Below are 114366 nucleotides of genomic sequence, written 5' to 3'. Positions count from 1 at the left end.
CCAGCAATGGTCATATCTTATTTTCGAATTACGATATTTTGCTTTTGTGACGCCACCGATATATCGCAATCCATTGTTTATATTGATGAATTTAAGATACGCGAAAACCGTCCACGGGATATTTCCCGTAGACGGTATCGCTCAGAAAATAATTAAAGTCCGAGTGCTTTTTTACCGGCGTTAATTACCTCGATAATTTTATCGGTGTCATAAATACAGCCTTTCCAGGTGCCGCCGCTCACCGACTGCAATGCCGCCCACAGGCGGGTATCATCCGGCAAAAAGTCGTGAGGGTGCAGGTCCGGGTGCGTCTGTCTTACTGCCAGCTCGCGCGCGCCCTCTTCCGGCGTCAGCGGGTTTTCTGCGGTGCCGATAAAGTTGACGCTGCCCGTCAGGGTCAGGCGATCCACGGCAATCTCAATGATGTCGTTGTCGCGCAGCTTGCCAATCGGCCCGCCTGCCAGCGCTTCCGGCGACACGTGGCCGAAGCAGGCGCCCGTCGACACGCCAGAGAAGCGCGCATCGGTGATTAACGACACCGTCTTGCCCCACGAGATATGCTTCAGCGCAGAGGTGAGCTGGTAGGTCTCTTCCATGCCGGTACCGGACGGCCCGCCGCCGATCACCACCATGATATCGCCCTGTTTAATCTCTTCCTGCTTGATGGCTTTAATCGCCTGAGCTTCCGAGACAAACACCCTCGCCCGGCCCGTATGACGGTAAACGCCATCGTCACCCACCACCGATGGGTCAATGGCCGTGGCCTTGATCACCGATCCTTCCGGCGCGATGTTGCCCGTCGGGAAGCAGACCGTCGAGGTCAGCCCTCTCGCTTTTGCCTTCTCGGGCGGCAGGCTCACGTCATCCGGATCCACGCCGTCCTGCTCGCGCAGGCACTGGCGGAAGCGCTTACGGCGCTCGGACGCCTGCCACCAGTCGAGGTTTTCGCCCACCGTCTGGCCGGTGACGGTCATGGCATCCAGATGCAGCAGGCCGAGATCGCGCAGGTGGAGCATCACCTCCGGCACGCCACCCGCGAGGAAGGCGCGCACGGTCGGGTGATAGTCCGGGCCGTTGGGCAGCACGCTGACCAGGCGCGGCACCCTGCGGTTGACGCGTGTCCAGTGTTCTACGTCCGGGATCGTGCAGCCCGCCGCGTGGGCGATGGCCGGGATGTGCAGCAGTAAATTGGTGGAGCCGCCGAACGCCGCGTGGATCACCATGGCGTTTTCGATGGCTTTATCGGTGAGGATATCGCGCGTGGTGATGCCGCGGTTATCCAGCTCGCTCACCGCCCGCGCCGACTGGCGGGCAATTTCCAGCCACACCGCCTGTCCGGACGGAGCCAGCGCGGAGTGCGGCAGCGCCAGACCCAGCGCTTCGGCCACCACCTGCGAGGTGCCCGCCGTGCCGAGGAACTGACACCCGCCGCCCGGCGACGCGCAGGCGCGACAGCCCAGCTCGGCGGCCTCCTGCAGGGAGAGTTCATGGTTGGCGAAGCGCGCGCCTATGGTCTGCACCTTGCCCGCATCTTCCCCCACGGTGGGCGGCAGCGTCGCCCCGCCCGGTACCAGAATGGTCGGCAGATTGTGCATCGAGGCCAGCGCAATCATGGTGGCAGGCAGCCCTTTATCGCAGGTCGCCACGCCAATGACCGCCCGGCGCGTCGGCAGGGAGCGGATCAGGCGGCGAAACACAATCGCCGCGTCGTTGCGGTACGGCAGGGAATCAAACATGCCGTGCGTACCCTGCGAGCGACCGTCGCACGGATCGCTGACGAAGGCCGCAAACGGGATCCCGCCGTTGCGGGTGATCTCCTTCGCCGCCGCCTGCATCTGCATGCCGATCTCCCAGTGCCCGGTGTGGTAGCCCAGCGCAACCGGCCGTCCATCACCGGCGCGGATGCCGCCCTGGGTGCCGATAATCAGCACCTCTTTGCCGGTGAGCTTGTTGGCATCCCAGCCCATCCCGGCGTTCTGGGTCATGCCGAACAGATTGCCGCTGGGGGATTCCATCAGCATCTGCGGGGTCAGCGGCAGCGCGCCCTGCGGCCCCGCCGCGTGGGTGATCACCGCATAAAACGCGTCGTCCTGCGGGGTGAAAATGTTCTCGATGGTCATGGTTATCGTCCGGCTCAGCAGAGCTTGAGCTGTTGCAGCAGGGTTTTCAGCTGCGCCTTACGCGGCTCGTCCAGCGCGGAGGCGGGCGGCAGCACGTGGGTAGAAACCGGGCGGCCGCAGAGCACAATCGCCTCTTTAATGACGTTCACAAACGGCGTATCCAGCTGATACATCTGCGGTATTTGCAGTAGGGTCTGATGATACTCAGCCGCTTTCGCTACGTCTTTATCCCGCCAGGCTTTCAGAAGATTCACCGATACCTGCGGAGCAAAGTTGCCGCTGGCCGAGATCGCCCCGTCGCCGCCGAGCAGCAGGGTATTAAACAGATGATCGTCGTAACCGCACAGCACGGTGAAGTGCGGATGAGCGGCTTTGACGGTGCGGATCATGCTGCGCAGGTGGGCGACGGAGTCGATGGTGTCTTTAATGCCGATAATGTTGCTGCGCGAGTCGGCGAGGGTTTTCACCAGCGCCGGCGTCAGATCCTGTCCGGTCAGCGCCGGGAAGTTATAGAGGATCACCGGCAGCGTGACGCTGTCGGCCACCTGCTCGAAGTAGCGGATCAGGTTCGCTTCCGACACCTTCCAGTAGTAGGGGTTGATCACCACGATTCCGTCCGCCCCCGCCTGCTGGGCGTGCTGGCTCAGTTCAATGGTTTCCCGGGCGTTGGTGCCGCCAGTGCCGATCAGCACCGGCACACGACGATCGACGTGATCGATAGCAAAGCGGGCAATGGTTTTACGCTCTTCGGCGCTGAGCTGGGAGAACTCGCCTCCGCTGCCCAGGAAGAACAGGCCGTCAACGCCTGCCGCGATCAGATCGTCGATCAGCGCGGCGGTGCCCGGCTTATCAAGCTGGCCATCGGCGGTAAAAATGGTGGAGACAGGGGGAATGATTCCCGTGAACAACGCGGACTGCGGCATGAGATCTCCTTGCTGAATCATTTTGTTCTACATTATAGAACGGCGTTCATTAATTTAACGATCATACTATGACGCAGAAAAAGCGCAGGTAAATGAGAAGGGAAGAGGGAGTGCGGGAAATTTAAGCTGGATCACATTATGCGTGGGTGCGGTCTGGTGCCCTCACCCCGGCCCTCTCCCACGGGGAGAGGGTGTAAAAGTTCCCTCTCCCTGTGGGAGAGGGTTAGGGTGAGGGGTAAGGGGTTACCCCACCAACATCTTAACAACCACTTTCCTGACCTTAGCAGGCGCCCCCACCGCGCACAGCGGCTTATGCACTTCACCCGGCCAGAACACCACGAAATCCCCTTCGCTCAGCACCACGGTTTTCTCCTGCTCGCCTTCCGGCAGGAACGCGATGTCTTTGTCCGCCAGCCAGTCGGTGTCCGGCGTGCCGTGCGGCAAGGTACTGAACGTCATCCCTTCCTGCCCTTTGAGCACAATCTGAATGTCCAGATAGCTCGCATGGTACTCCGCGCGGCGCTCGGCAAACGGCTGGGTCATGTCTTCGGAGACCAGATAAAACAGGTTGTTGCCGTTGATGTCGTGTTTGCCCGGCGGGGTGGCGTCGGTGACGTGGGCCTTAACGTGCTCGATGGCCAGACGCAGGGGTTCCGGTAGCCAGGCTTGCAGATGGTGGATGTTGCCGATAATCATAATTAAACCCTCATAATAAAACACCGTTTCATTTTTATCTTTTATACGAGAATTCAAACTGCCATACCAGCCCTTTTTCGCGGAGAGTTGCGCGAACGCATGTTTATCGGGAAAGGTGTTAATCTGCTGTTAATCCCTCACAGGCATTTATGCAGTTGTTATGCATAACCTCAGCGCGTCGTGACGATGCCGTGTCGCTAACTCACTGATTGTACTGCCTTCATCATAAAACTCGCGCCAGCTTCACACTTTATCATTTTGAGTATTTGCTATTAAATTCCATAATTATTTATTGATTTTTCTTAAGTCAAAAATAGTTAATTGGCTATTCTGCATAGCCATTCCGCACAGGAAATAAAATCATTTAAAATCAATAGTATAATCAAATATGTCAAAACATTAAATTCTACAAAATAATAACAACCTCAAATAATGCCAACGGATCCTGCTTAGCTATTCACCGGCTAATAATATCAAATTAATCATTATCTGATGCGAATCATGCAAATGAAAACAAACTACTCAATACCTAATTTCACGTGAGCAACATCACAATACGGTTTATTTAAGCGCCTACTATTGACCACGAAATCAATTGAGCTTAGCCGCCATATCATTACACGAATATGGCGCATGCCCTTTTTATTCTGAAAAACAGTTAAAGGAATAATTATGGAAAAGCATTATGTCGGTTCTGAAATTGGTCAATTGCGTAGCGTGATGCTGCACCGCCCAAATTTAAGTCTTAAGCGCTTAACGCCATCAAACTGTCAGGAGCTGTTATTTGATGATGTGCTCTCGGTTGAGCGGGCGGGTGAGGAGCATGACATTTTCGCAAACACGCTGCGCGAGCAGGGTGTGGAAGTCCTGCTGTTGACCGACCTTCTCACTCAAACGCTTGATATTGCAGAGGCGAAAGCCTGGCTGCTGGAGACGCAAATCTCCGACTACCGTCTCGGCCCAACCTTTGCCAGCGACGTGCGCGGCTGGCTGGCAGATATGCCGCACCGGGAACTGGCGCGCAGACTGAGCGGCGGATTAACCTACGGTGAAATTCCGGCGGCGATTAAAAATATGGTGGTGGATACCCACACGGCGAATGATTTTATTATGAAGCCGCTGCCAAACCATTTATTTACCCGCGATACCTCGTGCTGGATTTATAACGGCGTCTCCATTAACCCGATGGCCAAACCGGCCCGCCAGCGTGAAACCAATAACCTGCGAGCCATATATCGCTGGCACCCTGCATTCGCCGATGGCGAATTTATTAAGTATTTCGGCGACGAGAATATTAATTATGACCACGCCACCCTGGAGGGCGGCGACGTATTAGTGATTGGCCGCGGCGCGGTATTAATTGGCATGTCTGAACGCACCACCCCGCAGGGCGTGGAGTTCCTCGCTAACAACCTGTTTAAACATCGCCAGGCCGAGCGCGTGATTGCCGTTGAGCTGCCAAAACACCGCTCCTGCATGCACCTCGACACCGTCATGACCCACATCGACGTGGACACCTTCTCCGTCTACCCGGAAGTGGTGCGTAAAGACGCCCAGTGCTGGACGCTCACCCCGGACGGCCGCGGCGGCCTGCTGCGCACCCAGGAAACCGACCTGCTGCACGCCATCGAGAAAGCGCTCGGTATTAATCAGGTACGCCTGATCACCACCGGCGGCGACGCCTTTGAAGCTGAACGCGAGCAGTGGAACGACGCCAACAACGTGCTCACCATCCGCCCGGGCGTGGTGATCGGCTATGAGCGCAACGTCTGGACCAACGAGAAATACGACAAAGCGGGGATCACCGTGCTGCCTATCCCGGGCGACGAGCTGGGACGCGGTCGCGGTGGCGCGCGCTGCATGAGCTGTCCACTGGAACGCGACGGAATTTAAGGAGCCACTATGGAACGAAAACCCACTCTGGTTGTGGCCCTGGGCGGCAACGCATTGCTCAAACGCGGCGAACCGCTAGAAGCCGAGATCCAGCGTAAAAACATCGATCTCGCGGCCCGTACCATCGCCGGGCTGACGGCGCAGTGGCGCGTGGTGCTGGTGCACGGCAACGGGCCGCAGGTCGGGCTGCTGGCGTTGCAGAACAGCGCCTACGACAAAGTCGCCCCCTACCCGCTGGACGTTCTCGGCGCCGAAAGCCAGGGGATGATCGGCTACATGCTCCAGCAGGCGCTAAAAAACAGCCTGCCCCAGCGCGAGGTGAGCGTCCTGCTCACCCAGGTGGAGGTGGACGCCGCCGACCCGGCCTTCAGCAACCCGACCAAGTACATCGGCCCGGTCTACAGCGAAGCCCAGGCAAAAACGCTGCAGGCAGAGAAAGGCTGGGTGTTCAAGGCCGACGGCAGCTACTTCCGCCGCGTGGTGCCCTCTCCGCAGCCGAAACGCATCGTTGAGAGCGATGCCATCGCGGCGCTGATCCAGCGCGACCATCTGGTGATCTGCAACGGCGGTGGCGGCGTGCCGGTGGTGGAAAACGCCAACGGCTATCACGGCATTGAGGCGGTGATCGACAAAGACCTCTCCGCCGCCCTGCTGGCGCGCCAGATTGAGGCGGATGCCCTGCTGATCCTCACCGATGCCGACGCGGTGTACCTCGACTGGGGCAAACCAACCCAGCGTCCGCTGGCACAGGTGACGCCGGAACTGCTCAAGGGCATGGCGTTCGACGCCGGTTCAATGGGGCCGAAAGTAGCCGCCTGCCGCGAGTTTGTTGAGGCCTGCAACGGTATTGCCGGGATCGGCGCGCTGGCTGACGGCGCGGAGATCCTCGCGGGCGAGAAAGGCACGTTGATTCGTAACTGAATAACTTCCCCCTCACCCGACTCTCCCTCTCCCCGTGGGAGAGGGCCGGGGTGAGGGCACCAGATAGCAAAATTTTAAAAAGGATTTCCCACATGACCATCAACCTGAAAAACCGCAACTTCCTCAAACTGCTGGACTATACCCCGGCGGAGATCCAGTACCTGATCGACCTCGCCATCGAACTGAAGGCCGCCAAAAAAGCCGGACGTGAGAAGCAAACCCTGGTCGGAAAAAACATCGCCCTGATTTTTGAAAAAACCTCCACCCGCACCCGCTGCGCCTTTGAAGTGGGCGCATTTGACCAGGGCGCGCAGGTCACCTACCTCGGCCCAAGCGGCTCGCAGATTGGCCATAAAGAGTCGATGAAAGACACCGCCCGCGTGCTGGGCCGCATGTATGACGGCATCGAGTATCGCGGCTACGGCCAGGCCATCGTCGAAGAGCTGGGCGAGTACGCGGGCGTGCCGGTATGGAACGGCCTGACTGACGAGTTCCACCCCACCCAAATCCTCGCCGATCTGATGACCATGCTGGAGCACTCGCCGGGCAAAACCCTGCCGGAGCTGAGCTTTGCCTATCTGGGCGACGCGCGCAACAACATGGGCAACTCGCTGATGGTCGGCGCGGCCAAGATGGGAATGGATATCCGCCTGGTGGCACCAAAGTCCTTCTGGCCGGAAGCGGGGCTGGTTGAGCAGTGCCGCGCCATCGCCAAAGAAACGGGCGCACGCATCACCCTTACCGACGACGTAGAAGAAGGTGTGCAGGGAGCCGATTTCCTCTACACCGACGTGTGGGTCTCCATGGGCGAGCCGAAGGAAGCCTGGGCCGAGCGCGTCAGTCTGATGAAGCCGTATCAAATCAATGCGCAGGTGATGAAGGCCACCGGCAACCCGAACGTCAAGTTTATGCACTGCCTGCCGGCGTTCCACAACGAACACACCAAAGTGGGCCGCGAAATTGAGATGGCCTACGGCCTGAAAGGGCTGGAGGTGACGGAAGAGGTCTTTGAATCACCAAACTCTATTGTCTTCGACGAAGCAGAAAACCGTATGCACACCATAAAAGCCGTCATGGTGGCGACACTCGGCGACTAATCACCGCCCGGCGCGCCACGGGGTGCGCCGGGGTTCAGGAGAACATCATGGGCAAGTTTAAGTTTCCCTCCGCTTACACCATTCTCTTTTTTCTGATTGCCGTCGTGGCCGTGCTGACGTGGATTATTCCGGCCGGACAGTACCATATGGCAATGAACGAGGCGCTCGGCAAGGACGTGCCGGTTGCCGGGACCTACGCGCACGTGGCGGCCCACCCGCAGGGGCTGGTTTCCGTACTGATGGCTCCCATTGCCGGGCTGTACGATCCGGAGTCCGGCCAGGCCGGGGCGATCGACGTAGCGCTGTTTATCCTGATCATCGGGGGATTTCTCGGGATCGTCACCAAAACCGGGGCGATCGACGCCGGGATCGAGCGCGTCACCACGCGATTACGCGGGCGTGAAGAGTGGATGATCCCGATCCTGATGGCGCTGTTCGCCGCAGGGGGCACCATCTACGGCATGGCCGAAGAGTCACTGCCGTTCTACACCCTGCTGGTGCCGGTAATGCTGGCTGCCCGTTTTGATCCGGTTGTTGCGGCCTCCACCGTGTTGCTCGGCGCGGGGATCGGCACGCTCGGCTCTACCATCAACCCCTTCGCCACGGTGATCGCCGCCAACGCCGCCGGGATCCCCTTCACCAACGGGATCGCCCTGCGCGTGGCGCTGCTGGTCATCGGCTGGATCATCTGTGTGGCGTGGGTAATGCGTTACGCCCGTAAGGTGCGCCAGGATCCGTCTCTTTCCATCGTTGCAGACAAACAGGAAGAGAACCGCGCCCATTTCCTCGGTAACAAGGACGCACAGACGCTGGAATTTACCCCGGTACGCAAAATCATCCTGGTCATTTTCGCCCTCGCCTTCGCGGTGATGATTTACGGCGTGGCGGTGCTGGGCTGGTGGATGGCGGAGATCTCGGCGGTGTTTCTCGCCAGCGCCATTATCGTGGGGCTTATCGCCCGCATGAGCGAAGAGGAGCTGACCTCAACGTTTATCAACGGCGCACGAGATTTGCTGGGCGTCGCGCTGATTATCGGCATCGCCCGCGGTATCGTAGTCATCATGGATAAGGGCATGATTACCCACACCATTTTGCACAGCGCGGAAGGGCTGGTCAGCGGGTTATCCACGGTGGCGTTTATCAACGTGATGTACTGGCTGGAGGTGGTGCTGTCGTTTCTTGTGCCTTCTTCATCCGGCCTGGCCGTTCTGACGATGCCGATCATGGCACCGCTTGCCGATTTCGCTAACGTCAACCGCGACCTGGTAGTCACGGCTTACCAGTCAGCCTCCGGTATCGTTAACCTGGTGACGCCCACCTCCGCGGTGGTTATGGGCGGGCTGGCTATCGCCCACGTGCCCTATGTGCGCTACCTGAAATGGGTGGCGCCGCTGCTGGGGATACTCACGGTGGTGATCATGGTGGCGTTAAGCCTGGGGGCAGTATTGTGATGTTTTGACGTTGTAGGCCCGGTAAGCGTAGCGCCACCGGGCGTTTTGTTTCAGCCACTTACATGGGAAATAGTTATGACGGAATATGGTGATTACTCTCCAAAAGAACAGCTACAGCTGACGGTCTGTCAGCGCCTGATCGCAGAAAAAAGCTATCTCTCCCAGGAAGAGATTCGCCGCGATTTGCAGGAGCGTGGTTTTGAGACCATCAGCCAGTCCACCGTTTCACGTCTGCTCAAGTTGCTTGGTGTCATAAAAATTCGAAATGCCAAAGGGCTAAAGATTTATTCGTTGAATCCTCTTCTGCGCCCTGCCCCCGACGCCGCGCGTACCGTTTCCGAAATGGTGGTCAGCGTGGAGCATAATAGCGAATTTATCCTTATTCATACCGTGGCCGGATATGGCCGCGCGGTGGCGCGCATTCTGGATTATCACCAGTTACCGGAAATTTTAGGCGTGGTTGCCGGAAGCAGTATTGTCTGGGTCGCCCCCCGGGTGGTGAAGCGTACCGCGCTGGTGCATAAGCAAATTAATTATTTACTCAGAACGCATTAATATTCATAAAGAACCGTTTGCATTGAGTAAAGCGTGCATTAAATTGCTTGATCCGGACATCGGGGTGCGTATAATGCCCGACAATTTGCCGGGAGGAAGCATGGTCAAGCGTGTTCGACATAACGTCTTACCGCGTCTGAAATCAGACGCTGGCCTGCCGTTTTTCTTCCCGTTGCTAAACCTATTCCCAGAGCCCCTCATTTGAGGGGCTTTTTTTTGCCCGGCGTCAGGAGATAAACATGAATCCGCTTTATCAAAAACACATCATTTCCATAAACGACCTCAGCCGCGAAGAGCTGGAACTGGTTCTGGAAACCGCGGCAAAACTGAAGGCCAATCCGCAACCGGAGCTGCTGAAGCACAAGGTGATTGCGAGCTGCTTCTTTGAAGCGTCGACCCGCACCCGCCTCTCCTTTGAAACCTCCATGCACCGCCTGGGCGCGAGCGTGGTGGGCTTCTCAGACAGCAGTAACACGTCGCTGGGTAAAAAAGGCGAAACCCTGGCGGATACCATTTCAGTGATCAGCACCTACGTTGACGCGATTGTAATGCGTCACCCGCAGGAGGGCGCGGCCCGTCTGGCAACCGAATTTTCCGGCGGCATTCCGGTGCTGAACGCCGGTGACGGTGCCAACCAGCATCCGACGCAGACCCTGCTGGATCTGTTCACCATTCAGGAGACCCAGGGCCGTCTGGAAAACCTGAACATCGCCATGGTGGGTGACCTGAAATATGGCCGCACGGTTCACTCCCTGACCCAGGCGCTGGCGAAATTCAACGGCAACCGCTTCTTCTTCATCGCTCCGGACGCGCTGGCGATGCCGCAGTACATTCTCGACATGCTGGATGAAAAAGGCATTCCGTGGAGCCTGCACGCCAGCATCGAAGAGGTGATGGGCAACGTGGATATTCTGTATATGACCCGCGTGCAGAAAGAGCGTCTGGATCCGTCCGAGTACGCCAACGTGAAGGCGCAGTTTGTGCTGCGCGCCAGCGACCTCGAGGGTGCGCGCGACAACATGAAGGTGCTGCACCCGCTGCCGCGCATCGATGAGATCACCACAGACGTGGATAAAACGCCGCACGCCTGGTACTTCCAGCAGGCCGGAAACGGCATCTTCGCCCGCCAGGCGTTACTGGCACTGGTTCTGAATCGCGAATTGGCTCTGTAAGGGGAAACGACAATGACACACGATAACAAACTCCAGGTTGAAGCCATCAAACGTGGCACCGTGATTGACCACATCCCTGCGCAGGTCGGCTTTAAGCTGCTGACGCTGTTTAAACTAACCGAAACCGACCAGCGCATCACCATCGGCCTGAATCTGCCGTCAGGCGAAATGGGCCGCAAGGACCTGATCAAGATCGAGAATACTTTCCTGACCGACGAGCAGGTTAACCAGCTGTCGCTGTACGCGCCGGACGCCACCGTTAACCGCATCGACAATTACGACGTGGTGGGCAAATCACGCCCAAGCCTGCCGGAGCGGATTGAGAGCGTGCTGGTTTGCCCGAACAGCAACTGCATCAGCCACGCGGAGCCGGTCTCCTCCAGCTTCGCAGTGAAAAAACGCGCCGATGACATCGCACTCAAATGCAAATACTGCGAAAAAGAGTTTTCTCATTATGTGGTGCTGGCCAACTAATTGAGGTTGGTAAAGGATCCCGGCCTCCCTATAATGGCCGGGACTCTTAAATCAGCTGTTATTCTGGAGAAATCATGACCAAAGTACTCGCGACGGAAAATGCACCAGCGGCTATCGGCCCATACGTTCAGGGCGTTGATCTGGGTAGCATGATTATTACCTCTGGCCAGATCCCGGTGAACCCGAAGACCGGTGAAGTGCCAGCCGACGTAGCGGCGCAGGCGCGTCAGTCGCTGGAAAACGTGCAGGCGATCGTGGAATCCGCAGGCCTGAAAGTGGGCGACATCGTGAAAACCACCGTTTTCGTGAAAGATCTGAACGATTTCGCCACCGTTAACGCCACTTATGAAGCGTTCTTCACCGAGCATAACGCCTCTTTCCCGGCGCGCTCCTGCGTGGAAGTGGCTCGTCTGCCAAAAGACGTGAAAATTGAAATCGAAGCGATTGCCGTACGTCGCTGATTGATAGCAGCAGAGAATGGGCGGCTTCGGCTGTCCATTTTTTTTGGTTATTTTTCCTCTCACCACAGCATGACCTTCCCCACCCGCCATTAATAACATCACCCTGCGTATTTATTATTAATGGACTAACAATGAAATTATCAAAGATTGCCCTTGCGATGGCGACCCTGACCGTTGCCTCATCCGCTTTAGCGCACGGATATATTGAGTCTCCTGCCAGCCGCGCTTATATGTGCAAGCTCGGTCAAAACATTGACTGTGGCTCCGTTCAGTATGAACCGCAGAGCGTGGAGAAAACCTCCGGCTTCCCGGGCGGTGCGATGCCGCCAGACGGCCAGCTTGCCAGCGCGGGGATTGCGAATTACTCCCAGCTGGATAAACAGAGCCTGAACGCGTGGACGAAAAGCCCCATGACCGCCGGCCCGCATGAGTTTGTCTGGTATCACACCGCGCCGCACAAAACCACCAACTGGCGTTACTACATCACCAAACAAAACTGGGATCCGAATAAACCCCTGAACCGCGATCAGTTTGAATTAACCCCGTTCTGTACCGTGAATGGAAATGGCCAGGCCCCCGCGATGCGCAAAGCCATGACCTGTAATGTACCTGCGCGAACGGGTTACCAGGTGATTTATGGCGTCTGGGAAATAGCGGATACCTCAAACAGTTTCTACCAGGCCATTGACGTTGATTTTGGTAACGGCGGCAATGTTACCCCGGATGACGGTGCCAGCATCGAATCAGAGTGGAGCAAGGTCCTCAGCGGCCAGATTGCAGGAAATAACCTGAACGTCGGCGATAAGGTCATTGCCCGCTTCTTCGATGCGCACGGTGAAGTAACCTCCCTGCGCACAGAAATAACGATCGCCACGGCCGCGCAGGGGGATGCTAACCAGTGGTCGTACGATCTGGCGCAGAAAATTAACACCGCGCACCAGGACATTCGCGTCGGCGTGAAGGATGAGGGCGGCGAGATTAGCCCGGTCCATGGCGCGAACAGCGTATTCGTCAAAGAGGGCAGCGCCCTGCAGTCCGTTGCGATTTCGTACGAAGAGCAGAAGGCAGAGGTCAATGAAACCATCGCCGTCAGCAATTTGCACTACAGCAAAATCGAGAACGGCAATGCGACCGTCACCTTCCATGTGAATACCCACGGTAACGTCGATTTCGAAGCCCACGTCATGAACCATCACGGGGCGGAAAAAGGGTACCTGAAGCAGGAGATGAATAACGTGAATCAGGACGTCACCCTGACGCTGACCGGCGTTGAGGCGGGTCACCACATGCTGAAGTACTACGCCACCAATAAAGACGGCACGCTGTTTGCGCAGGATGTGCTGAACCTGATGCTGGAAGAGGAAGCCGCGGCGGACAACAGCACCGGTCAGCATGATTACATCTTCCCGGATAACATCGCGTCGTACAAAGCAGGCACCGTGGTGCTGCAGCCAAAAGACGGTAAGACCTACCAGTGTAAGCCTTTCCCGTACAGCGGCTACTGCGTGCAGTGGAGCAAGTATGCGACCCAGTTTGAGCCGGGCACCGGTTCACACTGGAAAGAGGCGTGGGTGCTTAAGCACTAGTCCCCTCACCCTAACCCTCTCCCCAAAGGGGAGAGGGAACCGATCGAGCCCCTCGCCCCTTTGGGGAGAGGGGTTGGGGTGAGGGGGTTTTTCCTACTGATTCCGCGTCGCGCGCAGCAGCGTCTCCAGCGGGTACACCGCCGCAATCACCACTTCGTCCTGAACCTTCGCCGCGTTATCCAGCTCGCTCTGAATTGAGGCGATCTCTTTATCGTCCAGCGTGCCCTGACGCGCCACCAGATCGGTGAGCCTCAGGCCAATCGAGGCCAGCTTATCCACCTCCTGAATCACCGGCTTGATCGCCTTCAGCTGATAGCTGTTTTCACTCAGTGCCAGCGCGTCGCTGATATTGCTCTGCCAGCGGTTAAACACATGGCGCAGCGCGTCGGCACTTTCGGTATCCTCGGCGTCGCTCACCAGACGGTCGGCCCATTTGTTCATCTGGCGCACGGTGGCGCTTTCAGCGTTCAGCGCATCCGCGAAGCGGTTGAGCGGCTCAAACTGATGGTAGTTTCCGGCCTGGAATTTGAGATGCTGACGAGTGTAATACTGCGCAGGCTCCACCGCCTGGGCGAGGATTTGCAGCGGCAGCGTATCGGCATTCCCGGCAAGGCGCGTGAACTGCACCTGCTGCTGGGTGTGCTGCTGCAGCCCGACCGAGACCGTCGACCAGCTGTCCATCGCCTGCAGGCGGGTGTACATGTTGTCGACATCGGTAACATCCTGCGCGGACCATAACCGCTCCGCCACCGCAAAGGTACGCGGCCACAGACGGATATCCAGCACCGGTGCCACCACGTTTTCCGCCCACAGCGCGGCTTCTCCGCCAAGCAGATTAACCTGATGCGCGATATCCGGCACTACCGGCGGAGTGCCTTTAGGAACCTCATCCAGACGCGTGCCGCTGATCGGGTAGCGGACATTCCCCACCAGGAAATAACCCGTGAGCTTATCGTTATCAACCGACACCACCGGGCGCGTTTCGCCCATCCAGGTATCAACGGTAAACGTCACCTGATTGTCATCGCGCCACGCAATGTTGTCCACCGCGCGGCGGGACTTGCCGGCAAAATCAATAAATCCGCGCCAGCCGGACTCCCCTTTCACCAGCGTAAAGCTGCCTTCGACCGGCTTGCCTTTCAGACGAGGCATGGAGAAGGCCCAGCTCTGGGCGCTGTCGGTGTCGGCAATCACGTCCACGCCGTTTAAGGCCTGCGGCACGATCTCATTGCGGTAGTGGTAAGCGGTGGACTGCGGCTGATCGAGATAGAAGCCCGTCGAGAGGATCCCTTTGTAGCCGTTCTGCGCCACCTGTCCCAGCGCATCCTGCCCCTGCCAGGACTGGATCAGAATGCTTTTGGGCAGATCGGGATGGTAGATCTCATCCCAGCCCACCATCTGCCGGTGGTGTTTTTCAAGGATCGTTTCCAGCTTGCGGTTGAAATACGCCTGCAGCGCGTGGCTGTCCGCCAGCTTGTGGTCGCGCATAAACTGCTGAATGGCCGGATTCGCTTTCCACTGGCTGTCATCCACCTCATCGCCACCGATGTGCAGATAAGGATCGGGGAAGATCGCTGCCAGTTCGCTGACCATCGCGTCAGCAAAGGCGTAAGTGGCCTCTTTGGTCGGATCCAGCACCGGCTTTAAGACTCCCCAGTGGCGCTCCATTTCGTACGGCCCCGGCGCGCTCATCAGCGCCGGGTAGGCCACGGCAATGGCCGAGGCGTGGCCTGGCATATCGATCTCCGGCACCACGCGGACACCGCGCTCGGCAGCATAGCGGACAATCTCGCGCATCTGCTCTGGCGTGTAGAACAGCCCGTCGCTGGCAAGCTGGGTCAGCTTAGGATAGCGCTTTGAGCTGAAACGCCAGCCCTGATCGTCGGTTAAATGCCAGTGCAGCACGTTGAGTTTTGCCGCGGCCATACCGTCGATCTGGCGTTTGATATCCGCCAGCGGGATAAAGTGGCGCGCCGAGTCCAGCAGCAGCCCGCGCCACGGGAAGCGCGGGGAATCTTCAATGGTCACCCACGGTACAGAGGTGTTTTCCGCGCCGTTTTGCACCAGCTGGAGCAGCGTTTCCATGGCACGCAGCGCGCCGAAACGGGTATTGGCGGAGATATCCACCCCGTTGGCATCCACCGTCAGCCTGTAGCTTTCGTCGCTGTCCGGCAGCGGCTGCGGCTTCACTTTTTTGGCGATGGCAATGCGGATGGTCGGTTTTTCGGGTTTGTCGGTCTGGGGCTGCAGCGTCCAGCCGGTTTGCAGGGCAATACGCTGGCGCAGGCGGTTAACGGCGTCACCGAGATCGTCTCCGCTGACGCTTACGGAGAGTTGATTATTAAGCACCAGCGCGCCCTGAGTGGTCGGGCGTTCAACCTTCGCAGGCCAGGGCATCAGGGGAAGATCGCCTGCCGGGGCGGCAAACGCTGACGCGCCGAGCAGCAGCCCGGCGGTTAAGAGGCTGTACCGTAACATGAATGTTCCTTATCTGACGGGCCAAATACAGGCAAAACATTCTGGTAACATGCGCTCAATTTGTCGTCAAGCGAATGCGCCGACGGAGATCACAGGTTGTTGAATTTGGGAGGAAAGCTATTGCCCGGTGGCGCTGCGCTTACCGGGCCTACGTTTCGGGTAGTAGGCCGGGTAAGGCGAAGCCGCCACCCGGCTAACATAACTTACTGCCACCCATACCGACGCGCGTAAAACCCTTTCACCATCTGCGTCAGCACCATATAGCCCGCGAGGATCGCCACCAGCCACGGGAAGTAGCTCAGCGGCAGCGCCTGCAGCTGCAGGTAGCTGGCCAACGGTGAGAACGGCAGCGCGATGCCGAGCGCCATCACAATCCCCGTCATCACAATCAGCGGCCAGGCGGCACGGCTCTGGATGAACGGAATACGACGGGTGCGGATCATATGCACAATCAGCGTTTGCGACAGCAGCCCCACCACGAACCAGCCGGACTGGAACAGGGTCTGATGTTCCGGCGTATTGGCGTGGAACACAAACCACATCAGGCAGAAGGTCAGGATGTCAAAGATGGAGCTGATCGGGCCAAAGAAGAGCATAAAACGCCCCAGATCCGCCGGGTTCCAGCGCTGCGGCTTCTGGATCTGCTCGTCGTCGACGTTATCAAACGGGATCGCCACCTGAGAGACATCGTACATCAGGTTCTGGATCAGCAGATGCAGCGGCAGCATCGGCAGGAACGGCAGAAACGCGCTCGCCACCAGCACGCTGAAGACGTTACCGAAGTTGGAGCTGGCGGTCATTTTGATGTATTTCAGCATGTTGGCAAAAGTCCGACGCCCTTCGATCACGCCCTCTTCCAGCACCATCAGGCTCTTTTCCAGCAGGATGATGTCTGCCGCTTCGCGGGCGATGTCCACCGCCCCGTCCACGGAGATACCGATATCCGCCGCACGCAGCGCGGGCGCGTCGTTGATACCGTCGCCCATAAAGCCCACCACGTGCCCTTCGCACTTAAGCAGGGTGACGATGCGCTCTTTATGCATCGGCGTCAGGCGGGCAAACAGCGTGGTGTGCCGGGCAAGCTGAGCCAGCTCGTCGTCACTGAGGTGTTCGATATCGCTGCCTACTACCACGTCACCCGCGTCCAGCCCCACTTCGTGGCACACTTTGGCGGCCACCAGCTCGCTGTCGCCGGTAAGGATTTTCACGGTGATCCCGCTGGCCTTCAGCGCTTTCAGCGCCGGAGCGGTGGTCTCTTTCGGCGGATCGAGGAATGCGATATAACCCTCGAGGATCAGATCGGATTCGTCGATACGCTGATAGTCTCCCTCGCGTGCAGGCAGGAATTTGCTCGCCACCGCCACCACCCGCAGCCCCTGACGGTTCAGGTTATCCGTGACGCGTTTGATGCGGCGCAGCATGGTGTCGTCCAGCGGCACGATGTCACCGTTGTAGCGAACCTGGGTGGAAACATTGAGGATCTCCTGCAACGCGCCTTTGCAGATCAGCTGGTGCACATCCGGCTGCTCGCTGACCACCACCGACATCCGGCGGCGCTCAAAATCGAACGGGATCTCATCCACCTTCTGCCAGCGGCCAGAGAGTGAGCGGGCAGACTCTTCATCCACCCCTTCCAGCACCGCAACATCGAGCAGATTTTTCAGCCCGGTCTGGTAGTGGCTGTTCAGCCAGGCGCTGTGCAGCACGCGTTCGCTGGTTTTACCGGCGATATCGGTGTGGTTCTCCAGCACGATTTTATCCTGCGTCAGCGTGCCGGTTTTGTCGGTGCAGAGAATGTCCATCGCGCCAAAGTTCTGAATGGCGTCGAGGTGTTTGACGATCACCTTCTGTTTTGACAGCTTCACCGCCCCGCGCGCCAGGGTGGAGGTGACAATCATCGGCAGCATTTCCGGCGTTAAGCCAACCGCCACGGAGAGCGCAAACAGCGCGGCTTCCCACCAGTCGCCTTTGGTGTAGCCGTTGATCAGCAGCACAATCGGCGTCATCACCATCATAAAGCGGATCAGCAGCATGCTGACACGGCCAATCCCTTTCTGGAACGCATTCGGCTCGCTCTCCTGCTCTGTCACACGTCCGGCAAGCTGACCAAACCAGGTATTGCCGCCGGTGGCGGTGACAATCGCCTGCGCCGTGCCGCTAACCACCGTGGTGCCCATAAAGCACAGGGTGTCGCACTCAAGCGGGTTCATCTGCTGCGGATCGCGAGTTCGCGCCACCTTTTCCACCGGCAGGGACTCCCCGGTGAGCGAGGCCTGGGCCACGAACAGATCGCGCGCCTGGATGATGCGTAAATCCGCCGGGATCATATCCCCGGCGGCGAGCTTCACCAGATCGCCCGGCACCAGCTGGTCGATGGGCAGTTCGACCCAGGCGTTTTCACCCAGATCGTTAATGACTCGCGACACGGTCGCGGTGTTGCTGACCATCGCCTTCAGGGCATCCGCCGCTTTGGTGGAGCGCGCTTCCTGAATAAAGTTCAGCAGCGTGGAGATCCCCACCATCAGGGCGATAACGCCCGCGGCAAACAGATCTTCAGTGGCGTAAGAGATAATGCCCAGCACGGTCAGCAGCAGGTTGAAGGGATTGCGGTAGCAGATCCACAGATGCACCCACCACGGCGCCGGTTTTTGCGCCGGGATGAGGTTGTCGCCATGCACGGCCCGGATTTTTTGCACTTCAGCCGCATTCAGCCCTTCCGGGTGTCCGTTAAAGGCGCGCCAGACTTCGTTCTCATCCATCGCCGCCACGTTGAGGCAGCGCTCGGTGAGGCTGGCGGGAATAGTGGCGCCGGAGAAATTTTTGCCGTTTGGCAGCGGATCGCGCTGAACCAGACGGTGTGGCAGGTGGCGGCTCAGCAGCGCCTGTAGCTGCCGGGTGATATTTTTAAACATAGTCATTCCCCCGCATCCGCCTGGGCGGACGCAGTCTTTCCTGCAGGCGTGGCAAAGCCGTACCTGACAGGCACTTAAATTTTCAAGCAGGAACGTTCAGAACGTTGCTGCCTCACATCACCGGTGAGACAGCACAAGGCTGGCTTACCGGAAAGAAGGGGTTCTCCTGGTCAGGAGAGGTGTGGGATCGGGATCCATGTCGCCTCCGGTAAGTAAAAATAAGGGGTACGCCGCGCAGTATAAGGATTTAACCGTACCCTAAGCGGCGCGTCGGGCGGTATTATACCCACCCTCAAATAAACCGAACGTAAACCAGACTTTGCCCATAGCGAATTAGCGCTATAGCATTAGGCTCATTTGACACCGTTATCGTTGTTACAGGGAATACAGCATGCAAAACCGCCTTACGATTAAAGACATTGCGCGTTTAAGCGGCGTGGGGAAATCCACCGTGTCGCGCGTGCTGAACAACGAGAGCGGTGTCAGCGAACGCACGCGCGAGCGCGTCGAGGCGGTGATGAATCAGCACGGGTTTTCCCCTTCCCGTTCCGCACGCGCCATGCGCGGACAGAGCGATAAAGTGGTCGCCATTATTGTCTCGCGTCTGGATTCCCTCTCTGAAAACCTCGCCGTACAGACCATGCTGCCCGCCTTCTATGAGCAGGGTTACGATCCAATCATGATGGAGAGCCAGTTCTTGCCACAGCTGGTGGAAGAGCACCTGGGGATGCTGGCGCGACGCAACATCGACGGGGTGGTCCTGTTTGGCTTTACCGGCATTAAAGAGGAGATGCTCAAACCCTGGCAACCCTCGCTGGTCTTGCTGGCACGCGATGCCCACGGATTTGCCTCCGTCTGCTATGACGATGAAGGGGCGATTATTACCCTGATGCAGCGCCTGTACGAAAAAGGCCATCGTCATATCAGCTATCTTGGCGTACCGCACGCGGACGTCACCACCGGCAAACGCCGTCACGAAGCCTATCTGGCGTTTTGCAAAAAGCACAACCTCTCTGCCGTGGCCTCCCTGCCCGGGCTTGGCATGAAGCAGGGCTATGAGCAAGTCGCCAGCGTGCTGACCCCGCAGACCACCGCGCTGGTGTGCGCGACCGATACCCTGGCGCTGGGTGCGAGCAAATATTTACAGGAACAGCGCATCGACGAGCTGCAGGTCGCCAGCGTAGGCAGTACCCCGCTGATGAAGTTCCTGCACCCGGAGATCATCACCGTCGATCCGGGCTACGCCGAGTCCGGCCGTCAGGCCGCCGCACAGCTGATTGAGCAGATCAACGGGCGCGCAGAACCCCGCCAAATCGTCATTCCCGTCCATCTTTCATAACCGCCATAAATCGGTTTATTGTGATCTTCGCCCGATTTCGGGAACGTTCCCATTTTCGCCGTCCCGCTGAAGGAGTAGGCTTGCGCTCAGGTCATTACACCCCTCCCATCTGTCATGAGGTTTCATGATGAGTAAAGTCAAACAAGCAGATATCGATCAGCTGATCGTCCTGGTGGGCGGTCGCGAAAACATCGCGACGGTCAGCCATTGTATTACCCGCCTGCGCTTCGTGTTGAACGATCCGGCCAAAGCCAATCCGAAAGCGATTGAAGCGCTTTCGATGGTGAAAGGCTGCTTCACCAACGCCGGGCAGTTCCAGGTGGTTATTGGTACCGAAGTGGGCGATTACTATCAGGCTCTGCTCGCCACTACCGGGCACAACGCGGCAGATAAAGAGCAGGCCAAAAAGGCCGCGCGCCAGAATATGAAATGGCATGAGCAGCTTATCTCCCACTTCGCAGAGATCTTCTTCCCGCTGCTGCCGGCGCTGATCAGCGGGGGCTTAATTTTAGGCTTCCGTAACGTCATCGGTGATGTGCCGATGAGCGACGGCAAAACCCTGGCGCAGATGTACCCGGCGCTGAAAACCATTTACGACTTCCTGTGGCTGATTGGCGAAGCGATCTTCTTCTATCTGCCGGTGGGGATTTGCTGGTCCGCCGTGCGTAAAATGGGCGGTACCCCGATTCTGGGTATCGTACTCGGCGTAACGCTGGTCTCTCCGCAGTTAATGAACGCTTACTTACTTGGCCAGCAGGCGCCGGAAGTGTGGAACTTTGGCCTGTTCACCATCGCCAAAGTGGGTTATCAGGCGCAGGTTATTCCGGCACTGCTGGCGGGTCTGGCGCTGGGCTTTATTGAGACGCGCCTGAAACGCATCGTGCCAGATTACCTCTATCTGGTGGTGGTGCCGGTCTGCTCGCTGATCCTGGCGGTGTTCCTGGCGCACGCCTTTATCGGTCCGTTTGGCCGCATGATCGGCGACGGTGTGGCCTTTGCCGTCCGTCACCTGATGACCGGCAGCTTCGCGCCGATTGGTGCCGCGCTGTTCGGCTTCCTGTACGCCCCGCTGGTGATCACCGGCGTACACCAGACCACGCTGGCGATTGATATGCAGATGATCCAGAGCCTTGGCGGCACGCCGGTCTGGCCGATTATCGCGCTGTCTAACATCGCTCAGGCATCTGCCGTAACGGGCATTATTCTGGTCAGCCGTAAGCATAACGAGCGTGAAATTTCCGTCCCGGCCGCCATCTCCGCGTATCTCGGGGTCACCGAACCGGCGATGTACGGTATCAACCTGAAATACCGCTTCCCGATGCTCTGCGCGATGATCGGTTCCGGTCTGGCGGGCCTGCTGTGCGGCCTGAACGGGGTGATGGCGAACGGGATTGGCGTCGGCGGGCTGCCGGGCATCCTCTCCATCCAGCCCACTTTCTGGCAGGTGTTTGCCCTGGCGATGGCGGTAGCGATTATCGTCCCAATGGCGCTCACCACCGTGGTTTACCAGCGTAAGTTCCGTCAGGGCACGTTGCAGATTGTTTAACTTCATCTTTCGGGGCGCAGTTGCGCCCCTTCGCATTTGCAGGAACGCATTATGAATACCCTTCCTCACTGGTGGCAGAACGGCGTCATCTATCAGATTTACCCAAAAAGTTTCCAGGACACGACCGGCAGCGGCACCGGCGATCTGCGCGGCGTGACGCAGCGGCTGGACTACCTGAAAACCCTCGGTATTGACGCCATCTGGCTGACGCCGTTTTACATCTCCCCGCAGGTGGATAACGGCTACGACGTGGCGAATTACACCGCCATCGACCCGGCGTACGGCACGCTGGATGACCTTGACGAGCTGGTCGCCCAGGCGCATGAACGCGGCATTCGCATCGTGCTGGATATGGTGTTTAACCACACGTCAACCCAGCACGCCTGGTTCCGTGAATCACTGAATAAAGCCAGCCCGTACCGCCAGTTTTATATCTGGCGCGACGGCACGCCGGAGCAGCTTCCCAACAACTGGCGCTCCAAATTCGGCGGCAACGCCTGGCGCTGGCACGCCGAGAGCGAGCAGTATTATCTGCACCTCTTCGCCCCGGAGCAGGCGGATCTCAACTGGGAGAATCCGGCCGTGCGCGCCGAGCTGAAAAAGGTGTGCGAGTTCTGGGCCGATCGCGGCGTGGATGGCCTGCGTCTGGATGTGATTAACCTGATTTCGAAAGACCAGGCTTTCCCGAATGACGATATTGGCGACGGTCGCCGCTTCTACACCGATGGGCCGCGCATTCATGAATATCTCCAGGAGATGAGCCGCGACGTCTTTACGCCGCGTAATCTGATGACGGTGGGCGAGATGTCCTCCACCTCGCTGGAGAACTGCCAGCAGTATGCGTCTCTTGACGGGCGCGAGCTGTCGATGACCTTTAACTTCCATCATCTGAAGGTGGATTACCCCGGCGGCGAAAAGTGGACGAAGGCGAAGCCGGACTTCGTGGCGCTGAAAACCCTGTTTACCCACTGGCAGCAAGGGATGCACAACAAAGCGTGGAACGCGCTGTTCTGGTGTAACCACGACCAGCCGCGCATCGTGTCGCGCTTTGGTGATGAAGGGGAACACCGCGTGGCTGCCGCGAAGATGCTCGGCATGGTGCTGCACGGGATGCAGGGCACGCCGTATATCTATCAGGGTGAAGAGCTTGGCATGACCAACCCGCACTTCAGCCGCATCACTGATTACCGCGACGTGGAAAGCCTGAACATGTTCGCCGAACTGCGAGCTAACGGCCGCGATCCGAACGAACTCCTGGCGATTCTGGCGAGTAAGTCGCGCGATAACGGGCGCACGCCGATGCAGTGGGATGCCTCGCACAATGCGGGCTTTACCGAAGGTGAGCCGTGGATTGGCGTCTGCGACAACTACGAGACGGTCAACGCCCGCGCGGCGCTGGACGATCCTGATTCGGTGTTTTATACCTACCAGTCGCTGATTCGCCTGCGCAAAACCCTGCCGGTGCTGACGTGGGGCGATTATCAGGATCTGCTGCCGGAACATCCGTTCCTGTGGTGTTATCGCCGCCAGTGGCAGGGGCAAACCCTGGTGGTGGTGGCTAACCTCAGCCATCAGTCTCATGAATGGGAATCAGGCGTTCTCAGTGGTGAGTGGCAGGCCGTCATGAGTAACTACCCGGCCCCACATACCGCCACGCTACGTCCGTTTGAAGCCGTCTGGTGGCTACAGGCGTAATCTCCCGCCGGGCGTAACAGCAGCGCCCGGCTTACTTTACTGTTTTTGTTGAATAATTAATCAGATTTTTCCTTTGCGGATTTACATTCGCTCCAGCGCCCGCCGTTTGTACTCTCGTCTTTTTACTTTGTTCTGAATCAAAAAAATCGCAAACATGTTTGATGCAAATCACTATATGTAGCACTTAAAATGCTGGCCGACCCAACATCTTGTATTTATCGTCTACTATTCCAACAACAACACGGCGACTCCGCTCTCCGGGATTGTGGATAACAAGGGTCGGGAACGCGGGAAGTCATTGGGCTGGCTGATAATCCACCCGGTGCATACTTCCCCACCTCTGTGGATAACCTGTTTTTAAAATGGAGTGATCATGACACCGCATGTGATGAAACGTGATGGCTGTAAAGTGCCGTTTAAATCAGAGCGCATTCAGGAAGCCATTCTGCGTGCAGCTAAAGCAGCGGGAGTCGATGACGCAGATTACTGCGCCACCGTCGCAGACGTCGTTAGCCGCCAGATGAACGAACGCAGCCAGGTGGATATCAGCGAGATCCAGACTGCGGTTGAGAACCAGCTGATGTCTGGTCCTTACAAGCAGTTAGCGCGCGCTTATATTGAGTACCGCCACGACCGCGACGTCCAGCGTGAGAAGCGCGGCCGCCTGAATCAGGAAATCCGGGGTCTGGTCGAGCAGACCAACTCCGCCCTGCTCAATGAAAACGCCAATAAAGACAGCAAGGTGATCCCGACCCAGCGCGACCTGCTGGCCGGCATCGTGGCTAAACACTACGCCCGTCAGCATCTGTTGCCGCGCGACGTGGTATCGGCGCACGAGCGCGGTGAGATCCACTACCACGATCTCGACTACTCGCCGTTCTTCCCGATGTTTAACTGCATGCTGATCGACCTCAAAGGCATGCTGACCCACGGTTTTAAAATGGGTAACGCCGAGATTGAGCCGCCGAAGTCTATCTCCACGGCGACGGCCGTCACGGCGCAGATTATCGCCCAGGTCGCGAGCCACATTTACGGCGGCACCACCATTAACCGCATTGATGAAGTGCTGGCCCCATTTGTTACTGCAAGCTTTAAGAAGCACCGTAAAACGGCGGAAGAGTGGCAGATCCCCGATGCCGACGGCTACGCCCATTCCCGCACCGAGAAAGAGTGCTATGACGCGTTCCAGTCGCTGGAGTACGAGGTGAACACGCTGCATACCGCTAATGGTCAGACGCCGTTTGTCACGTTCGGCTTTGGTCTGGGAACCAGCTGGGAGTCGCGTCTGATTCAGCAGTCCATTCTGCGTAACCGTATCTCCGGTCTTGGCAAAAACCGCAAAACGGCGGTGTTCCCGAAACTGGTCTTCGCCATCCGCGACGGTCTGAACCATAAGTTTGGTGACCCGAACTACGACATTAAACAGCTGGCGCTGGAGTGCGCGAGCAAGCGTATGTATCCGGACATTCTGAACTACGACCAGGTGGTGAAAGTCACCGGTTCGTTTAAAACCCCGATGGGCTGTCGCAGCTTCCTCGGCGTGTATGAGGACGAAAATGGTGAGCAGGTGCATGACGGCCGCAACAACCTGGGCGTGATCAGCCTGAACCTGCCGCGCATCGCGCTGGAAGCCAAAGGAAATGAAGACGTCTTCTGGGCGCTGCTGGATGAGCGTTTACAGCTGGCACGTAAAGCGCTGATGACCCGCATCGCCCGTCTGGAAGGGGTGAAAGCCCGTGTCGCGCCAATCCTCTATATGGAAGGGGCCTGCGGCGTGCGTCTGAAAGCGGACGACGATGTGTCTGAGATCTTCAAAAACGGTCGTGCGTCGATCTCGCTGGGCTATATCGGCATTCACGAAACCATCAACGCCCTGTTTGGCAACACGCATATGTATGACAGCGACGCGCTGCGCGAGAAAGGCATCGCCATTGTTCAGCGCCTGCGCGATGCCGTTGACCAGTGGAAAGAAGAGACCGGCTACGGCTTTAGCCTGTACAGTACGCCGAGCGAAAACCTGTGTGACCGTTTCTGCCGTCTGGACACCGCCGAGTTCGGTATTGTGGAAGGGGTGACTGACAAAGGTTACTACACCAACAGCTTCCACCTGGACGTGGAGAAAAAGGTTAACCCGTACGACAAAATTGACTTTGAAGCGGCCTATCCCCCTATCGCCAGCGGCGGCTTTATCTGCTACGGCGAATACCCGAACATCCAGCACAACCTTAAAGCGCTGGAAGACGTGTGGGATTACAGCTATCAGCACGTGCCGTATTACGGCACCAATACGCCTATCGATGAGTGCTACGAGTGCGGCTTTACCGGCGAGTTTGAGTGTACCAGTAAAGGCTTTACCTGCCCGAAATGCGGCAACCACGATGCGGCCCGCGTATCGGTAACCCGCCGCGTGTGCGGCTATCTTGGCAGCCCGGATGCGCGTCCGTTCAACGCCGGTAAGCAGGAAGAGGTGAAACGCCGCGTGAAGCATTTAGGGAATGGGCAGATCGGTTAAGTTCCGTGTTCTCCCCCTCACCCTGGCCCTCTCCCTCAAGGGAGAGGGAACTCTTCCCCCTCTCCCCGTGGGAGAGGGCCGGGGTGAGGGCATCAGCGCGCATACATTCTCTGGACATTTCTATGCGATATCACCAGTACTACCCCGTCGACATCGTTAACGGCCCCGGCACCCGCTGCACTCTTTTTGTCTCAGGTTGCGTGCACGAATGCCCTGGCTGCTACAACAAAAGCACCTGGCGGCTCAATTCCGGCATGCCGTTTACCGCCGAGATGGAAGACCGGATCATTAACGACCTCAACGACACTCGCATCAAACGTCAGGGGATTTCGCTCTCCGGCGGCGATCCGCTGCACCCGCAAAACGTGCCGGAGATCCTGAAGCTGGTGAAACGCATTCGCCGCGAGTGCGCAGGAAAAGATATCTGGGTCTGGACGGGCTATAAGCTGGACGAGCTGAACGCGCAGCAAAGGGAAGTGGTGGATCTGATTAACGTGCTGGTCGACGGCAAATTTGTACAGGATTTAAAAGACCCGGCGCTTATCTGGCGCGGCAGCAGTAACCAGGTTGTGCATCATTTGCGCTGAACGCTATAGCCGTTTGTTAGCATCGTGATACACGGTTAATTTCTCTCTTTTCCCAATAGCGATGACAACTACCGTTACCACGTTGTCCTGAACCTGATAGACCAAACGGTAACCCTGGGATCTGAGTTTTATTTTGTAGCAATCAGGCAGATTATGCAGACGGGCCGATTCGATCCGGGGGTTTACCAACACCCCGGCAAGTTTCTTCCTGAACTGCTTTTTTACAGTCTCCCCCAGCTTGCTCCACTCTTTTAACGCCCTCGGGTCAAATTCCAGTTCATAAGTCATCCAGACTAACCTTAATTCCCTTTTGCGGATTAGCCAGTCGCTCTCGGACTGTCTGTATCAGCGCATCTTCGCTGTCGCTAATCGTGACCGTTTTCACCGGCATGCGTCCCGTCTCGGCGACATACTGAAACAGGAGTCGCACGGCTTCTGTTGGGGTGATATTGAGTTTTTCCAGCACGGCATAAGCCTCGTTTTTGAGTTTGTCATCCAGACGGACGTTAAGCGTAGCCATTATGCCTCCAGGAGAATCGAATGTGTAATGCAGTTTAGCATTACATTCGCATTACATCGAATTCTGGATAACGCCTCTCAAAACCGGCTCAAACTCTCCATCGCCACCGCCTTAAACTCGGCAAAATCTCCGCAGCTACAAAGCCGTGACATCGCACGTTCGCGCAGGAAGGTGACGAAAATATCGTAGATCGCCATCGCCTCTTCGTATTCGCTTTTGCTGATGGCGAGCAGGAAGATAACGTGGGCGGTTTCGTCGCCCCACTGGACGCCGTGCGGGGCGAGCACGGTATAGACCACCGTTTTCTGTGCCAGCAGGCCAAGGGAGTGCGGCAGCGCGATGCCGTCGCCTAGCATGGTGCTGACGATGGCTTCACGCTCAACGACCGAGTCGAGGAACTCAGCCCCCACAAAGCCCTCCTCTTCAAGCTGGACGCAGAGCTCGCGGAACAGCGTTTGCTGGTCCACTGGGGCGTTGAGAATACGGAAATGCGCAGCGTCGAAGTATTTATCCAGCATCCACGGACGGGTTCTGTCCACCAGCACCAGCTTGCCAATCTGCTCCAGCTGGTAGTCCGTCGGGAACGGGGCGATCATCACCACCGGCTTAGACTTTTCACTGACGCGGGCAGTTGAGATCACAAAGTCTTCGCTAATGGATTCCGTCTGCTCGTACTCGCGAAGCGTAAGCGTGCGTGTGACCTCAATCTGCGGGTATTTGCGCTGCAGCACCGCCTCAATCATACGCACCATGGCATTACCGGCATCGCACACCAGCAGCACGCGCGGCTGGCGCTGGTAGCCAATGTTGTAGTGGCGCTCCAGCCCGACGCCAATATGCAGCACCAGGAAGCCAATCTCGTTTTCGCTGATCACATACGGCGTGTATTTGCCCCAGCTTGAGACTGCCGCCAGCGTCATATCCCACGCCATCGGATAGTGCTGCTTGATGTTATCCAGCAGCGGATTCGGGATCATGATTTGATACCGCACGCGGGTGATCATGGTTTTGATATGGGTAAGCAGATCCGCATGCAGCTGCTCGTCGCTGAGCAGGTCGTAGTTATAGTGGGTGTTGATATAGCGCAGGATGTAGTTGACCAGCGCTTCGTCGTCATCCGCATTGATGGCACTCGGCGCGATATCCTGGATCTGCCGCGCGGCGATATGCACGCACAGCCAGCTCTCTTCCGAAGGGGAAAGCGCTTTGCCCGCCAGCTGCTGAATGGTCACCGCGATATCTTTCGCCGCGTCACGCACATTCTCTTCCACATCTTCGGCGTGGAATTCCGGCAGTGGATACCCCTCGCTGATGCGGCGCACCGACACCGCGCAGTAGAGTCGCAGGAACAGCTCGCCTTCGTCGGTCAGGCGGATGTGATGCCGCGTCAGCGCCTCGTGCAGTACGGGCACCATCTGCTCTGCTACTCCGGCATTGAGCGCCACGTCGGTCACCAGCGGGTTCAGGCTGTCCTGCTGGGCCAGTTCCCAGAGCAGATCGGTCAGACAGGCGCGGGTCGCCATCTCACTGCCAAACAGCTTCATGCCATGGCGTGGACGCGTTTCCAGCGTCAGGTTGTAGCGGTGGAACCACTCACGCACCTCCACCATATCGCTCTGCAGCGTGGCGCGGCTGACGAACCACTCATCGGCCAGGTCTTCCAGCTTGAGTGAAAACGCCGAGGTGAGAAAACGCACCACCAGATAATGCACGCGCTCCGGCCCGGTACGGGGAATGCGCAGCGCGCGCGGATGGGAAGCCTGTAGCTGCTGATAACGTACCGCATCGTCAATTTTGAGCTGGTAGCCATTGCCGCGGCTGAGAATAAACTGCGCGCCGTGGCTTGCCAGCAGCGCGTTCAGGGCGGAAATATCCGCCCGGACGGTTCGCGTGGAGACCGACAGCCGCTGCGCCAGCTCGTCCTGCGGCAGCGTCTCGTTTTGCAACAGATCGAAAAGTTGCGCTAAACGTTGGTTCGGAAATCGCACGTCGTTGTCCTCTTACTGCTCAGGGTGAAATGACCATCTGGGATGGGCTGCCGACCGGGGTATAGTCTGACTCAAAGCTTAGCTTGCCGTCCTGACCGACGCGGAAACGGGTAATGTTGTCGCTGCGCTGGTTCATGACGTACAGCCAGCGCCCCTGTTTATCGAGCGTCAGGGTGCGCGGGTAGTCGCCACGCGTCCAGACATCGTCCTGATGCGTCAGCGTGCCCTCCGCTGTTACGGTAAAGTGCCCGATGCTGTTATGCAAACGGTTAGCCACATACAGCTGTTTACCATCTGCACTCAGCGCCAGTCCGGCCGCAAAACTGGTGCCTTTGTAACCTTCTGGCAGCGCGGAGAGCGTTTTGCCCTCTTTCAGCCTGCCGTTGCTGTCCAGCGTATAATGGGTGAGCGTAGACGCCTCTTCGTTAATCAGCCACAGCCCATCCCCCTTCGGCGTAAAGACAAAGTGTCGCGGCCCGGCTCCTTTTGAGGAGGCGCTGATAAACGGTGGATCGTTCGGCGTCAGCTTGCCGGTTCGATCGTCAAAGCGGTACTGATAGATACGATCCAGCCCCAGATCGGTGGAAAACACATATTTCCCGCTCGGATCGGCGGCGATCATGTGCGCATGGGGGCCATTATGATCGCTGATGGCAAAACTGCCTTCTGCCGCCGCCTCCGGTTTCGCAGCGCCTGGCTCACCCTGATCCTGGTGCCGATCCGTGGCGTCACCCAGGCTGCCATCGGCTTTGATCGGCAGCACTGCGATCGATCCGCTTACGTAGTTCGCCACCAGCAGATGCTGACCGTTCGGCGTGAGCGAAAGATAGACCGGCCCCGCACCGCCGGAGGAGACCTGATTCAGCTCGCTCAGCTCGCCGTTATCATCTATCCGCAGCGCCTGCAACACGCCCTGCTCCACTTCGCTTGCCAGATACAGCGTTTTGCCATCGTGCGAGACGGCCAGCTGCGCGGCGTTCGGCAGCTGACTCACCAGCGTTTTATCGCCGAGCGCACCGGTGTTCGGGTCGACGGTAAAGCGGTACAGCCCTTCCCCGTTGGGGTTATAGGTGCCCACCCAGGCGTACTGCGGCTGGGCGATAGCGGCGTTAGCCAGTAAAGAGAGTGAAGCGACGAGCAGGGTACGGGTGTGCATGGTGGCTCCTTTGGGGTTGTGCGGTGTGTTTCCCCCTCACCCTAACCCTCTCCCCAAAGGGGAGAGGGGACGATTACACCCTCTCCCCTTTGGGGAGAGGGCTGGGGTGAGGGGTAAGGTTTTGTTTTACTTCACCAGCTTTTTCGTCATCGCAAGCAGCGTACGCACATCTTCCGGACGCGTATCGCCGCTGGCTTTGTCGATAATCGAACTATAAATATGCGGAATGATTTTGCTCACGCCCGCGTCCAGGGCGATCTGCAGGATCGCCTCGTAGTTATCCAGATCGATACCCCCGGTCGGCTCCAGCCAGAAGTCGTGACGGGCGCAGGCTTCCGCCACGGCCTGGTATTCGTCACGGCACTTCAGGCCACCCATCGGGAAGTACTTAATCGAACTGCCGCCGAAATCCTTCAGCAGGGCAATCGCCGTTTCAACCGGCACAATGCCGTCCGGTGCCGCGCTGCTCAGCGGGCCGGTGGAGATTTTCACCATCCCGACGGTGCCGGTCGGGGAGACCAGACCGTTGACCACCGATTCATTCTGCCCCAGCAGCGCGCGGCTGGTGGCCACGCCGGTGAAAACCTGGTTAACGTGCTGCGGCTGAACCTGGCGGGAGATTTCGCTCACCATCGCCGACTGGTTCGGGTCACCCGCCCCCAGGCCTACCGAGAGCGCGTTATCAATCAGCGCCGCGTACTCGCGCATATCAGCAACCGCACTGGCCACGTCCGGGTAATTTTTGGAGAGCACGCCCACCAGCACATGACCTTCCGCCGCCTCGTAAATGGCGCTGGCGTTCGCTTTTGAGCCTGCCAGCACGTTCAGGCAGACGCGGTCACGGTAAAAATTGGGGGTCAGTTTCATGCCTTTTTCTCCTGTCCTAACACTTCGCTTATGCGGCGGTACACAATGTTCAACTGGTCAGCGTTCACGCTGCGCACGTCCGCTTCGATAATCCCTTCGTTGGCCTTGTAGCCGCGGAAATAAATGGCGTATTCCCCCTGCTTCAGGGCATTCACCAGCTCGCCGGTGCCGATGCCGGTTACGGCTTCGTCAAACTTAATCTCGGTACGCGCGATATCGCGACCGGCGCTGTCCCAGACCACGCGCGCGGTAACGCCATTCAGGGTGTTGAGCGCGTCGATAAACGGCGTCATCTTCGCCACCATCTCTGCCCCGCTCTCTTTGGTTGCCGTCAGGTAGTGTTCGATGGCGCAGGTCAGGCCTAGGATCCCCTCTTTACCCACCTTCATGGCGCGGCCAATACCCGCCGTCTGGCGCTTCACCCACTCGACGTACTGGGTCTTGCCGATCACCAGGCCGCTGGTGGGCCCTTCGATCGCTTTCGCGCCGCTGTAGATCACCAGGTCGGCGCCGGAGCGGTAATAGGTATGCAGATCTTCTTCCGCTGCGGCATCGACGATCAGGGGCAGATCGTGTTTGCGCGCCACAACCGCCGCCTGCTCAACGCTGAGCATGCTTTTCTGCACGCAGTGGTGCGATTTGATGTAAAGGATTGCCGCGGTGCGCGGGGTGATGGCCGCCGCCAGCTGATCGGCTGAGCATTCGTTGGCATAGCCCGCTTCCACCAGCTTGCCGCCGCCCAGCGCCACCATGGTGCCCACCGGCGCGCCAAAGTTAACGTTGTGCCCTTTCGGCAGCACGATTTCGTTGTTCTCAACTGGAGTGACGTGCAGGTTTTCCAGCAGCCAGTCGCTGTCTTTCACCAGCACCGCCGCCACGGACTGGGCGATGCCCGCGGATGCGCAGGAGACCACCGTCGCGCCCTCCACGTCCAGCAGCTTCGCGATGTATTCCCCGGTTTTATTGACCAGATCTTTCATCTCGAAATAGTGATTCATGCCGTCCATCGCCGCCTGCACCACTTCCGGGCGTGGCGTGGAGACACCCAGCGCCGTCATGCGGCCGGAGGTGTTGATGACTTGCTTTAAGTGGTACTTCTCATAAATCGAAGGCATGTTCCGTGCTCCCTTGTTCGGTCATGTAGCCCTTGCCCGCGCGGATCGCGGCAAGCGGCACCAGAATGTGTTCAGCCTGCAGGCTGTCGTTTTCAGCATCCGTCAGCACCGTCGGCTGACGTTTAAGGGTGAACAGCGTCAGGTCGGCGTCGAGGCCGGGTTCGATACGCCCTTTGCGCGTCAGGCGCAGGCCGTCAGCGGCGTTGGCGGTGACGCAGTCAATCACCTGCGGCAATGACATGCCGATGGCGAGGAATTTCGACATCACGCTCGAAAGCGAGCCCACCGGGCCGTTGATGCGGTTGCGACAGTAGATATCCGAGCTGATGGTGTGCGGCAGAATGCCCATCGCGATGGCGCGTTTCGCCACTTCAAAGCTGAAGCTCGCCGTACCGTGGCCTACGTCCAGCCGCACACCGCGTTTCAGGGCAGAGGTAATGGAGGCGCGCAGCTCGCCGGAGGGCGTCAGAATGCGGTTTGGCTTGCCGTTGTAGCAGTGGGTAATGATGTCGCCCGAGCTCAGCAGCTCGGCAATTTCATCCAGATTCGGCGGGTTATTGCCGATGTGTACCATCAGCGGCAGGTCGCCGTTCTCTTTCTGAATGGCTTTCGCACGCTCCAGCGGCGTAATACCGTTTTCACCCACCACGCTGCTGCTCATGCGCGCTTTCAGCCCGACGATAAAGTCAGGATGGCGTTTCACCGCCTGCTTCACGGCATCGGCATCAATATTCGCCATATTGGCCAGCTCGTTCTGGGCAATCAGCCCCACGCGGGAGATATTCAGCAGGGCAAAGACCTCGGTTGAGGCTTTGCGGGTGATTTTATAGAAATCATCCACGTCGTCGGCACCGGTACTGCCCGCATCCACCACGGTGGTGACGCCAGTGGCAATACCCACGCTGTCCGGTTCGTCGTGGTAAATAGGGGAGTTCGGGTAGCAGTGGACGTGGGAGTCGATCCAGCCTGCGCTGACGAATACGTCACCGTTCAGCTCCACCGTTTTGCGGGCGGGAGCGTCTATGTCGCCTGTTGCGGCAATTTTCCCGTCCAGAATGGCGATATCGGTCAGGGTATCGTCGCTAAGGCGCGCACGGCGCAGGAGTAAATCAAACATGGGGTTCTCCTGATAAGGCGGGCGCCAGCGCGCCCGCAGGTATTAAAGGGCGACCGGGAACAACCAGCCTAAAATCATGGCGCCAAGGATGGCACCGCCGGTGATCGGCTTCTGCCAGATGTAGAACAGCAGCGCGCCCAGCAGGGAACCGACGCCAATCGGAATAGAAGCGGTCATGGCGCTGAGGATAATCAACGGCCCCAGAAAACGACCGGAGGCATTGCCCGCGCCCATCATCACGTCCGCCCCGTAGGTGGAGTTGCTCTGGTTGATGGTGAACTTACGCGCCAGGATGATGACGTAGCCGATCGCCAGACCAATCACCAGGCCGGTAATCAGCGAGGCAATGAAGTTGGTCACCGGGAACATGATCCCCGCGCCCAGCAGCAGTGCTGGCACACCAAGACCCACGCCGGTCTGGATCGCCCCGCCGATGTCGAGGATCCCTACCAGCGATCCTTCGATGATACGGGCGAACAGGAAGCTTGCGCCGAACGCCGCCACTGCGCCGTATACGCCGGTATCAATTCCCGCCTTCAGCATCGCCACGAAGGCCACTTCGTTAAACGCGCCGATGCCGTAGAGGTAGTACATGTGCGTCCCGGCAAATACGCCGGAGGAGAGCAGGCCAACGAAGATCGGGAACGACCAGTCGGCATACCAAAAACCTTTATTCTGTTCCATGTAGAGGCTCCTGTTATTTACCGCTGAGCGAGTTGTGGATCATGTCGAGCCAGTTCGGCACGGTCAGATGGAAGGATTCAATCATCTTCATGTCGAAGCCGCGGAAGAAGCCGCTCAGCACGAAGAGCAGAACGATGGCCGCCATCATCACTTTGGTGACGTGGTTCCAGCCGCTCTCTTCCACGCCTTTACCGATCAGGATCCCCAGTACCAGGCCCGGTACGGCGTTACCCATAATCAGCTGCGCCGCGCCGCCGAAGATGGTCGCCCAGAAACCGGATTTTTTACCCGCGTCGATGGCCGCCAGCCAGAAGATCACCGGCATCACGGTGTTCACCAGCAGGTTTGCCGCCGGTACCAGCACCTTCACGGCGGTGACCTGCAGTGCGGCCGGAACAGACGAGGCAGTGAGGTTAAGGAAGGTGACAACAATCATGCCGATGATGCCGCAGGCAATCGCCATCTTGCGGGGATCGTGCAGCGTTTCGCCGACGTTACGGTTTTTGATCATCAAGGCTGCAGCACCCCAGTTTGGGATGATGCGGTGGTCTACGTCCTGTGTGAAGGCACCTGCGGCCACGGAAGAGGCCCAGGCGTTAAAGAAGAAGCCTAACCCAAAGGAGAAGTGAGAAGCCGGATCCCCTTCGCAGGAGTTCAGTTCCCCCAACGTACGAAACGCGCCCATACCCTGAGTGGTAGGCGCATGAAACATGCGTGCAGCCCCGGCTCCAACACCGACGCCTACCAGGCCGCCAATGATGAGCGATTTTATTAATATAATTAAGAACATCAGTCTGCCCTTTTATGAATAATCAGCGTTGCGTGACGAAATCCACCTGGTCGAGATTGATGGCGGTCACGTTGACGGTCACATCCAGCTCCACGCTGTAGGTGCGTCTTTCCCGGCGCAAAAAGAAGAACAGAAACGCTTCTTTACGCACCGCTTCTTGCGCCTGAACGACCTGCACATCCTGTGGCTCAATACGCAGTAAGATATGCGGTGAGGCTTTCATCACCGCGGCCTGAACGTGGTTGAGTGCGTCGGCAAAGGCGCGCGCTTTGGCGTCGCCCTTCCCCTTCACTCTCACCGTGGTTGTGAACTGTTCTTTCATGCTTATGCGCCGTGCTTCTTCTGCCACGCCTGCACCAGACGCTCGCCCAGCTCTTCTTTATCCATAAAGCCAAAGCCCAGCACGTTGCAGCCTTCGTTGATGGCGGTCACCCCCTCATCCACGGAGCGCATGCCGTATTTCGCTTTGTAGCCATATTTGGTTTGCGCCGTGATGGCACCCGCGCCGCCGCTGCCGCAGAAGGAGATGCCGAAGGTGGCGTTTTCCGCTTTCATGACGTCGCCGAGTTTCATATCTGCCGCCATACCCGGCACGACAACCGCACGTCCACCCGCTTTTTCTACACCGGCAGCCACTTTCTGGCCTTTACCCAGGCGATCGCCAATCACGACTGTAATCTGTTCCATGTGTTGCTCCTTAAAGGTTGTCTTTCGCGACTTCAAAGTGAACGGAGAGCAGCCAGGCTTCTTCATCAGGAAGGTTGCCAAACTGCGCTACCACTTCACGGGCGAGCCGCATTGAATCCGGTGAAATTTCGTCGAACAGCTCTGCCTCCACTTCCGGCAGCGGCTCGCCGGTCACGGACCGGTGCGCCATCGCGCGGACATGGGAGGTGAGCATCTGTTCCTGTACTGCATTGGGGATGATGTTGTGCCGGGCCAGCAGGGCATAAACCTGCTGCAGCATGGTGTTCGCGAGCTTTTCTGTTTGCTCCGCCTGATCCCCAACGTTGTTCATTACCGCTCCGTTACTCACTGGTCTTACCCCGTTAATGGCTCTGGAATAAAACTAACGTTGGCGATGGCGGGTTTGTAGCGAGTTGTTTTCCACTTCGAAGTGGAAAGGCGAGCCGCAGCAGTGATCTGTGCCACATAAATAGGCTGAATCTGGATAAATCGCTGTATTTGCGTGATGAATATCACGTTATCTGACGGCAAATACAGGGAGAGCGAAGCGGAAAAGATTACGAGCCGACTCGTAGAAATGTGACGTGGATAAGGTTTTCTTATGGGGATTCGCTAGAGTGGCGGCGGGTGCTTGAGACTGACCGTCTCAGGCATGGGACGGAAAGTGGAAAGCCCCGCCTGATAAAAAATCAGGGCGGGGGCTCGAAACGACACGTCGGACCGTGGAGTTCGCTACCTCGCCCGCTTTAAAGCAAGGAGGCATCCATGAAACGCCAATCCCCAATTATCCGGGTTTTGATGATTATTGCTTTGACAATAATCATCTTAACGCTGGTGACGAGGAAAACACTGTGCGAGATCCGTTTTCGAAACGGCTCGCTTGAAGTGACAGCGCGGATGGAGTGTCGCTCCGGCCAGTAGGGAGCAAAGATGCGGGGGCGCTAACTGCGCCCCCGCATACGGGAAAGGACGTACAGCTCAGGCACCCAATTAACGATACTTTTTGTGATACGTGTTACGCGTCGCGACAAACTGGTCGGCTGCCGCCTGGGCTTCCTTCACTTTGCCTTCGTTAGCGAGCTTCAGCGCGCCGTCAATCTGACCGACCAGCACGTCAAAGCCGTGGCGATAGTCCTTCATCTCTGCGCTGTCTGCCGCTTTGCTTTCCAGCTTTGGCGGCGTCGCTTTTTGCGCGTCCAGCGCCGCTTCACGCATTTTGGTCAATGCGCTTTTTATTTCTGCCGCATTGTCCGTTTTCTGAACGACCTTCAGGTTTTGACTGAGGATGTCCATGTTGTCTTCGAGATCGGCAGCAAACGCAGAAGAGCCAAGAACCAGCGTTGAAGCCGCGACGATCGCTAACAGGTGTTTACGCATTGCTCACTTCCTTTTTTATTATTAAAACGCTTTTCGGGTATTACTGGCCGGCAATTTTCATTTCCGGCAGTAATACAGAACCACACTGTATATTGCTACGTGTTTCAATATCGTTACCGACCGTAACGATATTGCGCCACATGTCCTTCAGGTTGCCGGCGATGGTAATTTCGCTCACCGGATACTGAATCTCGCCGTTTTCGACCCAGAAGCCTGCCGCACCGCGAGAGTAGTCTCCGGTGATGCCGCTCACGCCCTGGCCCATCAGTTCTGTCACCACCAGGCCGGTGCCCATCTCTTTCAGCATCTGCTCGAAGTTCAGGCCCTGTCCGGCAATGCGCCAGTTATGGATGCCCCCCGCGTGTCCGGTGCTTTTCAGCCCCAGCTTGCGCGCGGAGTAGTTGGTCAGCAGCCACTGGGTCAGAATGCCGTCTTTAACGATATCGCGGCGTTCCGTGCGCACGCCTTCGCTGTCGAATGGCGTAGAGGCCAGCCCTTTCAGCAGGTGCGGGTGCTCTTCAATGGTCAGCCATTCCGGCAGGATCTGTTTGCCCAGTGAGTCGAGCAGGAAGGTCGATTTACGGTAAACTGAGCCGCCCGCGATAGCGCCCACCAGATGGCCAAACAGGCCGGTCGCCACTTCATTGGCAAAAATAACCGGGGCTTTCATGGTGGAGAGCTTACGCGGTGACAGGCGAGACAGCGTGCGTTCAGCACACGCTTTGCCCACCCACTCCGGAGACTGTAAATCCCCCAGCGCACGGCCGATGGTGTAAGCATAATCCCGCTCCATATCGCCGTTTTCTTCGGCGATCACGCAGCTTGAGAGCGAGTGACGGGTGGAGCAGTAGCCCTGCAGCATGCCGTGACTGTTGCCGAAGACTTTGATGCCGTAGTGGCTGTTGAAGCTGCCGCCTTCGGTATTGGTGATGCGTTTATCCGCCTGCAAAGACGCCTGTTCGGCACGCGCGGCCAGCTCGATGGCTTCGTCCGGGGTGACTTCCGCCGGATGGAAAAGATCGAGATCCGGGGCATCAAACGCCAGCAGATCTTTATCCGCAACGCCAGCATAAGGATCCGGTGAGGTGTAACGCGCAATATCCAGCGCCGCCTGCACGGTACGGGCAATGGCATCGGGGCTGAGATCGGTAGACGACGCGCTGCCTTTGCGGTTCTGGTGATACACCGTGATCCCCAGTGCGCCATCGCTGTTGAATTCTACATTCTCCACTTCGCCATAGCGGGTGCTCACGCTAATGCCGGTGGTTTTGCTGACCGCCACTTCGGCGCCATCTGATTTACCTGAAGCGAGCGTCAGCGCGGTGGAGACGGCTTCTTCCAGAATCTTACGCTGCGCTTCAACTTGTGAGGTTACTTTCATCGCAAATGCCATACTGTAAGAGAGAGTTAACTGAAGTCTAACAGAGAACCGTTTTTCAGTGCGCGTCTTAACTGGTAACATTAGCCTCTTTTTTTAAGGAGCCTGACATGACTAAGCAGCCCGAAGACTGGCTCGACGACGTTCCCGGTGATGACATCGAAGACGAAGATGATGAGATCATCTGGGTCAGTAAAAGTGAAATTAAACGCGACGCCGAAGAGTTAAAACAGCTTGGCGCAGAAATGGTGGAACTGGGTAAAAACGCGCTGGATAAGATCCCGCTCGACCAGGATCTGCGTGATGCCATTGAACTGGCACAGAAAATCAAAAAAGAAGGCCGTCGTCGCCAGCTTCAGCTTATCGGTAAAATGCTGCGTCAGCGCGACGTCGATCCGATCCGCCAGGCGCTGGATAAACTGAAAAACCGCCACAACCAGCAGGTTGCGCTGTTCCACAAGCTGGAGCAGATCCGCGACCGTCTGATTGAACAGGGTGATGATGCGGTACCGGAAGTATTGAACCTGTGGCCGGATGCCGACCGCCAGCAGCTGCGTTCACTGATCCGCAACGCGAAGAAAGAGAAAGAAGGGAATAAGCCGCCGAAGTCCGCGCGTCTGATTTTCCAGTATCTGCGCGAGCTGTCTGAGAACGAAGAGTAATATCGAACCGCCTGTTCCCCCCTCACCCCAGCCCTCTCCCCATAGGGGAGAGGGAGAAGAGTAATGTAGGCCCGGTAAGCGCTAGCGCCACCGGGCTTTTTTTTACTCTGCGGCCTCAGCCTTTTTCGCCAGACCGTCCAGCAGCTTCTGATGGATCCCACCAAAACCGCCGTTACTCATCACCAGAATATGGTCACCCGGCTGAGCGGCTTTCACCACCATATCCGCCAGAGCATCAACATCCGCACTCCAGTGCGCAGGCTGAATGCAGGCATCGGCCACTTCAGCTACCTGCCACGGAATATGCTGCGGCTGCAGCAGGAAGACCTCGTCGGCACGCCCTAAGGATGGCGCGAGATCGTCTTTGCAGATGCCCATTTTCATGGTGTTAGAGCGTGGCTCCAGCACCGCCAGAATGCGCGCGGTACCGCCGACCTTGCCGCGTAACGCTGCAAGCGTCGCCAGAATAGCAGTTGGGTGGTGCGCGAAATCGTCATACACGGTTACGCCGTGGGCTTCACCGCGCAGCTCCAGACGGCGACGGGCATTGATAAATGAACCCAGCGCATTCGCCGCGTCCGCAGGCTGAACACCCACATGGCGTGCGGCAGCGATTGCCATCAGGCCGTTGTGCATGTTGTGTTCGCCAACCAGGCCCCATTTCACCTCACCCACTTTCTCGCCGTCGAGCCACACTTCCCACTCCGAGGCATCCACGTTGAGTTTTTTCGCCTGCCAGTGGCCCTGCTCACCCACCAGCTCCTGCTCGCTCCAGCAGCCCATCGCCATGGTCTGCTTAAGATTGATGTCGTTCTCCGGCAGGATGATACGGCCCTGACCCGGAACGATGCGCACCAGGTGGTGGAACTGTTTCTGAATGGCTTTCAGATCGTCAAAGATATCCGCATGATCGAACTCAAGGTTGTTGAGGATCAGCGTGCGCGGGCAGTAGTGTACAAACTTGGAGCGCTTGTCGAAGAACGCACAGTCGTACTCATCGGCTTCGATCACAAAGAACGGGCTCTCCCCCAGACGCGCAGACACGTCGAAATTGCCCGGAACGCCGCCAATGACAAAGCCAGGCTTGTAACCACAGGCTTCAAGGATCCAGGTCGCCATACCGGCGGTGGTGGTTTTACCGTGCGTACCGGCCACGGCAACAACCCAACGGTCGCGCAGGACGAAATCATGCAGCCACTGTGGGCCAGACATGAACGGAATATTGCGTTCCAGTACCGCCTCAACGCACGGATTACCTCGCGTCATGGCGTTGCCAATGATCACCAGATCCGGCGCGGGATCCAGCTGGCTGGCATCATAACCCTGAATCAGAGAGATGCCCTGTTTCTCCAGGAGCGTGCTCATCGGCGGATACACATTGGCGTCCGAACCTGTCACTTCATGGCCCAGCGAGCGCGCCAGCATTGCCAGTCCGCCCATGAAAGTGCCACAAATCCCCAATATATGAATGCGCATACGTCACTATCCTTCTTCAATGTGGCGCACATTTTACTCACATGTTAGCGGGTGTGAAACGCATTTCAGGTAAATCCGTATATTGCTGGCGCGATTCACCTCTGCGCTACTATTTGAATATTTGTTAAGATTGTTGGGCATTAGTCGTTTTAGTGAACATACAATCGCTCTACTCACAAAGATGCAGGGAAAGTGTTATGAAAACGTTAGGTGAATTTATTGTCGAAAAGCAGCACGAGTTCTCTCATGCTACCGGTGAACTCACTGCTTTGCTGTCGGCAATAAAGCTGGGCGCTAAGATCATCCACCGTGATATCAACAAGGCCGGTCTGGTCGATATCCTGGGTGCCAGCGGTGCCGAGAACGTTCAGGGCGAGGTTCAGCAGAAACTCGACCTGTTCGCAAATGAAAAACTGAAAGCTGCACTGCGCGCGCGCGACATCGTTGCGGGTATCGCCTCTGAAGAAGAAGATGAAATTGTCGTATTCGAAGGGTGTGAACACGCGAAATACGTTGTTCTGATGGATCCGCTGGACGGCTCCTCCAACATCGACGTTAACGTTTCTGTCGGTACCATTTTCTCCATCTACCGCCGCGTCACGCCTGTTGGCACGCCGGTGACAGAAGAAGATTTCCTGCAGCCTGGCAGTCAGCAGGTTGCTGCCGGTTATGTCGTGTATGGCTCCTCCACCATGCTGGTCTACACCACCGGCTGTGGCGTTCATGCCTTTACTTACGATCCGTCGCTGGGCGTGTTCTGCCTGTGTCAGGAACGTATGCGCTTCCCGGAGAAGGGCAACACCTACTCTATCAACGAAGGTAACTACATCAAGTTCCCGACTGGCGTGAAGAAGTACATCAAATTCTGCCAGGAAGAAGATAAAGCGACGCAGCGCCCTTACACCTCCCGCTATATCGGTTCCCTGGTTGCGGATTTCCACCGTAACCTGCTGAAAGGCGGCATTTACCTCTACCCAAGCACCGCCAGTCACCCGGACGGGAAGCTGCGTCTGCTGTATGAATGCAACCCGATGGCGTTCCTGGCGGAACAGGCGGGCGGCAAGGCGAGCGATGGTAAAGAGCGTATTCTGGATATCGTGCCAGAAAGTCTGCACCAGCGTCGTTCCTTCTTCGTCGGCAACAACCATATGGTTGAAGACGTTGAACGTTTTATCCGTGAGTATCCGGACGCGTAATCCCTCTCCCGGGGAGCCGCTCTGGCTCCCCAATACATTTATATAATTTACCGTATAAGTGTTTATAAAAAACGCGCTTTAATATTCAGATTCGCTCCTGCATTATTTCCATAACAGTTTGACAGATATTTCCTGGAGCGTACCCGTGACGAAAAATTATTCCCGTGCCAATACCGGCATCGATTTAAATCTTATTCCTGTCTTTATTGAAGTGGTCCGCTGCGGCAGCATGGCGAAGGCCTCTGTCCGTCTGGAGATGTCACGCCCGGCCGTGAGCCTGGCGTTGAAGCGCTTTAGCCAGCTTTTTGCTGAACCGCTATTTATCCGTAAAGGGTTATATCTTGAACCGACGGAAAAAGCGTTAACCTTAACCCACCAGCTGGAAATATTACTCGGTAATATTCACGATAATATTAGCGCGATTAATTCGTCCGAGAATAATACCCTGGTACAGAATGTACCAGGGTCGGGGAATATTATGCGACACTCTGCGTCGTCAGTTTAAATGATGACATGGCTTCCATCAGCTGGCGTGACTGCTCTTCCAGCGAGCGCGTCGCGGCAGAGGATTGCTGTACCAGCGCCGCATTCTGCTGCGCGGTTTCATCCATCTGATTTACCGCAATATTCACCTGTTCAATGCCGCGGCTCTGTTCCTGAGACGCGGTAGCAATTTCGCGCATCAGTTTGGTCATGCGCAGCACTTCGGTTGCGATCTCATCCATCGTTTCGCCCGCCTGCTGCGCCAGCTCGCTGCCCTCATTAACGTGGGTCTGCGAGTCGCTGATAAGTGAACGGATCTCTTTTGCCGCATCGGCGCTGCGGCTGGCAAGATTGCGCACCTCGCCCGCAACGACGGCAAAACCGCGCCCCTGCTCGCCCGCACGCGCCGCTTCCACGGAGGCGTTCAGCGCCAGAATGTTAGTCTGGAAGGCAATACCGTCAATAACGCTCAGAATGTCGGCAATCCGCGCCGAACTGCCGGAGATATCGCGCATTTTCTCAATCACATAGCAGACCATTTCGCTGCCGTGATCGGCAGTATCCGAGACAGATTTCGCCAGCTGGTGCGCCTGCTCGGCGTTATCCGCGTTGAGTTTCACCGTGGCGGTGATCTCTTCCATGCTGGCGGCGGTCTGCTCCAGCGAGGTCGCGGTGGACTCCGTGCGCTCGGCAAGATCCCTGTTTCCCGCCGTCAGCTCGCGACTGCCGGTATCAATTTGCGAGCTGGCATCGCGGACCCGCAGCACCGAGTGCATCAGCGACTGGCGCATGCCTTCGATGGCGGCGTTCAGACGGTTGAACTCCTGGCTCGCCGGGGCATTCAGCGTGTGGGTTAAATCCCCCGCGGCGACGTTTTCCAGCTGCGCAATCGACGCCGAGAGCGGCTTGAGCAGCATGTGGCGCAGCACCAGCCAGGCCAGCACAATGATGCCTGCCGTCAGCAGCGCCGCGACAACGATCAGGATCAGAACCCGCGTTTTGCTCGACTGCACGGCGCTGACTTCCGCTTTCCCGCGCGCGTCGCTCCACATCTGGAACGCCTGCATATCGTTATCAAACTGCTTTGCCACCGGAATGAGCCTACTCTCCAGCAGATCGTAATAGCTGTCTGCGCTCTGTTCGTTAAGCGCTTTCAGCATTGGGTTGATCCCCTGCTGGTTATAGGCCGCCAGACTGGCCGCCACCTTATCCAGCAACTGCTGTCCCTGGGGATCGGCCACGCCTGCGTCGATCACGCCTTTCAGCGTTTTTTGCGCCAGGGCGATCTCCTGATTAATGCTTTTCACCGATTTCGCGGCATCGTCCAGCAGACCAATTTCCATCATTCTGACAGCCTGGCCCGCCTCGTTGCGCGCACGAAGGATCAGCGTATAGCCAGAATTGAGCTGCACCATCTGCTCACCCTGAAGGTGGTTGATGCGCTGAAGTGACGAAGAACTCTGTGTGAGGGCATAAATGCCAATGCCGCTGACAATCAGCAGCAGAAGGGTCATAACGGCCAGTAAAGAGAGCAAGCCGGTACGAATCGATAGCGTTTTAAGCATGATGTTATTTCCGGTAGCGAGATATTTCTGGGCATAAAAAAAGAGTATCGGCCACTACCGGAAAATGTTTAGACTTTAAGCAAATTCAGCATGTTATCGCTCTGTTACTGATGTGTTCACGCGGGTAACAGGCGAGCTCTGGCGGTTCTCCCAGAGCACCGTCAGACCGCGCTGCAGGGCAATAAAAATAAACAATAAAATGCCAATGGCGATTTTCGTCCACCAGGAGCTGAGCGTGCCGTCAAAGTTGATATAGGTCTGGATCAGCCCTTGGATTGCCACGCCAAACAGTGTTCCCAGCACCGTCCCCACCCCGCCGCTGAGCAGCGTGCCGCCAATCACCACAGAGGCAATCGCATCCAGTTCAACGCCAACCCCGGCCAGCGCGTAACCCGCCTGGGTGTAAATGGAGAAGACAATCCCCGCCAGCGTCGCCAGCCCGGTGGAGAGCATATAGATGCGGATGGTGGTGCTACGGGTGGAGATCCCCATCAGGTTGGCCGAGGTCGCGTTGCCGCCAATAGCGTAGACCTGATTACCAAACCGGGTGCGATGGGCAAGGAAGATACCAACGACCACCACGCCCAGCATCAGCAGCCCCATCGCGCTCAGGCGCCCCCCGCCGGGGATTTTCCACGCCAGGCTGGAGAGCGTGTCGTACACCGGATGGTTGATCGGGATCGACTCCTCAGACACCAGATAACTCACGCCGCGCAGGAAGAACATCCCGGCAAGCGTAATGATAAAGGCCGGGATCTTGAGCGCGTCAATCAGAAGCCCCATAAAGGCACCAAACGCACAGCCCATCACCAGCACCAGCGGAAACGCCACCAGCGGCGAGATGCCCCAGAAACCGATCGCTTTGGCAAGAAACACACCAGTAAAGGCGATCACCGATCCGACGGAGAGATCAATCCCCCCGGAGAGGATCACAAAGGTCATACCGACCGCGATAATGCCTAAAAAGGCATTATCTGTCAGTATGTTACAAATCACACGTGTCGAGGCGAACCCCGGGAACTGGGTCAGGCAGTAGAGATAGCCCAGCACAAACACGCCCAGCGTGATCATTAACGGTAAATTACGTTTTATCATGGCCACGGATCCCCTTAATGATGCTGACAAAGCGCGGTGACTGGACGATCAGCACGCAGAGTACGACCACCGCTTTCACCACCTGGTTGAGTTCCGGCTGGAACCCGGAAAGCAGGATCCCGGTGTTCATCCCCTGAATAATCAGCGCACCAATTACCGAGAGCAGCAGGTTAAAGCGCCCGCCCATCAGCGATCCGCCGCCAATAACCACCGCCAGGATCGCATCCAGCTCCAGCCATAACCCGGCGTTGTTGGCATCAGCCCCACGAATATCTGCCGCGACGATCACCCCGGCGATGGCAGCACACACGCCGCTCAATACGTACGTGAGCATCACCATCAGCCGCGTATTGACCCCGGCGTTGCGTGCCGCCCGGATGTTGATCCCGACCGCTTCAATGAACATGCCCAGCGCCGTTTTGCGGGTAAAGATCCAGAACACCACCAGCGTCACCAGCGCAATGATCACCGGCGTGGGGAAGAAGAGCAGCTTGCCGCTCCCGAGCCACGCCAGGTTCGGCGAGTTGAAGGTAACAATCTGCCCCGAGGTGATGAGCTGTGCGACACCGCGCCCGGCCACCATCAAAATCAGCGTGGCAACAAACGGCTGGATTTTGAGCACCGCCACCAGAATGCCGTTCCACAGTCCGGCCAGCACGCCGGTGCCCAACGCCGCCAGCAGCACCACCGGCAGGCTGTGCCCGGCGACGGTCATTGATGCTGCCGTCGCCCCGGCAATGGCCATCACCGCGCCAACAGAAAGGTCGATCCCGCCGGTGGCGATCACCAGCGTCATACCAATGGCGAGCAGCGCCACCGGCGCGGCGCGGTTTAAAATATCGATCGGGCTGCCGAACAGGCGGCCATCCTGCACGATTATCTGGAAGAAATGCGGTGCGACCAGGCTATCGACCAGCAACACCACCAGCAGCGCGGCGATTTGCGGCGTGCCGGTCGGCCAGTTGAAGCGGCGTTTTGTTTCGCCAGTTTGCGAAAGCGAACGAGACATCACGATTCACTCCTTACGCCGCGATGGCATTCATGATTGCCGGAACGGACAGTTTATCCAGCGGGATCTCTGCCACCTGCTTGCGATCGCGCATGATGATGACGCGATCGGCATAGCCCACCAGCTCCTCCAGTTCAGACGAGATGACCAGCAGCGCCAGCCCGTCCGCGCACAGGGTTTCAATAAGGCGGATAATTTCGGCGTGCGCCCCCACGTCAATGCCGCGGGTCGGTTCATCGAGGATCAGGAACTGAGGTTTGGTCAGCAGCCAGCGGGAAAGCAGTACCTTCTGCTGGTTGCCCCCGGAGAGGAACTCTATCGGCTGTTCTGCGCTCGGGGTACGGATACCGAGCTGGCGAATAAAGCGCTCGGCTATGGCGTTTTGCTCTTTCCGTGGGATCGGCCGCAGCCAGCCGCGCTGCGCCTGTAAGGCCAGAATGATATTTTCCCGCACCGAGGCGGCGGCAATAATGCCATCCGTTTTTCTGTCTTCCGGGCAGAAACCCACACCCAGACAGGAGGCCTGATGTGGCGAGCGCAGGGTTTGCGGTTTACCTTTGATCAGCGCGGTGCCGCTGTCTGCAGGCTTGATCCCGAAGATCACCTCGGCGGTTTCGGTACGGCCCGAGCCTAACAGGCCCGCCAGACCGACAATTTCACCGGGGCGCACCTCCAGGTTAAACGGCGAGATCACCCCTTTCTTGCCGAAATCACTGAACGCGGCGACCGGTTTCTCACTCAGCAGCGTACGGCCGGCACGCTGGAGCGCATTGGACTCCAGCTCGCGGCCGAGCATCATTTTGACCAGTTCAATCTGCGGCAGCTCGCGGGTGTCGCGGCAGCCGACAAAACTGCCGTTGCGCAGTACCGTAATGCGATCGCTCACCTCATACACCTGATCGAGGAAATGGGTGACGAAGATCAGGCTCACGCCCTGATTGCGCAGCTGGCGCATCAGGGTAAAGAGCATCTCCACTTCCTGGGTATCGAGGCTGGCGGTGGGCTCATCAAGGATCAGCACTTTTGCCGAGAGGTCGATAGCGCGACAAATGGCGACAATCTGCTGCATGGCGACGGAAAAACGGTTCAGCGGCTCGCGTACGTCGAGAGAGAAGCCGTAAGACGCCATCAGTTTTGTCGCCCGCGCTTCCATCTCCTTGCGGCGCAGCAGGCCAAAGCGTCGTGGCTCCCGGCCAATAAACAGGTTATCCGCGACCGACATGTTCGGCAGCAGGTTCACCTCCTGGTACACCGTCCCGATCCCCAGCTGCTGCGCATGGGCGGTATTTTTGGGTGATATGGCGTTACCTTCCAGCCAGATGGTGCCGCGATCCGCGTGATAAACCCCGGTCAGGGCTTTAATCAGCGTCGATTTCCCCGCACCGTTCTCGCCCAGCAACGCCATGATCTCGCCGCGTCGCAGGCTAAAATCAACGTTATCCAGCGCTTTTACGCCGGGGAAGAATTTACTCAAGCCCTCTGTGCGGAGGATTTCCTGGTGTTGTTCAGTGGTCATGGTTTTCCCCCTCACCCTGACCCTCTCCCCGTAGGGGAGAGGGGACTATTCGTGCCAGTCTTTAATTTTCTGCCCAAACTGCCCTTTTCCCTCTCCCCTCCGGGGAGAGGGCTAGGGTGAGGGGGCTGAGCTTAGTAGCCCATATTTTTCTTCTTCTCTAACTCTTCTTTCGCGGTATCCGGCAGGTAGAGAGTGGATTTGGTGACCGTCACCTTCTCAGGCATCGTGCCGTCTTTCTTGAATTTCTCCAGCGCATCGAATGCCGGACCGGCCATGTTTGGCGTGAGCTCCACGCTGGCGTTGGCTTCGCCGTCGATCATCGCTTTGTAGATGTCTGGCACGCCGTCGATAGAGCCGGTGAGGATATCTTTGCCCGGTTTCAGGCCCGCTTCTTTAATGGCCTGAATCGCCCCGATCACCATGTCATCGTTGTGGGCGTAAACCATGCAGATGTTCTTGCCGTTGTTTTCAGCCTTGATAAAGCTCTCCATGACCTCTTTACCTTTACTGCGGGTAAAGTCGCCGGACTGAGAACGGATAATTTTAATGTTTGGCGCTTTGGCGATGGCCTCAGCAAACCCCTTCTTACGGTCGATGGCCACGCTCGCGCCGACCGTACCTTGCAGCTCAACGACGTTACACGGCTTGCCATCCACCTGTTTCACCAGCCAGTCACCAATTAATTGCCCTTCAAGAACGTTATTGGCGGTCACGGTGGTCATATAGAGAGATTTGTCTTTTACATCGATGGAACGATCGAGCAGGAAGACTGGGATCTCAGCATCTTTCGCTTCCTTCAGGACCGGCTCCCAGCCGGTGGCCACAACGGGCGCAATAAAGATGGCATCCACACCCTGCGCAATAAACGAACGCACGGCTTTAATCTGGTTTTCCTGTTTTTGCTGACCATCGGCGATCTTCAGCGTGATGCCGCGTTTCTGGGCCTCGCTTTTCGCAACGTTGGTTTCTGCCGCACGCCAGCCTGATTCAGAGCCGACCTGCGAAAATCCTACGGTTAAAGGTGCGGCCATCGCCATAGACGACATGGCTGCCGAAACTGCTGTGACAAGAAGTAAGCGCTTCCACATATGAACGTCCTCGTAGGGTGAGTTATTGTTGGTTAAAAGATGTTCTGCGAAATGACTATAGCCAATGAAATATGTAACGAATTGCGTTACATCACACTTCAGAAAAGTGAATAAAACGTTAATCACAAGTTTGTAATCGCTTTCATTTCTCCATGAAAAATGCGGCTGAGTTTATGGATTTTTCTGTCATGGAATCGGTCTGAAAAGTGAGACGAACGCGGTGAGAAGACGAAAACAGGCGGAGACATTCAGCGCCAGTTGGCTATAATACCTGCCACTTGTTTACCATCCATTTTAAAGGACACAGACATGAGCTTACTCAACGTCCCTGCGGGTAAAGAACTGCCAGAAGACATCTACGTTGTTATCGAAATCCCGGCTAACGCAGATCCTATCAAATACGAAGTGGACAAAGAGAGCGGTGCGCTGTTTGTAGACCGTTTCATGTCTACCGCGATGTTCTATCCATGCAACTACGGTTACATCAACCACACCCTGTCTCTGGACGGTGACCCGGTTGACGTGCTGGTTCCAACGCCATACCCACTGCAGCCAGGCGCAGTCATTCGCTGCCGCCCAGTTGGCGTGCTGAAAATGACCGACGAATCCGGCGAAGATGCGAAACTGGTTGCGGTACCGCACACCAAGCTGAGCAAAGAGTACGATCACATCAAAGATGTGAACGACCTGCCAGAACTGCTGAAAGCGCAGATCACTCACTTCTTCGAGCACTACAAAGACCTCGAAAAAGGCAAATGGGTTAAAGTTGACGGCTGGGACAACGCAGAAGCGGCGAAAGCAGAAATCATCGCCTCTTTCGAACGCGCTGCTAAGAAGTAATTCTTACCGCACATCGATAAAGCCCCGCTGGTCGGGGCTTTTTTGTGGCTGGAGAGTTTCTCCCGGGTGCGCTACGCCCCCGACAAGAGGCACAAAAAACAACGCCACCTCACGGTGGCGTTGTTTTTTCAGTACTGGTCTCTGTCTAACCAGTTACCGCTTACAATCCGCGTTAACCCTTCGACCGGACGCTGGTAGACGTACATCCACGCACTTCCGTACGGCGTCTGGATCAACTGGCGCGCGTATTCACCGCCCCTGGTGCGCAAGGCATCAAGTTCGGCAAGTGTCGCGTTATCAATACGATAAACTTCACCGTGTACTGTTCCTTCGCCGGGAACCGCGCCTGGATAGTGGCCCAGGCTGTACAACTGGTAGTTTTCGATATTGTAATTCCCAAGCAACAGGGCATTGGTCATCCAGTGACTGTTGCCTTGCTTGGTTCGTAAACTGCCGTAGACAAATATTCGCATTGCTAAAACTCAAACTGATAGAGCAGATCAAGTGCCTGGTCTACGCCGGACACTGCTTCCAGATATAGCTTAGGCATCAGGCGATAGCGTAACGTGAGAGTTGCCAGCGAGTCAAAGATCCCCACGCCATATTTTACCTGCAGACCCGGCAATACATAGCCGCTGACCACCACCTGCGAGGAGTCACCCACGCCCTGGGTGTCCAGCGCCAGATTGCTTACGCCGAACGTCTCACCGATTTTACCCACAACCTGACCACTTTGTGCAACCCCCAGACCCACTAACATTGAGGTCATCGCTGCACTGTCGCTTTGGCCGCTATCCAGGCCCTGACCACGCAGCAGGTAAGAGAGTGCTTCCTGCTGGGACATCGCCGGGTCGGAGAAGATCTCCGCCTTCGGTTCGTCGGCCGAACCGGTGACACGCACGCCCGCAATCACGTCGTTTTCTGTCGCTTCCGGGTTACGAATCGCTTCAATGTTGAGCAGCGGCTGATCCGGCGGACCGGAGAACAGCAGTTCACCTTTACGCACTATCAAATCCTGACCATAAGCATGGAAGCGCCCTTCAGGAATGTTGATCTGCCCGTTCAGGCCAAGCCCCTGTCTGTCCTGCGCCACTTTCAGGTCACCCGTCAGGCGTGCCTTCAGCCCAAACGCGTTCAGACGAACGTTATTCCCCACATGCACGGTAAGATTGCTGTTGATCGGAATGCCCGCGCTTTGCTGATTAATCGGCTTGAGGTTATCGTCGAGCATCACTTCATCACTGGAGACGCCCACCGCGCTTTCCGGCACCTCGTGAACCACGATGCGCGCCCACGGCACGTCCACGTTCCCGTCGAGGGTAAAGAGGCTCGGCGTTGCTTCAAAGACGATATCCGGCGAGACATCCAGACGTACCATCGGCGGTACGGTGATCCTCACCTTGCTGCCTTTCGCGGCGATACGGGCGCGCCAGTTATCAAGCTGGCTCCAGTCGGCGTCACCGCTGAGGTTGATTTGCCCCTGCTGGGTCAGCACCGAGCCGTTCAGCGTTGAGCTCATCCCATTGAAGTTCATCGTAATCTGGCTTGGCTGCATATCGAACGGCATAAAGTTGCCGTCGATATCCACACCGTTTAGCTGCATCTGGCCGAACAGCTGCGGGCTTTGCGCGTTGCCCGCCAGCCGCAGATTCGCGTTGAGCATCCCCGCCGCTTTTTCACCGCGCGAGAAAATCGGGTTAACCATCGCCAGGTTGAAGTTGCGAATAGAGACGTTCCCGCCCAGATTACGTCGCCCTTGTGGGTCGGTAATCTGCACCTTACCGTCGAACTGGCCATTATTGGTCAGGCGGATAAGCCACCCCAGCTCGGCCCGGTTGTTGTGCAGATCGGCGCTCAGGTTCAGGGTATCAAACGCCACCGGCAGCGGCGCGTTGTTGACATCCTGTGTCACCTTCACGTTGCGGCCAGAAAGCGTCACGCTGCCCTGTGGCAGCCCCTCTTTGGTGGTGTCCCAGGCCACATCGGCCTTTCCGCTAAAGACGCCGCTCGCCTGAGTGGTATCCGGCATGAACGGTTTTAACATCGCCAGATCAAAACGATTGAGGGTGATCTGTGCGCGCCCATCCGCTCCCGCGTCGATGGTCTGCGGCACGCACAGCTCCGCATTCGGGTTGGTCCAGCAGTGTGGGCCAATGCTGATCTTTTGTTCGGCATTGCGGTAGTCCAGGGCAATAGCGCGTGACAGCACCAGTGGCCCTACCGGGGTGTTGAAACGGGTATTGTCGAGCGTCCCTTTCCAGCGCTCCGCCTTGCGGTCGAAGCTCCCCGTCAGGTGAAGCTGCCCGGAAACCGGCTCGCCCTGCACGCGCAGCTGGAGGTCGTGCTGCTTCTCGTTGCCTTTGGCGTCCAGGGTCACCAGATTAATGTTCACGTCCGGCTGAGAAATGCGCTCCACGCGCAGGTTCAGGTTACCGCCGATCTGATCGGTGGATTTCACATCCCCATCAACGCGCACACGGGCGATGGACAGCTCCTGCCAGCGCAGGTTACTGGCCGTGAGATCCGCCAGCAACTGCGGTGCATCCACCGTGCCGCGCACCTTAAGCAGCCCCTTCGCCGTGCCGCCAAGCCCCGGAAGGGCGTTATCCAGATTCGGCGCATCGATAGTGGCGTCGAGGTTCAGATCTTTCACCCCCAGTTCACCTTTGATATCCGCCGTGTTACGCCCCAGCGCCACGTGCAGACCCGGGATCACCCACTGCAGGTAGCTGTTGCCTTTGAGCGAACCTTCTACGTTAACCTTGTTCTGCTTCACGTTACCGGTGAGCTTGATTTCCGGGACATCCATCTGCCACGTGCCGCCGTACAGGCTGCCGCGGGTTTTGATAAGACCGTCCAGTTTTGACGGCCAGTCCGGCACCTCTTTCGCCGTGTTAATCCCCGAGAGCTTCAGCTCACCACGCCAGCTGATCGCCTGCTGCCAGTCGAGCAGCGCGGTCAGCTCAGTTTTGCCTTCCAGCGCCGCAACGGTCAGTTTGTCGAGATTAACCTGCTGTTCATTCCCTTTTGCATCCAGCGTGATCGTGGCGGGTGGCACGTCCTGGCCCTTCACGGCGGTACGGAACGACAGCGTGTAATCGGTCATCTTGCCGCTCAGCTTCAGCTTCAGGTCATCGGCCTGGAACTGTTTTTCGCCGGTGAACGGCCAGTACAGCTGCTTGCTGACCACCTCAAGGTTAAGTGGCAGTCCGGCTTCCGCCAGCTGGGTTTGCGCGCGCAGGACCATGTCCACCGGGCCGGAGAGATTCACCCCGACATCCAGCTTGTCGCGTAGTGCGCCGCCCACCTTAACCTTCACTTTTTCGCCTTTCAGCGGGTCGATGTTGAGCGCGCTGTTCAGGGTAATATCCACCGGCCAGTTGTCACGCAGCAGGGCATGACCCGAGGCATTGACAGAGCCCTGGTTGGTGTCGATATCCAGCGCGTCGAGCTTCATGTTGCCGTCGATGCTGCTGACCTTCAGCAACATGTTATAGACCGTGAGATCGGTGTCGCCAGTCAGACGCAACTGCTCGCCCTTGAACGCTTCGATATTCAGGTTCAGCGGCAGGTGCACATCCGTCATCTCCGGCAGGACGGGCTTCGAGAACAGATCTTTCAGCGTTTCACCCAGCGGTTTCTCTTCCGGCTGTGGGTTCTGGATCTTCGGCTCGACGATCTCCTCTTGCGCCACGTCCGCCACCTTCGGCAGCGCGATCAGCAATCCCTGCAGGGTGGTTGGCGTCAGGGTGAGGTTTTTCTCCTGCCAGCGCAGGCCGGAGGTGAAATCCATCACCGATACGGTGGTGTCATCGATTTTGACATTGACGTTGTCCAGCGCCACCCGATAAAGCGCAATCGGGTACGGCGTCGAGAGATTCAGCGGGCCGCTGTCCTCTTCTTCAACCGGCGCTGATTTCGGCATTTTCTCCGAATCAATCGCCACGTTCACATCTTTTAGCGACAGGTCGTTGACGCAGAGCTTACTGTCCCGCAGGCAACCCAGCCTGACGGCAAGGTGAAACTCGCCCGCGTTGACCGCAACGCCAGGCTGCTCGTAGCGAATATTCTTCAGACGTAGATCGCGCCAGCCGCCCGTCACCTGGCCGATTTCCAGCCCGGGTACCCAGCGGTTCGCCGCGTTAAACAGCAGATGCAGGCCGGTTGTCGTGCCCACCAGAAACGCCACCGTACCGAGCAGCAGCACGATAAAAATCAGTACTCCGAGGCTTATCTTCTTCCATAAACTCATAATTCAGGCCCCAGACCGATGTAAAACTGTAAACCGTGTTCTTCTTTGTCACCTACCGGCACAGCGAAATCGAGCTTGATGGGCCCGACGGGCGACTGCCAGCGCACGCCCACGCCCGCGCCGGTTTTGAAATCACTGCGGCGGATATCGCTCACCGCTTCGCCGCCGTCCACAAACATGGCGCCCCACCATTTTCCGCTGACGTTGTACTGGTACTCCAGCGAGCCGGTCGCCAGCTTGGAGGCCCCGATCAGCTTGCCGTCATCATCTTTAGGCGCGATGGATTTGTATTTGTAGCCGCGGATACTGCGGTCGCCCCCGGCGAAGAAGCGCAGGTCGGGCGGGACTTTGTCGAAGTCGCCGGTTTCAATCCAGCCGAGGTTCCCGCGCATCACAAAGCGGTGTTTGTCATACAGCGTGCGGATCCAGACGTTTTGCGCCTGAATCACCGAGAAATCCACATCGGAACCCCACATGGTGTTGGAGTAATCGATAGAGTAACGCTGGGAATCGCCCCAGGTCGGCATCAGGCCGCCGCGCGAACGGGTACGGCTGATCATCACCCCCGGATAGAGCAGCATGGTGGTGTTGGTGACGTTGGCCTGGGTAAAGTGGTCAAGACTCCAGCGCAGGTTAATGGCGCGCTGCCAGCCGCTGGAGAGATCCCAGAATCGGGATACGGCAAGCGTGGTGGAATCCGACTCGGTATCGTTCAGATCGGTACGCTTAAAGCCCCCCTGGACCAGGTAATACTGCTCAAGCGGGTTCTTCAGCAGCGGGATTTTGTAGCTGAAGTCGAGCTGTTGCTCCGGGGCTGAGATACTGGCACTGGTGGTCAGGCTATGGCCGTACGAGTTCATCCACGGCTTTTTCCAGGTCGCCCTCACGCGCGGCCCCACGTCCGTTGAATAGCCAGCCCCGGTCTCAATGGTGTTTTCGGTGCGTGGCGACACCACACCGTGCAGCGGTAATACCTTGGTTTTGCGGGCCTTTTCAAACTCCGGCGCAACGACCACCGAATTAAACCACCCGGTTGCCGACAGGCGGCGGTTCAGCTCGGCCAGATCGCGTGAATGGTAGTAGTCACCCTTTTTGAACGGCACGAGGTTTTGCAGGTACTCTTCACGAATTTGCGAGCCTTCGAACGTCACGTCGCCAAAGCGGTAGCGTTCGCCGCTGTCATAGTCGATATCCCAGAAAGCCTGGCGTCTGCCCAGCGCAATGCCCAACTGGCTTTTATTGAACTGGCTGTCGAAGTAGCCCTTGCGTAAGGAGACGCTCGTCAGTGATTTTTTGAAACTGTCGTAATCACCATGATTCAGTACGGTACCGATTTTAGGCCGCGTACTGAGCAGATCCAGATAATCGCGATCGGTACGCGCGCCGCCGCGTAACACCACATTGGTGCCGCCTATCAGCACCGGCTCACCCGGCGAGACGCGGGCAATAAGCACCTGCCGCCCCTTTTTTGGCGGTGGGCGGAGATCGAAATCGATGGTGGGTTCGTAATATCCCAGGGCTTTTAGCCCTTCGCGTATCGCGTCATCCACGCGTGCACGAAAACGCCGGTCCGGCGTCACTTCGTCACTTTCAATCGTCGACAGCTGTGCACGCACGTTTTTTTCCAGCGCCCCGGATAACCCCTCAACCTGCAAACGGACATTCGCCGCGCTGGCAACCCCGCTTGTCAGCAAGACACTGACCAAACATAACTGGCGGATTTTTGTCACGTTCTCTCCTGAATATCCCTGTTTCCACCCTGGAAGCAAATGAAGTGCCGCTCCGCGGCAAAATACGGCCTGTTGGCCAAAAAACCCAATTCTCGGGTTGAAAAAGGGTGTAACACCCAAATATTTCTTATGATTAAATCTAGACTCATTCAGCGCATTTATTGTGTTCAATTAAACGCTTCGTGACAACCTTAACCGAAACATCGCACCCCGGGAGGCCCCATCGTGAGTTTATTCGACAAAAAGCATCTGGTTTCACAAGCAGATGCATTACCGGGACGCAACACCCCTATGCCAGTCGCAACCTTACATGCCGTGAATGGCCATTCCATGACCAACGTACCTGAAGGCATGGAAATCGCCCTGTTTGCCATGGGCTGCTTCTGGGGCGTGGAACGCCTCTACTGGCAGTTGCCTGGCGTCTACAGCACCGCGGCGGGCTACACGGGCGGATATACGCCAAACCCCACCTACCGCGAAGTCTGCTCCGGCGAGACCGGCCATGCTGAAGCCGTACGCGTGGTATACGACCCGTCCGTCATCAGCTATGAACAGCTACTGCAGGTATTCTGGGAAAACCACGACCCGGCGCAGGGTATGCGTCAGGGTAATGACCATGGCACCCAGTATCGTTCGGCGATTTATCCGCTCACGCCTGAGCAGGAAGCCGCCGCACTCGCCAGTAAGGAGCGTTTCCAGCAGGCCATGCGCGACGCAGGTGATACGCGCGAGGTGACAACGGAAATCACCACCGCGAAACCGTTCTACTATGCCGAGGACGACCACCAGCAGTATCTGCACAAAAATCCGTACGGCTACTGCGGAATTGGTGGCATCGGCGTGTGCCTGCCGCCGCAGCTTGCCTGATTACTGATCCAGCGCCACGCGAGCCGCGTGGCGCGTGGCATTACTGACTGAGCCGTAATCCATGACTTTGCCCTGCAACAGCAGGTTATAGACCGGCGCCTGAGGTCGGTTGAGCCGCGTTTGCAGCAGGTGTACGGCCTCAATCCCCAGCTCACGGCAGGGCACCGTGACGCCTGTGATCGGTTTTTCCAGACGGTGCGCTAAATTCCATGCAAAATCGGTCGTAATGAGCGAAATGTCTTCCGGAATGCGCAGCCCGTGGCGCGTTAACGCCCTGATCACTCCCTCCGTCATGCTGGTACTGTTCGGGAAAATCACCTCTGGCCACTGCGATCTGTCATGACTTAACAGCCATGCATCCAGCGCCCGCTCGGCCTCCTCTGCCGTAAACCACTCCGTCACCAGCAAATCACGCTGGGGATCAAAGGCCACGTGAAAATGGCGGTACGCCTCTTTAATGCCGTCCAGACGCGCATACAGCGTCTCACGCCGCAGGCAGGTGAGCGTGAGCACTCGGCGGTGCCCCTGCTCAAAAAGGTACTGCATGGCGGTGAAACCAATCGCCCGGTGATCGGGTGACACGGCGTCCAGCACCCGATCCCGATCAACGGAGTTAATCAATACGCAGGGCTTATTCAGCGTGCTCGCCAGTTTAAAGATGGTGGAATCATCAGTCCCAATAATTATTATCGCGTTGATATTCTTATGGCTGGCCTTTTCCATAAACAATTTCACGTCGGCGTGCTGCTCTTCTAATCCGCAGCAACTGACCCACACGTTATGCGGGGCGCACGCTTCAGCAATGCCTTTGGTCACTTCCAGATAAAAAATGTCTCCACGCCCCTGAAAAGTTCTTTCCGGGGCAAAGACAGCGATACCGTTAATTAACAGCCTTCCGCTTGCCATTGCCTCCAGAACACCTAATTCGCGCGCGGTGCGAACGATCGCGTCACGGGCTTTATCGCTGGCATAAGACTTGCCGCTTAATACCCGCGAAACCGTGCTGACGGAATACCCCGTCAGGGTCGCAATCTCCTCCATTTTTAACCTGCCCGGCATAGTGTGACCTCGCTCTCAATCAGTTTTTGCAAATATTTGCAGAAACAGCGCTTTGATTTTAAAACCAAATTTCAGAGACCCTGGAGATTACTTAAACAGCTTGCGAGTATTCTCACAAAAACACATTGTCGCTGCGGCTCCCCTTTCCTATTTTCCGGTCATCCCTCATTTCAACTGAAATTAAGGTGTGACATGGAGAAGGTACGTTTTGGCATTATCGGAATAGGTAATATCGGTACGGTCCACGCGCGTTATTTACTGGCGGGTACGGTCAGTGACGCATGCCTGGCGGCGGTTTGTGATAATGCACCGGAAAAGCATCCGGCCATTCGCCAGCTGGTCGGCTCCCTCCCCCTTTTCAGCGATGCGCAGGAGATGCTTCAGAGCGGGCTTATCGACGCGGTGATTGTCGCAACGCCGCACTATGAGCATCCGCGTTTGTCGATGCTGGCAATGCGCCACGGCATCCACACGCTCTGCGAAAAACCGGCTGGCGTGTATACGGCGCAGGTGCAGGAGATGAACGCCTGTGCCCGGACCTGCGATGTGGTGTTCGGCATCATGTACAACCAGCGCCCGAATCCGCTCTACCAGAAGGTGAAAGATCTGATCGACAGCGGTGAGCTGGGTGAGATCCGCCGCTCCAACTGGATCATTACCAACTGGTATCGCTCGCAGAGCTACTACAACTCCGGCGGCTGGCGCGCCACCTGGAAAGGAGAAGGCGGCGGCGTACTGCTCAATCAGGACCCGCATCAGCTCGATCTCTGGCAGTGGCTGGTTGGTATGCCGATCCGTCTGCGCGCGTTTTGCCAGTTTGGTAAGCATCGCGACATTGAAGTGGAAGATGAGGTCACCGCCTACGCCGAGTACACCAACGGTGCGACGGGCGTATTTATCACGACCGTGGCTGAAACGCCGGGGACCAACCGGCTGGAGATCGTCGGCGATCGCGGCAAGGTGGTCGTCGAAGAAGGGAAACTGCGCTACTGGCGGCTGCGGGAATCTGAAACCGCCTTCAACGCCCGCTGGCAAAACGGCTTTGGTGAACCGGAATGCTGGGAGGTCACGCTTCCCGTCGGCCCGGAATGCAGCGAACACCACGTCATTACCGCCAATTTCTGCGGCGCCATCCTGCGCGGCGAGCCGCTCATTGCCCCGGGGCTGGAAGGGATCCACGGGTTAACGCTCTCCAACGCCATGCACCTCTCCACCTGGACCGACGACTGGGTCGACCTCCCGCTCAATGAGAAACAGTATCTGCGCTTGCTTCAACAGCGTATCAGCACCTCAGTGGCTAAAGAGACCGCCAGCGTCACGCTGGATGCCTCCGGCACCTGGTAACTCAGGAGAAGAAACGATGTTAAATGTCGCTATCGTGGGAACAGGAAATATCTCGCATAACCATATTCAGGGTTATTTGCAGTTTGGCCAACGCTGCCGGATCGTCGCGCTGGTCGATATCTACCCGGAAAAAGCCCACGAGAAAAAAGCACGCTACAACCTGACGGACGCACGCGTGTATGAAAGCCACGAGCAGATGCTGGCGTCAGAGCCAGATATCGATATCGTCGACGTCTGCACGCCGCCCTACGTTCATGCAGAGATAAGCATTAATGCCCTCAATGCGGGTTGCCATGTGCTGTGCGAAAAACCGATGGCCGCCTCGCTGGAGGAGTGCGACGCCATGATCGCCGCGCAACAGGCCAGCGGTAAATTGCTCGCCATCATCGCTCAAAACCGCTTTACCGATGCCTTCTGGCGTTTAAAAGCGGCGCTGGATTCGGGCCTTGCTGGCAAGGTGTGCCATGCCCAGGTGGACTCGTTCTGGTGGCGCGGACACTGCTACTACGACCTGTGGTGGCGCGGCACCTGGGAAAAAGAGGGCGGCGGCTGCACCCTTAACCACGCTGTTCACCACATCGACGCCATTCAGTGGATGCAGGGCTTCCCGTCTGAAGTGGTGGCTATGATGACCAACGTGGCGCACGACAACGCTGAAGTCGAAGATCTCAGCGCGGCAATATTTAAATACCCCAGCGGCGCACTCACTCAGCTAACCGCCTCGGTCGTGCACCATGGCGAAGATCAGAAAATCATTATCCAGGGTGAAAAGGCGCGCATCTCCGCACCGTGGCAGGCCTTTGCCAGCGTCAGCGCTGATAACGGCTTCCCCCAGGAGGATCGGGACCGGCAACGGGAAGCGCAGCTTAACGCCGTTTTTCACGAGACGCCGAAGCTCGAATGGACGCTGCACACCGGGCAGATTAATGACCTGCTGTATGCCATCGAGCACGGCACGGCGCCGTTAGTGGATGGCCTGCAGGGCAAACGCTCGCTGGAGCTGATAACCGCGATTTATAAATCCGCCATCACCCGCTGCGTGGTTTCGCTGCCGATTCAACGCGACGATCCGTTTTACCGTACCGGCGGGACCAACGCCCTCGCCCCCCGTTTTTATGAAAAATCCGCAAGCGTCGCCAACTTCAGCGAAGTCGGTGCGATTCCCCTGGGCAAAGATCTGGATGAAGGAGTGACATCATGAACAAAAATGACGGCATGAACTACGCGCCAGTGGGTAAACCTCAGCCCGTTGTCAGGGAAGGAGAGTTTGTCTTTGCCGCTGCCGCGCTCGACCACGGCCATATCTACGGCATGAGTAACGGCCTGATTGAAGCGGGCGCCACGCTGAAATGGGTCTACGACCCCGATCCGGCAAAAGTGGACAAATTCATTCAGCAGTATCCGCAGGCCAGGGTTGCAGACTCCCTGGATGTCATACTCGCCGACGATGAGGTGCGTCTGGTAGCTGGCGCCGCCATTCCCGCCGAGCGCTGCGCGCTGGGGCTAAAAGCGATGGCCGCAGGCAAAGATTACTTCACCGATAAAGCCCCCCTTACCACCCTTGAACAACTGGCGGATGCCAAAGCCATGGTGGAAAAAACGGGCCGGAAATACGCAGTGTATTACAGCGAACGCCTGCATGTTGAGAGCGCGGTCTTTGCCGGACAGCTGGTGCAGCAAGGGGCCATTGGCCGCGTCGTACAAACGCTGGGGACGGGCCCGCACCGGGAAGGGACCGGCCGCCCGGACTGGTTCTACGATCGGCGCTATTTCGGCGGCATTCTATGCGATATCGGCAGCCATCAGATTGAGCAGTTCCTGTTTTATACCGGCAACAGTGACGCCATCGTGGTGGCAAGCCAGGTACGGAACGTTAAACACCCCCAGTACCCCGCCTTCGAAGATTTTGGCGATGCCATGCTGAAAGGGGAAAACGGCGCCAGCGGCTATTTCCGCTGCGACTGGTTTACCCCTGACGGGCTCTCGACCTGGGGCGATGGCCGCCTGACGCTGCTGGGCACCGAAGGCTATATCGAGATCCGCAAATATGTCGATCTCACCCGTGGTGAACAGGACGTAGTGTATCTCGTCAATAACGAGGGGGAGTTCCGTTATCCGGTCGCCGGCCAGGTCGGATTCCCGTTCTTTGGCGAACTGATCCTCGACTGTTTGCATCGTACTGAACATGCCATGACCCAGGCTCACGCCTTTAAGGCGGCGGAGCTCTGCGTGAAGGCACAGATGCTGGCCAACGCAACAGCATAACGGGAGGCGACAATGAAGCTCCTGAACACGGCGGTGATCGGCGCCGGAGCGATTCACGGTTGCCACGTGAATGCGCTGCGCCAGCTCCCCAACGTTGCGCTGCGCGCGCTGGCAGATATCGACAGCGTCAAAGGGCTGAAGCTGGCATTGGGCTATCAGTGCCGCTTCTATCAGGATTACCGGGAGATGCTGCTGGATGATGCCATCGATGTGATCCATATCTGCACGCCGCACTTTGAGCATAAAAGCATGATTCTGGCGGCCCTCGCCGCCGGAAAGCATGTTTTCTGCGAAAAACCGGTGGGCATGAACAGCAGCGAACTGGTGGATATCACCCGCGCCGCTGACCAGGCTACGGGTCTGCTCGGCGTGTGTTATCAGAACCGGCTCAACCCCACCAGCCTGCGCATTCGCCAGGCGCTGGACGAAGGCGAGCTGGGGAAAATGCTCAGCATCAAAGCGGTGCTGACGTGGTCACGCTCGGGCGCGTACTACACCCAAAGTCCGTGGCGTGGGCGACTGGCTACGGAAGGAGGCAGCCTGCTGATCAACCAGGCCATTCATACCCTCGACCTGATGCAGTGGTTCGCCGGCGGCGTGACGCGTGTGAAAGGTGTGGTGGATAGCGGTGAGCTGGCGGACGTGACGGAAGGCGAAGACAGCGCGATGGCCACGCTGCACTTTGCTAACGGCGCGCGCGGCCTGTTTTACGCCAGCAACTGCAATACCACCGATTCCCCGCTTCTGATGGAGATCCACTGCGAGCAGGGCTCGCTGCTGCTGAACAACAACACGCTCTGGCGCGTGACGCCGGGCGAGCGCGTCAGGCTCACCTGCGACGACTCCCCGGACGGTTCGGTCAAAAGCTACTGGGGGCTGGGCCACCAGCAGGCGATCCGCCGTTTTTATCAGGCTATCACTCACCCCGGTTACACGGATTACACCGATATCCGTGAAGCCGGGAAATCACTCACCCTTGTGGAGGCTATTTATCGTTCATCTCAATTAAGGCAATGGATAGAAATCAATTAATAGAACGTAATTTGTATTCCAGCAGTAAATAAAAAACGACCCGACAGATCGGGTTAATCATTACCCTACACTGGATATTATTATGGTCAAACCAACTGAACGTAGAGTGGGTTATGGCGTGGCGCTCGGCTACGGTATAACCGATCTGTTTGGCGGAGGCGCTTTCGCCATTATCGGCACCTGGCTTTTATTTTTTTACACCACCTATTGCGGGCTCTCTGTCGTCGAAGCGGGTTCGATATTTGCTATTGCTCGCGTCATTGATGCGTTATTAAGCCCGATTATGGGTTATATCACGGATAATTTCGGTGATACCTGGCTCGGGCGTAAATTTGGCCGTCGCCGCTTCTTTTTATTACTCAGTTCGCCCTTAATGTTTCTGTATGCCCTGCTGTGGCTTACGGACATGGGTTACTGGTATTACCTGGGCACTTACCTCTCTATTGAGCTATTGTCGGCGATGGTGCTGGTGCCCTGGGAAACCCTGGCCGCTGAGATGACTAACCGGTATGAAGAGCGTAGCCGTCTCTCCGGCGTGCGTATGATCTGCTCTCAGCTCGGCGGCTTTCTTGCGGTTTCCGTTCCCGGCGTCATTATGCAGTTCACGGGGAAAGATAATCCGTTTACCTATACTCTTACCGGGCTGATATTCTCCTGCGTATTCTGTATTGCGGTATTTATTACCTGGTATACCACCTGGGAAGCGAAAGATGTGCAACAGCCATCCACGTTTAAAGTGGATAAACAGCGCAGCAGCGGATTAATTAATCACCTGAAATATCTGGTGCTGGATCTCTTTTCCTCTTTCCGTATTCGCGCGTTCCGCCTGCACATCATTATTTATATCTTTTCGTTTACGGCGATGGACGTATTCGGTTCGGTCTTTACCTATTATGTCGTGTATTGTCTGAGCCAGGACGCGGCAGCCGTCTCCGGCTGGCTGAGCATTGCGGCTTTCGCCTCGGTACCTGGCACATATGGATTTATGCTGTTGCTGAATCGGCTGAATGTCTCCCCTTCTGCCGCCTTGCGCCTCTCTTACGGCGGGATCTTCTTCGTGCTGGTGTTCCTGTTTACGGTCTACCTGACCAAAACCCAGGTGCCCACGCTGCTGTTCACGGCGGTCTTTATCCTGCTGGGCGCCACCCGCGCGGGCCTCTATTACATACCGTGGAATATCTACAGCTTCATTCCTGATATTGACGAGATGGTGACGCAGCAGCGCCGCGAAGGGATTTTTGCCGGGGTAATGGTCCTGACCCGCAAAAGTACCGTGGCGATCGCTATCATGATTATTGGCCTGGTCCTGCAGGAGTCCGGCTTTGTGAAGGGCGGCGGCGCACAGCCTGAAAGCGCGCTGGGGGCGATTATAGGCCTGATGATCTTCGCGACGGCAGCCCTGCTGGCGGTGAGCTTCTTCACTACCTATAAATTCAAGCTCACCCGCGAGACGCATAAACTGCTTCTCAAGGAGATTGCCCGCCGTAAGCTGGGCGGTGATTACCGCGACTGCGATGCCAATACCCGTGTGGTGATAAAACAGCTCACAGGCTATGAGTACCATCAGGTATGGGGAGGTGATGCTGCCCGTCGTGCAGTGAACAACGTCGGGTTATCGGCCGCAAAATAGCGCGTCTCGCCGGGCCGGTTCCCCGCCTGCCCGGCCTCTTACTAGCTGTAATGTTAGACCTATAAGTGGATTTAGATTCACTGAAATAATTTTTATTTTACAGAGTCAACTATTTCACTTAAAAAGTCATTGAAATTATCAAAGGAACCATATATCGACTCTGTAGAGGCATTGTCACGAATTTCAAATAAATTCATTTTTGTATCATAAGTAAACAATGACATTCCATCCTCCCCAATAACCAATCGTTCTTGTAATTCGGGATCTAAATAATCATTATTACGATAAAACTCATTCATAATGAACAAATTTTTAACTATTGGTTCTGGAATTGATAAACTAAACATTGTCAGCCCATTATACTCAAATCCATCCATTGTTTTGATGAATGTAGTATAATCAGGTTGATTAGCTAAAAGAAGACACGTTTCATTTCCAATTTGATCCAGTATTGGTGATGCAGTATTTCTATGTCCTTTTGTTAGACTATCAAGAAATGATGTGTTAATAGGTTGCTGTACTGGGTATTCTAAATCGGTCATCATCTTTCTTAATTCTATTAGTAGATCTGTTACATTTGATTTCATTTTCATACCCATCAAATTATTTAAGCGGATAAATCGAACCAGTAGGCATAACCCATGGAGTTACTTTGCTCTCTCCCGGTAGCATACCTCTTGTCGATGTTCTCTGCATATTTGTTAACACCTTATGAAACGGTTCTTTTTCAATCAATGATAAGTTATCAAAGGCATTTGTGCCACCATCATCCAATGGTAGTTTATGATGAACTTCCCAGCCATCTGGTACTGTACCCTTACTCATTTTGAACAAATCTGAAGGTTCGAAGACGTTAGCTGCATCTGAAGAACTGGATAATTGATTAAGAAATTTCTTCCTCACTGTGTTATTAAATTCTTTCCTCAGTAACATAGTTTCAGAAGGATCACGTTTTATATAATTTATTTCTTTCACTTCTATATTGTTTAATAGTTTTGTCTCTCCTCTTACTTTACCTAAGTAGTTATACACTTCTCCAAAAGACTCGCTATTAGGTCGTTTCGCTAACAGAATTGAAGCCGCCGCAATAGCAGTACCCGCCGTTTGTTCATTCAGAACCTGATCATACCCCTTAACAGCATCTCCACCTAACTGCTCAGCTGTTTTCCTGAATCCCTCAACGTTACCATTGTAAACACCGCCAGCCGCCAGTAGACGTCCTGCAGCCTTGCTGTTAATTGTCTGGTATGTCGGCTCAGAAGCGGGTGCTGATATTCCGCCTGAGAAAGATAAAGCAAACGAAGTTGGGCGGGGCTTTCCTGAACGGTAGTACCTGCATCCGACAGAATTCCTGTATTCTCTCAGGATCCGTTCAGCCCCGTTCATTTCAAACACATGGTAATTCCTGCAGATAAGCTGGCCTTCTTCATCAATATAGAAAAGTTCTCCAGGGGAACCGTAACGGTTTAACGTCACAACTTCACCTCTGAAGACAAGGTATCTCAGCCGCCTTTCTGTGTTGAATCCATTTGAATGATTGTTCTGATAAGCGTAGCTACGCGAACAGGTTGGTCGTGGCCTGAGCCCTTCGACATGAAAATGATCACGATACCTGTCATCGAATTCATACTCCTGTCTGATGTAATCCCACGTGACAGAAGGGCGAGTAATCAACTCATACTTCTCTGGTTCAAGGTTATCCCTGGACAGGTAAAACAAGTTAAATCCCGGTAAGCTAAAACTCATACCAACTCCTTTTGGTAACGATCTGCACATTTTATAACCACAACATATTGAAAACAAACGATTGTTGTGACCTGCTCCCCGCGGATTTCCCATTAGTACACAAAAATGTGACCTCTGGCAGGTTTACATCTCTTTACGCTATACTACCCGCTGAAATAATCAGCTCAACGCTACGAGCTGACATTCAATGTGTTTCCACACAAATGGTATCAACTTCCCTTCCGAGGATCTGGCGAGAAGCCGGATAAACTATGTTAAACAGTATTTTAGTAATACTTTGTCTGATAGCCGTCAGCGCATTTTTCTCGATATCCGAGATCTCGCTGGCCGCGTCCCGTAAAATCAAACTTAAGCTGCTTGCCGACGAAGGCAACATCAATGCTTCCCGTATCCTGAAGATGCAGGAAAATCCTGGAACGTTCTTCACCGTGGTACAAATTGGCCTGAACGCGGTCGCTATTCTCGGCGGTATCGTGGGGGATGCAGCGTTTTCTCCGGCCTTTTACAGCCTGTTCGTGCAGTACATGTCCGCCGAACTTGCCGAGCAGATGAGCTTTATTCTCTCCTTCTCGCTGGTCACCGGGATGTTCATCCTGTTCGCTGACCTGACCCCGAAACGCATCGGTATGATTGCGCCAGAAGCTGTGGCTTTGCGTATCATCAACCCGATGCGCTTCTGCCTGTTCGTGTTCCGTCCGCTGGTGTGGTTCTTCAACGGCCTGGCGAACGTCATCTTCCGCATCTTTAAACTGCCGATGGTGCGTAAAGATGACATCACCTCCGACGACATCTATGCCGTGGTAGAAGCCGGTGCGCTGGCCGGGGTGCTGCGTAAGCAAGAGCATGAGCTGATCGAAAATGTGTTCGAGCTGGAATCCCGTACCGTGCCCTCTTCCATGACGGGCCGTGAAAGCGTGATTTGGTTCGATCTGCATGAAGACGAGCAGAGCCTGAAGAATAAAGTCGCGGAGCACCCGCACTCTAAATTCCTGGTCTGTAATGAAGATATCGACCACATCATCGGCTATGTGGATTCCAAAGATCTGCTGAACCGCGTGCTGGCGAACCAAAGCCTGGCGCTTAACAGCGGCGTGCAGATCCGCAATACCCTGATTGTACCGGACACGTTGACGCTCTCTGAAGCGCTGGAAAGTTTCAAAACCGCCGGTGAAGACTTCGCCGTAATCATGAACGAATACGCGCTGGTGGTGGGTATCATTACCCTCAACGACGTCATGACCACGCTGATGGGTGACCTGGTCGGCCAGGGTCTGGAAGAGCAGATTGTGGCGCGTGATGAGAACTCATGGCTGATTGACGGCGCAACGCCAATCGACGACGTGATGCGCGTGCTGGATATCGACGAGTTCCCGCAGTCAGGCAACTACGAGACCATCGGCGGCTTTATGATGTTTATGCTGCGTAAAATCCCGAAGCGCACCGACTCGGTGAAGTTCTCCGGCTACAAGTTTGAAGTGGTGGATATTGATAACTACCGCATCGACCAGCTGCTGGTGACGCGTATCGATAACAAACCGACCGTGCTGGTGCCGAAGCTGCCGGATGCGGAAGAGAAGGTGTCGGCGTAAGGTTCCTGCCCCCACAAACATCAACGGCTCCCATCGGGAGCCGTTTTTTTAACTACTGCATAGCACGTTGGTTAAGCCATCTCAGTTTGCAGACGCATAACCTGACGGTTGACTTCGGACATCACAGACAAGTGCTGTTTGTCCTTCACTTTTGGGACAAGGATCTTGCCCTTATCAAACTCAAAAGCGCCAACATCCTTGATATACAACCGTCCACGGAACAGGATCTTCACGTACTTCGCCACCTGAAGCGGGTTGTAGCGTTGGAAAATTTTCATTCTTGTATCTCCTGCGAATCATACGCTCTTGCGGCGCCACAATCGGCCCGACTGTTCTGAGCGCAAATTTTGTTGCCCAATGACTATAGACCAGAACTACGTAGTTACCCAGTGTGCATAAGTTTATTTACCGTTTGATTACAATTATTCAGAATAATCTTTTCAAACTGTGACTACAGGCAGTATAAGTCGTCGTTTTTTTATGGATATGTGCGTTCGCCCGCAAACTGGCATCGGGATTGCGGGAAAAGCCCATTGATCGCACTTATGATTAAAAGCGTAAGACCAAGTGGTCGGATCACCTGCATACAATAAGGAAACACCATGACCCTACGTAACATTCTTGCAGCCGCATGCCTGCTCCTGCCCCTGTGGGCGAGTGCCCACAACATTGAAAAAGGACAACGCGTACCGCCAGTCGGCATTGCTGACCGGGGAGAATTGATTCTCGACAATGATAAGTTTAGCTACAAACCGTGGAATAGCGCGCAGCTCGCGGGCAAAGTGAGAGTTGTACAACATATTGCCGGTCGTACATCAGCAAAAGAGAAAAACGCAAACCTGGTGGAAGCGATCAAGGCCGCAAAATTCCCGCATGACCGCTATCAGACCACCACCATTGTGAACACCGACGATGCCATCCCTGGCTCCGGGATGTTTGTGCGCTCAAGCCTTGAGAGCAACAAAAAGCTCTACCCGTGGTCGCAGTTTATTGTCGACAGCAACGGCGTGACGCGCAAAGCCTGGCAGCTTGAGGAAGAGAGTTCCGCGATTATCGTGCTGGATAAAAACGGCCAGGTGCAGTGGGTAAAAGACGGGGCGTTAGCCCAGGAAGAGGTGCAGCAGGTGGTTGATCTGCTGCACAAGCTGCTGGCTCAGTAAAGAGAGACCCGGAAGCCTGGATTGAGGAATGATTCGCGCGGGGTGTAGTCCAGCGGCTTGCCCTGCCAGTCATGAACATGCGCACCCGCGGCTGCGGCTACCGCGTGGCCGGCTGCCGTGTCCCAGATGTTCGTCGGCCCGAAACGGGGATAGAGCTGCGCCTGCCCCTCCGCCACCAGACAGAATTTCAGCGAGGAGCCAATCGAGGTCGTCTGATGTTCACCCAACTGTTGCAGGTACTCTTCCAACTCGCTGTCGCTGTGCGAGCGGCTGATGACCACCAGCGGAGGGCGTGCATCGCGCACTTGGATCGGCTTGCGGACACCACACTCTTCCTTCCAGGCCTTGCCTTCTGCGGCGCTGTACATCACTTTCATCACCGGCGCGTAGACCACCCCAAGCACCGCCTTGCCCTTGTCGATCAGGGCGATATTCACGGTGAATTCACCGTTACGCTTGATAAACTCTTTGGTGCCGTCAAGAGGATCGACCAGCCAGTAACGCTGCCAGTGCTGACGCTCATCCCAGCTCTGCGGCGCTTCTTCGGAAAGCACGGGGATCTCTGGCGTGAGTGCCTGTAGCCCTTTCATGATCACGCCATGCGCCGCGATATCCGCCGCCGTGACCGGGGAATCATCCGCCTTGCTGACAACGTTCATCGGTTGTGCGCCGTCATACACCTGCATGATGGCATCGCCCGCATCCCGTGCGAGCTGACAAATTTTATCTAACATTCTCCACCTCTTCGTTAACGCAGTGGGCATAACTCGTTGTTTTATTTATATCGTAATGTGAACAATTCCGCTATCTGTGAAGCAATTCCGGTTTCATCGTCCTTTTTTCTGGCAGGATTCACACTTCTGTAAGCAACAAACGATAGATACATATTCTTTTGTGGCCTGGATCGAAAAAAGGACTCCTCTGATGATTAAGTTTAGCGCAACGCTCCTGGCGACGCTGATTGCAGCGAGCGTACAGGCGACGACGGTCGATTTCCGTATTCTGGAAACCACCGACCTGCACAGCAATATGATGGACTTCGATTACTACAAAGATACCCCTACGGAAAAATTCGGACTGGTACGCACGGCAAGTTTGATCAATGCCGCCCGCAATGAAGTGAAAAATAGCGTGCTGGTCGACAACGGTGATTTGATTCAGGGGAGTCCGCTGGGTGACTACATGGCGGCAAAGGGGCTGAAAAAAGGCGAGATCCACCCGGTGTATAAAGCGATGAACACCCTGGATTATACCGTCGGCAACCTCGGGAACCACGAATTCAACTATGGTCTTAAATACCTGCACGATGCGCTGGCAGGCGCAAAATTCCCGTACGTTAACGCCAACATCATCGACGTTAAGACCAAAAAGCCGCTTTTCACCCCTTATCTGATTAAAGAGACCGAGGTTGTTGATCAGGACGGTCAAAAGCAGACGCTGAAAATTGGCTACATCGGCTTTGTACCGCCCCAGATCATGACCTGGGATAAAGCCAATCTCACCGGCAAAGTTACCGTTAACGACATCACCGAAACGGCGCGTAAATACGTACCGGAGATGCGTGAAAAAGGGGCGGATGTTGTGGTCGTTGTCGCCCACTCGGGCCTCTCGGCCGATCCGTATCAGGTGATGGCGGAAAACTCGGTTTACTACCTGAGCGAAGTGCCGGGCGTGGACGCGATCCTCTTCGGCCACGCTCATGCGGTCTTCCCGGGTAAGGATTTTGCCAGCATCAAAGGGGCAGACATCGACAAGGGAACGCTCAACGGCGTGCCGGCGGTAATGCCCGGCATGTGGGGCGATCATCTTGGCGTGGTGGATCTGGTACTCAGTAACGACAGCGGCAGCTGGAAGGTGACCGGATCCAAAGCCGAAGCGCGCCCCATCTACGATGCTGCCGCCAAAAAATCACTGGCGTCTGAAGACCAAAAACTCGTCGACGTGCTCAAGCATGACCACGTCGCCACCCGCGAATTCGTTAGCAAGCCGATCGGCAAATCCGCCGACAACATGTACAGCTATCTGGCGCTGATACAGGATGACCCAACCGTTCAGGTGGTCAACATGGCGCAGAAAGCCTATGCCGAACATTTTGTTCAGGGCGATCCGGACTTAGCCAACCTGCCGGTGCTTTCCGCCGCCGCACCGTTCAAAGTGGGCGGACGTAAAAATGACCCGGCCAGCTATGTTGAAGTGGAAAAAGGCCAGCTGACGTTCCGTAACGCCGCTGATCTCTATCTCTACCCGAACACGCTGGTCGTGGTTAAAGCAACGGGTAAAGAGGTGAAAGAGTGGCTGGAATGCTCCGCCGGGCAGTTTAACCAGATCGATCCGAAGAGCAGCAAGCCGCAGTCGCTGATTAACTGGGACGGGTTCCGCACCTATAACTTCGACGTTATCGACGGGGTGGATTATCAGATTGATGTCACCCAGCCCGCGAAATATGACGGTGAGTGCCAGGCGATTAACCCGCAGGCAGAGCGCATCAAAAACCTGACCTTCAAGGGCAAGCCTGTCGATCCGGCGGCCACCTTCCTGGTGGTGACCAATAACTATCGCGCGTATGGCAGCAAATTTGCCGGCACCGGCGATAGCCACATTGCCTTTGCATCCCCGGATGAGAACCGCTCGGTGCTGGCCGCCTGGATCAGCGCTGAGTCGAAAAAGGCGGGAGAGATTCATCCGGCGGTCGATAACAACTGGCGTCTGGCCCCGATCCACAGCGATACCCCACTGGATATTCGCATTGAAACATCTCCGTCGGATAAGGCTGCGGCGTTTATTAAGGAGAAGGCGCAGTATCCGATGAAGAAGGTTGCGACGGATGATATCGGGTTCGCCATTTATCAGGTGGATTTAAGTAAGTAAAAGCAAAACGGCAACGCACGTTGCCGTTTTTAGTGTTTATTCCCTCTCCCTGTAGGCTGAGGAATCCCCAGAAAATTAGATATGGATAAATGGTTGTTTATTGTTCAAAAATGGAGCTAAAAACAACCGATAACTCGACAGAAGATGCACATTTATGAGCGTTTTCTGTCTGTCTACGAGCTGAGTGAATCTAACTGCTCGCAAAATATTCATTCTAATCCTCTGAAACCACTAATAAAAAATTAGTGGGGATTCCTCAGCCCTGTAGGAGAGGGTTAGATTGAGGGCATCAGACCGCACATTCCCGGGTTTTACGCTGCCCGCTCATCCCGGTTCGCCATTACTTTTGGCGTATTCACCTCTATCCAGTCCGCCAGCGCGGCCACTTTCTCGCTCACCTCTACGCCAAGCGGCGTCAGGCTATACTCAACGTGCGGCGGTACAACAGGATACGAAACGCGATCGACAAAACCGTCATGCTCCAGTGCCTGCAGCGACTGGGCCAGCATCTTCTCGCTCACGCCGCCCATTTTACGGCGCAGATCGCTGAAGCGGTACGTTCCCTCACGTAGCGCCACCAGGATCAGAACCCCCCAGCGGCTGGTGACATGTTTGAGCACCTCTCTGGACGGGCACTGCTCCACGAAGAGGTTACCATCGCGCATTTGTTCGCTGAGTGTCGGTATCGTCATTTAATACTTACCTTTTTGTACGTACTTACTAAAAGTTAGTTATGGTGCTAGTGTGCCATAACATCAGACAAACACGAAGGAGATTGATCATGATCGCGATTACCGGCGCTACCGGCCAGCTTGGCCGCCTCGTTATCGAACAGCTGTTAAAAACCGTCCCGGCAAACCAGATTGTCGCCATTGTGCGTAACCCGGCGAAAGCGGAAGCCCTGAGCCAGCAGGGTATTATAGTTCGTCAGGGCGATTACACCGACCAGGCCGCGTTGACCACGGCGCTGAAGGGTGTGAAGAAACTTCTGCTGATCTCATCCAGCGAAGTGGGTCAGCGCGCCACGCAGCACCAGAACGTCATCAACGCTGCCAAAGCAGCTGGCGTGACATTTATCGCCTACACCAGCCTGCTGCATGCGGATAACTCACCGCTGGGCCTGCACGTTGAGCACGTTGCTACGGAAAAAGCGCTGGCAACATCCGGCATTCCTTATGCCCTGCTGCGCAACGGCTGGTATACCGAAAACTACCTGGCGAGCGCGCCGCCTGCGCTGGAACACGGCGTGTTTATCGGTGCCGCAGGTGAAGGCAAAATCGCCTCAGCCACCCGTGCGGATTACGCGGCGGCGGCGGCAAAAGTGGTTTCGGAAGAGGGCCACGCTGGCAAGGTCTATGAACTGGCAGGCGACAGCGCGTGGACGCTGAGCGAACTGGCGGCTGAACTGAGCAAGCAGAGCGGTAAACCGGTGGTTTATCAAAACATGAGCGAAGCGGATTTCGCCGCTGCGCTGAAGAGTGTCGGCCTGCCTGCCGGGCTGGCGGATATGCTGGCGGACTCTGATGAGGGCGCATCTAAAGGCGGGCTCTTTGACGATAGCCATACGCTGAGCAAACTGATTGGGCGACCAACGACCTCTCTGGCGGAGAGCGTCAAGGCCATCCTGTAATTGTTACGGATTGGTTATTTTTTGTGGCATCCCCTCGGGTCATCTCTGATAATGAAGCGATGACCCACGAGGAGGCTCACCGTGCAAGGCGTACCGGAACAATTTAGCGATGAGAGAGACAGCGCGCGCTTTCGCCATCTGGCGCAGTTGCCGGGTCTGGAACTTTATCACGCGCATATCGCTGACTACGCCTTTGAGCCTCACACGCATGAAGCCTTCGGTATCGGCACCATCGAAACCGGTGCCGAGCGCTTTCGCTATCGCGGTACCCAGCACCTGGCCGCTGAAAAATCCGTTGTCACCATGAACCCGGACGAGATCCACACCGGAGAATCAGCCACCGAAGGCGGCTGGCGCTACCGGATGGTCTACATCGAACCCGCTTTACTGGAAGAGGTGACTGGTCTGCGCCACTGGTGGTTCAGCGACGTGACCCGCCACGACCCGCTGCGTTCGCAGCAAATCGGCCAGCTGATCTACGGCCTGTGGCATACCCAGGACCCGCTTGCACAAAAAGGACTGCTGCTGGATCTGATTGAGACCTTCCAGCCGTTGGCCCATCACGCCCCAATAATTAAGGAAGGCGCGCACCGGTTCGAACGGGTACGCGAGTATCTGCACGACAACTACATGCACGCCGTGACGCTGGACGAGTTGGCCAACGTGGTTTCTCTCAGCCCTTACCATTTTCAGCGCCAGTTTAAAGCCCATTTCCACGTCACGCCGCACCAGATGCTGATGGCTATTCGCCTGTGGCGCGCCAAAGGCTTCCTTACGCACGGTATGCCCGCCGCCGAAGTGGCCGCCGCGACCGGGCTGACCGACCAGTCGCATTTAACCCGCGCGTTTACCCGCCGCTACGGGATTACGCCCGTCCGCTACCAGAAACAAGTTATCGGGCGCTGATGCGCAATCTCATACAATACGCGCGCAATCCCCCCTTCTACACTGAGTACAAAGTCAATTGATGTGGATGGAATAATGATTAGTGGCGTGTTGTATGCCCTGCTGGCAGGGCTGATGTGGGGGCTGATTTTTGTCGGCCCGCTGATTGTGCCCGAGTATCCGGCGGCCCTGCAGTCAACCGGACGCTATCTGGCGCTGGGGCTGATTGCCCTGCCGCTGGCCTGGCTCGGTCGTACGCGTTTACGCCAGCTCAACCGCCAGGACTGGATGACCGCGCTGGCGCTGACCATGGTGGGCAACCTTATCTATTACGTCTGCCTGGCGAGCGCCATTCAGCGTACCGGCGCGCCGGTATCGACCATGATTATCGGCACGCTGCCTGTCGTTATCCCCGTCTTTGCGAACCTGCTGTACAGCCAGCGCGATGGCAAACTGGCATGGTCAAAAATGGTACCCGCGCTGATCTGCACGGGCGTCGGGCTGGTCTGTGTGAATATTGCCGAGCTTCGCCACGGGCTCGCTGATTTCAGCGTCTGGCGTTACGGTTCGGGGATCGGTTTAGCGTTTATTTCCGTCGCCTGCTGGGCCTGGTATGCCCTGCGTAATGCGCGATGGTTGCGGGAGAACCCGGATAAACATCCGATGATGTGGGCAACGGCACAGGCGCTGGTGACGCTGCCGGTCTCGCTGGTGGGCTATGCCGGGGCGTGCCTCTGGTCTGCGCAGCAACTGCCAGACTTCGCCCTGCCCTTCGGACCGCGGCCGTGGGTCTTTGTCGGGCTGATGATCGCTATCGCTGTGCTCTGTTCCTGGGTGGGCGCGCTGTGCTGGAATATCGCCAGCCAGAAACTGCCCACGGTGATCTTAGGGCCGCTGATTGTCTTCGAAACGCTGGCCGGGTTGCTGTACACCTTCCTGATGCGCCAGAGCGTACCGCCGCTGTTAACGGCCTGCGGAATAGTGCTGCTGGTGATGGGGGTAGTAATGGCGGTAAGAGCGAAGCCGGAAAAACCGATGGTCCTTCCGGCGTCGGAGATGTGAGGCGTTTGCCGGGCCTGCAAAAACGTAGGCCCGGTCAGGCGTAGCCGCCTCCGGGCAAGCTTTTAAAACGTTTCCCAGTTGGCTTCAGACGCAGAAGCAACGGGCTGCGTTTTTGGCGCATAGGTTTTCGCCGGAGCCGCCTTCACTGCCTGGCTGCGGGCAATTTTAAACACCGCCACCGCGTCGTTCAGGCGTGCCGCCTGGTCTTCCAGCGCGGCCGCTGCGGCCGCAGACTCTTCCACCAGCGAGGCGTTCTGTTGGGTAACACGATCCATCTCTGCCACCGCCTGGCCCACCTGGTCGATACCGCGGCTCTGTTCATCAGACGCAGAGGCAATTTCACCCATAATGTCGGTGACGCGAGTCACGGCGTTAACAATCTCCGCCATGGTGGCCCCGGCTTCGTTCACCAGCTGCGAGCCTGCGTTAACCCGCTCACCAGAGTCATCAATCAGCGCTTTGATCTCTTTCGCCGCCTGGGCGCTGCGCTGAGCGAGCGTACGCACTTCTCCGGCTACCACCGCAAAGCCACGCCCCTGCTCACCTGCGCGCGCCGCTTCAACTGCCGCGTTAAGAGCCAGGATGTTCGTCTGGAAGGCAATGCCGTCAATGACATTGGTAATTTGCGCAATTTTGCTGGAACTGGTGGCGATTTCGTCCATGGTGCGCACCACGCCTTCTACAACGTTACCGCCCTTCTTCGCCGTTGAAGAGGCATCAAGCGCCAGACGGGAAGCCTGACGGGCATTGTCGGCGTTTTGTTTCACCGTTGCCGTCAGCTGCTCCATGCTGGCAGCCGTCTCTTCCAGCGAGGCAGCCTGCTGCTCGGTACGGGAAGAGAGATCGTTACTGCCCGCAGAGATTTCCCCCGCACCGGTGTAAATGGTATCCGCACCTTCACGAACCACGCCCACGGTGTTTGCCAGCGCGGTTTGCATCTCCTGGACGTTTTGCGCCAGTACGGCCATCTCGTTTTTACCCTCTGCATGGATCGGCTGGGTTAAATCACCGGCGGCAATGGCGCGGATATGGCTTATCACATCCTGCAGCGGCAACAGCAGCACGCGGCGCATGGCAATCCAGCTGGAGATAATCACGATAATCACCAGCAGCATAACCGCAGAGAGGATCCACAGGATACGCTTGTAATCACTTTCGTTATCTTTGATCCCTTTATCCGTAAGCACGGCCTGGGCTTCACGCCATTCCCGGTAAACGTTTTGCATCGCGGTCTGTTTCTGCTCTGCATTCTGCTTGAACATCTCTTCCAGATTGCCCTGAGAGAGCAAAACGTTCATTTGGGTCAGCGTCGCGGAGTAATTGCGGTACTGCTCTTCCAGGCGATTTGCCAGGTTGGGATCCAGCCCTGGGGTATTTGGCAAAGCATAGTATTTGTCGTAATGAGACTGGGCATTGGCCAGCAGGTTTTTCGCCGTGTTTACCAGTTCATTGAGCTGTCCGCCGTTAATCTGCGAGGCCATGCTGCTTTGCAGACGCAGCATGCCGCGGTTCAGGGTGACGCGCGCCTGGTTCAGGCTGATCCATGCATCGGTAAACTCCGCCACGTTCTTGCTGGATAGCTGCGACACGGTGAAATTGTCTTTATCGTTATTCAGCGCGTTGATAAAGATACCGGCGGAAACGAGTTGCATGATGCCGAGCACAAGCAGCACCGAAATCAAAAGGGTAATGACTTTTATACGTTTAAACATGCGTTGCCTTTGTAATATGCAGGTTTGTCTGACGTGGGTATATCGGCAGGCGCGGCGGGTTGTTTACTGTTTCTCCACGTTAAAAAAGTTTCTAAAGTTATTTTCTGCATTCATTCAGTGAGTTAAACACGCTAATTTTTTGTGACTTACATCTCATTTTCACCCTTGCCTCTAAAGGGTTATAGCGTCGCCTTAAAGATGCATTTAATATGCATCTTATATTCTTGATGATGAGGTAACTGCTATGGCCTTCCGCGACCAACCACTCGGCGAGCTGGCGCTCTCCATCCCTCGCGCTTCTGCGCTGTTTCGTAAATACGACATGGATTACTGCTGCGGCGGTAAGCAAACTCTGGCACGTGCGGCCTCGCGCAAAGAGCTGGATGTAGAGGTTATTGAAGCGGAGCTGGCCCTGCTGGCAGAGCAACCCATCGACAAAGAGTGGCGCACGGCCCCGCTTGCCGAAATCATCGACCACATTATCGTGCGTTACCACGATCGCCACCGCGAACAACTGCCGGAGCTGATCCTGCAGGCCACCAAAGTGGAGCGCGTTCATGCCGACAAGCCTTCCGTGCCGCGCGGCCTGGCGAAATACCTGACCATGCTGCATGAAGAACTCACCAGCCACATGATGAAAGAAGAGCAGATCCTCTTCCCGATGATTAAACAGGGAATGGGCAGCCAGGCGATGGGGCCAATTAGCGTGATGGAAAGCGAACATGACGACGCGGGTGAACTGCTGGAAGTCATCAAACACACGACCAATAACGTCACGCCGCCGCCAGAAGCCTGCACCACATGGAAAGCGATGTACAACGGCATTAACGAGATGATCGATGACCTGATGGAACACATCAGTCTTGAGAATAACGTTCTGTTCCCGCGTGCATTAGCGGGTGAATAAAAAGGCCACTGAAGCCTGATGCCCTCACCCCGGCCCTCTCCCACGGGGAGAGGGTGCAAAAACTAAAAACGGCAACCGAAGTTGCCGTTTTGCTTTTACCTTACGCCTGCCATTCGTTTCTTACCAATGAACAGCCAGCCCAATCCCAGGGCAATGAACCACAGCGGCGTGACGATCAGCGCCTGACGGGTGTCATCTTCCAGCGTCAGCAGAACCAGAACGAACGCGAAGAACGCCATGCACACCCAGCTCATCAGCTTGCCCAGCGGCATCTTATAGATCGATTTCTCATGCAGATGCGGACGCTGTTTACGATACACCAGGTACGAACAGAGGATGATCGTCCAGACGAACATAAACAGGATCGCCGAAACGGTGGTGATCATGGTGAACGCACCGATAACGCTCGGGTTCACGTAGAGCATTACCACCCCACCCAACAGGCACATGCAGGAGAACGTCAGCCCTTTCGCCGGAACAGCACGCTTAGAGAGCTTTGCGAACGCGCCCGGCGCAACGCCTTCCTGCGCCAGGCCAAACAGCATGCGGCTGGTTGAGAACACCCCGCTGTTCGCCGATGACGCTGCAGATGTCAGCACCACGAAGTTAATCAGGCTCGCTGCCGCAGGCAGTCCCACCAGCACGAACAGTTCAACAAATGGGCTCTTGCTTGGCACAACCGAGCTCCACGGCGTCACGGACATAATAATGATCAACGCAAAGACGTAGAACATGATGATACGAACCGGAATGGAGTTGATTGCACGCGGCAGGGATTTTTCCGGGTCTTTGGTTTCGGCAGCGGTGGTTCCGACAAGTTCAATCCCCACAAAGGCAAACACCGCAATCTGGAAGCCGGCAAAGAAGCCGCTGATGCCTTTCGGGAACCAGCCGCCGTCATTCCACAGATGGGTAAACGAAGCCTGTACGCCGGTTGGCGACTGGAAGTGCGTCAGCACCATTACCAGGCCCACCACAATCAGCGCCACAATAGCGACAATCTTGATCATCGCGAACCAGAACTCCATCTCACCGAACATCTTAACGGTGGCGAGGTTGAGGCTCAGCAGCAGAATAATCACCGCCAGCGAGGCGACCCAGTCCGACAGCCCCGGGAACCAGAACTGCGCATAGGCAGTAATGGCGACAACATCCGCCATGCCGGTTACGACCCAGCAGAACCAGTAGGTCCAGCCGGTGAAATAACCCGCCCAGGGACCGAGCAGGTCGGAAGCAAAATCGCTGAAAGATTTGTATTCGAGGTTGGAGAGCAGCAATTCACCCATTGCACGCATCACAAAAAAGAGCATAAAACCGATGATCATATAAACGAAAATGATCGACGGCCCGGCAAGACTGATTGTTTTGCCTGAGCCCATAAACAGCCCGGTACCGATGGCACCCCCGATGGCGATAAGCTGAATATGACGGTTTGTGAGATTGCGCCGTAGCGACTGTTCAGACGTTGCCTCTTCTGTCGCGGCGACTTTGACCTGATCTACCATGTAATTTTCCTGTTTATGCCTGTCTGTGTTGTTAAGGCTCTTCTGGCCTTTAAAAACGTCAAATAAATGACGGTCCCTTTGTAAGGGTTTATCGATATTAGGTAAGAATCGGCGGGATGAATACTATGATTTAGATATTATGTTAATAATATGTTGGAAGTGAGTGTCATATCACTCATACAGCGCGAAACAGCTCACAAAAATACACGCAACAGTTTCGTTTGCAAGATAAAATATTAATTCCATCGTAACTATAGGTTTTAACACTATTTTCCTCTCCCCGGACGGAGAGAGGAAATAAGAAAAGCCGATTACAGGATTTCCAGCAGCTCGACTTCAAACACCAGGGTGCTGAATGGTGGGATGGACGCGCCAGCGCCACGCTCACCGTACGCCAGGTTGTGTGGGATAGTCAGTTCCCATTTGGAGCCGACTGGCATCAGGGTCAGAGCCTCAATCCAGCCTGCGATAACGCCGTTAACCGGGAATTCAGCCGGTTCGCCGCGTGCAACAGAGCTGTCGAACACGGTACCGTCGATCAGCTTACCGGTGTAGTGCACGCGAACGTGGTCAGTGCGTGCCGGGATAGCGCCGTCGCCCTGGTTGATCACGCGGAACTGCAGGCCAGACTCGGTGCTGTTCACGCCTTCACGCTCACGGTTCTCTTCCAGATATTTCACGCCTTCTGCCGCCATCTCTTCGAAGCGCGCGCGACGCACAGCGTCCGCACGTTCGTGGATTTCACGCAGCGCACGGTGCACAACATCAACCGGAACGGCTGGCTGTTTGCCTTCCAGCGCGTCAGCGATACCCGCCACCAGCGCTTCTGGTAACAGACCTTCCAGGCCGGATTCGCTCAGTTGCTGTCCTACCTGCAAGCCGATACCGTAACTTGCCTGCGCTTCGATAGTGTCAAAAGTCGGGGTGGTCATGGGTTTTCCTTCCATCACATTTAAAGTAGCGGGCAGCATAGCAGTCATGCCCTTATGGGTAAAACTTTGTCTGAAGTTAAGGTGACAAACTGCGACGAAACAGAAACAATAGAGGTAACCAGGATTAATCCCGAATGGATGTCACGGATGTCGGGTTTGCTACGCCGTTCAGGCAGTTAGCGAACTATACTTCGGAGCACAGGATAAAAAAGACGCGGAGCAGGAGGAGAGCCATGCCCGGGCGATTTGAACTGAAACCTACCCTGGCGAAAATCTGGCATGCGCCGGACAATTTTCGCATTATGGACCCGCTACCTCCTCTGCATCGCAGAGGGATTATCATAGGCGCGCTGCTGGTGATCGTCGGTTTCCTGCTCCCTTCTGGCGGCGATGATGTCGACACCGCACCGGTTACCCGCAATGCGCAACTGGATCTTCAGTCGCAAACGCGCCCGCAGCCTGACACGCAACCCATGCAGACACAGCTTGTGACGCCGTCTAACGATCCGGGACAGGTTGCACCGGTTGAGCCAGAGCCTATTCAGGAAGAACAGCCGCAGGAGCAGGCCGCAGCCCCGTCTGAACCGCAGACGCAGCAGCCAACCGGCATTGAGCAGCAATGGCGTTCCTACCGCGTGGAGGCGGGCAAAACGCTTGCTCAGCTGTTCCGCGACCATAACCTGCCGCCAACCGATGTCTATGCGATGGCTCAGGTAGAAGGGGCGGGTAAGCCGCTCAGTAACCTGCAGAACGGCCAGATGGTGCAGATCCGCCAGAATGCCAGCGGCGTGGTCACCGGGCTAACGATTGATACGGGTAATGGCCAACAGGTGCTGTTTACCCGCCAGCCAGACGGCAGTTTTATCAGAGCACGGTAATGGCGTAGGCCGGGTAAGGCGAAGCCGCCACCCGGCACTTTTATTCTCAGGCACTCCGTTTATTCACCCACCAGATCCCCGAGCAGACCAGCACCAGCGCAATCGCGTATTTAATCTCAAGGATGTTTTCGCCGAGGAAAATAGCGGACAGTACCGTCCCGGCGACGGGAATCACAAAGTTGAACGGGGCAATCATACTGACGCGGTTCACTTTCAGTAGCGCGCTCCACAGGGCGAAGGCGACGGATGAGAGCAATGTCAGATACCCTAATACCGCCACCGCGGTAAGGCTATGCACCTCCAGCGTCCCGCCCGTTGCATATCCCCCTGCCACCAGCGCAAGACCACCAATGCCCAGCTGCCAGCCGGTCATCACCGTGGGATCAACCGTCTGGGAAATCCGTTTGCCGTAAAGCGTGGCGGCGGAGAGGATGAACGCCGCCAGCACCACAAACCCGTCGCCATTCCAGACAAAGCGGAAATCACGAATACCACTGTGGAAATTCACCAGCATCACCCCGGCAAACCCCAGAATACAGCCCAGCGTTTTGTTATAGCTGAGCTTGTCGTTGTGGTAGATAAAATGCGCCAGCAGTACGCTGAAGAAGGTGCCGGTGGCATTCATGATCGAGCCATTAACGCCCGTGGTGTATGCCAGCCCGATATAAAAGAAGGTGTACTGAATGGTGGTCTGCGTCAGTCCCAGGATCGTAAGCTGGCCAAACTGCGTGGGCGTGAGCCTGGCGATGGGTTTACGCTGTGCCAGCGCAAACAGCAGCAACAGTGCTCCGGCAAACAGAAAACGGTATCCGGCAAAGACGACTTTTGACGGGATATCATCGGTTGCGATCTGAAAGAGTTCATAGCCACTTTTAATGGCCGGGTAAGAGCTACCCCAGAGCAGACAGCAGAGTGTAGCGCAGGCGTAGGCCACATTGCGACGGGCAAAGACAGGCGTAGAAAGAGCGGTTTCCATGGCAAATCTCAAAGATAAAATTGCGTTTCATTTTATTATCAGAAAATGCGTCAGGAATCGCGACCATACAAGCTAAAAGAGAGGTTCGTCAGGTTTTAAAAAGCAAAACGCCGGCACAAGGCCGGCGCTTCGACGCGAGCAGAGTAAAAAATTACTCAGCTACAACGTTAACAACCAGTTTAGCGAATACTTCGCTGTGAACCTGGAAGTCAACTTCGTGCTCACCAGTGGTACGCAGAACGCCGTTCGGCAGACGAACTTCGCTCTTAGCCACTTTAACGCCTGCTGCAGAAACTGCATCAGCGATATCGCGGGTACCGATGGAACCGAACAGTTTACCTTCGTCGCCAGCTTTGGAAGCGATGGTAACAGTGCCCAGTGCGTTGATTGCTTCAGCGCGAGCGTTAGCAGCCGCCAGAACGTCAGCCAGTTTGGCTTCCAGTTCAGCACGACGTGCTTCGAAAAACTCTACGTTTTTCTTGGTAGCAGGAACAGCTTTGCCCTGTGGAACCAGGAAGTTACGAGCGTAGCCCGCTTTAACGTTTACCTGATCACCCAGGCTGCCCAGGTTTGCTACTTTATCAAGCAGAATAACTTGCATTACCTTATCCTCTTAAAGTCGTATTAATGGACCGTGCCCGATTACTGATGACGATCAGTGTACGGCAGCAGAGACAGGTAGCGAGCGCGTTTGATAGCGCGAGCCAGCTGACGCTGGTATTTTGCACGAGTACCGGTGATACGGCTTGGGACAATCTTACCGCTTTCGGTGATGTAGTTTTTCAGCGTTGCGATATCTTTATAGTCGATCTCTTGAACGCCTTCCGCGGTGAAACGGCAGAACTTGCGACGACGGAAATAACGTGCCATATGGCTAGTCTCCAGAATCTATCAAATCAATCTGCTCGGCATGCAGAACCATTTTGCTCAGACCGTTCTTTGCCTTGTGGCAAGAGATGAACCCCTGAACGATTACTGCACTACCGACCGTTAAACTGTGAGTAATGGCCTGGTTTTCGTGTCCGCTAATGATAACGGGCATTTGGCACCACGCCTGCCGGTGAAACCCGGCTTCCTCTTGCACAGAACGATGCTCAAGCACGAACTGGCAATGCGGAATTCCTGATGGACTGACCTTTCGAAGGGGAGCCCTGCATACGATGCCGGACAACGCCAGACGGTTGGTCATCAGAAATTACTCTTCAGAATCCCCAGCATCAGAATCATCTGCGGTTTCGTTTGCGAAATCATCGCGACGCTCACGGCGCTCGTCTTTCGCTTTAACCATCGGAGATGCTTCGGTAACTGCGTGTTTGGTACGCATAACCATGCTGCGGATAACGGCATCGTTGAAGCGGAAGGTAGTTTCCAGCTCATCGATCACTTCCTGCGGAGCTTCAACGTTCATCAGAACGTAGTGTGCTTTGTGCAGTTTGTTGATCGGGTAAGCCAGCTGACGGCGGCCCCAGTCTTCCAGACGGTGGATCGTACCTTCTGCACCAGTGATGGCAGCAGAGTAACGCTCGATCATACCCGGAACCTGTTCGCTCTGGTCAGGATGGACCATAAAAACGATTTCGTAATGACGCATCGAATTGCTCCTTACGGATTATTCAGCCTCCTGTCTGGGTCAGCCGAGGCCCGGGGAGGCAAGGAACGTGTTAAAGGTCGGCTGAAAAATTGACGCGTCATAATACTTGCGCCCCCCAGGAAACTCAAGCTGATTGCACAAATAATTCGCACAAACCGCAAAGCTGGTCTAAGTGGGTGATTTAAAATTAACCACATCAGGAAGCGTTGTTTTTTTGAACAACTGCATCAGAAATGGTCACGCATCCTCGCCGGATAAGTGATTACACTTTAATCAGAGACCATATAAATACCGGAGGGGAGCAAACAACCGTCTCACAGCACGCAGTCGTGGAGCGCATATCATGAAAAAAATCGCAATTGCCGTAATGGCTGCGCTTTTGCTCAGTGCAAACGCGATGGCAGCCATCAAGATAGACAGCCGACAGGCCAGAAACATGGATGATGTGCAGAGCTTAGGCGTTATTTACATCAATCACCATTTCGCCACAGAGAGCGAAGCAGATCAGGCGCTTAATAAAGAAACCAATGCTCAGGGGGCAAATTACTACCACGTCATTCTGATGCGTGAGCCCGGCAGCAACGGCAACATGCACGCCAGTGCAGATATTTACCGATAACGCTTTGACGCTAGCACCAGGAAAGCCAACAAAAAGAATATAGCCATCGTTTTACTTGCCCCCTGCCCGGGGGCTTTTTTTTATGAATGGCTCTGAAATACCACCGGTTACAACTGTTTTCGGTATTCCAGAGCACTTATTCACTTCTGCCCGTAATAGGCGTTTGGACCGTGCTTGCGCATGAAATGCTTGTTCATCAGGTAATCATCAATGCCCTGAAGCTGTGGGTTGATGCCGCGAGCGATCCACGCCATGCGTGCCACCTCCTCCATGACTACCGCGTTATGGACAGCGTCATGCGCATCTTTTCCCCAGGCGAACGGACCGTGCTGATAGACCACAATGCCCGGCGTATGCAGCGGTTCGCTCTCACCCAGCGTTTCGATAATGACGTTGCCGGTGTTGAGCTCGTACTCGCCTTCCACTTCGGTCTGCGTGAGTGCCCGCGTGCACGGAATGTCACCAAAGAAGTAGTCCGCATGCGTGGTTCCCAGAGCCGGAATGGCCCGCCCCGCCTGTGCCCAGGCTGTGGCATGCGTAGAGTGCGTATGCACTACGCCGCCCAGAGAAGGGTAACGCCGGTAGAGCGCCAGATGGGTGGCTGTATCTGAAGAAGGGCGCCATTTGCCGTCGACAACGTTACCCTCAAGATCAACCACCACCATATCGTCAGGGCTCATAGCGTCATATGCCACGCCGCTAGGCTTAATCACCACGAGTCCCTGCTCTCGGTCGATAGCACTGACGTTTCCCCAGGTGAAGGTCACCAGCCCATAGCGCGGGAGATCCATATTAGCGTCAAAGACCTGCTGCTTAAGCTTAAGCATATTCAGCCTCCAGTAAGCCGGCCCGTGCCATACGTTCCCGTACCCAGTCGCGAGCATTAGCCACTTCACCTGCCGGGTCATCTGACGTTTCGCTCCACATCTCAATCAGGTAAGGTCCGCAATACCCCGCCTGTTTGAGCGTCTGGAAGCACCGTTCGAAATCCACCACCCCGGTGCCGAACGGAACGTTTTTGAATACCCCAGGACGTGTATCTTTGACATGAACCGCGACGATATGGCCCATCCCCGCCAGCAGTTCCATTTGTACGTCGTTATCCCACGCCGACAGGTTGCCGATATCAGGATAGAGCTGGAACCACGGATTGTTCAGGTAATGCGCGTAGCCCAGCGCCTTGCTGATCGAGTTCATTAACGGATAGTCCATGATCTCCATCGCCAGCGTCACCTGCGCGCGGCTAGCCATCTCAACGCTCTCTTTCAGGCCATCACGAAAACGACGACGCGTTTCGTCATTGGCTTCCTGATAGTAAACGTCATACCCGGCAAGCTGTATCACGCGAATACCGACATCCTGCGCAAAACGAATGGCTTTACGCATGATCTCCAGCCCCTGCGCGCGCACCGTATCATCTTCACTGCCAAGCGGAAAACGACGGTGGGCACTGAGGCACATAGACGGCACGCGTACGCCCGTTTCGGCGACCGCACTCACCAGCGCCAGACGCTGCTCCTGGCTCCAGTCGAGGCGAGAAAGACGTTCATCGGTCTCATCCACGGACATTTCGACAAAATCGAAGCCCAACTGTTTCGCCAGTTTCAGCCGCTCCAGCCAGCACTCCCCCGCGGGGAGTGCCTTTTCATAGATGCCAAGCGGGACCTGTTTAGACAACATACCCGCTCCTTAGCCCCAAAGCTGAGCGATTGAACGTTTGAACTGACGTGCCGCTTCCACCGGAGACGCGGCATCACGAATGCTGCGACCCGCGATAAAGACGTGAATAGGGATACCTTTAAACAGCGGCAGATCTTCCAGCGCCAGGCCACCGGTAACGGTCACTTTAAAGCCCATGTCAGCAAGACGTTTAATGGCGCTGATATCCGCGTCTCCCCACGCTACGCCGGCGGCCTGCGCATCACGGCTGCGGTGATAAACGACCTGCTGAATGCCAGCATCGCGCCACGCCTGGGCCTGTTCCCAGGTCCAGAAACCGGTCAGTTCAATCTGCACATCGCCGTTGAACTCTTTCGCCACATCCAGCGCGCCTTTCGCGGTGTTGATATCTGCACAGCAGATCACAGTGACCCAGTCGGCATTGGCTTCAAAACACATGCGGGAGAGAATTTTGCCTGCATCGGCAATCTTGGCATCGGCCAGCACGATTTTATGCGGGTAGAGCGCTTTCAGATCGCGAACGGCGCGCACGCCTTCGCCTACGCACAGAATGGTGCCAACTTCGATAATATCCACCTCTTCCGCAATCAAGCGGGTGGTTTCATACGCATCGGACAGAGTCTGGTTATCCAGCGCAACCTGCAACATTGGTAATGACATTTTCAATTCCTTCTTAAACTGCCGCCGCTGTGGCGTTATCAATTAAATCCAGCACTTCCTGCTCGGTGCGGCAGGCGCGTAAACGATCAAAATTCGCTTCGTCATCAAACAGGTTAACGATCTGCATGATGCCAACCTCCTGATGGGTATTGGCATCGACGGCCGCCATGGTGATCAGAATGTCGACCGGGTCGTTATCTTCATGGTTAAACACCAAAGGCGTTTTCAGCGTTACCAGCGCGAAGCCGGTTTTCTTCACGCCCTCTTCCGGGCGACCGTGCGGCATTGCAAGGCCTGGCGCGATGACAAAATAAGGACCATGCTGCGCCACACCATCAAGAATGGCCTGGTAATACCGCGGTTCGACAACATCAGCCTTAACCAGCAGGTCCACGCTCAGCTTGACCGCCTCCTGCCAGGTGCTGGCCTCGGCCTGTAAAAGGATGGAGTTATTCTCTGCCAGCGAATCACGTAGTTTCATGTGGCGTCCTTACTTCACGTCCTGGGGGAAGTGCGCTTTGATCACTTCCAGCAGTTTTGGGCCGAAATCCGCAGGGGAGAGCATATTGCGTACCCCCACGACATACTTGTTGCCAGAAACGCTAATTTCACCGGCGATATGGGTAGACGCGATGATGATATCGGCGCCGTTCAGTTCACTTTTGTATTCACCCACCGCGCAGCTGTTCACCGTGTGGTCAATGTTTGACTGGGTTAAAAACTGGTCCACTTTCATCTTCATGATCATGGAGCTACCTTGCCCATTGCCACACACAGCCAGGATACGTACGGTCATAATCGAAACTCCTTAATGAGCAGAAACTTCTGCTGTTTGTTTTTCCGCATCTTCTTCAGCTCGCAGAGAACGGCCAGCGAAGAACATATAAGCCAGAGCAATCAGGATGATGACGGCCATAAAGACCAGCCCGACGGACGCAAAGCCCTGCATCATTGGCGGTGCCAGGATTGACCAGTCCGCCATGCCCATCCAGGCGCTCATGCCGGTGAGCTTGACCGCCCACACGCAACCGAAGATCTCCACCATGCCCATCACCAGACAGATCTTGAGCGCCGCGCGCCAGCCGCCAAAGTGGTTAGCAAAGACGCCAATGGTGGCGTTGGAGAAGAACATTGGGATAAAGCCAGGAATAATCAGAATGGATGAGCCGCAGCCGACCAGAATGCCTACCGCAATCAACTGGCCGATGGTGCCCCACATGAAGCCCCAGACCACCGCGTTTGGCGCAAAGCTGTAGATAGCCGCACAGTCAATGGCCAGCACCGCACCAGGAATCAGGCGTTGGGAGATCCCATTAAAGGCTTCAGACAGTTCGGCAACAAACATACGGACGCCCTGGGTAATGATGAAAATGGCTACCGCGAAGGAGAAACCGGTCTGCAGGATATAAACCGTCCAGTGCGTTTTCCCCGCCATCGCCTGCACCACATCAATCCCGAAGGAGAGCAGAATGGCGCCGAAGAAGATGGTCATCACAATGGCGGTTGAAACGATGTTGTCGTGGAAGATATTCAGCCAGCCCGGCAGCTTGAGATCTTCTACGCTGTCCTCTTTTTTACCCAGGTACGGTGCGACCTTGTAAGCGAGCCAGGCGGCGAATTGCTGCTGATGGCCGATGGAGAAACCGCAGCCGTCGGTGACCTCCTGCGTCGGCTTGTACATCATGTTGGAGGTGATACCCCAGTAGAGCGATACCAGCACGGCGGTGCAGATAATCGTGGTCCACATGGGGTAGCCGAAGATATAGAGAGACACCGCAATCAGCCCGGCCTGCTGGAACATAATGTGGCCAGTCAGCATGATGGTGCGGATGCCGGTAATGCGGCGCAGCAGAACGTAAATGATGTTCAACGCCAGCGCGAGTAGTACCGCGTACCCCACCCAACTGTAGGCATCTCCCATGCGGTCAATGGTGGCCATCATCGACGCGTAGGTGTCAGAGATGGCGCCGTTGATGCCATACACCTCCGACATCTTCGCAACCACAGGCTTAAAGGTGCTGGTCAGAATGCCTGAACCCGCCTGCAACAGCATGAAACCGATGATGGTTTTGATTGTGCCTTTGATGATGACGCTGACGCTTTTGCGCAGAAGGATGTAGCCCAGGCACGTCACGATACCCAGCAAAAGCGGGGCGTTAGTCATTACCTGATTAAAGAACACGGTAAAGACGTTGTAGAGGATCTCCATAACTCTCTCCAGAAATGAGAACACGAGGGGGTAATCCCTGTTCGGTTGGTGCCATCACTCTATTAATCACAAATAATCACCACAAGATTGCATTTGATTATTTGTGACGTATCACGCAAATTATTTCCATCGTGTTATTAATGATTTTCACTACCGATTCCCACGTATAAATTATTTCTTATAATTCATGCAATTAATCATTGATAGCGGATATTCTAACAACGTAGAAAAGGATTATCTGTGACATGGCGAAGATAAATTTCCTCAATTTACTCGTTGCAAACCGATTCAAAGAGTGCCAGCATTAATCATAACAAATCACCAAATGATTACTTTTGATTAAACCAGGAGTCAAAACGATGAGTAAAGTGAACACCATCACCCGTGAATCATGGATTCTGAGCACCTTCCCGGAATGGGGCAGCTGGCTGAATGAAGAGATTGAGCAGGAACAGGTTGCTCCTGGTACGTTTGCAATGTGGTGGCTGGGTTGCACCGGCATCTGGCTGAAATCCGAGGGTGGCGCCAATATTTGCGTTGATTTCTGGTGCGGTACCGGCAAACAGAGCCACGGCAATCCGCTGATGAAAAAAGGTCATCAGATGCAGCGCATGGCAGGTGTAGAAAAATTGCAGCCGAACCTGCGCACCACGCCGTTTGTTCTTGATCCTTTTGCCATTCGCCAGATCGACGCCGTCCTTTCCACCCACGATCATAACGATCACATCGATGTAAACGTGGCGGCAGCGGTGATGCAAAACTGCGCGGACGACGTGCCGTTTATCGGACCGCAGACCTGCGTGGATCTCTGGATTGGCTGGGGCGTGCCGAAAGAGCGCTGCATCGTCATGAAGCCAGGCGACGTGGTGAAAATTAAAGACATTGAAATCCATGCGCTGGACGCCTTTGACCGCACCGCGCTGATCACCCTGCCTGCTGACCAGAAAGCCGCAGGCGTCCTGCCAGACGGCATGGATGAGCGAGCAGTGAACTATCTGTTTAAAACCCCTGGCGGTTCCCTGTACCACAGCGGTGATTCTCACTACTCCAACTACTATGCGAAGCATGGTAACGAGCATCAGATTGACGTGGCGCTGGGCTCCTACGGCGAGAACCCACGCGGCATCACCGACAAAATGACCAGCGCCGATATGCTGCGCATGGCAGAAGCACTGAACACCAAAGTGGTGATTCCTTTCCACCACGATATCTGGTCAAACTTCCAGGCCGATCCGCAGGAAATCCGCGTATTGTGGGAGATGAAAAAAGACCGTCTGAAGTATGGCTTCAAGCCATTTATCTGGCAGGTTGGCGGCAAGTTCACCTGGCCGCTGGACAAAGACAATCTCGAGTATCACTACCCACGCGGTTTCGATGATTGCTTCACCATTGAGCCAGACCTGCCGTTCAAGTCATTCCTCTGATTGTGAAACCCCATCGCCAGACCTTGCGTCTGGCGATTTCATATTTATTTTAGTAATTTCACGCTATTTCAAATATCATCTTTTCAAATCAATTCTTATCGGAATAGCTCATGACGGAAGCGCAACGGCATCAAATATTACTGGAACTCCTGGCGCAAACAGGGTTTATCACCGTCGAGAAAGTGATCGAACGTTTAGGGATTTCCCCCGCGACGGCACGACGAGATATCAACAAGCTGGATGAGAGCGGTAAGCTGAAAAAAGTCCGTAACGGCGCGGAAGCCATCAGCCAGCAGCGCCCCCGCTGGACGCCGATGAACATCCATCAGGCGCAAAACCACGATGAAAAAGTGCGCATTGCCAGAGCCGCATCACAGCTGGTCAACCCGGGTGAGAGCGTGGTGATCAACTGCGGCTCCACGGCATTTCTGCTGGGCCGCGAGATGTGCGGTAAACCGGTGCAAATCATCACCAACTATCTGCCGCTGGCTAACTATCTTATCGATCAGGAACATGAAAGCGTGGTGATCATGGGCGGCCAGTATAATAAGAGCCAGTCCATTACCCTCAGTCCCCAGGATAGCGAAAACAGCCTCTATGCCGGGCACTGGATGTTTACCAGCGGCAAAGGCCTGACCGCGGACGGGCTCTACAAAACCGACATGTTAACCGCGATGGCAGAGCAAAATATGCTTAACGTCGTGGGCAAGCTCGTCGTACTGGTCGACAGCAGCAAAGTCGGCGAGCGAGCTGGCATGTTGTTCAGCCGCGCCGAACAGATTGACATGGTGATCACCGGCAAACATGCCAATCCAGAGATCCTGCAGAAGCTGGAAGATCAGGGCGTCAAAATTCTGCGCGTTTAAAGATGCTGGCGGAAAAAGTCCACCGTCGCGTCCAGCGCCGCTGGCGTGATACGGTGGCGAACCCCCGCTTCCCACAGGCAGGTCAGGTTGCCGTCCAGCCCTTCGCGCTGTAGTGCCTGCTGGAGACGGAAGGTTTCGCCAGGGGGCACCACATCATCCGCGTCACCATGCCACAACAGCAACGGGCGATCGGCCAGACGCGGTAACGCCCGGGTCACTTCCCATTCGCCCAGCAACGCATCAATCTCCGTCGCGTCTTGCGGTGGAAACAGCGTTTTTGACAATGACGTAAAATAGCCCGAGCCCATCAGGCACGCCACGGAGCTCACCTCAGGGTGACGAGCCATGATCCCGAGCGCCGTCATTCCCCCCATCGATGCGCCGGCCACCGCCAGCCGTTGATTCGCCACCAGCCCCGCCTGGTAAAGCGCATCGCGCAGCCCGGCAAATTCGCTCAGGCTACCGTGCAAAATCTGCCAGAACTGCCCAAGTCGCACCTGTTCATCACCCGTAAAACGTGCACCGTGATCGGGCGCATCCGGCATTATTACCCGAAAACCGGCCTGCGCCAGCGCCACCGCAAAATAGCTGTAAACCAGCTTCGATGAAGTAAAGCCATGATAAAAAACCACAACAGGCAGCGGGTGTGCACTTTTTCCCGCAGGGATAGCGTGTAATATTTCATGATTGCCGAGGCGGCGAGTTTCAATTTCAATCATTGTCGACCCTGTACTGATGAATGATTCATAATGTTGAGAACTGGATTACGCTTTCACGATATTTTCATTCGAAATATACGTACCAGATAACACTTCGGGAACATTCCCCCAAAACTAAATTCGCAGACAACTACACTATAACTATCAGGAAACGAGATATGGTTATGCGCAGGTTTGCTACTTTATTGTTGCTGGTTCTGCTCAGTGGCTGTAGTGCACTACAGGGGACACCGCAACCCGCTCCCCCGGTCGCCGACCATCCGCAGGAGATTCGTCGTAATCAGACGGAAGGATTACAACGAATGGGTACCGTCTCCGCGCTGGTTCGCGGATCCCCGGATGACGCAGAGGAGTCAATAAAGGCGCAAGCTGCCGCCGCCAAAGCAGATTATTACGTCATCATTATGATCGATGAAACCATCATTACGGGACAGTGGTATTCACAGGCTATTTTGTACCGTAAATAACGATCTTCATTTGAACGACATTTACACTGCTTTGCGTCCATAGACATTTTCCTGTCCACAATAAACTCCATGCCCGCGACAATGGAAGTGAGTTTATTTGCGAAGGAGTGCCCGGCGGATACCGGAGAAATGTGAAATGGAGCTGACAATGAAACGAACTCTTGCTTTGACCTCTCTGTTGCTCTCAGTAGGCCTTGTGAGCACGACTGCACAGTCAGCAGAATTCGCCAGTGCTGATTGCGTCACTGGCCTTAATGAAATTGGCCAGATCTCCGTCAATAACATTTCGGGGAGCCCGCAAGATGTTGAACGTGTCGTGGCACTAAAAGCCGATGAACAGGGCGCTTCCTGGTATCGAATTATTCAGATGCAGGAAGATAATCGCAGCGATCATTGGCGCGTACAGGCTATTCTCTACGTCTAATCACCTCCGATAAAAGCCACTTATTTTTAGTGGCTTTTCGTTTTTGCAAATTTTTTATCTTCTTTCAACCCCATTAAAAACAATTTGATAACATTTTGTTACATTATTTAAGTAAATGTTAGCTCTGTCCTGCCGTTGAAAAGCCATACCTTTTCAATAATGAGCAATTTATGATCACCTTTTTTCGCCGTGCGGGTCTGGGCGCAAAGCTATCGCTTCTTACCGGCGTGAGTGTCGCCACGCTGTTTCTGCTTTTCACTTTTCTGCTCAGCCATAAAGCCAGCCAGCAGCTTGAAGCCCTTGCGGTAGAAGACCTGCATAACCAGTCCACCGGTATGGTTGATATGGTACAGATGTTTAACACCAGTCTGAGCGAAGAGGTCGAGAGCTATACCCGGCTGTTCACCACCTTTTTACCGCAACCTTTGAGCGTCGACAGCAGTCAACTCCAGACCATTAACGGGCTTAGCGTTCCCCTTCTGAAAGGGGGTGAAACGGGCCTGCATGAAAACAATGCACTTTCTGACGACTTCCTGACGCGTACAGGGGCAATCTCGACCCTGTTTGTGCGTAGCGGTAATGACTTTGTCCGTGTCGCCACCTCCCTGCGCAAAGAGAACGGCGATCGGGCAATGGGTACCGTTCTGGACACAGCCAGCCCGGCCTATGCGGCCGTCACCAAAGGCGAGGTCTATCGCGGTCTGGCGTTGCTGTTCGGCAAGCGCTATATCACCCAGTATCAGCCGTTCAAAAACGCAGAAGGCCAGGTCATTGGGATCATTTTTGTTGGTGTGGATATCACCCACTCCTGGAACGTAATGCGCGAAAAAATCCTCAATCGCCGTTTAGGTGACAGCGGACACTTCTTCGTGCTGGATCGCAGCAACGGCAAAACGCGCGGACAGTTCCTGTTCCACACGAGCAGAGAAGGCCAGTTGCCTGAGTGGGACAGCGCCACCCAGCAGCAGTTGCTGAGCAATACCCCGGGTACGCTGGAACGCGTAAGTGAGGACGGTCGTATCGTGAAAATGGCCTACACGCCGCTGCCGGGCTGGAACTGGACCATTGTGGGGGAAGTGGATAAATCGGTCCTGCTCTCAAGCGTCACCACGATGCGGGATCGCTTCCTGCTGGCAGGCGTGGCGCTGTCAGTCCTGTTTGCCGCGCTGTTTGTCATCATCATTCGTCGCATGCTGACGCGCCCGCTGCGTAACGTCATTCATCTTGCCCGGCAGTATGCTGCGGGCGATTTGCGTGCCAGCCTGGCCGTTACCCGTCAGGACGAGGTTGGCCAGCTTATCGACGCCATCAACGGGATCGGCGGCGGTCTGGAAAAAATTGTCCTGCAGGTACGCGAGGCCGCAGGCGAGATCCATCTGGGGACCAACGCCCTGGCCTCTGATACCGGTGAGATCTCAGAGCAGATCAACAAACAGGCCAGTAGCGTTGAAGAGACCTCCGCGAGTATGGAACAACTCGCCGCAACCGTGCAGCAAAACGCGGCCAATATGGAACAGACGCAGCAGCTGGTGGGGGAAACCTCACGCGCGGTGCATCAGGGGGGCGAGACGGTGACGAACGCAGTCTCCACCATGGACGATATTCGCGACGCCTCAAAGCGCATCGAGGACATCACGCGCGTGATTGAGTCGATTGCTTTCCAGACTAACATTCTGGCGCTTAATGCAGCGGTTGAAGCAGCACGCGCCGGCGAACACGGAAAAGGGTTTGCTGTGGTCGCGCAGGAAGTGCGCGCTCTGGCGGCACGCAGCGCTAATGCGGTGAAAGAGATTGAGCAGCTAATTGGCGACACGCTGAACAAGGTGAGTGAAGGCCATGCGCTCTCAGAGCAGACGCGTCTGGCGATGGATGCCATCATCGCGCACATCGATAACATCAACCAACTGGTGACCGAGATTAACCATGCATCCCGCGAACAGTCGGCGGGGATCCGTCAGGTGAATCTGGCCATGACCCATATTGGTGAAGCCTCCCACATCAACGCCGATCGCGTCTCGCGCAGCGAGCAAACCGCACAATCACTGCGCGAGAAAGGGTCGCACCTCACTCAACTGGTGAGCCTGTTCCAGCTTAAAAACTAGCCTACCCTGCCCGTGGCGCGTAGCAGAAGATCGCTTTGAACCTGCTCTTTCATCAGCGTGCCGCCACGGGTATCCAGCATCATGCGGCACCACGCCTGCGCGACGGGCGGAGAGGCGTGCCGCAGCATCTGGCTTCCGGCGCCCAGCAGGAATAGCTGATGCGCAATCTCCCGCCCCTGCGCCTCCTGCGGTTTACGCAGTTTTTGCTGCAACTGCCGCCAGCTGCGATCGAAGTGTCTGTCCTGACCTTTCACCTGCGCAAAATCCTCTGCAAGCAGATCGAACATACCCGGCTGCTTCGCCAGAACGCGCAGAACATCCAGACACATGATGTTCCCTGAGCCTTCCCAGATGCTGTTCACCGGCATCTCGCGATACAGCCGGGGGAGTTCACTCTCCTCACAGTACCCGATGCCGCCCAATACCTCCATCGCCTCTGCCACAAACGGGATACCCGCTTTGCAGACGCTGAATTTCGCGGCTGGCGTGAAAAGCCGCGCCCAGGCCGCCTCCTGCGGATCGGCGCGTTTATCCCACGCCCGGGCAAGACGAAACAGCAGCGCCGTTTGCCCCTCCAGCACCAGCGCCATGCGGCTCAGGACGTCGCGTATCAGCGGCTGATCGATGAGGTTTTTCCCGAACGTCTGCCGCTGATGGGCGTGGTACAGCGCCACGGATAATGCCCGACGCATCAACCCATGGCTGCCCAGAGCGCAGTCAAAACGCGTTAACCCGCCCATGCGAAGGATCTGTCGTACCCCTTCCCCCTCTTCCCCTAACAGCCAGCCGGACGCATCCAGAAACTCCGCTTCACTGCTGGCGTTAGAGCGGTTGCCTAGCTTGTCTTTCAGCCGCTCCAGGCGCACGGCGTTGCGCTGCCCGTCAGGCAAAAAGCGAGGAACAAAAAAGCAGGACAACCCGCCTTTCGCCTGCGCCAGCACCAGATGCGCATCGCTTTGTGGCACAGAGAAAAACCACTTATGACCCACCAGCCGGTAGCTGCCGTCGCTGCACTTTTCTGCTTTGGTAGTGTTGCTGAGCACGTCCGAGCCGCCCTGTTTTTCCGTCATCCCCATGCCGATCAGCAGGCCGCGCTTTTGGGCTCCAGGGGCAAGGTGAGGATCATAACGATCGCTCAGTAGCGGCGTGAGCCAGTTCTGGAAAGGTTCAGGGAGCGCCTGTTGCAGCAGCGGCGTGGCGGCAAACGTCATGGTCACGGGGCACAGCGTTCCGGCCTCAACCTGAGCATGCAACACGAAGCGCGCGGCGCGAGCGACAAAGGAGCCTTTACGCGCCTCCTCTTCCCACGCCAGGTTATGCACCCGGTTAGCGCACAGCCCCTGCATCAGAAGATGCCAGGCGGGGTGAAAACGGACATCATCCAGCCGCTCACCGGTGGGGTCATAGCGAAGTAACTCCGGCGGATTGACGTTCGCCAGCCTGCCAAGCTCCAGCGACTCCGCCGTACCTAACTGCTGGCCTATACTGGCCAGCAACTCGCTATCCCACTCCGCGCCTTCGCGGGCCACCGCGTCACGCAGGGCACAATCAGAGAGAAAAAGGTTGCTGTTCGAAAGCGGTGCGGGTTGGTTAAAAACGGTATGTGTTTGCCAGTGCATGCTGTCTCCCTCCTTCAGTGGCAATGAAGATAAGTATGGACAGACCCTGTGCACGCTGCATGGGAGTAAGGTCACACGGTAGCGATCCCGCTGATATCATTCGTGAAATAGCTCACAGAACATAAGAATAAACTATTTCATCACTACATTTTTATTGAATAATTTATTCTTACCCCTTTCAGTGAGGAAAGTTATGCAACCGAATGCGCATAAGCGTGCGTTAATTGCAGGCTCCATTGGTAATTTCATCGAGTGGTATGAGTTTGCGGTCTACGGCTTTCTGGCCACCGTGATTGCGAAAAACTTCTTCCAGCTTGAAGGCGAGTCGGGGCTGACCAGCCTGATCCTCACCTACGCCTCGTTTGCCATCGCTTTCTTTTTCCGCCCACTGGGGGCGGTGGTGTTTGGCCGCATTGGCGACCGGATTGGCCGCAAACCGACGCTGATTATTGTGCTGGTGCTGATGACGCTCGCCACCGCCGCCATCGGTGTTGTGCCAGTCTATGCCAGCATCGGTATCGCTGCGCCGCTGATCGTTACGTTGCTGCGCATCCTGCAGGGATTGTTCGCGGGAGGTGAGTATGGTGGTGCCGTTTCCTTGATGACGGAATTTGCACCACGCGGTAAACGTGGTCTGTATGGCGCATGGCAATCGTTCACGGTGGCGCTGGGGCTATTAGCGGGCGCGGGTATTGTCGCCTTGCTTTCTGCCTTACTGACACCGGAAGCCCTGCATGACTGGGGCTGGCGTATCCCATTTTTCCTGGCCCTGCCTATGGGGGTGGTGGCGCTCTGGTTGCGGGTGAGTATGGAAGAGACGCCGAGCTTCGTGCAGCAGCAGGAAAAACCGCTGATCGCACAGGCCAGTACCGTCGCCACAATTAAAGCGATTGTGATGGGAATTGGCCGGGTGATGGTCTGGTCGGCGGCGGGATATACCTATCTGGTGATTATGCCGACCTATCTGCAATCGGCACTGCACACCGGATTTAACCAGGCACTGTTGATAGCCGTGATTTCGAATGTCGGCTTTGCGCTCACCATTATTCCGTCGGGGATCCTGAGCGACAGGATTGGCCGCCGCACGGTGATGATTATCGCCACCGCGTTACTGCTGATCCTCGCCCTGCCGCTGCTGAAAATTCTGCAGGCGGAGTCCAGTACCCTGGCGGTAAAAGCGATCGTGGTATTGATAGCTGGCGGTCTGGTGGGCATGCTGGCAGGTCCAGGGCCGGCAATGCTCTCAGAGATGTTCCCGACGCGTGTACGCTATACCGGGCTTGGTCTGGCGTATTCCTTGTCGAATGCCATTTTCTCGGGGTGTGCGGGGCTTATTATTACCGGGTTGATTAAGGAGACGGGAAACCTCGACATTCCGGCATATTACGTGATGGCGACGGCGGTGGTGAGTATTGTGGCGCTGATGACGCTCAGGAAGGATGACCATTTGCGGACGTTAGAGGAATGAAAATCAGAGCTGGGGTTTTACCCCAGCTCAAATTAACCCGCAATGTAATGAGGAATAAAACGCGAGGTATCTTTCGTAATCAATGAACCATCTTCACGAATACCTATTCCGGCTGGTTCATCATCAATTACCCAACTTCCGATTAATGTATAACTGTTGCCAAAACGAGGTAATGCCTGGAAGCCCTGATAAATCATAGGTTCGTTTGCGTAATCACCCTCTTCACTCTCAATAATATTGCGCTGCGCATCAAAAATAGTCACATTTCCCCCTTCTCGTGAAAAAAGAGGCTTACGAACTATCGGAACGCCTTTTGGAATCGACGTTAACTCATTTTCAAACCACGCAGGAAGAAGGTTGGGATGTCCCGTAAAAAAGCGCCACAAGAGGGGTAAAATACCCTTATTACTGATGATGCTTTTCCAGAGTGGTTCCAGCCATTGCTCTCTTCTGGCGCAGAGCAGCGGACCATTTTCATCACGCATCATCCACTCCAGAGGGTAGAGCTTAAACGCACGCCGGATAACATTATCGTCAATATCCGTTAAAACTCCGCCAGTACCCAGTCCAATATCATCCATATAGATAAAATGAGTGTTCTGCCCGGCCTGGACGGCGCAATCCTCCAGATAGAGAAGCGTGCCACGATCCTCCTCACTCTCTTTGCAGCAGCAGAAATAGAGTGGGATGTCGGCTGCAAGTTCTGCAAATCGAGCGATAAGCTTATCCTGAATGGAATTAAACTGATCGGCGTCTCGCGGAATGATTCCAGAGCGACGAGCGTCCTCCATCCATTGCCACTGAAAGTAGGCTGATTCATATAAAGACGTGGGCGTATCGGCGTTGTATTCCAGCAGCTTGACGCTACCTTTATCAGTCCATACAAAGTCCATACGGCCATAAAGTGAAGGATCCTGGTTGTGCCAGCTTTCCGCAATAGCATCCCAATAAAGCGGCGGAATGGCTAGTTGCGACATCAGTGCTTCACTTTTTACCGCACGGTCCACGACTTCCAGACACATTTGATGGAGTTCAGCCGTTGGTTTTTCTATCCTTTCTTCAATTTGCTGTAATGTAAAACGGTAGGCACGGCTCTCATCCCAGTAAATTTCATCGTCGATGATATGAAAACGAAAACCATGATCCCGGGCAATTTTGTCGAGACCCGGACGAACGGGGACCTCATGACGTAACATAATTACCCTCCCCAGCTTCCACGAGCACTAGATGAGCGCCCATATCCACCCCGAGAAATTGTCGATACACGCTTAGTGGTATAGCCCATTTGACCGCTGACCTGCTTACCAGAACGCCAGACATAAGATGAAGAACTTCGCCACACGGGACGAGAAGAGTAATATGAACCTCCGTTCGTGTATCTATATTCTTCATCAATATCTTCTCGCGGCTTTTTATTAAGTAAAAATCCCGCTATGACCGGTATCCAGCTATTATCGATATTATCGTAGTAGCAGTTATCGAACTGGCGTATGCAGCTTTCCCGAGACATATTTTTTGGCATATCCGCTTCAAATCTGGCTTTTGCATTGTTCCATGCATCGCTACAAACCTGAGCGCTATTGCCATCGTCAACACACGCCTGCGGCGATGCGTAAAATACGCCGTCTCCGTCATTATCGTTGGCCGAACTATCACATCCCTTCAGGGCGATAAATGCTGCACCGCCCATTATTGCCAGTGTTAAATATCTCCCACTTTTGCGTCCCGAGGGCGAAGACCGAAACGCAGCATTTAGCCGCATGTTTTGGCTTCGTAGTGAAGATTGAATCGGATTAGTTTTCCGTGTTTTTTTCTTTTTAGCCATGTTCATTTGTTACCATGTCATGCAGGCAGCGTTTAAAATTCCGCCAGCCAGTGCCGCCATTCCCATAAACAAACCTGCGGCGTAGTGGCGGTTAACGATTTTTTCACTGATGTTCGGCATATAAATGCGCACGCAACCATACACAAGTAATTGTACGACTAATGCAACGCATCCCCATATCAGATAATCCGGCATACTGACCGAGTTAACGGCAGCGCTGGACAGAGGAATCACATACCCCACTAACGTGCCACTGAATGCTACAGATGCCGCAATGTTATTCTCTTTGATCAGTTGCCATTCATCATGTGTAGTTATTCTTGAGTAGATGAACAAAAATATGACCGTCATTGCCAGACCGGTTAAGAAGTAAGAAAGAAAAGCAAATAATGAACCAAGCATGGTTTACCTCTTCAGAAATTTAACCAACAATGTTTAGCGAAGTTAGCGGAATATCCACACCAATGGCATACGAAAAGATCCATTCTGGCTCGCTATTCTCATAAAAAGTCTCTTCCCCATTAAGCAAAAGGTACTCATACAGGTCGGCGGTCGCTTTCCGCTGATATGCCATCATAAAATTATGCACATCCCATTTTTCACCCTGGTTATTTTCAACGTGTTCCAGTAAGTAAACCGGCTCAACATTCCCCTCCTCATTCTCGTTAAATATTCTTGTCCAATCTCGATCATTCCATTGCAACCGGGGTTTGCCAATTGAAGCTGAACCGATCTGTTTTTGCCACAGTTTTTCAGTACTGATACCGAAGCTATCCTGATAAATAAACAGCTTAATATCATCAATATTTTCTCTGCCCGTACCACCTGTCGTATTTATCTGCAAAAACTCATCGCCAGAAGTGTAATAACGATAAATACGACATCCCGCACCAGAATCAATCACGCTGCTAGCTGCAATGGTATACTCCTCTCCCGGAATTTGAATAAGCAAACGATCGGAAGAAAGGCGAAATGTCAGCGTATCAAGTGTAAACGCTGCATGTAGATATAATCCCAGTGGGCCACGAATCACCGACTGAGGGGTTTTATGAAATAAACTAAACAAAAGGTTCCGCATTATTTTTCCCTATATTTTGCCAGCACACCTCATTCGATGAAATACGACTATTGCCGATTAAGTGCAGCCATGCACCTCCTTTAACCTCTGTGGAGATTATAGGGTTAAGCTCCATACCTCGCCCATTTTTACAATGGCTAATTCCCAGCACCGTAGCATCATGTTGTAATTTCATGTAATGCATCAATGCGCCATAAGGTATACACGAAACAGATGTTGGTACCATCAGCGCGTAACCCGTATCACCCAGCATAGGGTTCATGATTGACGCCACGGATTGTGAAGAGCCTGGATCCTGAATCGACCGGGAAAGCTGTTCGGCTGAAAGATTGCGAACAATCTCAATTGTCGGACAATGATTCTCCAGTAAGCCTGCGTAACGTTCATCCTCAAGATAAGCTACGATATGGCAATGCGCTGGCGCATCATTCACCAATGAGAGCGTGGCCGTGAAGGTCTGTTCATCGGTACTGGCAAAAATCACAACACATGAACAATTAACCAACCCCATCCGTTCGTGCTCTTTTGGATTGCTGTAGTTACTTACTTTAAGAAAATCGACACATAAATTATCCGATAAAGGATGCGGTATATCCTGCTGCTCACATAACACTATGCGGCTAAATACCCTCTGCTTATCATAGAGCAGTAATGAGATCATTTTCTCTGTCTGATGACCTCGCCAGCCAATAACCAAAACATGGTTATGTAGAGAACTAAAATTACCCATTCCAGCTATTCCTTTAGCTAAACATCCCTGTACTAATGCAATGATTTTGCCCATCAGTGCGCCGAAAAGCCCAACGCCGATAGGGATCTGCCAGATGGCAGTAAACAGCCTCCCCTCTGCGCTCTGAGGACTTAAGTCGCCAAAGCCAATCGTCGCCCCAACTACGGAACTGTAATAAACAAAATCACTTATCCGACCAACAAGAGTCTTCTCCCCCAACCAACTAAAGACTATAAAGCAAAAAACATAATGCCCGGCAAACAAACACAGCAGAGCTGTCCATGTCAGTCGGAATAAATGTTGCCTGCAAACATTAACGAACCAGGAGAGAAACATTAAGGGGTCTGCGTAAGTTTCAACCGTTCAAGTACCGCCTGTGCGGAGCTCGACCCTGTCGTACCGACACCTGCCTGCGCGAGTTTCTCTTCAAGCTCACGTCCATCGACAACTTTTTCCAGTTGCGCAGCCGCATCCAGTCGAGCCTGACGCTCAGCCTGACGCGTTTGGAGACGTTTTAAGGACTCTGCTGCTGTCGTTACATTCGACGTTACTCCGATCGTTGAAGTTGTAACGGCCTGCTGCGCCCGCTGCATCGCTTCCGTGGCTTTGATAACCTCCAGTTGCTGTTCAAATTTTTCAATACGCTGCTTTGTAATCCCTACGGCCTTTTCAACGTTATTTCTGGAAGTTTCAAGAGAGGTCAATACCTGTCCTTCAATAGCGATTGTATTCTCAAGACGGGCGATTTCTTCTGCGACTTCATTGAGCAGCGCAGCATCAACATTCTTACTCATCGCTTCAATAGCACGTGACTCAAGATGTTGTTTACGCTCATTCAGTTCGGCGATCTTGTCATTGCTGAGCTTTACCCGGGCAAGCAGATCAACACGTGATTTGCCTGCTTTATCGAACTCTACTTTTGCATCACGAATGTGCTGCTCCAGCATCCGTACTCCCTGCGCTTCTTTAATCGCTTCATCAGTCTGGTTAAGTAACGATTTACCTAACGTAAAAAGATTTTTTAAGATACCCATATATTTCCCTTATCCATCAATTTAAAAATTCTTCGGTGAGCTCAGCCAGATCCAATGCATTCTCCGCAAGAGTTGTCAATTCCAGAATAATATCTTCAAGAGATGAACTTATTGATAACGCCCCAAAAGCAACATAATATTCTTCATGCTGGATCAGAGAAAGCCCGACAGAAGATAAGGGCAGGATTTTTTGATTACGTAATAAAAAGAGATTGAAATCAGCCTGGCGTTTGATGATGTTGGCAGGACAAATATAGGTATCAATGATAATTTGCTTGGGTGTAATAAAAATATTTAATGGTAAATCTCCATAATCATTCATTTTTACCATAAGAACGTCATTTTTATTTTTTAAATCAATATTAATATCGCTCCGATGCAATAATTCATCAGCAAGCGATGATAGAGACCATCTCATAAATTCATCCATGTGTTAGTTTTTTTTGATATAGAACAGCCGAAAGAGTTCCATTCATTATATTACCAACCAGGACATAAAAAAAGCCACCCAAAATTGGGTGGCTTTTTTATAAATTAATAATCAACTACGCTGACGTACCGCTTCAAACAGGCAAATACCCGTTGCAACAGAAACGTTCAGGGACGACACGCTGCCCGCCATCGGGATGCTTATCAGCTCGTCGCAGTGCTCACGCGTCAGGCGACGCATGCCTTCACCTTCCGCACCCATTACCAGCGCCAGACGGCCGGTCATTTTGCTCTGATACAGAGTATGATCCGCTTCACCGGCGGTACCGACGATCCAGATATTCTCTTCCTGCAGCATACGCATGGTGCGCGCCAGGTTGGTGACGCGGATCAGCGGAACGTTTTCCGCTGCACCGCAGGCCACTTTCTTCGCCGTTGCGTTCAGCTGTGCAGAACGATCTTTCGGTACGATCACCGCGTGCACGCCCGCCGCATCGGCGCTGCGCAGGCACGCGCCGAGGTTGTGCGGATCGGTCACGCCATCCAGGATCAGGAAGAACGGGTTATCCAGTGCAGCGATCAAATCCGGCAGATCGTTTTCCTGATACTGACGGCCTGGCTTCACGCGGGCAATAATCCCCTGGTGAACCGCGCCTTCACTTTTCTCATCCAGGAACTGGCGGTTGGCCAGCTGGATCACCACGCCCTGCGCCTCCAGCGCGTGGATCAGCGGCATCAGACGTTTGTCTTCACGCCCTTTCAGAATGAACACTTCCTGAAAACGCTCCGGTGCGCGCTCCAGCAGGGCCTGCACCGCGTGGATGCCGTAAATCATTTCACTCATTGATGATTCTCATAATAGGTATTTCCCCCTCTCCCCAGTGGGGAGAGGGTCAGGGTGAGGGGAGAATTTACTCCGCCTGCTGTTTCTTCGCTGCGCGCTTCGCTTTGGTCGCAGCAGCAATTTTCTGCGTTTTCGCGGACGGCTTTTTCGCCTTGCGAGCCTCTTTCTTCGCCGCTTTTGGCTTCTGCTTTTTCTCACCGCGGAAGGCGCTGTCTGGCTCGAAGTTCACTTTCTTACCCGCCTGACGACGTTTGCCGCTCGCGTTGCCGTTACCGCCTTTTTTCGCCTTCTCACGCGCGGTTTTACCTACGTTACGTGGCGCGCGCTCGCTGGAGATCAGACTGAAGTCAATCTTACGCTCGTCCATGTTGACGGCTTCGACTTTGACCTCCACCCGATCGCCAAGGCGATAGGTCTGTCCACCCGATTCACCAATCAGGCGCTGTCCAACCTGGTCGAAACGGTAATAGTCGTTATCGAGGCTGGAGACATGCACCAGACCGTCGATAAACAGCTCGTCAAGGCGAACAAAGAAACCAAACCCGGTCACGCTGGCGATAACACCTTTGAAAATGTTACCGACCTGATCCAGCATAAAGTCGCATTTCAGCCAGTCAGAGACTTCGCGCGTCGCTTCATCGGCACGGCGTTCGGTCATGGAACAGTGCTGGCCAAGCTGCAGCATCTCTTCCATTGAATAGTGGTACCCGCCGGTTTCAGTCGTGTTTCCTTTATGGCCCTGCTCCTGCGCCAGCAGATACTTGATCGCACGGTGCAAAGACAGGTCCGGATAACGGCGGATCGGCGATGTAAAGTGCGCGTAAGACTGCAGCGCCAGACCGAAGTGACCACGGTTTTCCGGGTCGTAAATCGCCTGCTTCATGGAGCGCAGCAGCATAGTCTGCAGCATTTCTGCATCCGGACGATCGCCAATGGATTCCAGCAGCTCAGCATAATCGCGCGGCTCTGGCTTGTTACCGCCAGGCAGCTCCAGACCGAGTTCAGCCAGTACGGAGCGGAACGCGGTAATGGCTTCCGTCGACGGTTTATCGTGGATACGGAACAGCGCCGGCTCTTTAGCTTTCTCGACAAAACGGGCCGCCGAGATGTTCGCCAGGATCATACACTCTTCGATCAGCTTATGCGCATCGTTACGCTGGGTCTGTTCAATACGCTCAATGCGGCGTTCAGCGTTGAAAATGAACTTCGCCTCTTCGCTCTCAAACGAGATCCCGCCACGCTCTTCGCGCGCCTGATCCAGCGTTTTGTAGAGGTTATGCAACTCTTCGATGTGCTTCACCAGCGGCGCATACTGTTCACGCAGATCCTGATCGCCCTGCAGCATATGCCAGACCTTGGTATAGGTCAGACGCGCATGGGAGCTCATTACCGCTTCGTAGAATTTATAACCGGTTAAGCGACCTTTACTGGAGATGGTCATCTCGCAAACCATACACAGGCGATCAACCTGCGGGTTCAGGGAACAGAGGCCGTTGGAAAGCACTTCCGGCAGCATCGGTACCACCTGAGACGGGAAGTAAACCGACGTACCACGGCTGCGCGCTTCGTTATCGAGCGGTGTGTGGGGACGAACGTAATAGCTCACGTCGGCGATAGCAACCCACAGACGCCAGCCGCCACCGCGTTTTTTCTCGCAGTATACGGCGTCATCGAAGTCGCGGGCATCTTCACCATCAATGGTGACCAGCGGCAAACTGCGGAGATCCACGCGTCCCGCTTTGGACTCTTCCGGCACCTCTTCCTTCAGACCCACAATCTGTTCTTCAACCGCTTTTGGCCAGATGTAAGGGATCTCATGCGTACGCAGGGCCATATCAACAGCCATGCCGGTACCCATGTTATCGCCCAGCACTTCGACGATTTTACCTACCGCTTTGGTGCGACGCGTTGGACGTTGGGTAAGCTCCACTACTACCACAAAGCCCATGCGCGCGCCCATCACCTCTTCAGGCGGGATCAGGATATCGAAGCTCAGACGGCTGTCATCCGGTACCACAAAGCCTACACCGGCATCGGTAAAGTAGCGGCCAACGATCTGGCTGGTTTTTGGCACCAACACGCGAACCACGCGTGCTTCGCGGCGGCCTTTACGATCGGCACCCAGCGGCTGCGCCAGGATCTGGTCGCCGTGAATACACATCTTCATCTGTTCGGATGAGAGGTAGAGGTCGTCTTTGCGGCCCTCTACGCGCAGAAAACCGTAACCGTCGCGGTGACCAATGACGGTCCCTTTCAACAGGTCGAGGCGTTCTGGCAGCGCATAGCACTGGCGGCGGGTAAAGACCAGTTGCCCGTCGCGCTCCATGGCGCGCAGGCGGCGGCGAAGGGCTTCAGTTTGCTCTTCACCTTCAATGTTTAATTCAACAGCAAGTTCTTCACGATTGGCGGGTTTTTCGCGTTTTGTTAAGTGTTCAATGATGAACTCGCGGCTGGGGATAGGATTCGCGTATTTTTCAGCTTCGCGTTCCTGGAAAGGATCATGTGACATATCGGTTCCTCCGTTGTCAGCTCCGGTGGAAATTTTCTTCATTCCACCAGCAATAATTTATAAAGCGGTTGATTCTCTTCAACCAAATCGGCCAGCGTGTAGTTATCCAGTTCCTTAAGAAAACTTTGCACGGCCAGAGAAAGCGCCTGTTTCAGGCGACAAGCGGGTGTAATGTGGCAGAACTCACTGCTGCAGTTCACCAGAGACAAAGGCTCCAGTTCACGCACCACATCCCCAATACGAATACTTTGCGCCGGTTTACCGAGACGGATCCCACCATTTTTCCCGCGGACGGCAGCAACGTATCCGGCACGACTAAGTTGATTGATTATTTTGACCATATGATTACGGGACACGCCGTAGACCTCTGTCACTTCAGAGATACTGGTCATTTTCCCATCGGGTAACGACGCCATGTAGATTAGCGCGCGTAAGCCGTAATCGGTGAAACTTGTTAACTGCACATCAACCTCAGGAAAAAAGGGAAAACGCGGTAAAACCGCAGAGATATTCATTAATGATGATAAACCAGCCAGATAGTTAGGGGCTAATTTATTTGACAGACGGGGCGAAAAAGCGGATATCCAGGAGCGGTCGCCGGATGGCGCTACGCTTATCCGGCCTACGGGTTTTCCCGCAGGCCAGCAGTCACGAAGATTATGCGTCGAACGGGTCGCGCAGAATCATCGTTTCAGTACGATCCGGGCCGGTAGAGATAATGTCGATCGGCACTTCGGTCAGTTCTTCAATGCGCTTGATGTAATCCAGCGCTGCCTGTGGCAGGCCGCTACGCTCTTTCACACCGAAAGTGGTCTCAGACCAGCCTGGCATGGTTTCGTAGATTGGCTCGATACCTTCCCAGTCATCAGCAGCCAGCGGAGTGGTGGTCACTTCACGGCCATCTGGCATGCGGTAACCGACGCAGATTTTCACCTCTTTCAGGCCGTCCAGGACGTCCAGTTTGGTCAGGCAGAAGCCAGACAGGGAGTTGATCTGCACTGCACGACGCACAGCCACTGCATCCAGCCAGCCGGTACGACGACGACGACCGGTGGTCGCGCCAAACTCGTTACCTTGCTTGCACAGGAACTCGCCGGTTTCATCAAACAGCTCGGTCGGGAATGGACCCGCACCCACGCGAGTGGAGTACGCTTTGATGATGCCCAGAACGTAATCCACATAACGTGGACCCAGGCCAGAGCCGGTCGCCACGCCACCTGCGGTGGTGTTAGAGGAGGTTACGTACGGATAGGTACCGTGGTCGATATCCAGCAGCGTACCCTGCGCACCTTCGAACATGACGAAATCGCCACGCTTGCGCGCCTGGTCCAGCAGATCGGACACATCAACTACCATGCCGGTCAGAATGTCTGCAATCGCCATGACATCATCCAGCACTTTCTGGTAGTCAACAGCGTCTGCTTTGTAGAAGTTCACCAGCTGGAAGTTGTGATATTCCATCACTTCTTTCAGTTTTTCAGCGAAGGTGGCTTTATCGAACAGGTCGCCCACGCGCAGACCGCGACGAGCCACTTTGTCTTCATAAGCCGGGCCGATACCACGACCGGTGGTGCCGATCGCTTTAGCGCCACGCGCTTTTTCACGCGCAACGTCCAGCGCCACGTGATAATCAAGGATCAGCGGGCAGGCTTCGGAGAGCAGCAGACGCTCGCGAACCGGGATACCACGGTCTTCCAGACCTTTCATCTCTTTCATCAGCGCAGCCGGAGACAGCACTACGCCGTTACCGATGATGCTGGTGACGTTTTCGCGGAGAATGCCTGATGGAATAAGATGGAGGACGGTTTTTTCACCGTTGATTACGAGAGTATGGCCTGCGTTGTGACCGCCCTGGTAGCGTACAACATATTTAGCCCGTTCAGTCAGAAGATCAACAATCTTCCCTTTACCTTCGTCACCCCATTGGGTGCCCAGTACGACGACGTTGTTACCCATTTTTTTCAAAATCACCGTTTGCTTAAAAATGGATTCTACCATCGCTTTTTCAGATATACAGCACTTTTTGACCCCAAAATATGCCAAATCCGATCACTTTTTGATCAGCCAATCGTTTTCCTCAACATGTAGTAGATAACAATGCCAGCAACCACAAGACCGCCGCCGAATCGGCGCAAAATATTATCCGGCAACTGGCTCAGGGTGGCGATCATGCGACGCCAGGCGCGCGGATAGAGCATCGGGCCCAGGCCTTCCAGGACTAAAACCAGCGCCAGTGCCAGCCAGATCGTTGAATTCATTTTTAATCCTTATAAAAGAAAACCACCGCTCCGTTAAGAGCGGTGGTTTGAATACTCAAACGAGACTGAGTTTATCGCGTTGCGTTAGTCGGCGTCTTCATATAACGGAAGAAATCGCTGTCCGGGCTGAGCACCATCACATCCTGGTTGCTCTGGAAGCTATTCTCGTAAGCACGCAGGCTACGGATAAAGGCGTAGAAGTCTGGATCCTGGCTAAACGCATCGGCGAACAGTTTCGCGGCTTCCGCATCACCTTCACCACGCAGGATACGGCCCTGACGCTCAGATTCCGCCAGCGTCTTGGTCACTTCGTAATCCGCGGCCGCACGCAGTTTTTCCGCTTCTTCCTGACCCTGTGAACGGTGACGACGGGCTACCGCTTCACGCTCGGCGCGCATACGGTTGTAGATCGCCTCAGACACTTCCGCCGGCAGGTTGATCTGCTTAATACGCACATCCACCACTTCGATACCCAGCGCAGCCATACTGTTCGGGTTGATAACAGGCACCTTACCATTGGTTTCAGCCTGAACACGTTCCGCCGCTTTAGCAATTGCATCGTCCGCTGCTGGCGTTTCAACTTCGTCTTCCGTACCCGCGGTGCCGGAGTTCAGCGCATCGCGCACTTCCAGCGTCAGACGACCACGAGAGTCGGTCACGATGTCTTTCACATCCAGACGACCAATTTCAGAACGCAGACGGTCAGAGAATTTACGTTTCAACAGCACTTCCGCCTGAGAAACATCACCGCCGCCCGTTGCCAGGAAGTAACGGCTGAAATCACTGATACGCCACTTGATATAGGAGTCAACGATCAGGTCTTTCTTCTCTTTGGTCACGAAACGGTCGGCCTGGTTATCCATGGTCTGGATACGCGCATCAAGCGTCTTCACTGACTGGATAAAAGGAACCTTGAAGTGCAGACCCGGCTCATAAATCACCGGACGCTTGTCACTGTCACGGACGACGCTGCTGAACTGGAACTTAATCCCGCGCTCGCCCTCTTTCACCACAAAGATAGAGGTATAAAGTACGACCAGTACGATGACGATGATCGCAATAACTGACTTACGCATCCTTATTCCCCCTGACGCTGGTAGTCGTTACGCTGCGCGTTAGCACGGCGTTGGTCCATAATGTCACCATCGTTCGAAGAAGGCGTGGTTGTTGCGCTGGAGCTACCGGACGATGCAGGTGGCAGACGCAGCAGGTTATTCGCACCGCTGTTATCTTTTGCTGCCGGTGCAGAACCGCCTTTCAGCATCTGATCCAGCGGCAGTACCATCAGGTTTCCACCTTTGCTGTCGTTAACCAGCACTTTACGTGTATGGCTCAGCACTTTTTCCATGGTTTCGATATAAAGACGCTCGCGGGTAATTTCCGGAGCCGCTTTATATTCCGGCAGGATTTTCGCGAAACGTGCCACTTCACCCTGCGCTTCCAGGATGGTCTGGGTCTTATACGCGCGTGCTTCTTCAAGAATACGCTGCGCCTGACCGTTAGCACGTGGCTGAACTTCGTTGGCGTACGCTTCCGCTTCACGGATGTACTGCTGTTCGTTCTCACGCGCGGCAATCGCGTCATCAAACGCGGCTTTCACCTCTTCCGGCGGACGAGCAGCCTGGAAGTTGACGTCCAGCAGGGTGATACCCATGTTGTACGGACGAATGGTCTCTTCCAGCTCACGCTGGGTATCGCTACGAATAACGGTACGACCTTCAGTCAGAATGCGGTCCATGGTGTATTTACCGATCACGCCACGCAGGGCGCTGTCGGTCGCCTGACGCAGGCTGTCATCGGCACTGGTCACGCTAAACAGATAACGTTCTGGGTCCGTAACACGATATTGCACGTTCATCTCAACGCGCACTACGTTCTCATCAGAGGTCAGCATCACGCCGGAAGCGGCCAGCTCACGCACCGACTCCACGTTCACTGCAGTGACGTCGTCAATGAAGGTCGGTTTCCAGTTCAGGCCCGGCTCAACCAGATGGCTGAACTTACCAAAACGGGTAACCACGCCGCGCTCGGCTTCTTTAATGGTGTAGAACCCGCTGGCAGCCCAGATGATGACCACGGCAGCGGCCACAATGCCCACGATGCGACCACCCATTTGCGGGCGCGGGCCCTGGGTAGAATTGCCACCCGAGCCAGACCCTTTTCCTCCACCAAGCCCACCAAGCTTCTTGCTTAGCTTGCGGAAGATATCATCCAGATCCGGCGGCCCCTGATCGCGACCACCTTTATTGCCATTTCCCCCAGAGTTGCCGCCTTGATTATTGCTGCTTCCCCACGGGTCGCGGTCCTGTCCGTTATTACCGGGCTGATTCCACGCCATGTATATGCTCCATATTTGTTATGCAAGGGCGAATTATTCAGGCATCCCCTTTCCGATCAGACGATATAGTCGACCAGCGCAGGTTCTTGTTTACAGAGGCGACGCCAGTCAACGATCGGCATACGCACCTGCATCCCCACGCTGCCGTCATCCTCCATCCACTCTTTTTCTATCGCCTGAAGCTGATAAAACCGGCTGCGCAGCCTGCCTTCCTGTGGTGGCAGTCGCAGCGTGTGCTGGGCTACCTCACCGGAAAGACGTTCTGTCAAAGCCTGGAAAAGCAGTGGCACGCCAATACCGGTCTGGGCGGAAAGCCAGACCCGAATTGGTTTGTTCTCTTCATCACGATCGATACGCGGCTCAAAATCATCCAGCATGTCGATCTTGTTCATCACCAACAGCGTTGGGATCTCGTGGGCCTCGATCTCTTCGAGCACCACATTCACCGCGTCGATGTTTTCCTGCACGCGGACATCTGCAGCATCAATCACGTGCAGCAGCAGGGTCGCCTGACGCGTCTCCTGCAGGGTGGCTTTAAACGCGGCCACCAGATCATGCGGCAGGTGGCGGATAAACCCTACGGTATCCGCCAGCACGGTTTCACCCACATCCGCCACATCGATACGACGCAACGTTGGGTCCAGGGTCGCAAACAGCTGGTCTGCGGCATAGACCTGGGCCTCGGTAATCTGGTTAAACAGGGTGGATTTACCGGCGTTGGTATACCCCACCAGCGACACCGTCGGGATGTCGGCTTTCGTACGCGCCCGACGTCCCTGCTCACGCTGTTTCTCGACTCTTTCCAGACGAGAGAGGATCTGAGTAATACGGCCGCGCAGCAAACGGCGGTCGGTTTCGAGCTGGGTTTCACCCGGACCGCGCAAACCAATCCCGCCTTTTTGTCGTTCAAGGTGGGTCCAGCCACGTACAAGACGCGTGGCCAGATGGCGCAGCTGCGCCAGCTCAACCTGCAGCTTACCCTCGTGGGTACGTGCACGCTGAGCAAAAATATCTAAAATCAACCCCGTGCGATCAATAACACGGCATTCGCAAAGCGCTTCCAGGTTACGCTCCTGAGCCGGAGACAGCGCATGATCAAACAACACGACTGACGCACCGGTTGCTTTTACGGCATCCGCAATTTCTACTGCTTTACCTTCACCAACAAAATACTTTGGGTGCGGCGCTTTACGGCTACCGGTAATCACCTGCATTGCTTCGACACCGGCGGAAGAGACCAGAGATTCAAACTCCTGGAGGTCTTCCATATCTTTGTCTTGCGAAAAATAGATGTGTACCAGCACCGCCTGCTCACCGGCATCATAACGGTCAAACAAGCGTAAAACCCTCTAAAAATATCAGCGGGGAACGCAGGATCCCTGGCTCCCCGTGTGGATAACAGTGCGAAACCTTATTCGGTCTCGTCGCTGTCCTGCGCAGGAGCAGAAGAACCCTGCGCGTTGCTGCCATGATGGTAGTTACTACCAGTGCCGCCGCCAGCGTTATTGCTGTGATGAGATACCGGACGGGACGGAACAACAGTAGAAATAGCGTGCTTGTAGACCATCTGGCTGACCGTGTTTTTCAACAGGATCACGAACTGATCGAAAGACTCAATCTGACCTTGCAGCTTAATACCATTCACCAAATAAATAGAAACTGGAACACGTTCCCGACGCAATGCGTTCAGGAACGGATCTTGTAAAGATTGCCCCTTAGCCATTCTATCTTTTCCTTATATGCTTGTTTTGTACTTAGAACCTTGCGATTCTGAAAAATTGCGCACGATACGTCTCAATTGTACACATTCAGTGAGCGATATCACCAATAACCTCAATCACTTCGTTTAGCGCCTGTTGCGGTTTTTCGCTGTCTAACCAGTGAACCCCTTCCCAACCGCGCAACCAGGTGATCTGGCGCTTCGCTAACTGTCTCGTGGCGCAAACACCTCTATAAACCATTTCATCATATGAAATCTCGCCTTCAAGATATGACCACATCTGGCGGTATCCCACACAACGAACGGAAGGCATGTCCGTATGCAAATCTCCACGGGCAAATAACGCCCGCACTTCTGCTTCAAAATCTGAAGCCAACATCTGATGAAAACGCTGCTCAATTCGTTGATGGAGCAGTTCACGGCTCGCCGGGGCGATAGCGAACTGATGCACCTGATACGGCAGAGCGTCTCCTGACGTTTGCGTCAGTTCCGTTAAAGTTTTACCCGAAATGAAAAAAACTTCCAGTGCCCGGGAAAGCCTTTGCGGATCATTTGGATGGATCCGTGCTGCGGCAACCGGGTCAATCTCTGCCAGTTGCTGATGCAAAACGTCCCATCCCTGCTCTGCCGCCTGCTGTTCAATTTTTGCTCTTATTTCAGGGTCCGCCGATGGCAGAGGAGAGAGCCCCTCCAGCAACGCCTTGAAATAGAGCATGGTGCCGCCAACCAACAGCGGTATACGTCCCGCCGCCGTTATCTCGGCCATCTCGGCTAAGGCATCGCGGCGAAAATCCGCTGCGGAGTAGGCCTGCGCCGGGTCGAGAATGTCCAGCAAACGATGCGGAGCCGCGCGCAGTTCGGCTGCGTCGGGCTTCGCCGTGCCAATGTCCATTCCTCGGTAGATGAGGGCAGAATCGACACTAATCAACTCTACGGGCAAAACTTTACGTAGCTCAATGGCTAACGCCGTTTTACCGGAGGCCGTAGGGCCCATCAAAAAAATCGCCTTAGGCAGGCTCGCCTTACTGACATCAATCATCTTTAAGGGCAGTCATCGCCGTTTGTAAATCAACAGGTTGTAATAATCCACCCGGCGGTGCTTTCACCAGATGCGGGCAAAGGCGTTCCACCTCTGCCAGCACGCTAATCGCCTGTGCCATACTCCACGGCGTATGTTCGCTGGCCAAATGGCGGGCGATCCACTGCGCGGTGTTGGCGGCATCAAACGTTGTTTGTTGCGCCAGGTAGCCTATCAGTTCAGGAATCAAGTTTTGTAAATTTTGTTGGCGTAAGGGTAAAGGCACTGCGCGAATTGTCACATGCTGTGATTCCAGTACCATTTCAATCCCCATCTGCGCCAGTTGGGCCTCTGCGCGCTGCAGTACCCTTGTTTCTTCAGTGGATATTTTTAGTCGAACCGGGATCAAAAGCGGTTGCGCACAAGCCGCGTTTTCTCCTGGGGTCAGTTGCACCTGTTTTAGCCAGCGTTCAGCAACCGGCAGGGCCAGGAGCATGAGCTTGCCCTCGCGTTCGAGTAACGCCATATCCGGCGCAATAATCGTCAGCACCCGGCCAAAGCTCTGACTATGCCCTTCCAGCGAAGGCGCTTGTACCTCACTGTGCTCTTTACGCGTGACTGCGGGGGTTTCGAGCAGTTTACGGTACAACGCCCCCTGCTGCTTTTGATAGCCGGGCTGAGCGTTGGGATAGTTCGCACCGGTGGGTCGCGGCGCGCTTCCTGCCGACGAGAAACGTGGCGCTTCCGGTTCACGCGCGACAGCTGGCTCGGCAAAATGGTTACGCCCCGCCGCAACACGGTTTTCCGGTATTGGACGCGGAGCGGGCTCTTCTTTTTCCAGCGGCAGCGTGGGTTCAACCTGCTGCTGCAAAACGCTCAGCACGCCCTGATAGATGAAATCGTGCACCAGCCGCGACTGATGGAACCGAACTTCATGCTTGGCAGGATGGACGTTAACATCAACCTGATGCGGGTCGATTTCCAGATAAAGCACAAACGCAGGCTGCTGATCCGCGCCGAGCTTATCTTCACAGGCCTGACGAATGGCGTGGTTGATCAGACGGTCGCGCATCATGCGGCCGTTTACGTAGCAATACTGGATCTCCGCGAAGGCGGCGCTGCTGGCGTTCGGGTCGGCAACCCAACCGCGTAAGGCCAAATCACCGTGCTGCCATTCAATGGCCAGCGCCTGTTCCAGAAACGGCGTACCGCAGATTGCCCCCAGACGACGCTCTTTCTGCCCGCCCTCCGCTACTGCGCGGTACTGGCGCATCACCTTGCCGTTGTGGCTGAGGTTGATGGTGACATCGAAACGCGCCAGCGCGATACGGCGGATAATCTCATCGATATGACCGAATTCGGTCTTCTCGGTGCGCATAAACTTACGGCGGGCGGGAGTGTTGTAGAAAAGGTCTAATACTTCGAGCGTCGTGCCAACAGGATGCGCCGCAGGCTTAATCGTGACGTCCATATCACGCCCTTCGGCGTAGGCCTGCCAGGCTTCCTGCTGTTCGGCCGTTCGGGAGGTTAGCGTTAAACGGGAAACCGAGCTGATACTGGCCAGCGCCTCGCCGCGAAACCCGAGGCTGATGATCGCTTCCAGGTCGTCCAGAGAGGCGATTTTACTGGTCGCGTGACGCGCCAGCGCCAGCGCCAGCTCCTCTTTTTTGATACCGCAC

109 protein-coding genes (1 of these 109 running past the window's edge) are annotated in these 114366 nt (G+C 55.4%); 41 read left to right on the top strand and 68 right to left on the bottom strand.

Features of this window, described 5'->3' with window-relative positions; translation table 11 throughout:
- Positions 1-152: 152 nt before the first annotated feature.
- From yagF to AC2FAK_RS00840, 3 genes are all read right to left on the bottom strand, one after another.
- Positions 153-2120 (bottom strand): xylonate dehydratase YagF, encoded by a 1968-nt coding sequence (yagF, locus tag AC2FAK_RS00850; protein WP_095455119.1) that lies wholly within the window; start codon positions 2118-2120, stop codon positions 153-155.
- A gap of 14 nt (positions 2121-2134) precedes the next feature.
- Positions 2135-3043, bottom strand: a complete 909-nt coding sequence (yagE, locus tag AC2FAK_RS00845; protein ID WP_095455120.1) for a 2-keto-3-deoxygluconate aldolase — start codon at positions 3041-3043, stop codon at positions 2135-2137.
- A 243-nt stretch (positions 3044-3286) separates the two neighbouring features.
- Positions 3287-3739, bottom strand: coding sequence for a YhcH/YjgK/YiaL family protein (locus AC2FAK_RS00840; protein ID WP_095455167.1), 453 nt, complete (start codon positions 3737-3739; stop codon positions 3287-3289).
- Positions 3740-4411: 672 nt separating this feature from the next.
- Here AC2FAK_RS00840 and arcA point away from each other — a divergent pair.
- The 10 genes from arcA to gbpA all read left to right on the top strand — a co-directional run bounded on the left by arcA (position 4412) and on the right by gbpA (position 13349).
- Positions 4412-5632 carry an arginine deiminase gene (gene arcA / locus AC2FAK_RS00835; RefSeq protein WP_095455121.1) on the top strand — a complete coding sequence of 407 codons (1221 nt, stop codon included), beginning with the start codon at positions 4412-4414 and terminating at the stop codon, positions 5630-5632.
- A gap of 9 nt (positions 5633-5641) precedes the next feature.
- On the top strand, positions 5642-6553 hold the full coding sequence (locus tag AC2FAK_RS00830) for a carbamate kinase (RefSeq protein ID WP_095455122.1): 912 nt from the start codon (positions 5642-5644) through the stop codon (positions 6551-6553).
- 92 nt (positions 6554-6645) lie between these two features.
- Positions 6646-7650 (top strand): ornithine carbamoyltransferase, encoded by a 1005-nt coding sequence (gene argF, locus AC2FAK_RS00825; RefSeq protein ID WP_013095369.1) that lies wholly within the window; start codon positions 6646-6648, stop codon positions 7648-7650.
- Between the two features lie 47 nt (positions 7651-7697).
- The gene (locus AC2FAK_RS00820) at positions 7698-9101 is read left to right on the top strand and encodes a YfcC family protein (protein WP_095455123.1); all 1404 of its coding nucleotides are present in this window, start codon (positions 7698-7700) and stop codon (positions 9099-9101) included.
- A 75-nt stretch (positions 9102-9176) separates the two neighbouring features.
- Entirely contained in the window at positions 9177-9656 is a 480-nt protein-coding gene (locus tag AC2FAK_RS00815) for an arginine repressor (protein WP_013095367.1), read from the top strand.
- A 100-nt stretch (positions 9657-9756) separates the two neighbouring features.
- Entirely contained in the window at positions 9757-9861 is a 105-nt protein-coding gene (locus AC2FAK_RS00810) for a pyrBI operon leader peptide (RefSeq protein WP_022646880.1), read from the top strand.
- A gap of 34 nt (positions 9862-9895) precedes the next feature.
- The gene (pyrB, locus tag AC2FAK_RS00805) at positions 9896-10828 is read left to right on the top strand and encodes an aspartate carbamoyltransferase (RefSeq protein ID WP_014830458.1); all 933 of its coding nucleotides are present in this window, start codon (positions 9896-9898) and stop codon (positions 10826-10828) included.
- A 12-nt stretch (positions 10829-10840) separates the two neighbouring features.
- Positions 10841-11302, top strand: a complete 462-nt coding sequence (gene pyrI / locus AC2FAK_RS00800; RefSeq protein WP_013095364.1) for an aspartate carbamoyltransferase regulatory subunit — start codon at positions 10841-10843, stop codon at positions 11300-11302.
- Between the two features lie 74 nt (positions 11303-11376).
- The gene (ridA, locus tag AC2FAK_RS00795; protein ID WP_006810315.1) at positions 11377-11763 is read left to right on the top strand and encodes a 2-iminobutanoate/2-iminopropanoate deaminase; all 387 of its coding nucleotides are present in this window, start codon (positions 11377-11379) and stop codon (positions 11761-11763) included.
- A gap of 131 nt (positions 11764-11894) precedes the next feature.
- On the top strand, positions 11895-13349 hold the full coding sequence (gbpA, locus tag AC2FAK_RS00790; protein WP_095455124.1) for an N-acetylglucosamine-binding protein GbpA: 1455 nt from the start codon (positions 11895-11897) through the stop codon (positions 13347-13349).
- A gap of 93 nt (positions 13350-13442) precedes the next feature.
- Here gbpA and AC2FAK_RS00785 read toward each other — a convergent pair whose 3' ends face one another.
- Both AC2FAK_RS00785 and mgtA read right to left on the bottom strand, forming a co-directional pair.
- The gene (locus AC2FAK_RS00785; RefSeq protein WP_095455125.1) at positions 13443-15827 is read right to left on the bottom strand and encodes a beta-N-acetylhexosaminidase; all 2385 of its coding nucleotides are present in this window, start codon (positions 15825-15827) and stop codon (positions 13443-13445) included.
- A gap of 203 nt (positions 15828-16030) precedes the next feature.
- Positions 16031-18739 carry a magnesium-translocating P-type ATPase gene (gene mgtA, locus AC2FAK_RS00780; RefSeq protein WP_058683249.1) on the bottom strand — a complete coding sequence of 903 codons (2709 nt, stop codon included), beginning with the start codon at positions 18737-18739 and terminating at the stop codon, positions 16031-16033.
- Between the two features lie 391 nt (positions 18740-19130).
- Between mgtA and treR the strand changes: the two genes are divergently transcribed.
- The 5 genes from treR (at position 19131) to nrdG (ending at position 26418) form a co-directional block, all read left to right on the top strand.
- Positions 19131-20078 (top strand): trehalose operon repressor TreR, encoded by a 948-nt coding sequence (gene treR / locus AC2FAK_RS00775; protein WP_095453863.1) that lies wholly within the window; start codon positions 19131-19133, stop codon positions 20076-20078.
- Positions 20079-20205: 127 nt separating this feature from the next.
- Entirely contained in the window at positions 20206-21624 is a 1419-nt protein-coding gene (treB, locus tag AC2FAK_RS00770) for a PTS trehalose transporter subunit IIBC (RefSeq protein ID WP_095453865.1), read from the top strand.
- 51 nt (positions 21625-21675) lie between these two features.
- A complete protein-coding gene (gene treC / locus AC2FAK_RS00765; protein WP_095455126.1) occupies positions 21676-23319 on the top strand; it encodes an alpha,alpha-phosphotrehalase in 1644 nt (547 codons plus the stop codon).
- Positions 23320-23692: 373 nt separating this feature from the next.
- Positions 23693-25831: an anaerobic ribonucleoside-triphosphate reductase gene (gene nrdD / locus AC2FAK_RS00760; RefSeq protein ID WP_058660602.1), complete on the top strand. Its 2139-nt coding sequence runs from the start codon at positions 23693-23695 to the stop codon at positions 25829-25831.
- Positions 25832-25953: 122 nt separating this feature from the next.
- The gene (gene nrdG, locus AC2FAK_RS00755) at positions 25954-26418 is read left to right on the top strand and encodes an anaerobic ribonucleoside-triphosphate reductase-activating protein (RefSeq protein WP_029883488.1); all 465 of its coding nucleotides are present in this window, start codon (positions 25954-25956) and stop codon (positions 26416-26418) included.
- 3 nt (positions 26419-26421) lie between these two features.
- Here nrdG and AC2FAK_RS00750 read toward each other — a convergent pair whose 3' ends face one another.
- The 12 genes from AC2FAK_RS00750 to AC2FAK_RS00695 all read right to left on the bottom strand — a co-directional run bounded on the left by AC2FAK_RS00750 (position 26422) and on the right by AC2FAK_RS00695 (position 35691).
- Positions 26422-26706, bottom strand: coding sequence for a type II toxin-antitoxin system RelE family toxin (locus tag AC2FAK_RS00750; protein WP_038985641.1), 285 nt, complete (start codon positions 26704-26706; stop codon positions 26422-26424).
- Positions 26696-26938: a type II toxin-antitoxin system RelB/DinJ family antitoxin gene (locus tag AC2FAK_RS00745; protein ID WP_008501400.1), complete on the bottom strand. Its 243-nt coding sequence runs from the start codon at positions 26936-26938 to the stop codon at positions 26696-26698. Before AC2FAK_RS00745 ends, AC2FAK_RS00750 begins: the two co-directional genes overlap by 11 nt.
- A 77-nt stretch (positions 26939-27015) precedes the next feature.
- Entirely contained in the window at positions 27016-28926 is a 1911-nt protein-coding gene (locus AC2FAK_RS00740) for a BglG family transcription antiterminator (RefSeq protein WP_095455127.1), read from the bottom strand.
- A gap of 19 nt (positions 28927-28945) precedes the next feature.
- The gene (locus AC2FAK_RS00735) at positions 28946-30082 is read right to left on the bottom strand and encodes a lactonase family protein (protein ID WP_095455128.1); all 1137 of its coding nucleotides are present in this window, start codon (positions 30080-30082) and stop codon (positions 28946-28948) included.
- Positions 30083-30208: 126 nt separating this feature from the next.
- Positions 30209-30949 carry a 2-dehydro-3-deoxy-phosphogluconate aldolase gene (gene dagF / locus AC2FAK_RS00730; RefSeq protein WP_094085364.1) on the bottom strand — a complete coding sequence of 247 codons (741 nt, stop codon included), beginning with the start codon at positions 30947-30949 and terminating at the stop codon, positions 30209-30211.
- A complete protein-coding gene (locus AC2FAK_RS00725; RefSeq protein ID WP_047023170.1) occupies positions 30946-32064 on the bottom strand; it encodes a DgaE family pyridoxal phosphate-dependent ammonia lyase in 1119 nt (372 codons plus the stop codon). The genes dagF and AC2FAK_RS00725 overlap by 4 nt, the downstream gene beginning before the upstream one ends.
- Positions 32048-33181, bottom strand: a complete 1134-nt coding sequence (locus AC2FAK_RS00720) for an amidohydrolase/deacetylase family metallohydrolase (protein WP_095455129.1) — start codon at positions 33179-33181, stop codon at positions 32048-32050. The genes AC2FAK_RS00725 and AC2FAK_RS00720 overlap by 17 nt, the downstream gene beginning before the upstream one ends.
- Positions 33182-33223: 42 nt before the next feature.
- A complete protein-coding gene (locus tag AC2FAK_RS00715) occupies positions 33224-33865 on the bottom strand; it encodes a DUF4310 family protein (RefSeq protein WP_013095350.1) in 642 nt (213 codons plus the stop codon).
- 13 nt (positions 33866-33878) lie between these two features.
- A complete protein-coding gene (locus AC2FAK_RS00710; protein WP_006810337.1) occupies positions 33879-34655 on the bottom strand; it encodes a DUF4311 domain-containing protein in 777 nt (258 codons plus the stop codon).
- Between the two features lie 22 nt (positions 34656-34677).
- Positions 34678-34977 carry a DUF4312 family protein gene (locus tag AC2FAK_RS00705; protein ID WP_006810338.1) on the bottom strand — a complete coding sequence of 100 codons (300 nt, stop codon included), beginning with the start codon at positions 34975-34977 and terminating at the stop codon, positions 34678-34680.
- Between the two features lie 2 nt (positions 34978-34979).
- The gene (locus AC2FAK_RS00700) at positions 34980-35342 is read right to left on the bottom strand and encodes an SFCGS family glycine-rich protein (protein WP_006179053.1); all 363 of its coding nucleotides are present in this window, start codon (positions 35340-35342) and stop codon (positions 34980-34982) included.
- 10 nt (positions 35343-35352) lie between these two features.
- Positions 35353-35691 (bottom strand): glycine dehydrogenase, encoded by a 339-nt coding sequence (locus tag AC2FAK_RS00695; RefSeq protein ID WP_095455130.1) that lies wholly within the window; start codon positions 35689-35691, stop codon positions 35353-35355.
- A 416-nt stretch (positions 35692-36107) separates the two neighbouring features.
- Between AC2FAK_RS00695 and AC2FAK_RS00690 the strand changes: the two genes are divergently transcribed.
- Positions 36108-36263: a Hok/Gef family protein gene (locus tag AC2FAK_RS00690; RefSeq protein ID WP_020688727.1), complete on the top strand. Its 156-nt coding sequence runs from the start codon at positions 36108-36110 to the stop codon at positions 36261-36263.
- A gap of 69 nt (positions 36264-36332) precedes the next feature.
- Here the strand turns inward: AC2FAK_RS00690 and cybC are convergent, their stop codons facing one another.
- Together cybC and pmbA are read right to left on the bottom strand one after the other, a co-directional pair.
- Positions 36333-36719, bottom strand: a complete 387-nt coding sequence (gene cybC, locus AC2FAK_RS00685; protein ID WP_095455131.1) for a cytochrome b562 — start codon at positions 36717-36719, stop codon at positions 36333-36335.
- 40 nt (positions 36720-36759) lie between these two features.
- Positions 36760-38112, bottom strand: a complete 1353-nt coding sequence (pmbA, locus tag AC2FAK_RS00680) for a metalloprotease PmbA (protein WP_032618803.1) — start codon at positions 38110-38112, stop codon at positions 36760-36762.
- A gap of 95 nt (positions 38113-38207) precedes the next feature.
- On the opposite strand from pmbA, the gene yjgA reads away from it, so the two are divergent.
- The gene (gene yjgA / locus AC2FAK_RS00675) at positions 38208-38759 is read left to right on the top strand and encodes a ribosome biogenesis factor YjgA (RefSeq protein ID WP_008501414.1); all 552 of its coding nucleotides are present in this window, start codon (positions 38208-38210) and stop codon (positions 38757-38759) included.
- 102 nt (positions 38760-38861) lie between these two features.
- Here yjgA and mpl read toward each other — a convergent pair whose 3' ends face one another.
- Complete coding sequence (gene mpl / locus AC2FAK_RS00670) at positions 38862-40235, bottom strand: UDP-N-acetylmuramate:L-alanyl-gamma-D-glutamyl-meso-diaminopimelate ligase (RefSeq protein WP_013095346.1); 1374 nt, start codon at positions 40233-40235, stop codon at positions 38862-38864.
- A gap of 197 nt (positions 40236-40432) precedes the next feature.
- Here mpl and fbp point away from each other — a divergent pair, with 197 nt between their 5' ends.
- A complete protein-coding gene (fbp, locus tag AC2FAK_RS00665) occupies positions 40433-41431 on the top strand; it encodes a class 1 fructose-bisphosphatase (protein ID WP_013095345.1) in 999 nt (332 codons plus the stop codon).
- A gap of 145 nt (positions 41432-41576) precedes the next feature.
- Positions 41577-41936 (top strand): helix-turn-helix domain-containing protein, encoded by a 360-nt coding sequence (locus AC2FAK_RS00660; protein WP_038418557.1) that lies wholly within the window; start codon positions 41577-41579, stop codon positions 41934-41936.
- Here AC2FAK_RS00660 and AC2FAK_RS00655 read toward each other — a convergent pair.
- From AC2FAK_RS00655 to ytfQ, 5 genes are all read right to left on the bottom strand, one after another.
- The gene (locus tag AC2FAK_RS00655; protein ID WP_020684417.1) at positions 41908-43479 is read right to left on the bottom strand and encodes a methyl-accepting chemotaxis protein; all 1572 of its coding nucleotides are present in this window, start codon (positions 43477-43479) and stop codon (positions 41908-41910) included. The two genes, AC2FAK_RS00660 and AC2FAK_RS00655, sit on opposite strands and share 29 nt — an antisense overlap.
- A 93-nt stretch (positions 43480-43572) precedes the next feature.
- Positions 43573-44574, bottom strand: a complete 1002-nt coding sequence (gene yjfF, locus AC2FAK_RS00650; protein WP_047023167.1) for a galactofuranose ABC transporter, permease protein YjfF — start codon at positions 44572-44574, stop codon at positions 43573-43575.
- Positions 44561-45586 (bottom strand): galactofuranose ABC transporter, ATP-binding protein YtfT, encoded by a 1026-nt coding sequence (gene ytfT / locus AC2FAK_RS00645; protein ID WP_161799150.1) that lies wholly within the window; start codon positions 45584-45586, stop codon positions 44561-44563. Before ytfT ends, yjfF begins: the two co-directional genes overlap by 14 nt.
- 10 nt (positions 45587-45596) lie before the next feature.
- A complete protein-coding gene (gene ytfR / locus AC2FAK_RS00640; RefSeq protein WP_038418554.1) occupies positions 45597-47099 on the bottom strand; it encodes a galactofuranose ABC transporter, ATP-binding protein YtfR in 1503 nt (500 codons plus the stop codon).
- Positions 47100-47230: 131 nt separating this feature from the next.
- Positions 47231-48187, bottom strand: coding sequence for a galactofuranose ABC transporter substrate-binding protein YtfQ (ytfQ, locus tag AC2FAK_RS00635; protein ID WP_014882271.1), 957 nt, complete (start codon positions 48185-48187; stop codon positions 47231-47233).
- Between the two features lie 309 nt (positions 48188-48496).
- Here ytfQ and ppa point away from each other — a divergent pair, with 309 nt between their 5' ends.
- Entirely contained in the window at positions 48497-49027 is a 531-nt protein-coding gene (ppa, locus tag AC2FAK_RS00630; protein WP_008501423.1) for an inorganic diphosphatase, read from the top strand.
- Between the two features lie 128 nt (positions 49028-49155).
- Here ppa and AC2FAK_RS00625 read toward each other — a convergent pair whose 3' ends face one another.
- From AC2FAK_RS00625 to tamA, 3 genes are read right to left on the bottom strand one after another with little or no spacing between them, the layout of a single operon-like run.
- Positions 49156-49500 (bottom strand): gamma-glutamylcyclotransferase family protein, encoded by a 345-nt coding sequence (locus AC2FAK_RS00625; RefSeq protein WP_028027890.1) that lies wholly within the window; start codon positions 49498-49500, stop codon positions 49156-49158.
- Between the two features lie 2 nt (positions 49501-49502).
- Positions 49503-53279 carry an autotransporter assembly complex protein TamB gene (tamB, locus tag AC2FAK_RS00620; RefSeq protein ID WP_095455132.1) on the bottom strand — a complete coding sequence of 1259 codons (3777 nt, stop codon included), beginning with the start codon at positions 53277-53279 and terminating at the stop codon, positions 49503-49505.
- Positions 53276-55009: an autotransporter assembly complex protein TamA gene (gene tamA / locus AC2FAK_RS00615; protein WP_013095333.1), complete on the bottom strand. Its 1734-nt coding sequence runs from the start codon at positions 55007-55009 to the stop codon at positions 53276-53278. The genes tamB and tamA overlap by 4 nt, the downstream gene beginning before the upstream one ends.
- Positions 55010-55234: 225 nt before the next feature.
- On the opposite strand from tamA, the gene msrA reads away from it, so the two are divergent.
- A complete protein-coding gene (gene msrA / locus AC2FAK_RS00610) occupies positions 55235-55876 on the top strand; it encodes a peptide-methionine (S)-S-oxide reductase MsrA (protein ID WP_014830428.1) in 642 nt (213 codons plus the stop codon).
- On the opposite strand, the gene AC2FAK_RS00605 is transcribed toward msrA, so the two are convergent.
- The gene (locus tag AC2FAK_RS00605) at positions 55877-56935 is read right to left on the bottom strand and encodes a LacI family DNA-binding transcriptional regulator (RefSeq protein ID WP_029882373.1); all 1059 of its coding nucleotides are present in this window, start codon (positions 56933-56935) and stop codon (positions 55877-55879) included.
- Between the two features lie 192 nt (positions 56936-57127).
- Here AC2FAK_RS00605 and AC2FAK_RS00600 point away from each other — a divergent pair, with 192 nt between their 5' ends.
- The 5 genes from AC2FAK_RS00600 to AC2FAK_RS00580 all read left to right on the top strand — a co-directional run bounded on the left by AC2FAK_RS00600 (position 57128) and on the right by AC2FAK_RS00580 (position 63206).
- Positions 57128-58279 carry a Gfo/Idh/MocA family protein gene (locus tag AC2FAK_RS00600; protein ID WP_095455133.1) on the top strand — a complete coding sequence of 384 codons (1152 nt, stop codon included), beginning with the start codon at positions 57128-57130 and terminating at the stop codon, positions 58277-58279.
- A gap of 16 nt (positions 58280-58295) precedes the next feature.
- Complete coding sequence (locus AC2FAK_RS00595) at positions 58296-59480, top strand: Gfo/Idh/MocA family protein (RefSeq protein ID WP_038984258.1); 1185 nt, start codon at positions 58296-58298, stop codon at positions 59478-59480.
- A complete protein-coding gene (locus AC2FAK_RS00590; protein ID WP_045902448.1) occupies positions 59477-60544 on the top strand; it encodes a Gfo/Idh/MocA family protein in 1068 nt (355 codons plus the stop codon). The genes AC2FAK_RS00595 and AC2FAK_RS00590 overlap by 4 nt, the downstream gene beginning before the upstream one ends.
- Before the next feature lie 12 nt (positions 60545-60556).
- Positions 60557-61576, top strand: a complete 1020-nt coding sequence (locus AC2FAK_RS00585) for a Gfo/Idh/MocA family protein (RefSeq protein WP_038984256.1) — start codon at positions 60557-60559, stop codon at positions 61574-61576.
- A gap of 82 nt (positions 61577-61658) precedes the next feature.
- Positions 61659-63206, top strand: coding sequence for an MFS transporter (locus tag AC2FAK_RS00580; protein WP_095455134.1), 1548 nt, complete (start codon positions 61659-61661; stop codon positions 63204-63206).
- A 92-nt stretch (positions 63207-63298) separates the two neighbouring features.
- Here AC2FAK_RS00580 and AC2FAK_RS00575 read toward each other — a convergent pair whose 3' ends face one another.
- Positions 63299-63793, bottom strand: coding sequence for a YrhA family protein (locus AC2FAK_RS00575; RefSeq protein WP_369700805.1), 495 nt, complete (start codon positions 63791-63793; stop codon positions 63299-63301).
- Positions 63794-63809: 16 nt separating this feature from the next.
- Entirely contained in the window at positions 63810-64952 is a 1143-nt protein-coding gene (locus AC2FAK_RS00570) for an HNH endonuclease signature motif containing protein (protein ID WP_058660610.1), read from the bottom strand.
- Positions 64953-65203: 251 nt separating this feature from the next.
- Between AC2FAK_RS00570 and paeA the strand changes: the two genes are divergently transcribed.
- A complete protein-coding gene (gene paeA, locus AC2FAK_RS00565; RefSeq protein WP_013095324.1) occupies positions 65204-66541 on the top strand; it encodes a polyamine export protein PaeA in 1338 nt (445 codons plus the stop codon).
- Positions 66542-66612: 71 nt separating this feature from the next.
- Here paeA and AC2FAK_RS00560 read toward each other — a convergent pair whose 3' ends face one another.
- Positions 66613-66819: a DUF1107 domain-containing protein gene (locus AC2FAK_RS00560; RefSeq protein WP_008501430.1), complete on the bottom strand. Its 207-nt coding sequence runs from the start codon at positions 66817-66819 to the stop codon at positions 66613-66615.
- Positions 66820-67143: 324 nt separating this feature from the next.
- Between AC2FAK_RS00560 and AC2FAK_RS00555 the strand changes: the two genes are divergently transcribed.
- A complete protein-coding gene (locus tag AC2FAK_RS00555) occupies positions 67144-67701 on the top strand; it encodes a YtfJ family protein (protein WP_095455135.1) in 558 nt (185 codons plus the stop codon).
- Here the strand turns inward: AC2FAK_RS00555 and cysQ are convergent.
- Positions 67695-68435, bottom strand: a complete 741-nt coding sequence (gene cysQ, locus AC2FAK_RS00550) for a 3'(2'),5'-bisphosphate nucleotidase CysQ (protein WP_013095322.1) — start codon at positions 68433-68435, stop codon at positions 67695-67697. The genes AC2FAK_RS00555 and cysQ overlap by 7 nt on opposite strands.
- 190 nt (positions 68436-68625) lie before the next feature.
- Here cysQ and AC2FAK_RS00545 point away from each other — a divergent pair, with 190 nt between their 5' ends.
- On the top strand, positions 68626-70569 hold the full coding sequence (locus AC2FAK_RS00545) for a bifunctional 2',3'-cyclic-nucleotide 2'-phosphodiesterase/3'-nucleotidase (RefSeq protein WP_095455136.1): 1944 nt from the start codon (positions 68626-68628) through the stop codon (positions 70567-70569).
- A gap of 311 nt (positions 70570-70880) precedes the next feature.
- On the opposite strand, the gene AC2FAK_RS00540 is transcribed toward AC2FAK_RS00545, so the two are convergent.
- Positions 70881-71261, bottom strand: coding sequence for a winged helix-turn-helix transcriptional regulator (locus AC2FAK_RS00540; RefSeq protein ID WP_095455137.1), 381 nt, complete (start codon positions 71259-71261; stop codon positions 70881-70883).
- An 89-nt stretch (positions 71262-71350) separates the two neighbouring features.
- Here AC2FAK_RS00540 and AC2FAK_RS00535 point away from each other — a divergent pair, with 89 nt between their 5' ends.
- The 3 genes from AC2FAK_RS00535 to AC2FAK_RS00525 all read left to right on the top strand — a co-directional run bounded on the left by AC2FAK_RS00535 (position 71351) and on the right by AC2FAK_RS00525 (position 74146).
- On the top strand, positions 71351-72199 hold the full coding sequence (locus tag AC2FAK_RS00535; RefSeq protein WP_095455138.1) for an SDR family oxidoreductase: 849 nt from the start codon (positions 71351-71353) through the stop codon (positions 72197-72199).
- Between the two features lie 81 nt (positions 72200-72280).
- Positions 72281-73105 carry an AraC family transcriptional regulator gene (locus AC2FAK_RS00530; protein ID WP_013095315.1) on the top strand — a complete coding sequence of 275 codons (825 nt, stop codon included), beginning with the start codon at positions 72281-72283 and terminating at the stop codon, positions 73103-73105.
- Between the two features lie 75 nt (positions 73106-73180).
- Complete coding sequence (locus AC2FAK_RS00525; protein WP_095455139.1) at positions 73181-74146, top strand: DMT family transporter; 966 nt, start codon at positions 73181-73183, stop codon at positions 74144-74146.
- 62 nt (positions 74147-74208) lie between these two features.
- On the opposite strand, the gene AC2FAK_RS00520 is transcribed toward AC2FAK_RS00525, so the two are convergent.
- Positions 74209-75858 (bottom strand): methyl-accepting chemotaxis protein, encoded by a 1650-nt coding sequence (locus AC2FAK_RS00520; protein ID WP_020684395.1) that lies wholly within the window; start codon positions 75856-75858, stop codon positions 74209-74211.
- Between the two features lie 244 nt (positions 75859-76102).
- Between AC2FAK_RS00520 and ytfE the strand changes: the two genes are divergently transcribed.
- On the top strand, positions 76103-76765 hold the full coding sequence (ytfE, locus tag AC2FAK_RS00515; protein WP_020684394.1) for an iron-sulfur cluster repair protein YtfE: 663 nt from the start codon (positions 76103-76105) through the stop codon (positions 76763-76765).
- A gap of 95 nt (positions 76766-76860) precedes the next feature.
- Here ytfE and cycA read toward each other — a convergent pair whose 3' ends face one another.
- Together cycA and bamJ are read right to left on the bottom strand one after the other, a co-directional pair.
- Complete coding sequence (gene cycA, locus AC2FAK_RS00510; RefSeq protein ID WP_095455140.1) at positions 76861-78270, bottom strand: D-serine/D-alanine/glycine transporter; 1410 nt, start codon at positions 78268-78270, stop codon at positions 76861-76863.
- Positions 78271-78581: 311 nt separating this feature from the next.
- On the bottom strand, positions 78582-79202 hold the full coding sequence (bamJ, locus tag AC2FAK_RS00505; protein WP_008502892.1) for a BamJ family beta-barrel-assembly machinery protein: 621 nt from the start codon (positions 79200-79202) through the stop codon (positions 78582-78584).
- 233 nt (positions 79203-79435) lie between these two features.
- On the opposite strand from bamJ, the gene AC2FAK_RS00500 reads away from it, so the two are divergent.
- Complete coding sequence (locus tag AC2FAK_RS00500; protein ID WP_023619713.1) at positions 79436-80080, top strand: OapA family protein; 645 nt, start codon at positions 79436-79438, stop codon at positions 80078-80080.
- A 46-nt stretch (positions 80081-80126) separates the two neighbouring features.
- On the opposite strand, the gene AC2FAK_RS00495 is transcribed toward AC2FAK_RS00500, so the two are convergent.
- From AC2FAK_RS00495 to rpsF, 5 genes are all read right to left on the bottom strand, one after another.
- Complete coding sequence (locus AC2FAK_RS00495) at positions 80127-81056, bottom strand: DMT family transporter (RefSeq protein WP_013095309.1); 930 nt, start codon at positions 81054-81056, stop codon at positions 80127-80129.
- 151 nt (positions 81057-81207) lie between these two features.
- On the bottom strand, positions 81208-81657 hold the full coding sequence (gene rplI, locus AC2FAK_RS00490; protein WP_008502894.1) for a 50S ribosomal protein L9: 450 nt from the start codon (positions 81655-81657) through the stop codon (positions 81208-81210).
- A gap of 41 nt (positions 81658-81698) precedes the next feature.
- Positions 81699-81926 (bottom strand): 30S ribosomal protein S18, encoded by a 228-nt coding sequence (rpsR, locus tag AC2FAK_RS00485; RefSeq protein ID WP_000135199.1) that lies wholly within the window; start codon positions 81924-81926, stop codon positions 81699-81701.
- Positions 81927-81930: 4 nt separating this feature from the next.
- Positions 81931-82245 (bottom strand): primosomal replication protein N, encoded by a 315-nt coding sequence (priB, locus tag AC2FAK_RS00480; RefSeq protein WP_008502895.1) that lies wholly within the window; start codon positions 82243-82245, stop codon positions 81931-81933.
- Between the two features lie 6 nt (positions 82246-82251).
- Positions 82252-82647 (bottom strand): 30S ribosomal protein S6, encoded by a 396-nt coding sequence (gene rpsF, locus AC2FAK_RS00475; protein ID WP_003856034.1) that lies wholly within the window; start codon positions 82645-82647, stop codon positions 82252-82254.
- A gap of 343 nt (positions 82648-82990) precedes the next feature.
- Between rpsF and yjfY the strand changes: the two genes are divergently transcribed.
- Complete coding sequence (gene yjfY / locus AC2FAK_RS00470) at positions 82991-83266, top strand: DUF1471 family protein YjfY (RefSeq protein WP_095455141.1); 276 nt, start codon at positions 82991-82993, stop codon at positions 83264-83266.
- A 140-nt stretch (positions 83267-83406) separates the two neighbouring features.
- Here yjfY and AC2FAK_RS00465 read toward each other — a convergent pair whose 3' ends face one another.
- The 6 genes from AC2FAK_RS00465 to ulaA are packed head-to-tail and all read right to left on the bottom strand — an operon-like array spanning position 83407 to position 87815.
- Positions 83407-84093 carry an L-ribulose-5-phosphate 4-epimerase gene (locus tag AC2FAK_RS00465; RefSeq protein WP_013095307.1) on the bottom strand — a complete coding sequence of 229 codons (687 nt, stop codon included), beginning with the start codon at positions 84091-84093 and terminating at the stop codon, positions 83407-83409.
- Complete coding sequence (locus AC2FAK_RS00460; RefSeq protein WP_013095306.1) at positions 84086-84946, bottom strand: L-ribulose-5-phosphate 3-epimerase; 861 nt, start codon at positions 84944-84946, stop codon at positions 84086-84088. The genes AC2FAK_RS00465 and AC2FAK_RS00460 overlap by 8 nt, the downstream gene beginning before the upstream one ends.
- 9 nt (positions 84947-84955) lie before the next feature.
- Entirely contained in the window at positions 84956-85606 is a 651-nt protein-coding gene (ulaD, locus tag AC2FAK_RS00455) for a 3-keto-L-gulonate-6-phosphate decarboxylase UlaD (RefSeq protein WP_013095305.1), read from the bottom strand.
- Between the two features lie 13 nt (positions 85607-85619).
- The gene (ulaC, locus tag AC2FAK_RS00450; RefSeq protein WP_013095304.1) at positions 85620-86087 is read right to left on the bottom strand and encodes a PTS ascorbate transporter subunit IIA; all 468 of its coding nucleotides are present in this window, start codon (positions 86085-86087) and stop codon (positions 85620-85622) included.
- 9 nt (positions 86088-86096) lie between these two features.
- Complete coding sequence (gene ulaB, locus AC2FAK_RS00445; protein WP_004109091.1) at positions 86097-86402, bottom strand: PTS ascorbate transporter subunit IIB; 306 nt, start codon at positions 86400-86402, stop codon at positions 86097-86099.
- Positions 86403-86414: 12 nt separating this feature from the next.
- Positions 86415-87815, bottom strand: a complete 1401-nt coding sequence (gene ulaA / locus AC2FAK_RS00440; protein ID WP_013095302.1) for a PTS ascorbate transporter subunit IIC — start codon at positions 87813-87815, stop codon at positions 86415-86417.
- 359 nt (positions 87816-88174) lie between these two features.
- Here ulaA and ulaG point away from each other — a divergent pair, with 359 nt between their 5' ends.
- Positions 88175-89239 (top strand): L-ascorbate 6-phosphate lactonase, encoded by a 1065-nt coding sequence (ulaG, locus tag AC2FAK_RS00435; protein WP_010427455.1) that lies wholly within the window; start codon positions 88175-88177, stop codon positions 89237-89239.
- Positions 89240-89349: 110 nt separating this feature from the next.
- Positions 89350-90105, top strand: coding sequence for an HTH-type transcriptional regulator UlaR (gene ulaR, locus AC2FAK_RS00430; RefSeq protein WP_013095301.1), 756 nt, complete (start codon positions 89350-89352; stop codon positions 90103-90105).
- On the opposite strand, the gene yjfP is transcribed toward ulaR, so the two are convergent.
- Positions 90102-90824 carry an esterase gene (yjfP, locus tag AC2FAK_RS00425; RefSeq protein ID WP_095455142.1) on the bottom strand — a complete coding sequence of 241 codons (723 nt, stop codon included), beginning with the start codon at positions 90822-90824 and terminating at the stop codon, positions 90102-90104. The genes ulaR and yjfP overlap by 4 nt on opposite strands.
- A 137-nt stretch (positions 90825-90961) precedes the next feature.
- Here yjfP and bsmA point away from each other — a divergent pair, with 137 nt between their 5' ends.
- The 3 genes from bsmA (at position 90962) to AC2FAK_RS00410 (ending at position 93817) form a co-directional block, all read left to right on the top strand.
- Positions 90962-91291, top strand: coding sequence for a biofilm peroxide resistance protein BsmA (gene bsmA / locus AC2FAK_RS00420; protein WP_072206246.1), 330 nt, complete (start codon positions 90962-90964; stop codon positions 91289-91291).
- A gap of 136 nt (positions 91292-91427) precedes the next feature.
- A complete protein-coding gene (yjfN, locus tag AC2FAK_RS00415; RefSeq protein WP_013095298.1) occupies positions 91428-91715 on the top strand; it encodes a DUF1471 family protease activator YjfN in 288 nt (95 codons plus the stop codon).
- A 170-nt stretch (positions 91716-91885) separates the two neighbouring features.
- Entirely contained in the window at positions 91886-93817 is a 1932-nt protein-coding gene (locus AC2FAK_RS00410) for a methyl-accepting chemotaxis protein (protein ID WP_095455143.1), read from the top strand.
- Here the strand turns inward: AC2FAK_RS00410 and AC2FAK_RS00405 are convergent.
- Positions 93814-95436, bottom strand: a complete 1623-nt coding sequence (locus AC2FAK_RS00405) for an isovaleryl-CoA dehydrogenase (RefSeq protein WP_095455144.1) — start codon at positions 95434-95436, stop codon at positions 93814-93816. The genes AC2FAK_RS00410 and AC2FAK_RS00405 overlap by 4 nt on opposite strands.
- A gap of 193 nt (positions 95437-95629) precedes the next feature.
- On the opposite strand from AC2FAK_RS00405, the gene AC2FAK_RS00400 reads away from it, so the two are divergent.
- Complete coding sequence (locus tag AC2FAK_RS00400; protein WP_013095295.1) at positions 95630-96904, top strand: MFS transporter; 1275 nt, start codon at positions 95630-95632, stop codon at positions 96902-96904.
- A gap of 32 nt (positions 96905-96936) precedes the next feature.
- Here the strand turns inward: AC2FAK_RS00400 and AC2FAK_RS00395 are convergent, their stop codons facing one another.
- From AC2FAK_RS00395 to mutL, 18 genes are all read right to left on the bottom strand, one after another.
- A complete protein-coding gene (locus tag AC2FAK_RS00395; RefSeq protein ID WP_095455145.1) occupies positions 96937-98100 on the bottom strand; it encodes a glutathionylspermidine synthase family protein in 1164 nt (387 codons plus the stop codon).
- Between the two features lie 2 nt (positions 98101-98102).
- A complete protein-coding gene (locus AC2FAK_RS00390; RefSeq protein ID WP_095455168.1) occupies positions 98103-98729 on the bottom strand; it encodes a DUF1190 domain-containing protein in 627 nt (208 codons plus the stop codon).
- Positions 98730-98738: 9 nt separating this feature from the next.
- A complete protein-coding gene (locus AC2FAK_RS00385) occupies positions 98739-99131 on the bottom strand; it encodes a DUF350 domain-containing protein (RefSeq protein WP_095455146.1) in 393 nt (130 codons plus the stop codon).
- 19 nt (positions 99132-99150) lie between these two features.
- Complete coding sequence (locus AC2FAK_RS00380) at positions 99151-99807, bottom strand: DUF2491 family protein (RefSeq protein ID WP_095455147.1); 657 nt, start codon at positions 99805-99807, stop codon at positions 99151-99153.
- Positions 99788-100873: a potassium channel family protein gene (locus AC2FAK_RS00375; protein ID WP_095455148.1), complete on the bottom strand. Its 1086-nt coding sequence runs from the start codon at positions 100871-100873 to the stop codon at positions 99788-99790. The genes AC2FAK_RS00380 and AC2FAK_RS00375 overlap by 20 nt, the downstream gene beginning before the upstream one ends.
- Positions 100873-101571, bottom strand: a complete 699-nt coding sequence (locus AC2FAK_RS00370; RefSeq protein ID WP_095455149.1) for a PspA/IM30 family protein — start codon at positions 101569-101571, stop codon at positions 100873-100875. Before AC2FAK_RS00370 ends, AC2FAK_RS00375 begins: the two co-directional genes overlap by 1 nt.
- Before the next feature lie 16 nt (positions 101572-101587).
- Positions 101588-101989, bottom strand: coding sequence for a YjfI family protein (locus AC2FAK_RS00365; RefSeq protein WP_095455150.1), 402 nt, complete (start codon positions 101987-101989; stop codon positions 101588-101590).
- A 123-nt stretch (positions 101990-102112) separates the two neighbouring features.
- Entirely contained in the window at positions 102113-102844 is a 732-nt protein-coding gene (gene rlmB, locus AC2FAK_RS00360) for a 23S rRNA (guanosine(2251)-2'-O)-methyltransferase RlmB (RefSeq protein ID WP_095455151.1), read from the bottom strand.
- A 67-nt stretch (positions 102845-102911) separates the two neighbouring features.
- Positions 102912-105353, bottom strand: coding sequence for a ribonuclease R (rnr, locus tag AC2FAK_RS00355; protein WP_013095293.1), 2442 nt, complete (start codon positions 105351-105353; stop codon positions 102912-102914).
- Positions 105354-105391: 38 nt separating this feature from the next.
- Positions 105392-105817, bottom strand: a complete 426-nt coding sequence (gene nsrR / locus AC2FAK_RS00350) for a nitric oxide-sensing transcriptional repressor NsrR (protein ID WP_014830384.1) — start codon at positions 105815-105817, stop codon at positions 105392-105394.
- Between the two features lie 193 nt (positions 105818-106010).
- Positions 106011-107309: an adenylosuccinate synthase gene (locus AC2FAK_RS00345; RefSeq protein WP_006178975.1), complete on the bottom strand. Its 1299-nt coding sequence runs from the start codon at positions 107307-107309 to the stop codon at positions 106011-106013.
- A gap of 104 nt (positions 107310-107413) precedes the next feature.
- Positions 107414-107611 (bottom strand): DUF2065 domain-containing protein, encoded by a 198-nt coding sequence (locus AC2FAK_RS00340; RefSeq protein WP_013095291.1) that lies wholly within the window; start codon positions 107609-107611, stop codon positions 107414-107416.
- Between the two features lie 71 nt (positions 107612-107682).
- The gene (gene hflC, locus AC2FAK_RS00335; RefSeq protein ID WP_013095290.1) at positions 107683-108687 is read right to left on the bottom strand and encodes a protease modulator HflC; all 1005 of its coding nucleotides are present in this window, start codon (positions 108685-108687) and stop codon (positions 107683-107685) included.
- Between the two features lie 2 nt (positions 108688-108689).
- Positions 108690-109949, bottom strand: a complete 1260-nt coding sequence (gene hflK / locus AC2FAK_RS00330) for an FtsH protease activity modulator HflK (protein ID WP_013095289.1) — start codon at positions 109947-109949, stop codon at positions 108690-108692.
- Between the two features lie 56 nt (positions 109950-110005).
- Entirely contained in the window at positions 110006-111286 is a 1281-nt protein-coding gene (hflX, locus tag AC2FAK_RS00325) for a ribosome rescue GTPase HflX (protein WP_013095288.1), read from the bottom strand.
- A 74-nt stretch (positions 111287-111360) separates the two neighbouring features.
- Entirely contained in the window at positions 111361-111672 is a 312-nt protein-coding gene (gene hfq, locus AC2FAK_RS00320; protein WP_013095287.1) for an RNA chaperone Hfq, read from the bottom strand.
- An 85-nt stretch (positions 111673-111757) separates the two neighbouring features.
- Positions 111758-112708 carry a tRNA (adenosine(37)-N6)-dimethylallyltransferase MiaA gene (gene miaA / locus AC2FAK_RS00315; RefSeq protein WP_020688973.1) on the bottom strand — a complete coding sequence of 317 codons (951 nt, stop codon included), beginning with the start codon at positions 112706-112708 and terminating at the stop codon, positions 111758-111760.
- Positions 112701-114366 carry the 3' portion of a DNA mismatch repair endonuclease MutL gene (gene mutL, locus AC2FAK_RS00310; protein WP_061772495.1) on the bottom strand. The gene runs 179 nt beyond the window's last position, so only the last 1666 of its 1845 coding nucleotides appear in the window; its start codon lies beyond the right edge, outside the window — the gene reads right to left on this strand; the stop codon is at positions 112701-112703. Before mutL ends, miaA begins: the two co-directional genes overlap by 8 nt.

The organism is Enterobacter cloacae complex sp. 394F7 (assembly GCF_057320385.1).
The sequence above is the reverse complement of the archived record's forward strand: the minus strand, read 5'-3'. Positions and strand labels throughout refer to the sequence as shown.

Coding starts and splice junctions, on each gene's coding strand:
- AC2FAK_RS00560 (WP_008501430.1), bottom strand. CDS start 66,819: ATGAAAATTTTCCAACGCTACAACCCGCTTCAGGTGGCGAAGTACGTG.
- AC2FAK_RS00690 (WP_020688727.1), top strand. CDS start 36,108: ATGAAACGCCAATCCCCAATTATCCGGGTTTTGATGATTATTGCTTTG.
- ulaG (WP_010427455.1), top strand. CDS start 88,175: ATGAGTAAAGTGAACACCATCACCCGTGAATCATGGATTCTGAGCACC.
- AC2FAK_RS00385 (WP_095455146.1), bottom strand. CDS start 99,131: ATGCTTGGTTCATTATTTGCTTTTCTTTCTTACTTCTTAACCGGTCTG.
- yjgA (WP_008501414.1), top strand. CDS start 38,208: ATGACTAAGCAGCCCGAAGACTGGCTCGACGACGTTCCCGGTGATGAC.
- AC2FAK_RS00545 (WP_095455136.1), top strand. CDS start 68,626: ATGATTAAGTTTAGCGCAACGCTCCTGGCGACGCTGATTGCAGCGAGC.
- ulaD (WP_013095305.1), bottom strand. CDS start 85,606: ATGTCATTACCAATGTTGCAGGTTGCGCTGGATAACCAGACTCTGTCC.
- AC2FAK_RS00575 (WP_369700805.1), bottom strand. CDS start 63,793: ATGAAATCAAATGTAACAGATCTACTAATAGAATTAAGAAAGATGATG.
- AC2FAK_RS00815 (WP_013095367.1), top strand. CDS start 9,177: ATGACGGAATATGGTGATTACTCTCCAAAAGAACAGCTACAGCTGACG.
- AC2FAK_RS00495 (WP_013095309.1), bottom strand. CDS start 81,056: ATGGAAACCGCTCTTTCTACGCCTGTCTTTGCCCGTCGCAATGTGGCC.
- AC2FAK_RS00595 (WP_038984258.1), top strand. CDS start 58,296: ATGTTAAATGTCGCTATCGTGGGAACAGGAAATATCTCGCATAACCAT.
- gbpA (WP_095455124.1), top strand. CDS start 11,895: ATGAAATTATCAAAGATTGCCCTTGCGATGGCGACCCTGACCGTTGCC.
- rpsR (WP_000135199.1), bottom strand. CDS start 81,926: ATGGCACGTTATTTCCGTCGTCGCAAGTTCTGCCGTTTCACCGCGGAA.
- cycA (WP_095455140.1), bottom strand. CDS start 78,270: ATGGTAGATCAGGTCAAAGTCGCCGCGACAGAAGAGGCAACGTCTGAA.
- rplI (WP_008502894.1), bottom strand. CDS start 81,657: ATGCAAGTTATTCTGCTTGATAAAGTAGCAAACCTGGGCAGCCTGGGT.
- mpl (WP_013095346.1), bottom strand. CDS start 40,235: ATGCGCATTCATATATTGGGGATTTGTGGCACTTTCATGGGCGGACTG.
- ulaC (WP_013095304.1), bottom strand. CDS start 86,087: ATGAAACTACGTGATTCGCTGGCAGAGAATAACTCCATCCTTTTACAG.
- yjfY (WP_095455141.1), top strand. CDS start 82,991: ATGAAAAAAATCGCAATTGCCGTAATGGCTGCGCTTTTGCTCAGTGCA.
- AC2FAK_RS00840 (WP_095455167.1), bottom strand. CDS start 3,739: ATGATTATCGGCAACATCCACCATCTGCAAGCCTGGCTACCGGAACCC.
- bamJ (WP_008502892.1), bottom strand. CDS start 79,202: ATGACCACCCCGACTTTTGACACTATCGAAGCGCAGGCAAGTTACGGT.
- pmbA (WP_032618803.1), bottom strand. CDS start 38,112: ATGGCATTTGCGATGAAAGTAACCTCACAAGTTGAAGCGCAGCGTAAG.
- rlmB (WP_095455151.1), bottom strand. CDS start 102,844: ATGAGTGAAATGATTTACGGCATCCACGCGGTGCAGGCCCTGCTGGAG.
- AC2FAK_RS00390 (WP_095455168.1), bottom strand. CDS start 98,729: ATGGCTAAAAAGAAAAAAACACGGAAAACTAATCCGATTCAATCTTCA.
- ytfE (WP_020684394.1), top strand. CDS start 76,103: ATGGCCTTCCGCGACCAACCACTCGGCGAGCTGGCGCTCTCCATCCCT.
- AC2FAK_RS00580 (WP_095455134.1), top strand. CDS start 61,659: ATGGTCAAACCAACTGAACGTAGAGTGGGTTATGGCGTGGCGCTCGGC.
- paeA (WP_013095324.1), top strand. CDS start 65,204: ATGTTAAACAGTATTTTAGTAATACTTTGTCTGATAGCCGTCAGCGCA.
- AC2FAK_RS00705 (WP_006810338.1), bottom strand. CDS start 34,977: ATGAAAGAACAGTTCACAACCACGGTGAGAGTGAAGGGGAAGGGCGAC.
- hflK (WP_013095289.1), bottom strand. CDS start 109,949: ATGGCGTGGAATCAGCCCGGTAATAACGGACAGGACCGCGACCCGTGG.
- nrdD (WP_058660602.1), top strand. CDS start 23,693: ATGACACCGCATGTGATGAAACGTGATGGCTGTAAAGTGCCGTTTAAA.
- miaA (WP_020688973.1), bottom strand. CDS start 112,708: ATGATTGATGTCAGTAAGGCGAGCCTGCCTAAGGCGATTTTTTTGATG.
- pyrB (WP_014830458.1), top strand. CDS start 9,896: ATGAATCCGCTTTATCAAAAACACATCATTTCCATAAACGACCTCAGC.
- priB (WP_008502895.1), bottom strand. CDS start 82,245: ATGACCAACCGTCTGGCGTTGTCCGGCATCGTATGCAGGGCTCCCCTT.
- AC2FAK_RS00375 (WP_095455148.1), bottom strand. CDS start 100,873: ATGTTTCTCTCCTGGTTCGTTAATGTTTGCAGGCAACATTTATTCCGA.
- AC2FAK_RS00715 (WP_013095350.1), bottom strand. CDS start 33,865: ATGGAACAGAATAAAGGTTTTTGGTATGCCGACTGGTCGTTCCCGATC.
- ppa (WP_008501423.1), top strand. CDS start 48,497: ATGAGCTTACTCAACGTCCCTGCGGGTAAAGAACTGCCAGAAGACATC.
- mgtA (WP_058683249.1), bottom strand. CDS start 18,739: ATGTTTAAAAATATCACCCGGCAGCTACAGGCGCTGCTGAGCCGCCAC.
- treC (WP_095455126.1), top strand. CDS start 21,676: ATGAATACCCTTCCTCACTGGTGGCAGAACGGCGTCATCTATCAGATT.
- rnr (WP_013095293.1), bottom strand. CDS start 105,353: ATGTCACATGATCCTTTCCAGGAACGCGAAGCTGAAAAATACGCGAAT.
- yagE (WP_095455120.1), bottom strand. CDS start 3,043: ATGCCGCAGTCCGCGTTGTTCACGGGAATCATTCCCCCTGTCTCCACC.
- AC2FAK_RS00340 (WP_013095291.1), bottom strand. CDS start 107,611: ATGAATTCAACGATCTGGCTGGCACTGGCGCTGGTTTTAGTCCTGGAA.
- ridA (WP_006810315.1), top strand. CDS start 11,377: ATGACCAAAGTACTCGCGACGGAAAATGCACCAGCGGCTATCGGCCCA.
- AC2FAK_RS00605 (WP_029882373.1), bottom strand. CDS start 56,935: ATGCCGGGCAGGTTAAAAATGGAGGAGATTGCGACCCTGACGGGGTAT.
- cybC (WP_095455131.1), bottom strand. CDS start 36,719: ATGCGTAAACACCTGTTAGCGATCGTCGCGGCTTCAACGCTGGTTCTT.
- treB (WP_095453865.1), top strand. CDS start 20,206: ATGAGTAAAGTCAAACAAGCAGATATCGATCAGCTGATCGTCCTGGTG.
- treR (WP_095453863.1), top strand. CDS start 19,131: ATGCAAAACCGCCTTACGATTAAAGACATTGCGCGTTTAAGCGGCGTG.
- AC2FAK_RS00500 (WP_023619713.1), top strand. CDS start 79,436: ATGCCCGGGCGATTTGAACTGAAACCTACCCTGGCGAAAATCTGGCAT.
- AC2FAK_RS00365 (WP_095455150.1), bottom strand. CDS start 101,989: ATGAGATGGTCTCTATCATCGCTTGCTGATGAATTATTGCATCGGAGC.
- AC2FAK_RS00585 (WP_038984256.1), top strand. CDS start 60,557: ATGAAGCTCCTGAACACGGCGGTGATCGGCGCCGGAGCGATTCACGGT.
- AC2FAK_RS00535 (WP_095455138.1), top strand. CDS start 71,351: ATGATCGCGATTACCGGCGCTACCGGCCAGCTTGGCCGCCTCGTTATC.
- AC2FAK_RS00540 (WP_095455137.1), bottom strand. CDS start 71,261: ATGACGATACCGACACTCAGCGAACAAATGCGCGATGGTAACCTCTTC.
- yjfN (WP_013095298.1), top strand. CDS start 91,428: ATGGAGCTGACAATGAAACGAACTCTTGCTTTGACCTCTCTGTTGCTC.
- hfq (WP_013095287.1), bottom strand. CDS start 111,672: ATGGCTAAGGGGCAATCTTTACAAGATCCGTTCCTGAACGCATTGCGT.
- tamB (WP_095455132.1), bottom strand. CDS start 53,279: ATGAGTTTATGGAAGAAGATAAGCCTCGGAGTACTGATTTTTATCGTG.
- AC2FAK_RS00400 (WP_013095295.1), top strand. CDS start 95,630: ATGCAACCGAATGCGCATAAGCGTGCGTTAATTGCAGGCTCCATTGGT.
- AC2FAK_RS00600 (WP_095455133.1), top strand. CDS start 57,128: ATGGAGAAGGTACGTTTTGGCATTATCGGAATAGGTAATATCGGTACG.
- yagF (WP_095455119.1), bottom strand. CDS start 2,120: ATGACCATCGAGAACATTTTCACCCCGCAGGACGACGCGTTTTATGCG.
- AC2FAK_RS00370 (WP_095455149.1), bottom strand. CDS start 101,571: ATGGGTATCTTAAAAAATCTTTTTACGTTAGGTAAATCGTTACTTAAC.
- AC2FAK_RS00525 (WP_095455139.1), top strand. CDS start 73,181: ATGATTAGTGGCGTGTTGTATGCCCTGCTGGCAGGGCTGATGTGGGGG.
- AC2FAK_RS00465 (WP_013095307.1), bottom strand. CDS start 84,093: ATGCTTAAGCTTAAGCAGCAGGTCTTTGACGCTAATATGGATCTCCCG.
- AC2FAK_RS00810 (WP_022646880.1), top strand. CDS start 9,757: ATGGTCAAGCGTGTTCGACATAACGTCTTACCGCGTCTGAAATCAGAC.
- AC2FAK_RS00405 (WP_095455144.1), bottom strand. CDS start 95,436: ATGCACTGGCAAACACATACCGTTTTTAACCAACCCGCACCGCTTTCG.
- yjfF (WP_047023167.1), bottom strand. CDS start 44,574: ATGATAAAACGTAATTTACCGTTAATGATCACGCTGGGCGTGTTTGTG.
- AC2FAK_RS00700 (WP_006179053.1), bottom strand. CDS start 35,342: ATGGAACAGATTACAGTCGTGATTGGCGATCGCCTGGGTAAAGGCCAG.
- AC2FAK_RS00380 (WP_095455147.1), bottom strand. CDS start 99,807: ATGCGGAACCTTTTGTTTAGTTTATTTCATAAAACCCCTCAGTCGGTG.
- AC2FAK_RS00820 (WP_095455123.1), top strand. CDS start 7,698: ATGGGCAAGTTTAAGTTTCCCTCCGCTTACACCATTCTCTTTTTTCTG.
- AC2FAK_RS00395 (WP_095455145.1), bottom strand. CDS start 98,100: ATGTTACGTCATGAGGTCCCCGTTCGTCCGGGTCTCGACAAAATTGCC.
- AC2FAK_RS00830 (WP_095455122.1), top strand. CDS start 5,642: ATGGAACGAAAACCCACTCTGGTTGTGGCCCTGGGCGGCAACGCATTG.
- AC2FAK_RS00655 (WP_020684417.1), bottom strand. CDS start 43,479: ATGCTTAAAACGCTATCGATTCGTACCGGCTTGCTCTCTTTACTGGCC.
- fbp (WP_013095345.1), top strand. CDS start 40,433: ATGAAAACGTTAGGTGAATTTATTGTCGAAAAGCAGCACGAGTTCTCT.
- arcA (WP_095455121.1), top strand. CDS start 4,412: ATGGAAAAGCATTATGTCGGTTCTGAAATTGGTCAATTGCGTAGCGTG.
- ytfQ (WP_014882271.1), bottom strand. CDS start 48,187: ATGTGGAAGCGCTTACTTCTTGTCACAGCAGTTTCGGCAGCCATGTCG.
- ulaA (WP_013095302.1), bottom strand. CDS start 87,815: ATGGAGATCCTCTACAACGTCTTTACCGTGTTCTTTAATCAGGTAATG.
- AC2FAK_RS00345 (WP_006178975.1), bottom strand. CDS start 107,309: ATGGGTAACAACGTCGTCGTACTGGGCACCCAATGGGGTGACGAAGGT.
- nrdG (WP_029883488.1), top strand. CDS start 25,954: ATGCGATATCACCAGTACTACCCCGTCGACATCGTTAACGGCCCCGGC.
- AC2FAK_RS00750 (WP_038985641.1), bottom strand. CDS start 26,706: ATGACTTATGAACTGGAATTTGACCCGAGGGCGTTAAAAGAGTGGAGC.
- AC2FAK_RS00785 (WP_095455125.1), bottom strand. CDS start 15,827: ATGTTACGGTACAGCCTCTTAACCGCCGGGCTGCTGCTCGGCGCGTCA.
- AC2FAK_RS00460 (WP_013095306.1), bottom strand. CDS start 84,946: ATGTTGTCTAAACAGGTCCCGCTTGGCATCTATGAAAAGGCACTCCCC.
- AC2FAK_RS00745 (WP_008501400.1), bottom strand. CDS start 26,938: ATGGCTACGCTTAACGTCCGTCTGGATGACAAACTCAAAAACGAGGCT.
- AC2FAK_RS00410 (WP_095455143.1), top strand. CDS start 91,886: ATGATCACCTTTTTTCGCCGTGCGGGTCTGGGCGCAAAGCTATCGCTT.
- hflC (WP_013095290.1), bottom strand. CDS start 108,687: ATGCGTAAGTCAGTTATTGCGATCATCGTCATCGTACTGGTCGTACTT.
- AC2FAK_RS00725 (WP_047023170.1), bottom strand. CDS start 32,064: ATGCCTTCGATTTATGAGAAGTACCACTTAAAGCAAGTCATCAACACC.
- AC2FAK_RS00570 (WP_058660610.1), bottom strand. CDS start 64,952: ATGAGTTTTAGCTTACCGGGATTTAACTTGTTTTACCTGTCCAGGGAT.
- ulaR (WP_013095301.1), top strand. CDS start 89,350: ATGACGGAAGCGCAACGGCATCAAATATTACTGGAACTCCTGGCGCAA.
- AC2FAK_RS00520 (WP_020684395.1), bottom strand. CDS start 75,858: ATGTTTAAACGTATAAAAGTCATTACCCTTTTGATTTCGGTGCTGCTT.
- AC2FAK_RS00625 (WP_028027890.1), bottom strand. CDS start 49,500: ATGCGAATATTTGTCTACGGCAGTTTACGAACCAAGCAAGGCAACAGT.
- ulaB (WP_004109091.1), bottom strand. CDS start 86,402: ATGACCGTACGTATCCTGGCTGTGTGTGGCAATGGGCAAGGTAGCTCC.
- AC2FAK_RS00555 (WP_095455135.1), top strand. CDS start 67,144: ATGACCCTACGTAACATTCTTGCAGCCGCATGCCTGCTCCTGCCCCTG.
- AC2FAK_RS00720 (WP_095455129.1), bottom strand. CDS start 33,181: ATGTTTGATTTACTCCTGCGCCGTGCGCGCCTTAGCGACGATACCCTG.
- cysQ (WP_013095322.1), bottom strand. CDS start 68,435: ATGTTAGATAAAATTTGTCAGCTCGCACGGGATGCGGGCGATGCCATC.
- argF (WP_013095369.1), top strand. CDS start 6,646: ATGACCATCAACCTGAAAAACCGCAACTTCCTCAAACTGCTGGACTAT.
- dagF (WP_094085364.1), bottom strand. CDS start 30,949: ATGAAACTGACCCCCAATTTTTACCGTGACCGCGTCTGCCTGAACGTG.
- yjfP (WP_095455142.1), bottom strand. CDS start 90,824: ATGATTGAAATTGAAACTCGCCGCCTCGGCAATCATGAAATATTACAC.
- AC2FAK_RS00735 (WP_095455128.1), bottom strand. CDS start 30,082: ATGCACACCCGTACCCTGCTCGTCGCTTCACTCTCTTTACTGGCTAAC.
- ytfR (WP_038418554.1), bottom strand. CDS start 47,099: ATGACCACTGAACAACACCAGGAAATCCTCCGCACAGAGGGCTTGAGT.
- pyrI (WP_013095364.1), top strand. CDS start 10,841: ATGACACACGATAACAAACTCCAGGTTGAAGCCATCAAACGTGGCACC.
- AC2FAK_RS00710 (WP_006810337.1), bottom strand. CDS start 34,655: ATGTTCTTAATTATATTAATAAAATCGCTCATCATTGGCGGCCTGGTA.
- AC2FAK_RS00590 (WP_045902448.1), top strand. CDS start 59,477: ATGAACAAAAATGACGGCATGAACTACGCGCCAGTGGGTAAACCTCAG.
- rpsF (WP_003856034.1), bottom strand. CDS start 82,647: ATGCGTCATTACGAAATCGTTTTTATGGTCCATCCTGACCAGAGCGAA.